This is a genomic window from Moorena sp. SIO3E8 (assembly GCF_010692445.1).
Classification (GTDB): Bacteria; Cyanobacteriota; Cyanobacteriia; order Cyanobacteriales; family Coleofasciculaceae; genus Moorena; species Moorena bouillonii.
The window spans coordinates 57,672-173,014 of sequence record NZ_JAAHHM010000001.1 but is presented as its reverse complement, the minus strand read 5'-3'; the positions used below and the strand labels follow the sequence as shown (position 1 = coordinate 173,014).

Genomic DNA, 115,343 nt, shown 5'->3' with positions numbered 1-115,343 from the left:
ATAACATCAAAAACGCTTTGGAGCTCTTTCGTACTATTCCCTGTTCCCTGATCCGAAGTTCCCTGTTTCGACGGGTCCGCTGTTTACATTTCAAATAAAAATGCATACTATATTAGAATCAAACCAATACCTAAGCTCAAGGAAATCGCAGCTAAACTCTGGTAAACGCCCTTAGGCATATTCCAGGTCTAAGAGGCTATTTTAAAGGTGTTGGATCCTACTCGTACATACCCCCCTAACCCCCCAAAGCAAGGGGGTAAGTGGCTCAAAGTCCCTCAGATTTCCGATAATGATCGCTGATGCCAAACATGTGTTACTTCTCAAACATCCTCGCGACCCAGAGAATCTTAATGGGCTACGCCCACGCTACGCGATGAAGCTTTGCTTCCGCTAAGAGCGATCGGAGCCTCTGTCAGTAGACATACTCCTAAAGTAAGTGACAAGATCCCACCAACACTTAGGTTCGCTTTCCCCATTAAGAATTAAATTCCACACAGGTCGCACCTCAGGAAACCTCTTCACAATCCTGTTCACAATTCTTTGCTACTTGATGTGTTAATAATTCAAACTAGAGCCAGGTGAGAGCTCGAAATTATTATACTTTATTATACCAATTGTCAAGTGCCAATTTTGGATCATCTGTTGTGATCAGCAGCTGATCCAAACCTGATCCAAAACTGTGTCTAGCAAAGGCTGGGCAAATTCGGAATTCTGGATAATGTGTAATTCAGGTAATGCTAGTCATGGCACAAACAAGATCAGAACCCCCATTACTGATCCAAGCAATCCTTGAGGGGTTTGTGGATGGGGTGCTGATTCTAACTATTAACCAAGATTGGTTTCATGCCAATGAGTGTGGACGTCGAATGTGTTCTCAAATCACTCAAGGTAGGTCACAGATAAATTCTATCCCTGACCAAATTTGGCGAGTTTGCGAATCATTAATTGATAGTCGTGAGTGGTTTTGCGATCGCAAACTAATTATCGAAGCTGAAATTAAAGTAGATAAGTCAGTTAACTTTCGGGTTAGGGTTAGATGGTTAACGTTAGAATTATCCCCAGAACCTTACCTCTTAGTCACCCTAGAAGATCAAAGTCAATCTTCTCAAAATTCCGCTAGCACTGATGCGCTCAAATATGGGTTAACGCCTCGCGAACAGGAAATTTGGTCACTTAAAAAAGCCAACTTTACTTACCGAGAAATTGCCCAGCAGCTATTTATCAGCATCAATACGGTTAAGAAGCACTTGAAAAATATTTACGCTAAACAAAAATACTAATTTTTTATTGCCAAGTATAGCCTTAATTGTTTAATTTTTTGGATATTTTAGGGTTTTATAAATCAACTAATGATCGGGGATAATTGATTTGAATTTATAATTACTATTCAGTCTAGTAACGATCATATAACCCAATATAACTAAGTTTAAATAACTCAAAAATCAGAAAAAATTTTAAAAAAAACTATGTCAAATAAAGAAAATAAAAAAAATCAAGATTTAAATGAGTGGATTAAGAGGAATCCAGATTCAAGAGAATTAAAAAGAGCGCTAGCTGTAAAATTTGTCATAGATGGCTGGAACTATCAATCAATATCCGAAGCTTTAAATGTATCAAAAAGCTTTATTAGTAAATGGAAAAAACGATTTAATACAGCGGGAATAGAAGGATTAAAATTATCTTATAAAGGGGGGAAAGGGTTTTTGAGCAAAAAAGAAAAACAAGAAGTTATTGATTGGTTACACAAACAATCTGACTGGAATTTATATGACTTAAAATTTTATTTATTTGAGAAATATGATGTAGTTTTTAAGTCTGCAAGTAGTTATTATTACTTGCTAGCAGAAGCCAAGAATAATTTACAAAAAACAAAAAAAAATTATCCTGATAAAGAAAAACTATTGGATAACTTGCTGCATTGCTTTTACCATCAACCCTAAGATAAGCTGGTCTTCATTTAAATTTGATGGTTCTGACAGCTGGGGAACTGGGGAGCTGGGGAGCTGGGGAGCTGGGGAGCTGGGGAGCTGGGGAGAGGGTTTGACGGTTTTTTTATAACTGAATAATACCCAATTTCAATGCGCAACAGCTTACAGCGGTTTTCAATTCGGTCAGGTACAAATGTCTGGGTTTTAGGGGTCTTCGGATCAGGGCATAGAGAAATAATTTTGTGTACTTAATAGTTATTAAAAAGGCTGTATTTTAGTAAAAAATGCTATAGTAGTTTAATAGATTAAACTTGTACTAGGGTTTATACAAAAAACTTATAATAAATGAATCCTCACCTAATCTTGCCAGTCGGTACCCAAGTTGTAACTCGTGTGGCTGTTAAAAACTCTGCGGGTGAAACATTATGTGTACCAGGAGCAGTCGGTGTAATAGTAAAAGCACCAACAGATAATTCCCATGGGTATCGGGTGCGTTTGTCTAATGATAGGGAGGTTACCCTACCTCGCCATGAATTTAGTATTCGTAAACACTTCCAAAAAGAAGGGTTACAGCTCTCGGAAGACTTACTCACAGAGTTAAATTTATATGATCATGTTATCTACCGCTGTGTAGTAGGGTCGAGAGCATTTGGTCTGGATGATGAAAACTCTGATACAGACAGACGGGGTATTTACCTGCCACCAGCTGTGGTTCACTGGTCTTTGTATGGAATTCCGGAACAGTTAGAAAACCACGAGACTCAAGAGTGCTACTGGGAGCTTCAAAAGTTTATCATTTTGGCACTGAAGGCTAATCCAAATGTGTTGGAATGTCTCTACACACCACTAGTGGAAACAGCCACTCCCCTAGCCGAGGAATTGCTAGGTATTCGAGATATTTTTCTGTCTAAGTTGGTTTACCAAACCTATAATGGCTATGTGATGTCCCAATTTAAGAAAATGGAGCAAGATTTTCGGACTAAAGGAGCAGTTCGATTAAAACATGCTATGCACTTAATCCGTTTATTGCTCTCAGGGATCACAGTCCTGAAAGAGGGATTTGTACCAGTGAAAGTTGAGGCGTATCGGCAACAACTCCTAGCCATCCGTCGGGATGAAATGCCATGGGAGGAGGTTACTGCTTGGCGATTGAGCTTACATCAAGAGTTTGATGCTGCTTTTGCTAACACCAATTTGCCAGAACGTCCGGATTATGAAGCAGCTAATGGGTTTTTGATTAAAGCACGTCAAAGTAGGGTTTATGGCAAAGGAAACAGGGAATAGGGAATAGGGAATAGGGAATAGGGAATAGGGAATAGAGAACCAAAATTATCACAATTCCTACACGGATTGCTATAGTTATACAGCGTTTTTCATAACTATTAGGTGCCCTTGACCCATTAATAATTAAATTCGCCACGGGTCACACCTCAGGATTTTTTCCTCTTTCCTCTTCTCTGTTCCCAGATCCGCTGTTCCCTGTTCCCTAAAACCCAGGAATCTGTACCTGATACAATTAAAAACTGCTGTATATGAATTTAAACCAAAAACTACTATCTGTAATTTATACTCAACCCCATCCACTGTTATTTGCTACCCTCAGTGGAGCGCATTTGTATGGTTTCCCTTCACCGGATTCTGATTATGATTTCCGTGGGAGCCACATTCTCCCAGTGCAGAAGGTTATAGGACTGGAGCCGGGACCGGAAACGATTGAAGTTTCAGAAATTCGGGATTCCATAGAACTGGATCTAGTCACTCACGATATCAAAAAGTTCTTTGAGATGCTGCTGAAAAAGAATGGTTATGTCTTAGAGCAGCTGTACTCACCCCTAGTGATTCACACTACACCAGAGCATGAGGAATTAAAAGCGATCGCAAAACAATGCATTACTCGCTACCATGCCCATCATTATCTAGGATTTTCCCGAACCCAATGGAAACTGTTTCAAAAGATGAGTCCATGTCGTGTCAAACCCTTGCTTTATGTCTATCGGGTGCTGTTGACTGGTATCCATTTAATGAAAACTGGGGAAATAGAAACTAACTTGGTTAAGCTCAATGAGGTGTTCCAGTTACCTTATATTCCCGATTTAATCGCTCGGAAGCTAGCAGGAGCAGAAAAGTCTGTATTAGAAGATACAAATTTGAATTTTCATGAGGGAGAATATAATCGTCTACAGAGTCAATTAGAGGAAGCGTCTGAGTCTAGTTGGTTACCAGAAGCACCATCCGCTAAGGATGCGTTGAATGATTTGCTCTGTAGATTGAGAATGGCAAATTTAAAGTGAAATTGCCATAGTAAAGGGAACAGGGAACAGGGAACAGGGAGCAGGGAGCAGGGAGCAGCCAGGCAGGGAGCAGGGAGAAAGGAATAAAATTTCTATAAAATGCTATAATAATAATTATAAATAAATTTTTAAATGAAAGTAAAAAAATTAGCAATTCCTAGTATTATAGTCGGTCTGCTTGTACTTGGTTGTGCTAGTGAAACCCCAGCAGATAAAACCCAGCCTCGGAACGTAGCAGGAGATTGTGGTGAACGCCAATGTCAGGAAGTTTTAGCTGACCTTGGCGATAGTTTTCCTGAACAAATAGCTGAATGGGAAAGGGAGTGTAGTGATAGCAAATATTTAAATTTAAAGGTTTTTCAGAATCAAGGACAACCCCAGCGAGTCAGTTTTTTTTGTTGGGATAAACCCTTAGGAAATGGCAATCGCACTGGTACATGGTTAGGGGTTTTGCCTTTAGTAGCCAATGATTCTACGTTTGTGAAGCCATTAGTTTGCTCTAACTCTGACCAACAGTGCCAGAAAGTATTGCCTCAATTACGCACAAATGCTCCAGAGCTAGTTCAGAAAACAGAATTTAAATGCGCGACCAAACAAGGGTCTCTATTTTTGAGAGTTTTTGAGCAGGAAATCGATATTCGTTGCGGTTTCTTTGCGACCTCTGTTTGGGATGAAAATGGCGATGGTTTAGTGGATAATGAAGACCCAGTTAGTGTTGATATTTCAGTGGGTAATTTTAAACCCTAAGGTAAGCGGTCAGCGGTGAGCTAAAAGCTCACGCTACGCGAACAGCGGTGAGCTAAAAGCTCACGCTACGCGAACAGCGGTGAGCTAAAAGCTCACGCTACGCGAACAGCGGTCAGCTTGCTTAGAAAACTAAGGCTAATTTAGTATAATATCAAAAAATCCTCCCAGATCTTTACTACTGTTGCCTATTCCCTATTCCCTATTCCCTATTCCCTATTCCCTATTCCCTATTCCCTCTCCGAAATTGCTATAATTATTAATTATGACTGCTCTTATTCTCAACATAGCTCCCACCATTGAACTAACTGATGAACAGTTCTTCCAACTCTGTCAGGACAATAGAGATTTACGTCTTGAGAGTACCAGCAAGGGAGAACTAATTATCATGCCACCAACGGGATGGAAAAGCGGAAACCGGAATAGCCGACTGACGCAACGTTTGGGTAATTGGGCTGATAGTGATGGAACTGGATTAGCGTTTGATTCCTCAACGGGGTTTAGGCTTTCTAATGGTGCCAATCGTTCTCCTGATGCCTCCTGGGTAAGGCGAGAAAGATTAGAAGCCCTTAATCCAGATCCTGCTAAATTCTTACCAATGGCTCCTGATTTTGTAACGGAACTCCGCTCTGCTAATGACAGCCTCAAGACGTTGCAGGAAAAAATGCAAGAGTACATGGACTGTGGTGTACGTCTAGGTTGGCTAATTGACCCTCAAAATCAACAGGTAACAATTTATCGCCCTGGACAGGATAGGGAGGTTTTGCAATCCCCAAGTAGCTTGTCAGGAGAGGATGTATTGCCTGGATTTGTGCTAGATTTGGCACAAATTTTGAGCTAATGTTGTTTGTTATAGCAATTCTACGACTTGTGAGGTATAAATTTATGGTTTTTAGGGAGCAGGGAGCAGGGAGCAGGGAGCAGGTAAGAGGTAAGAGGGAAAAGGGAAGAGGGAAGAGGTAAAAAATAATTTGTACCTCATAGCTACGAGAAACGCTATAATTTAAGCGTTACAATCCTATCAGGATAATTCCTCTTAACAAAAATCTGCCCTATCTCCGCAAACTTCCCAAAATTCCCCCTACTCCCTACTCCCTACTCCCTACTCCCTACTCCCTACGCGGAGCCCTAATAAATGTCTATAGATGGAATTAACAATGCCAATGCTTTGATTATCGGTTCCAGTGGAGGTATTGGTCTGGCTTTTGTCAAACAATTGCTGAAAGATGAAACGTTTACCAAGATTTATGGCACTTATCGTCATCGTGATTCTAGTTCAGAATTAATTGCCCTTGCAAACAACTATCCTAATCGATTAGTTTGTCTATCGATGGATATTACTGACGAGTTGCAAGTATCTGAAGCTGTCAAACAAATTAGTGTAGGGATAGACAAACTCCACTTAGTGATCAATTGTGTTGGATTGCTTCATGACGGCAGCTTACAACCAGAAAAAAGCCTGAAACAGATTAATTCAGAACACTTGATCCGTTACTTCCAGGTTAACAGTATTGGAGCAGTGCTGCTGGCTAAACATCTTTTACCATTATTCCGTCATAGCGATCGCAGTATTTTTGCTAGCATTTCTGCCAAAATTGGCAGTATTGGTGATAATCAACTGGGAGGATGGTATGGCTATCGAGCATCGAAAGCAGCGTTAAATATGTTTATGCGAACGGTGGCAATTGAATACAGTAGAAAAAGTCCTCAAACTATCGTTGTCACGTTACATCCTGGTACAACCAATACGCGCCTTTCTAAACCCTTTCAAAAAAATGTACCTGCTGATAAGTTATTCCCAGTAGAGCGTACTGTTACTCAACTACTGGGGGTAATCGAAAAGCTGGATAAAGGGGATAGTGGAGAGTTTTTTTCCTGGGATGGAAGCAAGTTACCTTGGTAAGCTATCAGCGATCAGCTATTAGCGATCAGCGATCAGCGATCAGCGATCAGGGATCAGCTATCAGCAATCAGCGATCAGTTATCAGCTTTTGAATAAAACAGCTAAGGATTAGTTTAATAGTCACAAAAGTCTTTTCAAGACAAGAGGTAAGGATTAGTTGAATAGTCACGAAAGAGGTTGATTGTCAGCTGACCGCTGACCGCTGACCGCTGACCGCTGACCGCTGACCGCTGAATGCTGAATGCTTAGATAAAGCCTTTATTCAGTCTTTAAAACTGATTCTTTTGACTCGTCTTTGGCAACGTTATCCCTAGGAAAACCTGATATCAATCCGCTTTCAATCATCAAACCAATCCCGGCATTAATCACCACTAAGCTTAAGGTCCCTAACCAAAACCAAGGCTCTCCTTCAATTCTTTTAGAAACGGCTTCTCCAAATAAGCATAAACCTAAGGGAAAAAGCAGAACTCCAACTTGAGATTTGATATACCAAATTACTTTTTTGTTCATAGTAGTGGGATAGTGTTTACCAATACAATATAGTAGCTTAATGGTGATAAATTTAAAAGTGGCGCGTTTACCAACTGTTTACCAACTGTTGTTAATAAAACGCGAAATTGTAACGGGCAAGATGCCCATTCCACATTGTGCTACACGGGCAAGATGCCCATTCCACATTGTGCTACACACACGCTATGCACACGCATCTGATAATACCAGATAAATGTTAGACTAACCTGATAACTGAACACCATTATTAAAACCCGTGGCAAATTCCCCAGGATCTCCAGAGTCCCAATCCGAAACCCCTAAATTGGCTCGCACTCCCCTATTTGACCAGGTGGTAGCACAAAATGCCCGCTTGACAGCTTTTGCGGGTTGGGAAATGCCAGTACAATTTAGCGGATTGAAAAAAGAACATGCTGCAGTACGAACTGCTGTCGGAATTTTCGACATCTCCCATATGGGTAAGTTTGCTTTTCATGGTAGGCAATTACGGGAGCAATTGCAGTCTCTAGTACCTTCGGATTTAACCCGCTTGCAACCAGGTCAAGCTCAATACACGGTGTTGTTAAATCCCAATGGTGGAATCATTGATGACATTATCTTCTACTACCAAGGTGAGGAGGAGTCTGGGGAGCAGCGGGGGATGATGATTGTTAATGGAGCAACCTGCACCAAAGACAAAGACTGGTTGTTAGCTCACCTGGATACTGATTTAGTTACCTTACAAGACCTTTCAACATCAAAAGTGTTGATCGCAGTACAGGGACCATTAGCCATATCACATCTTCAGCCATTTGTCAAAGAACCCTTAGCACCAGTCAAAGCGTTTGGACATCTAGAGGCAACGGTTTTGGGAAAACCGGCATTTATGGCTAGAACCGGTTACACCGGGGAAGATGGATTTGAGCTGATGCTAGACCCAGATGTGGGAATAGAGCTGTGGCTGACACTTTTAAATTCTGGTGTGACTCCCTGTGGTTTAGGTGCCAGAGATACCCTGCGCCTAGAAGCGGCAATGGGACTCTACGGACAAGATATTGACGATACCACGACACCGTTAGAAGCTGGGTTAGGTTGGCTAGTGCATCTTGATAGCAAAGGAGACTTCATCGGACGCTCGGTGCTAGAGCAACAAAAAGCAACGGGGATCGAACGCAAGCTAGTTGGGATCCAGATGCAAGGACGGCAGATTGCTCGCCATGGTTACCCAGTCCTAGCTGATGGTGAGGTGGTAGGAGTTGTCACTAGTGGTACATTAGCACCAACCTTAGGAAATGCGATCGCACTAGCCTATGTTCCCAAAAAGTTGGGCAAAGTTGGACAGCAGCTGGAAGTAGAAATCCGGGGTAAATCCTATCCTGCCCTTGTGGTCAAGAAGCCTTTTTATCGTTCTGAAAGTCGTCCATCCGCTAAGTAAAGGCATCCATGGCTGACAAATAACCTTAAACTTTCAACTTTCAACTTTCAACCAACTTTCAACTTTCAACTTTCAACTTTCAACTTTCAAAATCTAAACTAACAATTAACAAAGGACTAATGCCTCATATATTTCTGGACAACTTCCCAACCAGTAAGGGAAACCCAGGTAAATCCCACTAGCAAGGCAATGTTGGTAGCAACATGAACAGCCTTTGCTAAGGGTTGTTGAGGACTAATTTGGGTAGCACTAAAGGCTGAGAGCAACACCAGTGCTACCACAGACCATCCAGCAATTAAGTGGGCTGAATGACCTAGATTACCGTAATGGCCGATGGTCCCTACTAAACCAATTCCCAGCAGAACCAAGACTAGAGCGACCATGATCCAGCCAATGATGTAGTGCAGAGGGCGTAACCAAGTCGGTCGTGGACGTCCGGAGTTACGTTGATAAAACGCAATGCTGCCGGTGATTGCCAGGAGTACATAGGCACATAGGGATAAACCCATTGACCAAGCCGCAATTTTCCAGAGCCAGAGAAAAGAAGGGAGATTCACAGGGTGATAGGGTGATGGAGTGATGGGGTGACGGGGTGATGGAACAGAATCTCAATATCTGTTCAAGATCTGTTCTTGTTCACTTTTCAATTACTCTTGCTATGGTTACAGACCAAGTGACAAGTTACAAGTCTAGCACTATAGCCTATTTAGCTTGAACTCTCAACCTAACCGACAAGGGACGCCTGGGCAATAACAACCAAACAACCAAACAACCTTGGCCTTTGGCCACGCTTCGCGAACAACCTTCAACCAGACAACCTTCAACCAAACAACCTTCAACCAGAAAACCTTGGCCTTTTGGCCTTTCGACCACGCTACGCGAACGGCCACGCGATCGCGTTCAACCAGACAACCAATGAAAAATGGGTTACTTCTGTTGTAAGCAACCCCAAAGTATAGATTATAGTAAGTGACAGCTCCTACACTGACTCTGCTCTTACAGAGCCGGTCCGCGAACGATTTCAGTGTAGGCTTCCCAGCCAATCCGGGCATCCCTTAGGAGGCGCTGGGCTTTAAGAACGGACTGCCCTGCCGCTCTGTTTTCTTGGTCTTTTTTTTAAGAGTGTTTTGCTGACAAACCAGCATTTTCGGCTTTGTTTACCAGTAAATATATTATAGCAATTCCATGCATACCCTGTGCAAAATTCATCCCACACCTAATGCGCAGCATTAGGTGTGGGATGAATTTTGCCGGACAGCTAAACCGCGCTAACCAGCCTAGGCAATTTTTCAGTTAACACTCTTTGAGTATCAACTGTTTCTGGATGTGCTTTGATATCCGCAGGTTTGGCTGATTCGGCGGAAACAGCATAGCCATAAGCATTACCACTTTGGCTAAACAATAAGCGGTCACAAGGGATGGTATCTGAGAGAATAGAACTTGCCATCATCCCTGTATGTATTTCTAGAAGAGCCTGTGGCGGTGCTTCAAAAACTAAGCGCTGCCCTGGGAAAACAACTCTTTCAAAGTACCAGTTAGGTATATTAGTTATTCTAGCAATCTGGATCTGGCTAGTGGCATTCACATAGCAGCACAGAAGGGAATCCTGGCTATCTGAAGGAACAGGATCAAAAATTTGTGTCATAACCGCTGTATTTATTCTCTAAAGATTAATTTATTACAAACACCAAGGTAGCATTTATGATCCCGGCGAGTTGTAAACACGGCTACTAATCATTGAAGTCCAACTCAGCCGCTCACCGACAAAACAGCGTCGCTCTGCTAATTATTGGTATTATGTAGGATTATTTGCTTTTTTTAGCGATATTCATCATAAATCAGGTCTAATGCTCACTCTATAAAGCACATTATAGTACTTTACTCTATTAGATGACTTGATGCTGATTTTTGATCCCTATACACAAAAATACCATAAGGTTGATGTAAGTCCCTAATTTTGGTAAAGTTAAGATATGTAAAAACCAATTTCATAATTGTTGTACACCCTTGGTAGGTTCTGCGCGCCGTAGTCTCAAAGTAGAGAAAACGGCGGTAGATAAATCTGGCTTTAGATCTGGGTATAAATCTGGCTTGAAATCTTGAGCTTGATTGGCCAAAAGGCCACGCTACGGGATTGGCCAAAAGGCTACGCTACGCGAACGGGATTCCTCAAGAATAACCGAAACTAACCTTGCTGATAAAAAAAACTTATAATACCAAAAAATCATTACTATAAACAGTTACCAATGGAACAGAAAATACTATATGTTCGCCTTCCGTGTAATCCAATCTTTCCGATCGGGGTGGTTTATTTAGCTGACCATGTTCATAAACAGTTCCCGGATGTAGAACAGCGCATTTTTGACTTGGGAACTGTACCTCCCCTAGACTTTGGCAGCGCCTTGGATACTGAGATAGACCAGTTTAAACCAACCCTGTTGGTATTTTCCTGGCGCGACATTCAAATCTATGCTCCAGTGGGTGGTAGGGGTGGTAACCCGCTCCAAAATGCCTTTGAGTTTTACTATGCTGGCAATCCCTTGGTGAAATTACGGGGAGCGCTGGGGGGTCTGCGTTTAGCTGCCTCTTACTATGGCGAACTGTGGGGGAACTTGGGGTTAATCAAACAAGGACTCAAACGAGCTAAACGATATAACCCAGACGCTCGCCTGATTGTGGGGGGTGGAGCAGTTAGTGTATTCTATGAGCAGTTGGAAAATAAACTGCCAACTGGAACCATCGTTTCCGTTGGAGAAGGGGAAACCTTACTCACGAAACTTCTCCGGGGTCAGGACTTCGATGATCAGCGCTGTTATGTGGTAGGGCAAGCTAAGCCACGCGATCGCATGATCCATGAGTCTCCCACTGCCATTGAAAAAATTGCTTGCAACTACGACTATATTCAAAGCATCTGGCCGAGCTTTGATTATTACTTCCAACAGAACGACTTTTACATTGGAGTTCAAACCAAGCGTGGGTGCCCCCATAACTGCTGCTACTGTATCTATACCGTTGTAGAAGGCAAACAGGTAAGGATTAACCCGGCAGATGAAGTGGTGGCAGAAATGCGCCAACTCTATGACCGAGGCATCCGCAAGTTCTGGTTCACTGATGCTCAGTTCATTCCTGCCAAAAAATTCATTGGTGATGCGGTTGAACTGTTGCAGAAAATCCTTGATGCTGGCATGAGCGACATTAACTGGGCAGCATACATTCGGGCAGACAATCTTACCCCAGAATTATGCGACCTGATGGTAAAAACCGGGATGAATTACTTTGAAATCGGGATTACCAGTGGTTCTCAGGAACTGGTGCGGAAAATGCGCATGGGCTATAACCTACGCACCGTACTGCAAAACTGTCGTGATTTAAAAGCAGCTGGCTTCAATGACCTAGTTTCCGTCAACTATTCTTTCAATGTGATCGATGAAACCTTTGACACCATTCGTCAGACTATTGCCTATCACCGGGAACTAGAGCAAATATTTGGTAGGGATAAAGTAGAACCAGCCATCTTCTTCATTGGTCTACAACCCCATACCCATTTAGAACAGTACGCCTTTGACAAAACTATCCTCAACCGGGACTATGATCCCATGAGTCTGATGCCCTGGACAGCCAAGAAACTCCTATGGAATCCCGAACCCCTAGGGTCTTTCTTTGGTGAAGTTTGTCTGGAAGCTTGGCGGCAAAATTCTAATGATTTTGGGCGTGAAGTGATGAAAATCCTTGAAGAAAGACTAGGAGTGGCTCCATTAGAAGCAGCCCTCACTGCCCCAATATTACCAAATAAACACCAAGAAAAAAAACTAGTTTTAAATAACTAGAAAGGGATAATGGCAAAATTAAATTAACAAGTTTAAATAACAAAATTTAATTAACAATTTTTTAGTAACCATGCGCTCAGGTTCGATATTACAAAAACTAGAACAAGCCCATCGCGGCACCAAAAAACCTCTAAGCTTTGGAGTTTATTACAAAAATACCTTAGTATCGCTGTGCCATGCCCTAGAAGACTTTATCCTAGAGTCTGACAGTGCTCCACTAATGATTACGGCATTCCAGCGGGGCAAATGGTATCTTGAGGAAGCTGAACGCTATGGCGATATAGCGCTGAAATCATCTCAGGTGGTGATCATGGCCGCACCGGATGCTGGCTTTGCTGAACATCCCACCAGTCAGCGGTCGAATGTTGCCCTAGTTAGTTTAGAGTCCTCCGATCCTGTAGCTCAAGAGTGGCACTTGATTATTATTTCCGAGACATACACAGCAATGGTGTTATGTCAAGAATTATCTGAGTCGGATTATGGCACTCAAGGACTGCCAGAGCAGGATCGAGAGCGCAAATTCTATGGATTCTGGACATTTGAGCCAGACTTGGTCAGGGAGACAGTGGAGTTTGCGATCGCTCACATTGGTAACTATAACCCAGACTTGCAAGCTAGCTTAACGGCACAACTTCAAAAGATGATCGACAGCACCAAGCCACGAGACTATATTGGGGCAGTGGTGAATCGGGTCGTGAACTATCTTCAGAAAGGTCAACAAGAGTTACCGTCCCATACCTCCCCGAGCCATGTTCAGGTGTTAGACGATAACCTGGTTTCTAATGAAATGCAGGCTTTCTTGCGTATGGCGCAGCTAATTGACCAAGCGGATGCTGTCAATCCCAACGCTGGCGCTGAGGTAAAAACCTTGTGTGAGACTATCGGGCAGTTGCTGGATTTACCAGCATGGCAACTGAAACGTTTAAGTCTGGCAGCACTGTTGCACCGTCTATCCCCCTTGCAGGGGGTCAAGATAGAACTACCCCCTAAGTCAGCTGCTCAGAAAGACGTGATCGAGAAGCAGGAATCTCTTCCGAGGGGATCGGTGTTACGGATTATGCCTCGATTGCAGGCTGTCGCTAACATTATTACCCATCAAACCGAATCCTGGGATGGTTCAGGACAACCGGATGGCTTAGCTTACGATAATATTCCCTTGGAATCAAGGATTTTGAGGCTGATCGCTTATTTTCAGCAGCAACTCAATACCCATGAATCTGAGGAGGATGCTCTGTCTCAAGCTCTAAGAAACTGTCAGGCATTGTCAGGGGAAGCCTTTGACCCTAAACTGGTGGAAACCCTGGGGCTGATAGTGATGGGAATGCAGCAGGGTATGAGTTTGCAAGCTAATCAGCCTAAAATTGCTTCAGGGATGTGGTTGCTTGATTCGTTATCTGAGGACAAAGTAACGGTTGAAGGATGAAGGAATAAAAGTTGAAGGTTGAACGCGATTGCGTGGCCTTTGGCCAAGGTTAGAGGGTTGAAGGTTGAAGGTTGAAGGTTGAAGGTTGAAGGTTGAAGGTTGAAGGTTGAAGGTTGAAGGTTGAAGGTTGAAGGTTGTTCTTGCCCAGGGATCCGGTGTAGGGTAGGGTGAAAGATGAACAGTTGAAAGCGATCGCGTGGCCTTTTGGCCAAGGTTATCTGGTTGATGGAAATTGAAGCAATTCGGGCGGGGAAAGTAAAGCAACTGCCAGGAGCAGATTTGGAAGATGAGGATCTTTCCGGTAGCCAATTGGAAAAAATTAATCTTGCTGGTGCAACACTTGTGGGAGTAAATTTTTCTGGCTGTAATTTGAATGGTGCTCGTCTTGATGGTGCTAACTTAATTGGTGCCAAACTCGAATCTGCTGACTTGCGGGCGAATTTGCTTGGTGCTAACTTGATGCAGGCGGATTTGAGTGGTGCGGATTTGCGGGGTGGTAATCTCCGAGGCGCTAATTTGATGGGGGCTAAGTTGAGTCAGACTTGCTTTACCGGTGCTTTTTTAAGTGGTGCCAATTTGATGGGGGTCAATTTGCAAGGAGTGGATTTGCGAGGGGCAGATTTGCGAGGAGCTAATCTTAATAGTGCCAATTTGAAGGGAGCCGATTTGTCTCAGGCAGATTTACAAGGGGCAACCTTAACTGAAGCAAATCTGGAAGAGGCCGATCTCCGTGGAGCTAATCTATCTGGTAGTAATCTCAGTGGAGCGAATTTGCTTTGTGCTGAGATGGATGGGGCTTCTTTGAGTGGTGTTAATTTGGATCGAGCTTGTTTAGTGGGAACTTGTGTGCCTGAGGAATAATTGACAATAGTGGGTAACGGATATAAAGGATGGCAGCTGGGGGGGTTGTGATGGAATTGCTTAGCAAGAAGTAAGACTTATTTCGATTGAAAAAATTGACTTTTTAATTCCCTTAACATTCTGCTTGTTCCTTGATTAATTGCCTGTTCTACGAGTTGAGGAATCTGTGTAGTTAAGGATAAATTGGGAAAGGTTGGACTGAGCGACGTTTCTTGATAATTTCCATCTTTGATGATGTAAATTCTAAGTTGTTGTTTGCTATAAATCCATACTTCAGGAACACCAATAGCTGCATAAACCTCAAGAGTTGTTTTTGAGGTAACATCAGATTCAATAGCTAAGTCTGGGGGTGGATAAATGTCTAAGTCCATCTGAGTACAGCCTCGCATTTGATGAGCATTCTGAATATAAAGACAGGTATCCGGTTCAACACCAGCAATTTCAGGACGTTTAAAGGTAGTTGAACCAAAGTCTTCCCAGTCGCGCCCCTGTAGGTTTAATATGGCTTTAACAATATCGGCAATAATCCGGTGGGGTCTTTCGTGAATGGCAAGGGCAGACATGATTTCTAAATTTCCTTGATAGTAGGTCAGCCGCACTCGTCGCTTTTCCCCAAGTTCCTCAAGAATTGTTTCAAAGTATTGCCATTTAAGGTTATTTATAGTAATGGTACTACCGGGTGTGAGTTGGATAGCTTTGATGGGTATGGTAACGGTCATGATTTTTCCTCAACTTTACCGACGTGATGGGTAAGTCCTAATTTGGTTAATTTGAGGGGCATTTTGCGATCGCAAAATGCCTACACAAAATGCGATCGCATTGACAAATCCTAACTAGTCGGTGTGTTTAACCTTCACCGTTGAGCAGTCAACAAAAAATCTATTCCACAGTCACCGACTTCGCCAAATTCCTGGGCTGATCCACATCCAAGCCTCGCCTTGCCGCAATGTGATACGCTAACAACTGCAACGGAATCACTGCCAGAATTGGTGAAAGCAACTCCTCCACCTCTGGTACAGGCAACAAATCATCAAAGATATCCATCGCCTCTTTGCCATTGCTCGGTGTCACCCCAATCAACCGAGCATCCCGGGCTTTAGCTTCCTGAGCATTAGAAATTACCTTCTCATAGACAGTACCAGGCATTGCGATCGCAACCACAGGCACCTTAGCATCCAGCAGAGCAATCGGACCATGCTTCATTTCCCCAGCTGGGTAGCCTTCAGCATGAATATAGCTAATTTCCTTAAGTTTCAGCGCCCCTTCTAAAGCAATCGGAAAATTAATCCCCCGTCCTACAAAGATAAAGTCTTGGGTTTCCGCAAAGTCATGGGCTAATTCTTCAATATACTTTTCTTGACTTTCCAGCACCTGCTCAATCTGATTAGGCAATTGCCGCAAGCCTGCCATAATTGCTTGAATTTTTTCAGGGGCGAGAGTATTACGTCGATCGGCTAAATCTAGCGCTAGACAATAAAAGGCCACTAACTGGGTCACAAAGGTTTTAGTAGCCGCCACCCCAATTTCAATCCCTGCCTGGGTATCAATCACATCAGGCACCAACTGAGCCAAAGAACTTTCTGGTCGATTCGTAATTCCCAGCAGTCGGGGCTGATACAGAGGGTCTAATCCACTGCGACGGTGTTTTTCCATCTCCAGTGCTGCTAAGGTATCAGCAGTTTCCCCAGACTGAGTTACCCCAATAGTTAGGGTATTCTTAGTTAACGGACCTGGTGCATAACGAAACTCAGATGCATACTGCACCATGGTAGGAATTCCTGCCAACTGCTCCAACAAATATTTACCCACCAAACTAGCGTGCCAACTGGTTCCGCACGCCAGAATCTGAATCTGTTCTACATCCTCGTACAGTGACTCTGGTATGCCTAACTGAACTGGGGAATTAGCCAGGTCTGCCTCTGTCTGTGTAGGATTAGCATGCCAATTACTATTGAGATACCGCTCGAAACAGTTGCGCACTACCCCTGGTTGCTCATAAATTTCCTTAAGCATAAAGTGTCGGAATCCCTGCTTTTCCACTTGAAAGGGATTCCAACTGAGGGTACGGGGGAACTTATTCAACCGACGACCCTCAAAGTCGTAAACTTCTGCCCCTAGGGGAGTTAACCGTGCGATTTCCCCATTGTCTAAGTTCAATACTGCCCTGGTATGGGGTAACAATGCTGGGGTATCTGAGCCAAAGAAAAATTCCCCTTGACCAAACCCAATAATCAAAGGAGCCTGTTGCCGCACTCCAATCAATTCATCAGGATAGTCAGCACAAAGGATAGCTAGGGCAAAAGCTCCCTCTAATCGATTCACTGTTTGCCGCACTGCTTCTAAGAAAGGAGAGAAGAAAGAAGAGGAAGAAGCAGAATTTTGCTGTAAACACTCAGCAATTAGATGGGGAATAACTTCTGTATCGGTATCGGAGCGGAATTCATGTCCCCGCTGGATCAATTCCTCCCGCAATTCCCGGTAGTTTTCAACAATGCCATTTTGTACCACTGCCACCCGCATTGCCATGTCCATGTGGGGGTGAGCATTATACTCTTCCGGTTTACCATGGGTTGCCCAGCGCGTGTGTCCAATGCCAATGCGTGCCTGGTTTTCGATTTGTACCAGTTTTTCCCGCAAATTGTGCAATTTTCCCTTAGCACGTACACAATGAACCTCACCTTCCGAGACAGTAGCAATGCCAGCAGAATCATAGCCTCGATATTCGAGTTTCTCTAATCCTGCCATTAAAATTTCTGTAGCGATTTGCGGACCGATATAGCCGACAATTCCACACATAGTATTGAGTTTAGTCAGTAAGCATAATACTCAAACTATAGCCGTGCTAAGAGTGGACTGTCCTTTGTTGACGGTTGACCGTCAACGGTTGACCATCAACAGTCAACCGTCAACATCGGATAGATTGCTAGGTTAATGCTTAGTAAGCCAAGCCCATGCTGCGAGTTGTTTCAGCTCCCAGGTAAACCCGGATGCTCAAGAAGTCAGTAGGACAAGCAGTTTCGCACCGCTTGCAACCAATACAGTCTTCTGTACGAGGAGAAGAGGCAATCTGACCAGCTTTACAGCCATCCCAGGGAACCATCTCCAATACATCTAGAGGGCAAGCCCGAACACATTGGGTGCAACCAATACAGGTATCGTAAATTTTAACGCTATGAGACATTGATTTAAGAACTCCTACATTTTTTTATCGGACATTGCGGACAAACCGCTTACCTGTCTCCTTGGGAAAATTGGGAATAATCCCGATGATTCCACCAGGATTATCTTTGCCTAGGTTCGTATTGTCGGCGTTTCAGGCAAACGACAGGGAATTTTAAGGATCAAGGGCTAGTTTACCGCAGGGTTTTGATAGTCTTACGCCAGAGGTTACAGAACTTTAAATTCTTTAATATATTAGTATGTGAAACTATTGTGTCATCGAACCTAATCTATGGGTCAACCTCAGGAAGAACGATAACGGGGAAACCTTGGTAATTCAATAGACGCTAAGGATTTGCGCCCTTTGGAGGGACGTAGGGGATAGAGTACTGGTGATGGCGACTTACCCTGAGACGGAAATACGTCATTGGTCTGATTTGACTGTGACTCAGCCTCTATGATATCTTCTGGAAATTCCTGACTCGATGGATTGGCTTCAGGCTCCAAGGTTTGAGTATCCTCTGACCTACTGGTTTCCTCAGGGTCACTAGTCAATACAACGGTTTGGTCAGATTCATCTAAGTTAGTGGTTTCTAGTGTGGTTTCTAGTTCTGATCTGCCATCGACTTTGGTATCAGCCCACTCTGATGGCAACTCGGACAACCCAAATTCCTCTGCCAGGGCCGACATTTGTTCAATTAACTGTTGTGCTACTTCTAATTCTTTGGCTGTCACATTTTCAGGGGAGATTCCCTGAGTTTCACCTGATGCTAAAGCATCTGCTGGGGATATCGGATCAGTTTGGTTAGGTTGGCTGCTGTCAACCGATAAGCTTTCTGTGGTAGACTCAGACTGGGCAGGAGAATTACCAGTACTATTAAAAATAAATTCTTCTGCAAATAAATCTGGGTCGGCAGACCAGGGTCTAATGGGCTGGGCTTTTTGTAACAGAGATTGCTGAGCAATGATGCTCCGACTTTCTTGCTGTTGTACTAAAGAACTCTCAGAGGCAGGCATTTCCAGACACTTTTCTAAGGCTACCTTAAATTGCAAGGTTTGCTGTTGTTGTCGGTATAGACGGGTTCTAAGTTCTCGACAGGTATCTTTCAATTGCACCAGCTGATGAGATTGTTCGTTGTAGCGCTGCTGGGTTTGGGAATAGTCCTGCTCGAGTCTGACAACTTGATCCTGAGAGCTTTGTAACTGTTCTGATAAGGTTTCGACCAAAATTTGCTGGCGTTGACCGGATTGATGGGATGATTCTAGAGTGTGGAACAAACGGGTTAATTGGTCTTGAACTGTATTGAGTTCCAGATCTTTTGTGGACAGGAGTTTGTCGTACTCTCGCAATTGCTTAGCTTGTCCGTTTAACTCCTGCTGTTTTTCCTGGAGTGCTTGCTGCAGCTGAGTCACTTGCTGCTGTAAGCGATGATTGTCCAAGCGCAGTTTTTGAGCTAAGCCAAACCATTCACCATCTTTGGCTAACTGTTCCTCAGAAACATCAGCTATCTCAGTGTCAATATCAGTGTTATCAGTATCATCAGTACCATCAGTATCCGTTTCTGTAACTGATGATGCCATGGTGGTAAGCAGTGATTCTATAGTCTGTTCTAGTATTGACTGTTCAATAAGATTATCTATATCATCAGATACGATTGTGAAATCATCAGGTACTGGTGCGAAGCTGAGCATTTTTGGGTTATGGTCGGTCTGCTGCTGATCTTGCTTCTTAGTATCCTGGTTATCCATTTCGGTAGTAGACTCAGGCAGGGGAAGGTTATTGGGGTTTTCAGATTCACTCATTGCTCTTCATCAAGGGGTTCACAATTTCACCATTGGGGCAAGGAGCCAAAAAGTCAATTCCTCAAGATGATTTTAGTCTTGAGGGGCAACTTTGGGTCAAGATGCAGACTCTTGAAAGTGCCGATGGCTTGATATTGACTTAAGTTTGGGCGCAGATGGTTGACATTACTTTACTACTTACTAACCCAAGAATAATGCATAAAAATTGACTGGCTAAAAATTTTCAGACCACAAATGGATGCTGATTAGAAAACAGGAGCTAGGAAGCAACACTTTAATACAAATGTACTATCATTGAGCAATCAGCTAATGGTTTCCCGTAGCGTAGCCACAGACCAATCGCCATTTCAGTTTTTGATAAATCTGATTACTATATAGCGTTTGGCTATGAAAAATTAGCAGTATTTTTCATGATATATTTGGAAATGCTATAGAGATTAAATGTATTTAATTTTCCTTTATTATACTATTTTGTTTATTGAATTGTAAACTAGTAAAATCTCTATACCTTCATCTGTTTTCAAGACAGAGTAAGGGGTTAAAAGGATGACACAGTTTGGCTTGAAATGAGAGGAAACCGGATTGATCTCAGAGTCGGAAATCACCCCTGGTTGATAACCAGTGAAAAAATCGATTGACCTATGGCCACGCTACGCGATTGCATAACCAGTATGGGGACGAACGTCTGGTGGGTGAAACCCTAGCACAATATCTGATTTGGGAATCCCTGCAGCGACAAGTTCTTCAGTGATGCCATCTTCGATACCATCCCGTTGAATCCAGATTTTCCCATCAATAATCTGAACATGCGTAATGCAGCCGTGGACTCGACGTTTGCCATCCCAGCCAACAACCATTAGCATAAAATGATTGTTCAGAGTATCAGTAATGGCATAACTTTGGATATCGCCGTGACTGTAACTAATCCGAGCGTAACGCTCTAGAATTTCTCGAATTAATTTGGAATACTCATCTAATCTATCCATTGCACTATTTCTTCTCCTTCTGCATCAAAAATTAGCAAATTCAACTGATTGTTTTCAATAGCAATTCGAGCAATTTTCTCTTGAAAAAAATCTAAGTAAACTGCATTGCGAATCGCTAGATATAATGTTCGATATCGATGGTTGGTTGATTCTTTTAACAAACCTCGATAAAGCACATATTGACCGAGGGCATTTTCTAGGTCTTGTACAGGAGAAGGACGAATAAAACTTTTTACCTCAACTGCAATACGTCGCCGACCTTTTTCTGCTGCAAAAAGTTTCTCCGATCCCATATCTACGTAAACGGTTCGCTCTCCAACAGCTAATGCTAGAGGATCGTTAGTAATCACCCATCCGTCTTTGATCAGAGCCGTTTTAACCGTTTCGTGGTAGATATATTTTGCCATTAAAAGTAGCTCATTCTTGCCATGCTCAAGGGTATCTCTATGGTATAGCAGAAGTCAGAAGTCAGAAGTCAAACTCTTGCGCTTACTTAGGTTTGAGACTTTTGTCATGTCCTAACTGCCCTGGCGACTGCTATAGCTTGATCACGCTTTAGGTATTGATCACAAGCAGAAATTTTGAATCTTGAAATAAAACGTTACATAAACCGGTAGATTTTTACGATATCGCTTTATCTTCTAATGAGGTACACAGTTTTTTTTACCTCTTGCCTCTTGCCTCTTGCCTCTTGCCTCTTGCCTCTTGCCTATTATCTGCTCCCTGCTCCCTGCTCCCTGCTCCCTACTCCCTGCTCCCTGCTCCCTAAAAATATGTACCTCACAAATTTAAAAAAAACTATCCTGAACAAGTCCTAATTAATCCATGGGCAAGTCCCGCAGGAAGTAAAAGCAATCACTTTTACTATCCGTGCCCTTGATTCGCCCCAAGTAGCCAGTTAAGGGAGAAGAAAGCTCAATCAATATTTCGTGTAGTTCTGGATGGGTCAAGGACTGGGGTGGATTTGAGAAGTTATAGGCTCCATCGATCATCTCTACTCCCACCGTGTGATTATCTCTATTGTCAATCAGCTTTTTCACCAGGTGGACAATATGCGATCGCAATTTCAGTTTTTCAGAAACATGATTAATATATTTCTCAACTTCCTGATCAGCTTGACCAGGTATCAAGTAATTCTTTAGTATAATTAAATCAACGGAATTGGGATACTGGCTTTGGAGTTTCACCAGCTTCTCAAGAGTTTCAGGATTAATAATTGCCATACCATGTACAATAGCTGCATCCATAAGTTGTTTAGTCGGCTCACCAGGGCCAATGATTAACTTAGCCGTTTTATTAAGTAGTTCTTGATTGTTTAAACGTAACGTTCCTAAATTCAACAGTTGTACTGCCGTATCGTTAGGAATTTTTTTCCCAGCCTTGCACTCACCCACCAATGGATAAGGTTTTGAGCAGAATAAATCTAAGCCACCAGCACCACCTTTGTGAGCATGGTCGATGGTAAATCCGAGAAACTTAAGGCTATCACGAACAATAATTTCAAAATCTGTTCCAGCTTGATAATTAGTTTTACCTTTATCCAATTCTTTGCTGCGATTTCCTAATGCTGCTATGGTATTTATCCAAGCTACATCTGGATTAGATGACCTTAATTGCTTGTTGCTACTCCAGCCTATAAATTTTTTTATCTCTTCGTCAAGGGCTTCAGCCGCTGGGTTAGTAATCGCCAGGGTAGCGATTTGACTCTGTAATTCTTCCAATTCCGGATACAGTGGCGGTAGTCGATTTTCTAGCTGGTGTCGGCGTTGGCTGAAAATGCGATCGCTTAATACTGGCCAATCCTCAGTAACCCTAATATTATCACCTAAACTAACAAATTTCCCAAGGGGCTGACTAGTATTATTTCTAGCTATTTCAATCACTTTAGGAAACTGATAGACCCGCAAGTAAGCCAGGAAAATACGCTGCTGTTTCTCAAGTCTTGCTTGTAATCCGGCTGCTGTCCATACCGTTAACGGTGATAAGTTTTCCAAGGATTCAGTTTTCTTCAGGTGTTGGCAAAGTTCACACCTAGCCCAAGCCTTAATTAAAACTGTTTCCTCAGAATTCACTGCTGTTAGACTTTTTTGGGCTATTTCTATAAAACTAGGGCGATAATAGTGCTCAAGAGACAGGGTATTACCTGATAGTGTATTACTTGATAGTGTATTACTTGATAGTGTATTACTTGATAGTGTAGACGGATATAGGACAAATTTACGTCCTGGATTGATAAATAAGTGAGGTATAGCAGCAATCATTCGCCCTTCGAGTAAGGCTTCGATATCTGGTGCCGGTAAAAGTAGGGCTATTGAAATTCTATCTTGCTGACTCATTATCTTACTGACTCATTAGTAAATATCTAGATCACTTACTATCAATTAATATCATCCCTGGCTTCAACTGTGTAACTCCTGTTAACTATAGCAGTTAAACCTAAAAATTCTATAATAATCCGTGTAGTAATTGTGATAATTGTTATCCGAATTTTCCTACTCCCTACTCCCTACTCCCTACTCCCTGTTTCCAGATCCGCTGTTCCTTTTGCTATATAGCTTCGTTGACTTAATCATCCTTTAACTTTACGCCTCTTCATCCACTGCCTCTTCAGGAATTTCGACCGATGGAGCACTCAAAATTTTTCGCAGTAATCGGTTATCTATTCCTAGCTTTGTGTTAGCGATAAAATCCTTAATCTGCTCTTCACTCAACTCATAGTCTTCACGACTGTCATAAACAGCGCGAATCGCAATTAAGGGCTTAACGTCCTCTGTTTTCAACACTACCCATTTTCCTCCTTGAGCCTTCAGGTTATTCCAACACTCTTGAGCCTTCTTGGCATTTGGACTTATATCTTTAGAGCGGACTAAACAACCACGGGTCAGATCATATTTTTTATAATCCCCAAGATGAGATAACCCAGCCGTTACCCTGTTTCCAACAGAGGCTTGGATCACCGCTAGTCCAATTTTGACCGTATTACCTTCTTGTTTACCAAGTATCTTTACCCCTAGGTATTTATTTTTGGGCTTAACCGGAGCTTCAATTTTTTCGATTGTGACTCCTGCCACTATCTGTCCGATGAGTTGGTTGAGGCCAAACTTAATCGCGTTAGTGAGTTGAGAGTCATCCTCCATGTACTCTTCATTGTCTATATTGTCAATATTTTTGATCTCGTTATTATAAGCAGAGCTAACGGGATTTATAGTAGGTCTATGGGATGAAACTTGCTGACCATTAAGTAATCCCCAGTTAGTTTGACACCATTTAAGAACATCTCTTGCTGTTGGTCGTTGTTTACCTAATTCTTTCAGTGTTTCTTCCCTAAAGGGATAAAACCGCTGAGGAGGAGTTAGTTTATTGTCAGCATAAAACCCTTTTAACCGTAGGGAAACTAGATCAATTATCTGATCAGAATTTAGAGGCTTTAATTCAACTTCTCGCTCCCCAATTCTGTCAACAACTGCATCATTTAACTCTAATGCTCTAATTTGATGTGTCCAAGTTTCAGGAAACATAGCCGTCAGCAGCACCCCCCGTTTAAGGCTATTGTATAAATCTGTTGCTAAGCTGGCAATAACTTGTGCTCTGCTAAACCCTGCATCATCACATTCTGTACCATCTAATTGATCAAAACATACCACCAAGGGATTGTAATCACTAATTAGGTCTAAAATATGACAAATTATATCGAAATGATCTTTGTCATCTTCCGAATCGTTGGGTAACTCCATTTCGTCAGCTTTTTTCTGGGATAAACTTTTCCCAGAAAGCCAGTTAATAGCATAAAGAGCATGCTGCTTTGATAATGTCCAGAAAATCCCTTTGATCAGATAGGGATTATCGATGTCGCTCTTGATTTCAAGAACTTTATCAGTCAGTTGTTCAATTAGCTTGGGATTCTTAGCCAAGGCATTGGGAAATACATTGACTAACTGCTGAGATGTGTAACTTCTTTTCATCGCCTCATTGGCTAAAGCAGTTCCTAACTCTTGCCACTGAGTCACCCCCTGGCTACCCACCTCCTTAAGACTTAATGCCAGGGTTTTCAAAAATTCTGGCTTGATCCGATTAAGGTCATTGTAATCGGTCATGTAGACAAACCAAGCACTGCCATCAGCTTGAAGTTGATGGCGAACCCTACTGAGCAAATGAGTTTTGCCTAACCCTTTGTTAGCCTTGATGGTAATGCCAATAACCTGACGCTCCCCGCTACGAACTTCTTCAATTGCCTTAAAAACAGCGTCGGAGGCATGAGCATTGATAGAAGTAACGTGAGGTAATTCTTTTTTCCATACATTTTGCTTCTTGACAACTGGCTCTTTGTTAAAAGGGTTTTCTTTTTTGATGGCATTGTGGAGTTCTTCAAGGGGAGATGAACTGTTAGTCATGAGCAACTGTTATTCATTTTGGTGTGAGGAAACGCTACAAACAGTCAACAGATATTTATTACAATAACCAGGCCAGCCTAGGATTATAGCCGCTTAGCATAGCAGCGTAATCCACTCAGTTCTGTTGTGATGGAATCTTCAATTTGGGATGGATCGCTATCGGGTAAGCTACCGCCTTGGAGTTGCAAAATATCCTTAGCCTGCATCTCCAACAACCACTCATTGAACTGGGAACGACTGACACTATCCCCAATTTCCCGTCTAATCCGATAAATCGGTACGAGATCATCAAGGTTATAGTCCTGATTTAGCTTGTCGTAGACCTCCAAGACCACCGACTCAAAGGTTTCATAAGAAGCGATCGCATTTTCCCCAGTTTTCGCAGCATCAGCCCCTGGGTCAACCACTTTAGCCACTGAGCTTCTCTCTCGAATCCAATTTAGAACAGCCTTGACATCCTTAGCTCTGACCAGACTACCGTCAAACTCAAAATCAGCGCTTTTGATGCCAGCATCTAGCACTTGCAAGCCTTGCTCTGTCAAAAACACATACTCGATTCGGGCTTTTTTTGTTTTCTTGATCGTCCCATCTGTTTCCAATGTTTTAAAGATGTCAGTATAATCACCAGACCTCTCATTATTCAGTTTTACTGTATCACTTAAGTCTTTTCTTTTCACCTCCTGCTTTGATCCCCCTAGATCCCACAAGTGTAGTAGCAGACGAGTTGTAGCTTGGGCTGGGGTACCTCGTAACCCTTTCTTATTTTCTTTCTTCTTTTCTGCTTCAGGGTTTGTTGACATTTCCGTTTGTTCTGTTTGTTCTACTGTTGACATTTCCATTTGTTCTAGGTATTTAGTTCTAGGTATTGAGTAGATCAGATTATGGCTTGTCACCTCTATATCCAGTGATAGCCTAACCAATAGTATGATGCCAATTCGGCAGGATTTAGTGAGAAGCTGTAAATTTTTATGGCTACCCTAGCCTAAGGCCAGCCAAATTAAGCGTCTACCTTTGTATAGCCCTAAAATGACATTTTGAGGACATTTTGAGGGCTAAAAGTAATAGCTAAGTTAATCACAGGTCCGCAATCACAATTTCCCATGGTATTGCCCCTTGGGTTGCATCGGAATTGCGAAATCTTACTCACTTGCCTCTAGGATCAGAATTTCCAAACTATCCAGTCTTTCCCCCCAGAAAGCGATCGCATTTACTGGGACAATCTCAAATTCTGGCAGCTTGAGTAGAGCAAGGTAGTCGAGTCTCGATATTATATCACTTCTGTTCAGTCTAGGTTGCTTTCAACTATTATTTCTGTGCTATTTCTGTGTCCCCTGTGCTGCCTCTGCTCACTCTGCCGTGATCGGATCACACTTCTGTAACTAAATAGGTTTGAGCCAAATCAGCTGGACTCATGGACTCATAAGGTTCAAAAGGCTGATGAATCCAAGGATTATCTGGCAAATAATCCACATAGTAATCAGGAGCAATCCCAGAACAGGCTTTATACCAGATCACAGCAGTACGAATCTCCTCAATTTCTGTACCATAATGACTATAAAGCCATTTAATCCCCTCTCGTAGACTAATACCAGAATCCACTAAATCATCTACCAATAGGATCCGATTACCTAATTTTGCCGTCGTCATGGCCAGGTGGCTCGAAAACGTTATCGGTCCTCGGATACGATTGTCTGGTCCAGTATAGGAAGCAGCAGACAGAATCCCTAAGGGCTGATTGTAAATGCGGCAGAGCAGATCACCAACCCGTAATCCGCCCTTAGCAATACAGACAATCTGGTTGAAATCCCAATCGGCTTGATAGAGTTTGACAGCGAGCCGTTCGATTTTTTCATAGTACTCTGACCAGGAGACGTAAAGTTCTGACATAGTTCGTGCCATTGATATTGGTTAGGTATTGCTCAGGGAATTGACCTGAAACAAAAGTCGAAAACTATTCGACCGAATCTGGCCGTTGTTCCGAATAAACCCAAGTTCCGAATTTCCCTACTTCTACAAGAAGTCTAATGTTAGAAATGGCTTATGAGTGATTCGTTTTGCTAAAAAAATCCCTATCACTACATTCGCTAGCTAAATTATCTTATCGGTTATGAGTGATGTTTCTAGTTCTGATGCCAGTAATCGTCCCCAAGTCTCCGGTGGACTCGAAAAGCTTAACTTTACCACCAAACTAGCTTATGGTGCTGGAGATATGGGTCCAGCCATGACCGCCAATCTCTTAGTCTTTTACCTCCTGCCATTTTTAACCAATGTGGCTGGTTTACCAGCGGGTTTGGCAGGGAGCATTCTGATGATTGGCAAAGTTTCCGATGCCATCAATGATCCCATGGTTGGGATTATGAGCGATCGCACTCGTTCTAGTTGGGGGCGTCGCATTCCCTGGATGCTGTTTGGGGCAATTCCCTTTGGTGTTCTGTTTTTCTTACAGTGGATTGTCCCGCACTTCAGCAATAACAATACCATTAATAACTGGTTACTGTTTAGCTACTATCTTCTGATTGCTATTCTCTTCAACATTGCCTACACTGCAGTTAACCTACCCTACACCGCCCTAACCCCAGAACTCACCCAAGACTACAACGAACGCACTAGCCTCAACAGCTTTCGCTTTACCTTTTCCATCGGTGGCAGCATCCTAACCTTAATTCTAGGGGGATTAATTTTTAGTGCCTATGCCGGTGATAGTGGTAAGCAATATCTAGTGCTAGGGTTAGTTACCACCTTGCTGGCGGTGGTGCCGATATTGTGGTGTGTGCTGCGCATCCAAGAACGAGGTGCACAGCCTATATTGGGAACTCAGCAGAAAAAGACTGTAGGAACTCTGCTCACCCTAATTGGACCCCTATCATTTTTCTATGGCATTGCCCGGATTATCCCAGTGACTGCCCAATTATTGGGTGCCACTAGCAACCCTGATATCACTGGTATCTTTCTCAGTCTTCTTGGTTTACTAATTACCGTCTTTGGTATAACTCTGATATTTTCTACCCCAGAACCCCACCTGAAAGATAGCTCTGCTTTCACAGAGCGCTCTGAAGCTGACACTTCAGCCTCCTTATCTTTTTTTGAGCAACTGCGGATTGTATTCAGTAACCAGCCTTTTCTATATGTGATTGGTATTTACCTGTGTTCCTGGTTAGGTGTCCAGTTAATCGGTTCTATCCTGCTTTACTTCGTAGTCAATTGGATGGGATTGCCCGAGTCTACCTTTCCCTTAGTCGCCCTTGCGGTTCAAGGTACTGCGTTATTAATGCTGTTTTTCTGGAAGATGGTCAGTGAGCGATTGGGCAAAAAAACCGCTTACTTTATGGGCACTAGTATCTGGGTTATCGCTCAAGTTGGTCTATTTTTGCTACAACCTGGTCAAGTTGCCTTAATGTACTGTTTAGCTGTTATGGCTGGTTTTGGCGTTTCTGTGGCTTATCTCATCCCCTGGTCGATGGTGCCCGATGTGATTGAACTCGATGAATTGACCACAGGTCAGCGTCGGGAAGGGATATTTTATGGCTTCATGGTTTTGCTGCAAAAACTTGGTTTAGCCCTAGGACTGTTTTTAGTCGGTATTGTCCTAGAGTGGTCAGGATTCATCTCATCTACTGCTGGGCAACCAGTCCCCACCCAACCGGATTCCGCACTGCTAGCCATCCGTATCGCTATTGGACCATTGCCAACCCTATTCTTGATTGGTGGTATAGCACTCGCTTACTTCTATCCCATCACCAAGGAATTTCATGCCCAAATTCTCTTGCAGCTACGAGAGCGTGATCGAGCTACTAGGCAAGGGGAATAGGAATTGATTGGTTCTGTTAAAGATTTAGTTTGACTCAGGAGTAGTGTTCTAACTGGGGGAAATTTGCCAATCAATAGACTTCGCCGGAGTTCTCAGGCAAAAGGCTTGCATAAACAACAATTGAGGCAAACAGGATCAGAAAACTACTAAGTCTGGCAGGTCTAATGCCAATCAATCAATCAATGATGAAAAAGGTAGATGCATTATGGCTTGAGTCGTCGCAATTAGCCTAAGCAGCTCGGGCGTCGCTTAAGACGCCTGCCATTCCAATTCAGGCAGACTCTCCCAGGCTTCGACAAGCAGGTCATTGAGTAATACTCTTTGTGAGTGATCAAGCCAATCGTCTTCTGCTAAGACTTCGGCAGTTAAATCGTCAAGGGACTGTCCCTCTTGACGGGCAATTTGAATGACACCAGCAATCGCCATTACCACCAGTTCTTCATCAACTGGTTGTTGACGTAGGGCGACTATTTCTTGTGGACTAGCTGGAATGGGATAATTCATACCTAACAAACAAGGGCACCCTTGACTATAACTAAACTGAAATCAATGTAAAGTATTTTTACGAATATTAAACAAGTCGATACTTGGAAGCTTAGCGTATTTTCATCACTGATTACCTCCGTCTCTCCTCTTAATGAAATTTGTGATCACATAACCCCTATGAAAGAGATTCTGTACGTAGAAATCCCTACACCAGACACCAAGACTGTGTGCCAATGGTTGCAACAGGAATGGCAGCCTAAGCTTGGGGATAAGATAATCACGCCAGATGGTATCCGTCTGCAATGGGAGACTACTCCTGATGAGAATTCTAATCACAAGACTACAGTTGTAGTTTCTTTGATTCCAGAAATCTCGATTTTTGTGTGGTCTGTGCAGCGAACCACCTACCTCAAAGCCTTTCGTTGGTCCGAAAAGCCCCTGAGCGGCGAAACGCTAATTCTAAGACAGCTGACCCAGAGTCTTCGGGATCAATTCCCGTACCACTATCCAGAACCACCGGATGTAGAGTTATCTGAGCAATCTATCTTTGAAGCATTAGCACCCTATTATCCTCAGACTGTGCACTTTTTCCGGAAAATGCCTAGAGGAGAATATGACCTTAATCGAGTTTATTGGTGGGAAAAGCGCTGGCGTGAGGGGGTTCGTAACCCCCAGCAGCCCAAGCAGGTCCTGTTTAAGGAGTTGAAGGTTGAAAGTTCCCAACAGTTAAAGGTTGGCCAGTTGCAGGTTGAAGGTTCCCAACAGTTGAAGGTTGGCCAGTTGCAGGTTGAAGGTTCCCAAAACAACCTTGGCCAAAAGGCCACGCTACGCGAACAACCATCTAACCTTCAACCGACTAACCGTCAACCTTCAACCTCTAAGTACGACGTAATCTACATCGGTGGTGCCTTGGGAGTGATCCATGCTGCAACAATGGCGCAGCGGGGTTATCGGGTATTGCTGATTGAGCGGTTAACCTTTGGGCGGATGAACCGGGAATGGAATATTTCACGGGATGAGTTTCAAAGCTTGATTGATTTGGGTTTATTTACCCCAACTGAGTTTGAAGGGATTATTGCTAGGGAATACGTTGATGGATTTAATAAGTTCTTTGATAGCAACAACCCACCCCACTTGAAAGCAGCGATATTGCACACGCCAAGGGTGCTCAATATCGCCATTGATTCTGCCAAATTTTTGCAACTGTGTGGGAAAAAGCTAAAGAGTGCTGGGGGAGAAATCTGGGATGAGACAGAGTTTATCCAAGCAACTATCACCCCAGAGGAAGTTGTGGTGGACTTGCAACACTTACCAACTAAATCTCACCGACAAGTGAGTGGTCGTCTGTTGGTGGATGCCATGGGAACGGCTTCACCAATTGCTTGGCAGCTCAATGGGGGTAGGGCGTTTAATAGTGTCTGTCCCACGGTGGGGGCTGTGATTGAGGGCTTTGAGCCTCAGGTGTGGGATCCCGATTATGGTGATGTTCTCAATAGTCATGGGGATATTTCCCGGGGACGTCAGCTGATTTGGGAGTTGTTCCCTGGTGCAGGTGAGGAATTGACAATTTATTTGTTCCATTACCATCAGATACATCCTGAGAATCCCGGCTCTTTATTAGAAATGTATGAAGATTTCTTTACTATCTTACCGGAATACCGCCGATGTGATATAGAAAAGTTGGTGTGGAAGAAACCAACCTTTGGGTATATTCCCGGACATTTTACGGTGGGAAGTCGCGATCGCATTGTGGCCTTTGACCGACTGCTTGCCATTGGTGATGCTGCTTCCCTTCAGTCCCCCTTGGTGTTCACTGGCTTCGGTTCCTTAGTGCGTAACCTCTATCGCTTAACCGATCTCTTGGACACTGCCTTGCGGCACAATCTTTTGAGTGTTAAGGATTTAAATCAAATTCGCGCCTATCAAAGTAATATTGCTGTTACCTGGCTGTTTTCCCAAGGGATGATGGTACCAACAGGTCGTCATCTACCACCCCAGCGGATTAACGCCATGCTCAATACCTTCTTTGGATTGTTGGCAGATGAACCACCGGAGGTACCAGATACGTTTATTAAAGACCGTTTCAGTTGGTTAACCTTTAATCGACTCGCACTCAAAGCAGCTAGGCGAAACCCTGCCCTCATCCCCTGGATTTTGGAAATGGCTGGTGCTAAGGATTTCTTGCTTTGGGTAGGCAGTTACTTAAGTTTTACTAGCAATGCCTTTGTCAGCGGGTTGCTCAAAGGTTGGTTTCCCAGTCTAGTTCGACGGTTACAGCCCTGGCTTGAAAAGCGTTATCCACGGCTTTGGTTACAGTTGTTGGCTCAAAGTTATGCCATCACAGCTGGGATGGGGCGTCCTGAAAAAGTAAACCGTGAGCTCAAGTTCGATTGAATACTTATCATTGAAGGTTATTCGTTAATGGTTAATTAACGAATAACCAAGAAGGAAGATGATAATGAGTCAAAGAAAGAGTTTAGTAATTATCTGTCTAATTTTAATCGCTGTTGTCGGTGTTGTCATTAATGTCAAACTTTTGCAAGTTTGGAACTATAACACTGAAGGACATGATATTTACTATAGCTGGGTAGAAGGGAAGCGAATTTTATCGGGGGAAAATCCCTACGCTAGAGTCTTATCGGGAAATATGAGAGAGAATCAGAAGTATGCTACCTATTTCCCCCTTTTTTATTGGCTTTCAGCATTAACTCAATTATTGGGGTTCCAAGACTACTCAGACTGGATTTCCCTATGGCGACCGATATTTTTAATGGTTAATATCGGTATTGCTGGTTTAATTTTTTATCATTTGTATAACCATAAACTATTTATTTTTGGCTGGTTTGCTGCTTTATTCTGGTTACTGAACCGATGGACGCTTTATGTGAGTATCGACGCTAACTTAGATTTCCTAGCTATATTTTTTCTGATTCTTTCCCTGATGTTACTGCCAAAACACAAGTCTACAGCTTTCTTGATGTTTAGCTTGTCTTTAGCGATTAAACAAATTGCTATCTTTTTACTACCACTTTATCTGATTTGGGCTTGGCAATCATCAGAGGATAATCCTGTAAAGGATACCTTCATCGCTTTGTTGTTAATAATTGTTATCCCTGGGATAACGTCACTACCATTTATCTTATGGAATGCAGAAGGATTCTTTAAATCGATTCTATTTTCAGCCACTAGAAATCCAGACGGACATGTTAATGCTCCTTCCTTAGATGGGTTAATTACATTATCAAATCCTGATTTCATTGGTATCAAAGCTAAGTTGCCAATGGTGTTGGTAATGAGTCTAGTATTTCTGAGTGCCATGAAGCGACAAATTGGCATCTATACTAGTGCTTTGCTGACCATGTCGGTATTTATTGAATTCAATTCAGTAATATTTAACCAATATTTTTGTTGGGTCGTACCTTTGTTGCCTCTCGCTAGTTGCGAGATACTTCTTAAGAAGTACGCCAAATGAGATATCCTTCCCTCAAACGCGATGCTCGGTACGAGCCGCTACGCGATTGGCCGTAGGCCACGCTACGCGAACGCATCAAGATCCCAATACAATATATAGACTTTCCCTGTTGAGTGACAAATTTTGGTTTGTCCGTTGGGTCGAACATAGTGAAACCCAACATTGGCAATGGTTTTGTTCGGTTTAGCTACCGCTCCACCGCTACCTAAGTAAAACCGTTGATTTTAGGAGTAAAGTCAGTCAATCACCTCTAGCACTAGTCCCCTGCCCCCTCAAGGATGGAGCTATACAAACTTTCGTCCGCACCTCAAGGACTCAGAGAAAATCATTGGTGTGGTCAGCCTAAGTCTGCAAGCTTAGTTTGTGTAGTCACTACCTATCCGTTACATGCACCCATCCGTTGCCGCATTTATCCATCACCCTGTCAGCCGAAACCCTTACTTATACCGCACTTCGGAGGGATTAGTTATTTTTATACCAGATTTGTTAAGTATTGTGACCTTTCCCATGATATGATTACCTCTGGTTTGTGAAAACAAGCCAGATGACTGGACTAGCATTTGCTGCTACCGGTGAACTTGTCAGATGACCCTCTTGAGAAACCATTGACCATGGAGGAAAACACGCAAACAAGTTACTTGTCCCCTTCAACGAGTTCGTCAATGGAGGAGTATTACCAACTCAAACAAACTCTGTTGTTGGTCACCCTAGTCGCGACAGGGATTATTTTCATCTGTGTGTGGGTGGTTTACTCCCTCAACATTGCCTTGAATTATTTGATCGGGGCGTGTACTGGTATGGTTTACTTGAGAATGTTGGCTAAAGACGTAGAGCGGCTAAGCCAACAAAATAGGCGTCCGAGCACGGCTCGGTTTGCGGTTTTTATTGGGATAATTGTAGTAGCCAGTCAATGGCAAAAATTACAAATACTTCCTATATTTTTAGGGTTTCTGACGTACAAAGCCGCAATTATCGTCTATATCCTGCAAAGCCTAGTAAATCCTACCTCTAAGTAAGATTTATTTAAGTCGGATTTATTGGTAGGATAAACAGACGTTTCACCCTTGACAGAAATCTGGGTAAATCTCCAGAATGGAAATGATAAATGCTTTAAACGTTCTGAATTCTTTACCCCTTGCTTCCTTAGAAGTTGGTGAACACTTTTATTGGCGGATTGGCAATTTAACATTACACGGTCAGGTTTTTCTCACCTCCTGGGTAGTGATTGCTATTCTGGTAGTAGCTTCCCTTGCGGCAACTCGAAATGTCCAAATGGTTCCTGGCGGTATCCAAAATTTGATGGAGTACGCCCTAGAATTTTTGAGGGATTTAGCGAAAAACCAGCTGGGGGAAAAAGAATATCGCCCTTGGGTACCTTTTATCGGTACACTGTTTTTGTTTATCTTCGTGTCAAACTGGTCAGGAGCCCTCATTCCTTGGAGTATTATCGAGCTCCCATCCGGTGAGCTGGCGGCTCCTACCAATGACATCAATACCACCGTTGCCTTAGCCTTACTAACATCCTTGGCGTATTTTTACGCTGGTTTGAGCAAGAAGGGTTTAGGTTACTTCGCTGGCTATATTCAGCCAATACCAATCCTCTTGCCGATCAAGATTTTAGAAGACTTCACCAAACCCCTCTCCCTAAGCTTCCGTTTATTTGGCAATATTCTGGCAGATGAACTGGTAGTAGCCGTGTTGGTGCTGCTAGTGCCTCTGTTTATCCCGTTGCCAATTATGGCGCTAGGTCTATTTACCAGTGCAATTCAAGCCCTGGTCTTCGCTACCTTGGCAGCTGCCTACATTCACGAGGCAATAGAAGTCGAAGGCGAAGAACATTAAGGGATAACCTTATGATGGGAATGGCACGGTAGCCTTAAATTAGGAATAGTTGGAATTGATCACTCCTTCGGAGAATCCTTCTGACTAGTAGCTCTCTATTTTGTTCTTTACTCACGGATAAGAAAAATCATCATGGATCCAATCATTGCTGCTGCTTCAGTTGTCGCTGCTGCTCTCGCTGTCGGTTTAGCTGCTATCGGCCCTGGTATCGGTCAAGGAAATGCTGCTGGTCAAGCTGTAGAAGGTATTGCTCGTCAGCCGGAAGCTGAAGGAAAAATTCGCGGTACTCTCCTGTTAACCTTGGCATTCATGGAATCCCTGACTATCTATGGTCTGGTAATTTCTCTGGTACTGCTGTTTGCTAACCCATTTTCTTAGAACCTGATACTTTATGTAGAGACGTTGCAGGCAACGTCTCTACATGGTAGGTCTGATAAGGTGAATTGTTCGGTTTTATTCCGATTTGGGATTTGTAAAAAATGTTTGATTTTGATGCTACTCTGCCTCTGATGGCATTGCAGTTTCTGGTTTTGACAGTTGTATTAAATACCATATTCTATAAGCCACTGACAAAAACGCTGGATGAGCGTGACGAATACATCCGGAATCAGGAATCTGATGCCAAAAAACGCTTGTCTAAAGCCGAAGAAATGGCTAAAGAGTATGAAGAACAGTTGGGTCAAGCCCGGAAGCAGTCTCAAGCTGTGATCGCTTCTGCTCAAGAAGATGCCAGAAAAATGGCAGCTCAAGCGATCGCTGAAGCCCAACAAGAAGCTCAGGCTGAACGAGCAAAAGCTCAAGAAGAAATTGATCAACAGAAACAGCAAGCAATGGCTTCCCTCGAACAACAGGTGGATGATCTATCTCGCCAAATATTAGAAAAATTGTTAGGGCCAGCGTTAGTAAGATAAATGGTGGCGTCTTGACCGCCTGACCCATATATTTACTAAAACTCCTAAGAGATTGGCGATGTGGGAGTACTGTCAAACTATTTCAAACTATTAATTATCTTGAGATAATTGTCTTGAGATAATTGTCTTGAAATAATTGTCTTGAGATAATTATCTTGAGAGTAGGTGGACAGGTCATAGCTTAGCAAGATTATGCGTTCAAAACAATTGTAAACGGATATGATGGGGAATTTAGTATTATTGGCAACAGAAGCTCATGGAGAAGGTGGTTTTGGATTAAACTTTAATATTCTTGAAACCAACCTAATCAACCTGAGTATTTTGTTGGGAGTACTCTACTACTTCGGAAGCAAATTAGTGGGAAACATTTTGAGTGAGCGACGCTCAAAAATTGAACAGGCGATTAAAGAAGTAGAAGCTCGTCAAAGACAAGGAGCCGAAGCCTTAGCAGATCAACAGCAGAAGTTAGCTCAAGCCCAAGTCGAGGCAGAAAACATTCGTGCTGCAGCAGAAGTTAATGCTAAAGCAGCTAAAGAGGCAATTTTGGCCGCTTCGGCTCAAGAGATTGAACGGATGAAAGAATCAGCAGTTCAGGATTTGAACTCGGAGAGGGAACGAGCCATGGCCGAACTACGCCAGCGAGTTGCTACTATGGCAATGGCTAAGGTTGATTCCCAACTAAGAGAGACATTAGATAACTCCGCTCAACAACAATTAATTGACCGCAACATCGCTCTGTTGGGAGGTGGCTCATGAAAGGTGGTTTTTTGAGTGGCCAAGTACTCGAACCTTATGCAGAAGCGTTGCTCGATTTGGCTAAGTCCGATAACGAACTCAAAGGCAAACTGAGTGAGGATGTAGATACTCTGCTGAGTCTTTTGAAAGAATCGCCACAATTGCAGGAGTTTTTAGGCTCTCCTGTGGTCAGAGCTGAGGATAAAATCGGGGTCTTGCAACAAATTGCTGGGGACCAACTTCACCCCTACACCATGAATTTTTTGAGGATTCTAGTAGACCGTGGGCGCATTGCGTTTTTGGAAGGCATTTGCCTGAAGTACCAAGAACTTCTCAGAGAGTTAGATCAAACTGTTTTGGCTGAGGTGAGTTCAGCAATAGAACTTTCTGAAGCTCAGCAAGAATCAGTTCGTGAGAAAGTTAAGTCCCTCACGGGAGCCAATCAGGTAGAACTGGATACAAAAATTGACCCGGATGTAATTGGTGGTGTGATCATTAAAGTCGGGTCTGAGATATTTGATGCCAGTCTAAAAGGACAACTCCGTCGCATCGGTATGGCTCTGACCAGTTGAAGTACGTCACGTTGGTTGTTCGCCCCGTAGTCGGTGTAGGGTAAGTTAGTTGGTTCTCTGAGGCTTACCTTTTAGGGTAGGTTAGTTGGTTAAAGATTAACCCCTTGGGACATAACCTTGAACAGTCAACAGTCAACAGTAAACAGTTAATAGTTAACAGTAAACAATTAGTTAGTTAACGATAAAAACACATCATGATTAGCATTAGACCAGACGAAATTAGCAGCATTATTCGGCAGCAAATTCAAGGATATAACCAAGGTTTTGCCGTTTCCAACGTTGGAACGGTTTTGCAAGTTGGTGATGGTATTGCCCGGATTTATGGCTTGGAAAAGTGCATGGCTGGGGAACTGCTGGAGTTTGAAGATGGCACCGTTGGCATTGCCCAGAACTTAGAACAGGACAATGTGGGTGCAGTGCTGATGGGGGATGGTTTAAATATCCAGGAAGGTAGCTCGGTTACTGCTACTGGTAAAATTGCTCAGGTACCCGTCGGAGAGGCACTGATTGGTCGGGTAGTTGATGGCTTGGGTCGTCCCATTGATGGTAAGGGGGACATTCAAAGCACTGAATCCCGTCTGGTGGAATCCATGGCTCCAGGGATTATTGCGCGGCGTTCAGTTTGTGAACCCATGCAAACGGGAATCACCGCTATTGACGCTATGATTCCCGTTGGACGCGGTCAGCGGGAGTTGATTATCGGTGACCGACAAACCGGGAAAACTGCTATTGCTGTAGACACAATCATCAACCAGAAACAGGAAGATGTAATTTGTGTCTATGTTGCTATTGGTCAGAAGGCATCTACGGTAGCCCAAGTGGTGAATACCCTCCAGGAAAAAGGAGCATTAGACTACACTGTGATCGTGGCAGCGAACGCCAATGACCCAGCTACTCTACAGTTCTTGGCTCCCTACACTGGTGCCTCGATTGCCGAGTACTTTATGTACAACGGTAAGGCAACCCTAGTGATTTATGATGACTTGTCTAAGCAAGCTCAAGCCTATCGCCAGATGTCCCTACTGCTGCGCCGTCCACCAGGACGGGAAGCTTATCCAGGAGATGTGTTCTACGTCCACTCCCGGTTGTTGGAACGGGCAGCAAAACTGAATGATGAACTAGGTGGTGGTAGTATGACCGCACTGCCTATTATTGAAACTCAGGCTGGTGACGTATCAGCTTACATCCCGACTAATGTAATTTCTATTACTGATGGTCAAATCTTCCTCTCCTCTGACCTATTTAACTCTGGTGTCAGACCAGCGATTAACCCTGGTATCTCAGTGTCACGGGTAGGTTCTGCGGCCCAAACCAAGGCCATGAAGAAAGTGGCTGGTAAGTTGAAGCTAGAACTAGCCCAGTTTGACGACTTGCAAGCTTTTGCTCAGTTTGCCTCCGACTTGGATGCCGCTACCCAAGCTCAGTTGGCTCGGGGTCAGCGTTTACGGGAAGTGTTGAAGCAACCTCAGAATTCCCCCCTAGCTGTGTTTGAGCAAGTGGCAATCGTTTACGCTGGACTCAATGGCTATCTAGATGATGTGCCTACTGATAAGGTGACAACTTTTACTCAGGGACTGCGGGAGTACTTGAAAACCAGCAAGCCAGAGTACGTTGAGATCATCAAAAAGGAGAAGAAGCTCACTGATGAAGCCGAAAGCATTCTAAAGGAAGCGATCGCAGAATACAAACAGACCTTCCTAGTCTCCGCTTAACAGGTTAAAGATTAGTTTCGGTTGCAGGTTAGTTTCCGTTGCAGGTTGCAGGTTAGTTTCGGTTGCAGGTTGCAGGTTAGTAGGTTGCAGGTTAGTAGGTTGCAGGTTGCAGGTTAGTAGGTTGCAGGTTAGTAGGTTGCAGGTTCTATAAAAAACAGTCAACCTTAAACCTTAAACCTTCAACCTACCCTTCACCGAACGCCTTTGGCGAACAACCTTTTTGAATTAAGAATTTAGAATGCAGAATGTAGAATTCTTAATTCTTAATTCTTAATTCTTAATTCTACATTCGCGCATTCTGCATTCTGACAAACAACCTTCAACCCGAGACAAATTTAACCCTTCATCCTTCATCCTTGAACAGATTATGCCTAATCTAAAAGATATTCGCGATCGCATTAAGTCAGTCAAAAATACCCGGAAAATCACCGAAGCGATGCGCCTTGTGGCTGCGGCTAAGGTACGTCGTGCTCAACAACAGGTAACTGCCACCCGTCCCTTTGCTGACCGCTTAACACAAGTTCTCTACGGTTTGCAAAACCGGATGCAGTTTGAAGATGCCAATCTCCCCCTACTAAAAGAACGGGAAATCAAGAATGTAGGCTTGCTCGTGGTTTCAGGGGATAGAGGACTATGTGGCGGTTACAATACTAACGTGATCAAGCGTGCCGAAAACCGTGCAAAGGAACTACAGGAGAAAGGGGTTGGCTACAAATATGTGCTAGTTGGACGAAAAGCTATTCAGTACTTCGAGCGCCGCGACCAGCCAATTGATGCCAAGTACACCGGTTTAGAACAGATTCCCACCGCATCAGAAGCATCTATGATTGCTGACCAACTCCTCTCCCTGTTTCTGTCTGAAACCGTAGACCGGGTGGAGTTGATATACACCAAATTCGTCTCATTGATTAGTTCTAGACCTGCGGTTCAAACTCTGCTACCCCTAACAGCTAAGGGACTAGAATCACAGGATGATGAAATCTTCAGATTAACAACTAAAGGTGGTGAGTTCAAGGTAGAGCGGGAGTTAGTCACAAGGACAACTACCGAGACTTTCCCCCGTGACATGATCTTTGAACAAGACCCCGTCCAAATCCTGGATGCCCTGTTGCCTTTATATCTAAACAACCAGTTACTACGGGCATTACAAGAGTCAGCAGCTAGTGAACTGGCTTGTCGGATGACAGCAATGAGTAATGCTAGTGATAATGCATCGGAACTGACTGGTAAACTAACCCTAACCTACAACAAGGCACGGCAAGCCGCTATTACCCAGGAAATTCTGGAAGTTGTGGGTGGTGCTGAAGCACTCGGTTAATTTCATTTTATTTCATTTCATTTATCGTCAGTTGCCAAGATTACCCGCGTCTGGAATTAACCAGGCGCATTTTTAATAATTGCTAATTGTAAGCATTCAGCTATCAGCCGTCAGCCGTGAGCTTTTCGCTCACGCTGCGCGAACAGCTTATTTTATTCAAAAGCACCATTAGTAGCCTAAGCTATGGGCATAAACTGTTCGCTTAGCGTGGCCACAGACCTTTAGCATCTCAAGTAGCGTGCGCGTAGCGCATTAGCTGTTCGCGTAGCGTGTGCGTAGCACATAAGCTGATAACTGATAGCTGACGGCTGAATGCTTACAGGATGATAGGGAAGAGCGGGTTAGCTCATAAAACAAGTGTAGGTCATGAAACAATTATGGAATCGGCAGCCGATTGAGATTAGGTACACAATATTGGCTGCTGTTTTAGTATTAGTTATAGTAAGTTTATTTTATTTTGTAAAATTTGAAGGGAATATTACTGGCTTTTTCAGAATTGGATCACTATTCCCTATTTCTCCTTATCTCAATAGTGATCAAGTATTGATTTATCAGGGAGAGCAGGGATATGATGGTCAACAGTTTCTGAGTATTGCCCTCGATCCATGGTTAGAAAACTCAGGAACAATAGAAGCCATTACTCCTCCGCAATATCGCTACAGAAGAATTCTGTATCCACTGCTAGGTTATCTATTAGGTTTTGGGAATCCCCAGCTAATTCCCTACGCAATGGTTGGGATTAACTGTCTAGCTATTATTCTCATAGTATTTGTGAGTAGTTTATATTTCAAACGATATAGTGGTAGAACTTGGCACTCACTCCTGGTTCTGTCTATACCAGGAGTTTGGATGGTTTTATCCCTTTCAACAGCTGATTTAATTAGTAGCTTGCTGCTGGTAACAGCTATCTATTTTTATCGCAATGAAAAACCGATTTACACAGCAATAGCCATAGCAGCTGCTTGTCTGACAAGGGAGACAATGCTATTAATGTGGTTGGCAATTTTATTAACCAGTATATGGGAGCGCAAAGGTCGGCAGCTGCAACATCTATTATGGGCTTGGATACCAGTAGCTGGGTGGGCTATCTATGTTTTCTATCATCTAGAGGCTCAAGAGAATCTAGAAGGTAGTGAAAATTTTGGCTACCCCCTATTTGGCATAGGTCAAAAGCTGATTAATAGTCTCACAGGGGGACTAGGGGGAAAAAACCTGTTTGAAGCTTATTCATTTGCCTTATTAATAGCAGCTTTTGTAGTTACTATACTGCTAGCCAGTCAGTCCCTGCGGGAAAACAAAGTTATCCTAATCAGTGCAATTATTTATGCTGTGTTATTTTCTATGACTAGCATGACTATCTTAGGGTATTATTTGGATTATTCTCGTGTATACCTAGATATCTATTTCTTATTATTACTCAGTAGCAGTTACTCAAAACCCTATTTAAGCTATTTAAAAAATCTCCTCATGGCTGGTGCCAGCTTGGCAAGCATCACCTATTTACTTGCCCATTCATGAAACACCGGAAAGGTAAAATGAAGATTCGGTAAAAATTTGATTTAGCGTTTGTATTTGAGATGTAAAATTTACAGCGGTTTGCAATTCAGTTAGGGACAAAGTTCCTAGGTTTTTAGGGAGCAGGGAGCAGGGAGCAGGGAGCAGGGAGCAGGAAAGAGGGAAGAAGGAAGAGGGAAAACAATCCTGTGTACCTGATAGTTATGCAAACCGCCGTAACACGATAAATAAAGATATAATATCAGGTGTACTTTGGGGGAAAAAGCGACATCATGAATAATATCAAGTCAGGTTAAATACCCTCAGCCCTGGTGCTAATGGTTTAGTAAATAGGAGCACTTCTGAAAATAAGCTTGATATTCATCATAGCATCTATGAATAATCTTGTTGACCCTTGGATAATCACTTTTTGCTAACTTAAGAATACCCGAATCATAACGGTAATGGTCAGAGTCAATTAAGATCAAAAAATTAATTAATTATTAAATTAATAACCATGCCAGTTCGTGACTACTATCATGATAGTGTACGCAATGCCCTTCAAAAAGACGGTTGGACAATCACCCACGATCCCTATCGTTTAAAACTCACTAGAAAAAAGAATTTATATATTGACTTAGGGGCAGAACGACTCATTGCGGCGGAAAAAGGTGTCCAGAAAATTGCTGTTGAAATCAAAAGTTTCCGCAGTGCATCAGAAATGAAAGATTTAGAGGAAGCAGTGGGTCAATTTGTTTTGTATGAACACCTACTGGTACGCTACGAACCCGAAAGAAAACTCTATTTAGCTGTTCCAGAAGATGTGAGATCATCAGTGTTTGAAGAAGAAGCAGGACAAGTTTTAATCGAAGATAAAATCATTCGCCTTTTTACCTTTGACGTCAATCAAGAGGAGCTTATTACATGGATACCTTAAACAAAACTAATCTAAAACAAGCCATTATCAAAGTCTTACAAGACTACGTTGAATTTTTAGGAAATGACCCCGAAAGCGATCTTCAATTAATCATTGACGAAAATAAAGATCACTATCTCCTCATGGAAATAGGTTGGCACAAAAATCAAAGAATTTACGGCAGTTTGATTCACATTGATATCATTAACGAAAAAATTTGGCTTCAACAAGACGGCACAGAAGAAGGAGTCGCCAACGAACTGGTAAAACTAGGCATTTCACCTCAACAAATTGTCCTTGCCTTTAAAACCTTAGAACGCCGTAAAATAACTGACTTTGCCGTTTCCTAATTCAAAACTAAGTACCCATGAAAAACCGGAAAGGTATAATGAAGATTCGGTAAAATTTAAATAAAACTTTAACAAAGGTAAAAAAATGCTTAGATAGCGTCTTTGATAGCGCTGTCATGATACATTCAAAAGTTAACCTTATTTGGTGCGTCTGAGTGAACTCAGGCGCATTTTTAATGATGCTTTTTATACCCACAGATTTTATTAATAACTATTACAAAAATTGTTTTTTTTCCGAAAAAGTGCAATTTTAACTTGATTAATTATTAAAGGCTGAAAATCACACCAGTTTTGAGATACAGCCTCAGATACTACCCAGGTGTGCATTATATAACAACTGAGAATTTATTAATTACGGAGCAAACATTGATGGTTTCTAATGATAACTTTGCAGACCGGATATTCTTAAAGCGTACATCAGTTAGTACCACAGGCACTAACGTGGGTTTCACTGGGGAGCCAGGTGAGCCGAATCATGCAGAATTTAGCAGCCCGTTAAATTCTGCCTGGTGGTCTTGGACAGCTCCCGGTGATGGTACAGTCACTATTGACACTTTTGGGAGTAACTACGACACTAGTCTAGCAGTCTACACCGGTTCAGCACTTAACAGCTTAACAGAGATTGCCAGTGATGATGACACCTTTGGTTTACAAAGTGAAGTTGTATTTACTGTTAGCGCTGGTACAACCTACCAAATTGCTGTTGATGGCTTTTCTTCCAACACAGGCTTGATTGATCTCAACATTAACTTAGATATTGACGACAATCTTATTTTAGGAACATCAGGCAATGATAGCCTGTTCGGCAGTGTCGAAAACGATCAGATTGAGGGTTTGGCTGGCAATGACACAATTTTTGGTAGTGAGGGAATTAATACCCTTCTCGGCGGTGATGGTAATGACGTGATCTACGGTGGTTCACAGCTGGATGTGATTAGCGGTGGTAGCGGTAACGATACCATCTTTGCCAGTGAGGGTAATAATGAAATCTTTGCTGGTGCTGGTGATGACCTGATCTATTCTGGCGCTGGGGATGATTTGATTAATAGTGGCAGCGGTAACGATACCATCTTTGCCAGTGAGGGTAATAATGAAATCTTTGCTGGTGCTGGTGATGACCTGATCTACGGTGGTTCACAGCTGGATGTGATTAATGCTGGTAGCGGTAATGATACTATCTTCGCCAGTGAGGGTAATAATGAAATCTTTGCTGGTGCTGGTAATGACCTGATCTACGGTGGTTCACAGCTGGATGTGATTAATGCTGGTAGCGGTAACGATACTATCTTCGCCAGTGAAGGTAATAATGAAATCTTGGCTGGTGCTGGTGATGACATTATCTATTCTGGCTCTGGCAATGATTTCATTAATAGTGGCAGTGGTAACGACACCCTGTGGCTAGGAGGTGGTGAGGATCTAATTGTCCTCGAAAGCGGCAATGGCTTTGATACTATCAATAACTTCCAGCTTGGTCTAACTATCTTTGATGCGGGCGATAGTAGTCAGCTGAACATCATTGATGGTGCTAATGGTGCGGAAATCTTGAGCGGCGGAGACCTCTTGGCTGTGGTGAGTTGGACTCAAGCTAGCACACTCATAGACAATCTCGATCAGGTGTTTGTCTAGGATTTTTCTGCAAGCCTCCGGTAGAGCAAAGTTTGCCGGAGCATAAAATCATGATTTGATGAGCATAGTGCGTCTGAGTGAACTCAGGCGCATTTTTGATCAGGGTTGCTCTCTCCAGGGCTTTTGTTAAGGAATATTACAAAAAACTGCCCTTTTGTAGAAAAAGAGCAGATTCAGTTTGATTAACCATTAGAGGCTGAAAAACACAGCAGTTTTTAGATACAGCCTCAGACACCACCTCAGATGTAACTTTAGATACAACCGAGGTGTGGGTTAAATAACAACTGACGATTCCTAATTAAGGAGGAAACATCAATGAATTCTATCAATAATATCACAGGAACAGCAGATGATGATAACCTGTTTGGCACTGTCGGAAACGATCGGATTCGGGGTTTTGCTGGCAATGACAAGATCTTTGGTAGTGAGGGAGTTAATTCCCTTTTCGGCGGTAGTGGCAATGACGAAATCTTTGGTGGTTCACAGCGGGATTTCATTACCGGTGGTAGCGGTAACGATACCATCAGAGGAGCTGAGGGAGTTAATTCCCTTTACGGCGGTAGTGGTGATGACCTGATCGAGGGTGGTTCACAGCGGGATTTCATTAGCGGTGGTAGCGGTAATGATACCCTCAGAGGCAGTGAAGGTAATAATACAATCTTTGGTGGTTCTGGTGATGACATCATCTTTTCTGGTTCTGGCAATGATTTTATTAATAGTGGCAGTGGTAACGACACCCTATGGCTAGGAGGTGGTGAGGATGTAATTGTCCTCGAAACCGGCAATGGCTTTGATACTGTCAACAACTTCCAGCTTGGTCAAACTACCTTTGATGTTGCAAAATCTAGTCACATTGTCATCGAAGATGGTGCTAATGGTGCTAAAATCTTTGGCGACGGAGACCTCCTCGCTGTGGTGAGTTCAACTCAAGCTAGCACTCTCAACCACAATTTCGATGACGTGTTTGTCTAAGGTTTTTCTGCAAGCCTCCGGTAGAGCAAAGCTTACCGGAGCATAAAATCATGATTTTATGAGCATAGTGCGTCTGAGTGAACTCAGGCGCATTTTTGATCAGGGTTGCTCTCTCCAGGCCTTTTGTTAAGAAATATTACAAAAGGGCAAACTTTTGTAGAAAAAGAGCAGATTCAGTTTGATTAACCATTAGAGGCTGAAAAACACACCAGTTTTCAGATACAACCTCAGACACAATCCAGGTGTGGTTTAAATAAAAGCTAACGATTCATTAATTACGGAGCAAAGATCAATGAATTCTTTCAATAATATCACGGGAACACCAGGCAATGATACCCTGTCGGGCACTGGCGCAAACGATCAGATTGATGGTTTGGCTGGCGATGACATGATCTTTGGTCGTGAGGGAATAAATATTCTTATCGGAGGTGATGGTAATGACCGGATCGAGGGGGGTTCACAGCCAGATGGGATTTTCGGTGGTACCGGTAATGATACCATCTTCGGTAGTGAAGGTAATAATGTAATCTTTGGTGATGCTGGTGATGACTTGATCTTTTCTGGCTCTGGGGATGATTTTATTAATAGTGGTAGTGGTAACGACACCCTTTTCTTAGGGGGTGGTGACGATCGAATTTTCCTCGAAACCGGTAATGGATTTGATACTATCAACAACTTCCAGCTTGGTATGACTACCTTTGATGTTACCAATCCTAATGATCTGAGCATTGTTGATGGTGCTAATGGTGCTGAAATCTCAAGCGGCGGAGACCTTCTGGCTGTGGTGCGTTTCACTCAAGCTAGCACTCTCAACAACAATTTCGATGACGTGTTTGTCTAGGGTTTTTCTGCAAGCCTCTGGTAGAGCAAAGCTTGCTGGAGGATCAAATCATGATTTGATGAGCATAGTGCGTCTGAGTTAACTCAGGCGCATTTTTGATCAGGGTTGGTCTGCCCAGGGCTTTTGTTAAGGAATGTTACAAAAGTTTGCCCTTTTGTAGAAAAAAAGCAGATTTAATTTAATTTGCCATTAGAGGCTGAAAAACACAGCAGTTTTCAGATATAACCTCAGATTGATCAGGGAAAATATTATGGGTGTTAAGCGTTCTGGAAATAACGATATTGATGCTTTGTTGGATGACGTTTATTGGGTTGATAAAAGGAAACCAGTTTTTCTTACTTACAGTATTGATTCAACTGGAAGCGATGGGCTTGATCTTAGTGAAAGTTTAATGGTGATAGAAGCACTCAGCAGATGGAGTGAAGTCGCTAATATTTTTTTTGGCAAAACATCAAACAGAGGAAATCTACATTTTTTAGGAATAAGTGATGATGATGGAGGGGTGGCAAGTCCGATTTCGAGGTCTAACAAACTAAAAAGTGTAACTATTAAGCTTGGAAAAGAAGCTCCTACTGGTATAGGTAATTGGTTTTTAGAATTAGCACTACATGAAATTGGACATGCACTTGGTTTAAAGCATCCTGGTAACTATGATATTATATCTGGGAAGGCTAATCCTCCTTTTTTAAATCACTCTAAAGACAATACCACAAATACGGTGATGTCTTATAATAGAACACCTGATTTTTATGCAGCCACACCAATGCCTTATGATATCAGATCTATACAGTATCTTTACGGATCAAAGGCTTTTAATTTTGGTAACACTTATTACCGGTTTGATACTGTCAATGGTTATAGGGATGGTCGTCATGCTTATCGTGGTAGTAAAACAATATCCTTGAAGTTGTCAATCTGGGATAGTGGTGGAATAGATACTTTGGATTTTTCTAAACTTGGTTTGAGATTCCCAGGATATTATTTTGATATCAGAGAAGGTGGTATACTGACCACTCGGGATGCTTATAACTCAACCTCCTATATACCGGAAGATAACAGAAATGATACCAGCTCATTGCGATATAAGACCACTGCTTATGGGACATCAATTGCCTACGGAGCCATAATTGAGAATGTAGTTGGTAGCTCAAGTAACGACACTATTATTGGCAACAATAGTGCTAATAATCTCAACGGTGGTAACGGTAATGATAGTCTTTATGGTAATGCCGGTAATGACTACCTGAGGGGTGGCTCAGGCAATGATTATTTAAGTGGTGGAACTGGTAGCGATCGCTTATACGGTGGTACAGGCAATGACAATCTCTATGGCTCTAGTGGTAATGATACCCTCAGTGGTAGTTCTGGCAATGACTACTTAGACGGTGGAACTGGTAGCGATCGCATGTATGGAGGTTTTGGTGATGATCGCTTTGTTGTTGATAGCAACCGCGATATCGTAGTTGAGTATGTTGACCAAGGTATTGACACTGTTTACTCTTCTACTACTTATCACCTTGGTGCTCATCTAGAAAACCTAACACTGAGAGGTGTGCATTCTATAAATGGTTATGGTAATGATTTAAATAATGTAATTAATGGCAATAGTGCTAGTAACATTATTTGGGGTGGTCGTGGCCAAGATACCGTCAATGGTGGTGATAGTAATGATCTTATTTACGGAGATTATATCATTGGATACTATGGAGGGCACAATATATTAGCGGCTCCTGGTACTTGGTATTTTACTAACAATGGATACTATTTATTGAGCACACCTGGTAATTGGTACTCTACCCAAGTAAGAGCTCGAAATTTAGGTGGTAACTTAGTTACAATTAACAACTCCACCGAACAAAGCTTGCTAAACAAAGCCTTTGGAACTAATGAACTGTTTTGGATCGGCTTGACAGATTATACTACTGAAGGTCAATGGCAATGGGTTAGTGGTGAAGTCTCAACCTATCGTAACTGGTTTCCCGGTGAACCTAACGATTATCGTACTTCATCAAACCCCTTTGGTGAAGATTACGCAGTGATGAATTGGGGCAATCAGGGTTGGAATGATCTCCAAAATTATCCCAATCAAAATCTGCGAGGTATTATTGAAATTCCTTCAGTATCACCAGAAATAGGTGAAAGTGATATTTTAAATGGTGGTGCAGGTAATGACCGTCTTTATGGTGGTGGTGGTGATGATCAGTTGTACGGAGGTTTTGGTAATGATGACCTCTATGGTGGTTTTGGTAATGACTTGTTAAAGGGTGAAAGGGGTAGAGATCGCATGAAGGGAGGTTTTGGTGATGATCAATATATTCTTGATGTTGATAGTATGGGTGATACCATAATTGAATATGCCGGTCAAGGTATTGATAAAGTTTATTCCTCCATTACCTATCACCTTGGCGATAATTTGGAAAATCTAGAGCTGGATGGAACAAGTCCTATCAATGGCTACGGTAACAATCTCAATAATGTTATTCAAGGCAACAGTGCCAGTAACAATATTTGGGGTGGTCGAGGTAATGATACGGTCTATGGTGGTGATGGTGATGATATTATTTACGGCGACTATCTCACCACCTGGAATGGACACTCTTATGTATTGAGCCAACCCGGCACTTGGCTGTCTACCCAAGCAGAAGCTCAACGCCTTGGGGGTAACTTAGTTACGATTAACAACGCCACCGAACAAAGCTGGCTAAACACCACCTTTGGAACTCATGAACTGTTTTGGATCGGTCTGAGCGATCGTACTATAGAAGGTCAATGGCAATGGGTTAGTGGTGAAACCTCAAGCTACCGTAACTGGTCTGCGGGTGAACCTAACGATTATCGTAGTTCCTCAATTCCCTATGGTGAAGATTATGCTGCGATGGGTTGGGGTAATCAAGCCTGGAATGACCTTCAAAATTATCCTAGTCAATATCTGCGAGGCATTATCGAATTACCGTCAGTTATACAAGAAATTGCTGGGAATGATAACTTGTATGGTGGTGCTGGCAATGATCGTATCTATGGCGGTGCCGGTGATGACCTTTTAAATGGGGGTACTGGAAGTGATGTCCTCTCTGGAGGTGCTGGTGCAGATAAATTTGTCTTTAATATCCCTACTGAAGGGATAGATTACATTAGCGACTTTGTCAGTCAGCAGGGGGATAAACTACACATTTCGGCTAGTGGCTTCGGCAGTGGTCTTGTTCAAGGAATTTTAGATGTGGGTCAATTTGTTTTAGGTGCTGCCGCCTTAGATACAAATGACAGATTCATCTATGATCGTTCATCAGGATTACTATCATTCGATGCTGACGGTTCAGGTACACTAGGTGCTGTACAAGTTGCGAATTTCTCTAACAAAACTGCCTTAACAAATAGTGATATCCTGATTGTATAGGATACATTAGACATCTCCATAAATTTGGTGTTAAGCTAGACAAGATAATGGTTTTATATTCTCTTGCCTCTTGCCTCTTGCCTTTTGCATTTCTCAAGGTAGACTATGTTCACAACTGAAATAAAAATGCTATATCAACGCCACAACCTCTTAATTTCCTGCCAAATTTGTGATTGTCCTAACTGAGTATTCGGATGAGTTAACACTCCCTGACTGGGACTAAACAAAAATGCCAGCATAAATAAACCAAAAGCTACTAAAACAATTGCTGGTCCAGAAGGGAGATTAAAAAAATAACTCAGGTACATACCAGTAATACTAGCTACTACCCCAAGTGCTGAACCCAAAATCATCATCTGGTGCAACCGATTGACTAATAAGTAAGCTGTTGCTCCTGGTGTGATTAACATGGCTAGCACCAAGATGACTCCAACTCCTTTGAGGCTAGCGACAATGGTCAAGGCAATCAAAATCATCAGACCAAAATTCAGCAAGTTAGTTGGTAAACCTGCTGCTTTTGCCCCTAATGGGTCAAAGGTATAATACATTAATTCTTTGTACAGCAGGAGAATGATTGATAGTACAATGGCGGTGATAATGGCTGTATTGATCACTTCTTCATTGGTGACACTCAGAATATTGCCGAATAGGAAGTGATTGAGGTCAATTTTGTTATCTTTCTGCATCACCGTAATTAAGGTGATACCGAGGGCAAAAAAAGCGGAAAACACAATCCCCATGGCGGCATCTTCTTTAATTTGCGATCGCGTCCGGATCCAAGTAATCACGACAGTGCTAACCACCCCAGCAATAAAGGCTCCCACAAAAATGTCAGCACCGATCATAAATGCGATCGCTAATCCTGGTAGTACAGAATGACTGATAGCATCTCCGAGTAAGGCAAGTCGCTGTACCATTAGGTAGCTACCAACTGCCGCACAAACGATGCCCACTAACACCGCAGTAATTAGCGATCGCTGCATAAACCCATAGTGCAACGGCTCAATTAAAACCTCTAACATATAGCATTTTTAGGTGAGATGTAAACATCAGATTGATGGTAAAAGGGAACAGGGAACAGGGAACAGGGAACAGTAGGAAAGAGCGATGGGAATATTTTTTTGTGCTATCAGAAATCAGCTTTTGCCTTTTGCCTTTTGCCTTCTGCCTTTTGCCTTTTGCCTTCTTTCACTTGACAGCAACTGGATCTAACCAAAAAACGACTTGACCACCATAAGCCTGTTGCATATTAGCTGCACTCAATACCTCTTGCCTAGAGCCACTAGCAATTAACTCCCGATTCAACAAAATCAAATCATCAAAATTAGTCATCGCTTCTCCCAAATCATGGTGAACTACCAGCACAATTTTTCCCGCATCGGCGAGTTGATGGAGGATAGTAAAAATTACAGCTTCAGTTTTTTTGTCAATACCAGCCATCGGTTCATCAAAACAGAATATATCTGCTTGTTCAGCTAATGCTTTAGCGAGAAAGACGCGCTGCTGCTGTCCTCCCGATAGCTGTCCAATCGGACGATTGCGGTAATCCCCCATCCCAACTTGTTCGATGGCATCCGCTGCGATCCGCCGGGATACCGTAGAAAAGCGACGAAACCATCCTGTTTTCCGGACTCTACCCATTAGCACAACATCCCAGACAGTCGCGGGATAAGTCCAGTCAATTTGCGTCCGCTGTGGCATATAAGCCACCTTTTCTAACTGTTCTATCAACGGTTTTCCCTGATACACAGCAAAGCCCGTGGCCGTGGGAACTAACCCCAGCATGGCTTTGATCAAAGTACTTTTGCCAGCACCATTCGGACCAATAATTCCGGTTAATCGTCCTGGTTTGATCTCACAGTTGATATCCCTGAGTGCTTCTACTAGGCGGTAGTGTACACCCAGTTGCCTCAGGGTAATGGTTCCTGTCTGGGACAGATTGCTATATCCAGCTTGATGTTTCCTCTTAGGAGAAGCAAGGTGATGAACCGAGGCAGCATCTGGCATAGAGGGTTCCGGAAACAAAAAATGAAACAAATATGAAAATAGTTTACCATGAAAAATGAAAAGAATATGATAAGACTTATGCTGCAAACCCAGTTTCTTAGGCATGTAGCGCCTTCATGAGGGGGTTTCCACGCCAGTTGCTCATGGCGCATGGGTCTGTGTGGGTCACCTGCGCCCGCACCTTGTAAGTCCTGTGGAACGCCAGTCGCTCATGGGGGTTCCCCCCATGAGCGGGCTGGATCGCTGTTTCAATCCCCTGAATTCCTTCGTGGGGTATTTTTGAATTTTGAATTGATAATTTTGAATTGGAGCAAAGCGGTTGAGAGTAATTACTCAGTCCTACAGTAGAAAGCGCCAATGGTGGCTGACAGTAGTAATCATTTTAGGAGTCTGGATAAGTGGGTGTGATACCACCGGAACAAGCCAGAGTAGTATTGATGGCGATGATAAGCCCAATGTAGTTACCACTAGCACTATCCTTACCGACTGGACAAAACAAGTAGGAGGAGATGAAATTGAACTGACGGGTATCCTAAAACCGGGAGCAGATCCCCATGTCTATGAGCCAGTCCCAGCAGATACTATTGCGTTGGAACAAGCTAATCTGATTTTATACAATGGCTACAATCTGGAACCAGCACTAATTAAGCTGATTAAGTCTGCTGGGGTTAACATCAAGAGCTTTGCGGTTGGGGAAGTGGTGTCACCCTTGGATTTTGAACACGAAGGCAAGACGGAACCGGATCCTCATGTTTGGGGGGATGCTAAAAATGCGATCGCAATGGTCAATGCCATCCGGGACCAGTTGATTGAACTCTCACCGGAGGACAAGGAAGAATTTACCAAGAATGCAGCACAGCTAACTGCTGAATTGAAAAAGGTTGATGCTTGGATTATCGAGCAGATTCAAACTATTCCTAAGAAGCACCGCTACCTAGTCACAACTCATGATGCTTTTCAATATTATGCTCGTGCCTATGGCATACCAGTGGCTGGAACCTTAATTGACATGAGTACTGAGGAACAACCCAGTGCTCAGACTGTCAAGGGTTTGGCAGACGCTATCAAAAAAATTGGGGTGCCAGTGATTTTTGCCGAAACCACGATCAACCCAGCTTTGATCAAGACTGTGGCTCAGGAAGCTGGGGTGAAATTAGCCCCACAAGAATTATACTCTGATTCCTTAGGTGTACCAGGTAGTGAAGCTGATACTTACATCAAAATGTTAATCACTAATACTCACACAGTTGTGGAAGCATTAGGAGGGAACTATCAAACGTTTAATCCAGTTGAATAATGTAGTTTACTAATACAGTTGGCTACTTGCCAGAGACTTGTTTAAGTTTTCAATCATTTAAGCAATCAATGAACTCTGCTCCACATCTATCATCCGAAAATAAAGTACCTGTTCATTAATTTCAAGATTATTGATAATTTTAACAGTAGCCAGTAAACCTTCACTAATCAGTTCGCTCTTGACTTCACCGTATTCCGTCTGCAAGATAATATTTTTTTCCCGGTCATCATTGGAGACATTATTAGGATCTGTCCAGGTTCCTTCTCCTCCTATTTGGGTTACGGCTACCATGAAGTCTATAACGTGGAATTTATGCTCTGGTACGATCAGCGTCAACAATTCTCGTTCTACTCGATCAAATCGAACATTGGTATCTTCATCCCCAAAGAGCAGTGCGTAAAATATATCTTTAGCTTCAAGCAAAAGTTCGTTACCCTTACTACTCCTTTCGGTGTTAGTAATTAGGGCTGTCCCTTTTTGAGGGGGATTATTTAGGTATCCTTCTGCTTTAAGTTGCTCCCGATCTAGTCTCTTATACCTCTTGATAATTTGGGCTAGTTTGTCCTCATCAAGCTCTATCTTGGAGATGCGTTCAAGTCTAGCCCGGTGTTTTCTTTCTTTATCTTCTAAGGCTAGAGCTAGCTTCTGGGTAGTTGGCGGTTGTATCCCACAGACCAATTGGTTGTCTCGGCTTAAGGTTAATGAGATGATCTGCTCTACTAACCACTCTTTGTCCTGGTTCATGAGCATTTTGCGCAACCGCTGACTGAATTCGTCAGATAACTCTGTCTTGATTTGGTCGATTAATTTTTTAAGGGTTGTCACGGCCACTCTCCTTGTCTGCTTTAGTCACCCATTTAACTGGCCTATACCAAGTGCCGGTCAAAGTAGTAATTTACTGATAGGATTACCGTTGCTGTTGACTAGTATTTGACTAGTATTTGACTATTAATAGTTAACATTTAACCCTCAACGGTCAACCTTAAACATAGTTACCCCAAGGAATGCAACATGGTATTACTTAATATTTTGGCTTGAAAAATTAGAAATTGGGAATTGGCTGGACAAGATTCAATAGAAGAAATGTGCTATAAGTTACCAAATTACAAAAAACTAAGCTATTAAACCGGTAACTTGTACATTCAAGTATATGGAGCAGATGGAGTAACGGATGGATTAGGGGATGTTTTGACGCTGATTCCCTTAAAACTCTCTTTATTATTGCCTTTTAATAGCCATGCATGCCTTTTGCTTTAAAAGGATAAGCAATGTCGCTCACTCGTAATGAGAATTGCTATAAATACAATGGTCATATCTATCGATTAATTAGGTCTTGCAACCGTTGCTCATCTTTAATCATGTCAAAATCCGCCTCAATATTAATGAGATACTTAAGTCTATCATTCAAACTCATCGCTTGTTCTAGACTTGCAATTGCTGAGTCAATCTCACCGTTTAAGGCATAATAACAAGCTTGGTTGTAGTAAAGATTAGATGAATTTGATTTTAGCTGCCGTACTCTTTCCAAACTGTCCCAGGCTTCTTGATAGCGACCAAGTTTGATCAAGGCATAGGCTCTATGGTTCCAAGCATGATGAAAATCTGGGTTGAGCTGAATAACCTGATCATAGGAAATCAGTGCTTCTTCATAGTGTTCCATGTATCTGAGAGTATAACCTTGTCCAAACCAACTCCTAAAGTTGTTCGGATTAATTTTAATCGCCTCGGCATGGGTAGCGAGGGATTCTTCATATCGCTTTAATCTCTGCAGGGCTTGGCCTTTTCCTGACCAAGCCACATCGGAATCTGGCTGGATCTGAAGCGCTTTTTCATAGGATGCGATCGCATCTTCATAGCGATTTTCAATCCACAGAGCGTGCCCTTGATTGATATAGTCATCAACTGTTAAGTAGAGCTGGGGATTAGCAGACTTTAACGACTCCAGCTGTTTAGTTAGCTCTTCCAGTTTTTGTTGGACTTCTGGAGCAACAAATTCTTCTTGGATAATAGACGGAGTAATTCGAGAAATTTCGTTAAAAATCTGCTCTTTCTCATGTTGAGCAGCCACAACTAGATGCTGGAGTTGAGAAACTAAATCAGATTTAAGGGTTTCCAGCTCCTGCTTGAAAGCTTCAACTTGTCGTTTTAATTCCGTAGTGACTTCAGCATCAATTTGCTCTTTTATTTTTTGTTCAGCTTCTTCTTGAAATTGCTTTTGCGTCTCCGACACTAATTGGTTGATGATGCTACGACGTAACAAGAGCACTGCCAGACTAGTAACAATAGGAATGGCAATTAGTACTGTAATTAAAAGGTTGAGCAGGTTAATCGTCCAGTCAAAGGTTCGATGAACTTCCGATTGGATATGATTGCGAATTGTGTAACTTTTCTCTAGATGCTCATTAATTAACCTTTCCACTTCCTCCCGTTGTTGCTCCGACAGTAGTGGAGTCGGTGGTGTAGCGTTAGGAAATGATGAATTAGGTTGAGCAATTGCCCCCTCAACTGATAGCAGTAAAGTAGCCAAAGTAATAGCAAGGTTAGGCTTGATTTTCATAACCACTGATATCAAGTATTGCCAATCCGAATCAACTGTGTTTTCATAATTGAGCGACAAGTAATTACATTTTATATACGAGCGCGAACATTTCGGATGCTAGCCAGTACAATATGGATCTTATTGATGGGCTTTTTTGGAGGTCAACTTGCCCGTCGGTTGGGAGCACCTCCTTTGATTGGTATGATTGTGGTGGGTATCCTGATCGGACCAGAAGTGGGGGATGCGATCGCACCACAAGTTCTAGTTATTGCTGATGACCTACGCACCTTCGCGGTTATGGTCATTTTAATGCGGGCAGGACTGGGATTGGATCTTGAGAAACTCCTGGAGCAAGGAACTGTTGCGCTAAGGTTAGGCATTTTGCCCGCCATCACCGAAGCGATCGCAGTAGCTGTTGCCGCCATGATACTGTTTAATTTCGATTTTCCCACTGGATTACTCCTAGGCTGTGTAGTGGGAGCAGAATCCCCAGCCGTGATTGTGCCAGGAATGCTGCGACTCAAAAGTTTAGGCTGGGGCGTAGCTAAAGGGATACCAGATGTGATTCTAACTGGGAGTGCCTTATCCGATGTCCTAGTATTGCTACTCTTCAGTTTGATGGTGAATTTCTTGGCACAGGGAACAATCAACAGTAATGCTCTCCAATTCCTGCCCCTGCAAGTTCTAATCCAGGTCGCCCTTGGTGTCTTAATTGGATATATCGCTGCTCAGTTAATTATTTTCCTATTAACCAAACAAAATTGGACCGAAACTATCGTCCAAGATACCTTAATTACCGCAGCACTTGCCTTATTATTGGTAGTGTTAGCTAAAAGTATGCCATACTTTTCTGGCTATTTAGCTACCATGGCAATGGGATTTTTCCTAATACAATTAGACCCTCCCTTAGCACGACGCTTGCGAGTAGAATTTAACCATCTGTGGGTGGTAGCAGAGATTATTCTATTTGTCTTGATGGGAGCTAGTATCCAACTTCGGGTATTAGAAACAACCCTGTTACCTGGCATTTTAATCCTAGCCATTGGGTTATGTATCGGTCGGATGGTCGGGTGGTATCTCTCCACATTGGGCAGTAATTGGACTTGGCGAGAGAAACTGTTTTTGTTGCCCGGAAACTCCGCAAAAGCCACAGTACAAGCAGCCATTGGTGGTATTCCCTTGAGTCAAGGGCTAGAAGGAGGTCAGACAATTTTAGCGATCGCAGCCCTCTCGATTTTGATTACCGCACCCCTAGGGGCTTGGGCAATTCCCACCTTTGCCCCTAAACTCTTATCCCAAGACCCTGTAGACCCCACCAAAGTAACCGTTGCCTCTCATACTCTCCTACTAGCCGCTGTCGATACCTCTAGTTTAGCCACCCACGTATTAACTAAAGTAGCAGATTTAGCAAGACGAAGTAATGGGGAAGTTATTGTTTTACATGTGATCACCACATCAAATCAGCCAGAAGTCAAGCAGTTACAGAACCAAACCAAACGCTTGCTCTTGGATATTCGGCATCAGTTTATTACCGTAACCGGTTCGATTCCCAAAGAAATTGTTCGCATAGCCCAAGAGCATCAAGTAACAGATATAGTGATCGGAAAACGGGGACATCAACCCTGGCAGCAAGTCCTGGTCGGTTCCGTATCTCAGGCAGTGTTAGAAACCAGTCCAATTCCAGTAATTTTGGTTGAAGAAGTGGAACGAACCTCTGAAGCTTCCCACCACTAAAGCAATCGCTCTTAAAATAAACCCCAAACCGTTATAATGTCAGTGGTAATACGCAAGTAAAGAGCAAAATATATCACAGTCATAATTCTTTAAATTATGGCTTTGCCATCTGTATCATTTTTTGATACTTTAAAAAAAAACAGCGACTAAGTCGTTGATTTGATTTGTTGATTTGATTTATTGTTACCCTCAAATGGGCAGTATTAATCCATGTTAGAGAAGTTTGATATTTTAGGATACCTGAACGAAGATCAGTTAAAAGAGGTAGAGAAGATTGGAGAAATTAAAAAATACTCTCAGGAAGAGTTGATTGTCAAAGAAGGAGAATATAGTAGTGAAATTTACTTTATTCTCTCAGGAGCCGTTGATTTATTGAAAGTTGAAACCCGTACTAATACAAATATTAAATTTGGAGAAATCCTAGCCGGGGAAACTTTCGGAGAAATGTCATTCTTCGATGAAGGACCTAGAACTTGCTCTGTAATAGCACAACCGAATACTGAAGTTTATATCTTATCTAGAACCCAGCTGCTCGAGAATGTCGATGACGCTCAAGAAATCATCAAGATTATAGATGAAGCAATAACTTATGACGTCAGTAAGCGTCTACGATATTGGACTACTCAATATACAGCTAATCTCCAAGAACAAATCGACCAGCTAAAAGAACGCAATAATTTTGGCTTGTTTTTCGTAATCATATTCGTGATGTCGCTGATCGCAATACTGATTAATTCATGTTTGGATGATTTTTTCCCAAATTTTCTGAATCTTTATTCAGTGGCGTTTATTTGGATACATCTTGTAGTAATAGTCATTCCTGCTTTAATTACCTTGACAAAGTTTAATATTTCTTTAGATCAAGTAGGAGTGACAAAAATAAATTTTAAAAAATCTGTTTTAGATGGCTTGATAATCAGTGGATTAGGAATTATATTAATAGGGTTAATAGCCTTTGGAATAGATCTAATTACGACCGGAAATCAATTAACATCAAAAATATTAAAATTTCCGATATCTTTAGTATCTGTGATGTCATTCACTTATTTTATACACTCTTATATACAAGAGTTTGTCCGAGCTACTGTGCAAACAGCTTTGCAACGATTTCTCCTAGATGAAAAAGGTTACTTTTCTGTTTTTATTGCAGCAATTTTATTTGGAATGTTTCACGTTAGCCTAGGAACTCAAGCGATACTAGTTACATTGGTTGCTGGGGAAATATTTGGTCTAATTTACCTACGTACTTACAATTTGATAGGGGTATCATTAGTCCATTACCTTCTTGGCTATCTATTTATATATATAAGTGTAATTTGAGATGTTAAACTAGCTTCAAGTCTTATTTAAACAGGTTGCTTGGTTCAGAAATAAAATCGAAATGCTATCAGGTGCTAGGCTTTAAGGACTAAAACCTAACACCTAAAAGCTAACACCTAAAAGCTAACATCTTGCCCTAATCATAAAAACTAAATTGAAAGGGTATTAGTACCGCTCCCAATAAGGCTGAAAACCTCGCCGTTTTAGAATATCTACCTCCAGCCGCAGGATACGATTATCGAGCTTAGGATTAACTGTCCCTGTAGACTCTTTCTCTTCAAAGTTGAGTCCTTCAAACCGTTGGAGGGCTGTAAACGGAAAGTCTTGGGCAACACTTAATTCAGCCAAGTTTTGGCGAGCCGATAAATTCTTTGGCTCCAGTTCTAGTATCTGTTTATAAAACCCCGTTGCCTTAGCATAGTGCTGTTGAGTAAAGCTAATCCCTGCCAAAGCTAGTAAGGCACCAATGTTATCAGACTCCCGTTCTAAAATTTCTTCGTAAGCGTTGCTAGCTAATCGCAAATCCTTCAATCCCATAGCCAATTCTCCCTGCACAAAATAGGCATCAATATTATCAGGATTATCCGCAATCCACTCAGCTATTTCAGCTTTAGCTAACTTAGGCTCTCGCTGTGCTAAAACCTGTAGTCGTCGCAATTGTACAGGAGCATTATCTGGTGAGACCTCTAGTAGAGTAATGTACAGGGTTTCTCGTGCTGGGTCAGCAGGCAAAGCACCCACCAAACTCAACAATTCCGGTGGTGGATCAATAGAAGGCTGAGTCTGTAGCCATTGATTGAGTACCCCTTGCGCTTCCTGTTGGTCAATACGTTTAGTTTGATATGCCACACTAGTACGCCCCAGCTGGGCTAATAAATCATTGCGATCGCGAGATAGCAGCTGGTCATAGATAACCAGAGCTTTCTGTGGATCACCTTGGGCAATGTGGATTCCCGCTAACCCCCGCAAAGCACCATTGAACAAATTATTATTTGGATTACTCTGAATAATTCTCTGATACCGCTGGATACTGGCATCGAGATTTCCCTGGCGACGGTCAATCTCTGCTAGCAATAATTCCGTACTCTGGTCGGAACCACCAGTAGAGGTTGCCCTGTAACTGTCAATTGCACTTGTTGCCTGGGCTAGTCGATTCTGCTTTATCAAAATCTGAGCAACACGGAAATTCAAAAACGGTACATCTACCCCTGTAGCCAGCAAATCTTGGTAAATACTCAGCAGTTCTGGGTCAGGAGGGTCTAGACGCAACAAAGCTTGGGCTAAATCTCGCTGCTGAGCTGGTTCACTCGGTAGGGTTTGGGTTATCTCAAGCAACCGCTGTCGCCGTTGAGTTCCGGATAACTGTCCCAATTTACCTTCTAGAATAATCTGCTTCACCAACAAGCTTTGGTTATTCGACTTCACCAACAAGCTTTGGTTATTCGACTGCTCCTCGGTCAACTGCTGATAAAGCCGTAGAGCTGATGCCCACTGGCTTGGTACCTCACTCATCACATCAGCCACTTCCCTGACTAAAGCAACAGATGGCTTTGGTGTTGAGGCCAGTACCTGACGGTAGAGAGTAACCGCGTCTTCGGTTAGGTCAGAGCGACTCTCACGACGACCAATTTCTGAAAGGGCCCGGGCTAAGGGTAAAGCCGCCTCATCTCTCCCTCGCAACGGTTCTAGGACAGACAAAGCTTCTGTCAGTTGCCCAGAAGCTTGATAAGCTTGAGCTAAATCAGCCCGTAGATAGCTATCATTGCCATAGAATTGGGAAAATTGATTGAGCTGAGCTTCCAATACCTGTACCGCCTGAGCAGGATTCCCAGTTTCCCGTAGAGCCAGAGCATAGGCTCCCGCTGCATTTCCCGGAATCGGCTGACCGTTAGCTTGGTAACGATCAAATAGCTCTAGCCCTTGCTGATAGTCACCACTGTAGGTATAGATTTGAGCAGCACCAACAATGATTTCTGGTGTAGGATTGCTCTCCAGCAAAATTTCATAATCAGCTAGGGCTTCCGGAAAACGACCTTGGTAGCCCAGCAGTAAAGCCCGCTGAGCACGAACACCAGTATCATTAGGAGTTAGGTTTAATAAAGTGGTTAGGGCTTCAATCCCATCCGCCTGCCATTCAGCACGATAACCTCCCAATTCTCCTACCGCTTCCAGAGCCTCTTTATTATTTGGGTCGATGGCTAGGACTTGTTGATAAGCAGCCCAAGCATCGGCATCTCGCCCTGCTCGCTGATACGCTATCGCTAGACCTAACCTCCCTTCCTTCGATTGGGGAGAGCCTTTTAGAGCTTGTTCAAAGGTTGCGATCGCATTATCTACCCATCCTTTCTTTAACAGATCGTAACCTCGGCGTACAGCAGAAGTAACTTGTGCTTGGAGCGCTGGTACCACCGATTCAACTGGGCTGAAGATTAATACTCCTGCTAACCCAAAAACCATCAAAAAGACCCACCAACGCTGCCAGTATAAATTTTTTTTGCCAAGAGAATGGTTATTCATTGGTCAAAAGCATGAACGATAAACTATCAAGCATGAAGGATAAACTATCAAGGATGAACTATCAAGGATGAATCAGTGTTTATGTTCTATCTATGTCAGCAATTCTATTAGCGAGTAGCTTGAAAAACCTATTACTCATTACTCAGGACTGATTACTGAGCACTCAGCACTCAATCCCACAGATCACTCACATCAAAATCAGCCCTGACTCGAACACCAAGAATTGTATCTGAAAACTCATCTCGTCCTTGCAAAGTCACACCTGCACGCACATTAGGTGAAACACGCACGTCATAGAACAATTCCCAAACATCTGGTACTTTATTACCTTGGTCCCGGCGCAAGTCATCATTAGACAATTGCCGACCATAGCCAAGCCCTAGTCGGTCATCATCCATAAACAAATCTAAGAGGTTCAGACCCACACTGTAGGTATCCCCGCTTTCCTCTAAATCAAGATTTTCGTACCAACCATAGCGCCCAAACAGTCCCATCTTGAGAGCAGGAATATATAGTTCTCCATTAATCCCGTAAGCTTCTTCGCGGTCAGAGGACTTCGGACCAAACTCGTTATCCCCTCGGTTCAAAGAAAAAATTTCCTGGAATCCATCTTTCTGAGCATCCCGAGCCGATAGGTAAGTCCCCCGAATGATTGCTGTACCTACCCGGAAAGCTAGCTCTGAAGAAAACCCATCAAAAGCAAAATCATCCAGGTCTCGGTCTGAAGAAAAGCCCGCAGCTCTTACTTCCAGGTTGTCGGTTAGATTCCAGTTGAGCAGCACCCCCGGACGAGACGCAATACCAGCTGCTGCCAGAGCAGGATTCGTCTGAAACACCGGGTTAAAGAAATGGGTCGTACTATCTTTAGCAAAGCTATTGCGGTCAAAATAAGATGTCAAATCCATTAGACCAACCACAAAGCGCAGATTAGAATAGCTAGGCACAGAAGTGGTAAAGTAAAGTTCATTGATACTTAATCCGGTTTCCTCGGTGTCGGAAAAGCCCTCCCCAGTGGTGAGGTCAACTGTGGCACCAAACAAAGCATGGGGAGAAAGGGGATAAGTTCCTTGCAGCCGTAGTCTCGCTGATGTGTCTACCTGATTCACCAAGGCACCTTGTATGTTTAGGGTCGGAGCTAACGGGTTATCATCCTTAGGGTCAATCTCTGGAATTAATGGACGCTCTGGTGCTTCCTCAAAGTTGGTTTGTGCCAGCTTCTTAGGCTCAATCGATACCCAATCATCTTCACTGGGGTGGAAGTTCTTAGGGTCATATTGCTTGGATAAACCTACAGTCCTATCAAAGTCCCTCAGGCAGCTTTCGTTTGTGTAGCCACAACCAAATTCTTGTCCGCTACTAACCGAGTAGTATTGGCTGTTCGGGTTTGCTTGAAACCTAGCCCTCATCCTCGTGCATGAATCCTTAACAGCCCAGTCCTCCTGGGCCTTTTCAGGCAAATTTGTAGAGTTGAACCTGTCCAGCCGGTCTTGGTCTGTGTTGCTCCAGACATTATTCTGTGATGGTTTCGAGGTTTCGCTCTTAGGGCTAAGAGGTTTTTCCGAAACAATTTGATCCGGAAGACTAAGACATAGCCCCGAAAAATGAGCATAGGCTGGTTCTGTTTTCAGACTAGCAACACCTAACAAAAGTGATAGGGTGATCGGGGCTATAAAACCCCATTTGGCTAAGGGGGAAGTCGAGGCAATGGATAATAAGAAGTAACTTAGCCCAACCGAACGCTTTAAGGCGCTCATGCTTGGTTGATTAGTATCAATAGCAATAGGGATTTGATTTATGTCTATCATGAGCACCACAATCAATTAAATATAACTGTGCTTAGTTCACATTTATAGGGAAGAAACGTTGTTTTCCCAGCAGATAAAATATTATCCGTTTTTTTTTCGGTATAGATAATTATGTAGGTTATATAATTACGACGCTTGATTACTTTTTTCAAAGTATTAGGGTTAATTTGATATCACAATTTTGGGTAATTTATCCATATTATTATACCAAGGCTACTTGACTTAATATCACTCTCAAATTCATACAACAAAAAAAATATTAATTCCCTATTAGGGGATAGTTCACGCTAAATTATTCATCATCTAAATAATAGACATAGTTGAAATAGCTGCCTGAAACCATAACATAAAAAAATAACTCAATAAATAAAAATTAACCATAGTAAACCTTAATCAATTTTATTTGATTAAAATAAAATTTAACCTGTTAAAATTTTATTTAATGACATTTTTATGCAAGTATCGGCTATGCACAAAACCTTTATTTTTATTTGGGCAAAAAAAATAGTCAAACAAAATCTGACCCATTTGTTGAAAAGGGTATTTAGCATCTTTATACTCTTACTATTAAGTACTGGATGCACCCAGATTCCATTACCAGGACGGCAATTAACTAATCGATTACTCGGTCAACCTCCCGAAGCAATTTTTCAGCTTACGGTGACCAAATCAGACCGTCCAGGGATCTACACCGTAGCAGGAACCACGAATCTTCCGGAGGAAATTCCCATCACGGTAGCAGCGATTCGCTATTTGCACCCTAATCAACAGCTCTCTTTCAACAGAGACGCAAATTTTATCTATTCAATTCTGGCTTATCAAAATGTCGATGTAAAGAAGGGAAGATGGCAGACCGACTTGAAACTATGGCAAATTGCACCAGACGGTCAGTTTCAAGAAGTCTGGCAAATGGATCAGTCCAAACTTGGGTTATCACTAAAACCAGCAGAGGAAGTAACCTTCCTAGCCACCCTCACCCCCAAAGAGTCCCTCTGGGAACTAGAACAGGAGTTAAAGAAGCAGCGAATAACCTTAGCAAGCAGCCTGATCAACAATACATCCGATGGTCAACGGTATGTCCAGGCACGTGAAGTTCTGTCCGTTGCCTTACCCACCGGTCAGACTAAACCACCTGAACCTAGACCTGAGGATATTAATGATGGGTGGGGCAAGCGGTATCTGCTGCTACCAGAACCACCGATTATTTATAAACTTGACAAGCCTAGTCAACGTCGAATCGATGCTCCCCTTTCAACTCCTGAGTTTTTACAATGATATCTGGTTTAAGGAGTGATGGAGTGATGGGGTGATCGGGTGACCGGGTGATGGAGGGATGGAGTGATCACTCCATCCCTCCGTTCTTGTGCTTGGACAAAAGATACTGTGGAAAGGGAATTTTCCTCACCTGTTTATCCCCTCACCTGTTCATCCCCTCACCCCTTGAGAGTACTGATACTAATATCGCCCATCACAACACACTGGCAAGCTAGACGTGCGTGAGGATTGTCTGGAGCTAACACATCAAGCAAATCCTGCTCATCAGCTGTGATAGGTGACAGGTGTTCAATGCCTCTGACTACCTCGATTAGACAGGTGCCACAGGATGCTTCCCGACAACCAAAAAGAAGGGAAATGGGATGCTCATCGCAGATCTCAGCTAGATTTTGGTTAGGTTCGACCTCAAGGGTTTGTTGATCGTCTTCAACGTGAATACTCACCATAGCAACAATTTGGGTATCTCATGTATAACATTACTGGAGCAGGAGCTGGCAAAAGTTTGACCTAACGCTTAACGGATCTCGAGAACTGCTTAAACTCTCGAATGTTATTTGCAACAGCTTTTTCAACTGAACCGGATGAAGCCATCAGACGCATCTCGCGATTAACAGGTGACAGATAGTCTAGACCTTCAAGAAACTTGCGGATATCCGATAGAAGACGCTGGTGATATTTAGCTGCCACATGTAAGCCTTGATGTTCCTGACAGAAACACTTCTCCATCATCAGTAGTGCTTCTTGCTTAGACATGCTAAATAGAGGTGTTTGCAAGAGCTTATACACCATAGGCATAAGATTTCCACCAAAGGTACCAGGGAGTGTAGTAGATAGCCCATTAAACACATCGGTTTGTAAGCTGTGGATCGTTTGGTTACCAATGTACTTCTCCCAGGCGTTTGGCTGAGGGAAATCCTTATAGATTTCGTGGGACATTAACTGAGACGTTGCGGTGTGGAAACTTTCGTCTAGTAGATGATAACGAGAAACTGCTGTTGGAGCGGGAATAAACTCACCCTTTTTCTCTAATGTCTTATATAACTGGGAAAAACTATATTCCTTATTTTTGAGATTTAAATTGCCGATCCCACGGGCAGTATAGTACTGGCTCGCTAGAAAAGGAGAATTACTGATACTGATGGTGTACACTTGCATTCCCAAAGGAGAGCTTGTACGTCCACCCATCCCTTTAAAAGCAGCTAATGTTTTATCCATTTCCTTAGGTTTGGTTGACCTAGGACAGTGAAAAACTGTTTCGCCCATTAGGGCTAACTCTGTTTGACTACCAATAGTGTGAAAGGCACGAACATGGTAACGTTCTTGATTAGTTTCAAGGTCTAGCGCATGGCAGAGAACTTCGTAATCATCAAAGGGAAAGAACGCATTTGCTGTAACTTCATTAAATAAAATTGTATTCGTTTCAGTAGCAGCAATTAAATAGTAATTCAAAGCCCAATAGAGATGGTTTAGAGCTTTTTGTTGTGAGGGTGAAGCCGCTTCATAGAGGGGGCTACCGTACAGCATTGAAAGCTCAGGCTCACCCCAGTAATAATCGCTATTGCTGCTATAGTCGAAGTTTTTATACAACTGCTCTATTTTTTCGGTGTAATCTGACTCAGTGTTACGCCGATAATTAACATCCATCAGCTTAAGATTCTTGCGACCATGGACAACCTTGTCTGATGGAGTTGAAAATTGACTTCCTTTTTCTGGTGCTTTATGGGTTTTTAGCATACTATTATCCTTAGGTAAAAATTACGTAATCTACGTAATCTATAAGTTAGATGGTCTCCATTACCCTGCAGTATTGTTCATAGTAAACGTGGCAATTGGTAATGGGTAATGTATCAATAGTAATTACAATTACCAATTACCAATTACCAATTAGCAATTACCAATTACCAATTACCAAGCTTGACAATATCGAGAATTAAAAATTCACAATTTAGGAAAGAGGAACTGGGCGATACTGACTGTAGTAATCTGGCATTTGGAGTCCTTGAATTTTTAAACTTTGTATTCGGTGTAAAAATGCAGCCCCATTCATGATGTGGTGAGCCACATCAACCACACTGCGATTGTTTGGAGCAGCGAGGTAAGACCCTTGTACCCAGTTATTAAAGCTGCCCATGGCAGGTCCGCACCAAATCTGATAATCGATTTCTCTGCCTTTCTCCCCTGACTTCGACCAACGAGATGACAATCCTAGGTACCAGCGAAAAATCAGAGCCATTTTTACCTTAGGATTATTGGCAGCTTGTTTTATTTTATCAGGATTTCGTTGGGATATATAAGCTATGGTATCCTCCCAGATAGCTTCTATTTTTCTCTTGAAAATTTGTTTTTCCAGTTTTTCTCTTTCCTCGATAGGAATAGCTTCAATCGAGTCATAGCTTCTATATAACTCAAAGAGTTTCTGGGCCCGTAGGGGGAAGAGGCTACCTTTTTTTAGGACTTGAAGTTTTACCCCCATTTCAAACATATCTGCTGCTGGAGCCATGGTGACATCAGTCATATCAGCTTTAGCCAACACTTCCTTGGTATGTTGAGAGGTTCCAGCTTCAAGGCAAGACTGATTAATAGAGCCAGTCATAACATAAGCCGCACCCATCATAAAAGCAGCTAAGGCTGATTGTGGCGTACCAATCCCACCAGCAGCTCCAACTCGAATCGGGTTTTCATAACCATATTTTTCCTGAATTTCATCCCTCAATTCCAAGATAGAAGGTAACAGACAAACCAAAGACCGATTATCTGTATGACCACCTGAATCAGCTTCTACGGTGATATCGTCTGCCATGGGAACTTTTTCTGCCAAAGTTGCCTGTAGCTCACTGATTAATCCCTGCTCAACAAGTTTTTTAAGGATTTGTGTTGGAGCAGGCTGGAGAAATTTCGCAGCAACTTCTCTTCTGGATATTTTAGCAATAACTTTATTTTTGATTTCGATTTGATTAGCGGTATTGAGTCCTAATCCAGCAGCTCGATAATAAACAATGTTGGGAGTTAAATCTAGAAATGCAGACGCTTCTACAGTTTGAACACCATAATTGAGAAATAGATCAACAGCATGGCGTTCAATCGCCGGTTCACTGGGACTATGAATTAAATTAAAGGCGTAGGGACCTTGGGGTAAGGCTTGTTGAATACGTTTAATAGCTGCTTCCAGGCGGGAAGGACTTAATCCGCCAGCACCAAATGAACTCAAAATTCTCTCTTTGCCGAGAGCAATGACCATCTCCTCAGATGCAATTCCACCAGCCATCGCTCCAGTAACATAGGCAGATTTTACCCCATGAAAGGATAAAAAACTGGGATCGCCTAACTGTTGAATTTGTATTGGTGGAACTGCCATCAGCAGTTCTACTTGAGAGCTCTTGCCATTTTCGGAAGGATACCAGTAGCCTTCTTGGGTTACGCCAATCTGTCCTTGGGATCTAACGATATAACAGGACTTTTCTAAATCTAGCAGTTTAGCCTTAATTCCTCGATCATCAAATGCTATCCCATCCAAATCCCCTTTCCAACCTTGATTTTGACCATAGAAACAATTAAAAAATCCAATTTTATTATCTTTTTGATTATTATTTTTGCTTAGAGGTTTATCTAAAGCAGTCATTGGTTTAGAACTAGTTTGAGTCATTATAATACAGCTGATTTGGTTAAATTAATAATTATAGTTTAGTAGATTGGCATCAAAATTACCTGTCAAAATTTTGGTAATATCAAGTCCGATAGCTTATTTTAATTGGGTTTTACTGCTACCAGACTTGATATCAAATCAGGCTAGTTAATTGATACAGAACCTTTACCCTATTAATGTTTTTCTCAGGTTATGAGAGATTATTGTAGGTGTCGATAGCAAATTGGGCACGCTCATCAGGAGATTCTATTTCAGCAAACTGCTCAATAAAGTTGTTCGCCTCCTCAAAGCTCCACAGCGGATCACCACCTTCTCCGTTCTGGGCTATATAGTGTACGGCAGCCTTAAAGACAGCACGAGCAGCATTTTTGGTATACGGCACACCTGGATCACCACCACCAAACTCTAAATCCAGATGCCAGAGCAAGACATTGCACTCTGCAGGAAATGGTTTGTGCTCCCGCAGCTCCATGGTTTCCATGCAGCGTTCATGGGAATAGGAATCAGCAAGGGAATGGAGAAAAATCCCTAAAGCCGTGATAGAGCTTGCCGGTACAGTTTTGAATCTCCGACGATTCAAAGAGTATTTAGGCGTTACCAGTAGATCGTCAGAATTGCCGTAAAGAGCCCACTGGTCCATGGTATTTAACTCTGGGATTCCCCTTGGACAGGAGTCGGAACTGTCCGTGAAGTAGTTGCAAGTGTTGCATTCGCTGGCGTCAGTGGGATAGGACACACCGAATGAATCAGTGCAACCGCGTCGGGGAAAGTGCCAGTATAGACTATACGAGTCAAAGCGTCCCGTATTGGTGAGACGCACGTTGGTGCCGTTGTAACCTGTGAAATTAATTGAGTCCACAGCTTGATTGGTAACTGCAATCTGTTCTGCCAATTCTGGCGAGAAACCCGCTGCCCGCACTAGGGTGCGGGTAAATTCGTAATGAAAGGTACTGTGTCCTTTGAGTCCGTTGCGGTAGAACTCGTTGAAGGCATTTGTAGGTAACACCCAGCAGAGAATTAGCACGATGGTAGATACCCAAGTCAAGAAAAATAGTGTTTTACGCTTCATATTTGGTTGATACACAATTATGATTCAGAATCAAGCAACTGCTTTGAAAACGTTACTTTGTGCTGAATAATGTCGCCAATTTGCTTCAAGGATTCTTGTTGATTCCTTAAAAAAGCAGCATGGTTTTTGGTGATGCGAGATGTATTATAACTCAGTTTTTGATACTGATTTTTGTGTAATTCACTTAGGGTTATTTCCGGACAAAAATTGTTATTTTTTTGGGCTAATTCTAGACTGAAACTATTATTATCCAGCGGCATTTTAATGGGCTGGCCATAGTTTAATTTTTCGTTGCTTGTAAGGCAGTGATTTAAAGCACACTTAGCACTATTTTCATGGTTTAGGACAGTACTTTGAAAGTTTGATAAATTTACGGGTTCAGATGGTTCAACATTGGGCAAAGTCTGTGGCTGTTCCCAAGTCTTATGAATTAGGACGTTTGATGATAGAGTTTCAGCAATTTCCTGGTTAGTATTGCTCAAAATTCTGGACTTAATCCGGCTCCCACCCAAGGTTATGGTTTTAACCATTGAGCGCCGCTGACCAGCATTTTCTGGTTCCTGAGTATACAGCGGCGACAAATCCAGAGACACTTGATGACTAACTAGCTTGGCCAAAGCTTTGACAATAGAGGTATGGTCGTTTGAACCTCTTTTATTGAGGGAAACTGTGACATGTTCCTTATCCTTGAGGTTTTCACGAATCCATCTAGAACAAGTACTCCCAGCGCCTACCTCCACAAAGATCTTGGCTCCATTGTCATAAACTTGGTTAATTAGCCGAGGAAAATCGAGGGGCTGACAAAGACCCTTGGCGATAGCGTGACCAATGGCATGGCTCTCAAGGGTAATGGGTTTGTAGTCGGCTGCGGAATAAAAAATAGTTTCTGGTTGGCTGCAAATCGGTAAACTTGTGAGTCTAGCAAGTTCATCATATTCAGAAGCCATGGCGTCACAATGAAGTACATCATCGGCAGGAGCACGGAAGGCATCGCATTTGAGAGTGTCAATCATCCTCCGACAAGCTTGAGGATCACCAGCAATTACCACTTCTTTTGGCGTATTGATATGAGTAAGATAGACGCGATTCTCATGTTTGAGATATTCCACAACTTGGGATACCGGAGTCATCAGAACATAGGTACTCCAAATTTGTTTGTGCTGATCATCATTGCCTTGGGGTAATCCCCAATACTCGCGAACTGCGTTTTTAGGACCAGACAGTCTTGTGTGAAATATCTCAGAGGAGCTTAAGCCATCGATAGCTTGATCATAGTTACTCCAGACAGACTGACCAATCATCATACTAAGTTCCCCTAGGCTGTACCCAAAGGTAGATTGAGCCTGAACTTGGAAATAATCCCTCATGATTATGGTCAAGAGTCTAACAAAGCCCATTCCAGATATGAGCATGCTATGGGAATCATCTAACAGTTGCTGTTCAAGGACTTCCAGTTGCTTTCTGGATAAGGAATTTAAGCTCCTTGGATAAAAAAGTCTTTCCCTGAGCATCGAAGCCATACTGGCGATATGTTTATCTGCCTCCTCGTAGACTTTGGGAAACAGTCGAAAAATATTCTGACCTAGTCCGATATAGGAATTGAAAGCACCGGGATAAACAAATGCAACGGTACCCCGTTTAGCCAGTGGTTTAGCTGTAAAATAGCTTCCCATAGGCGTTTGCCAGTCTTTACCTGTATCAAAAGCTTTGGGAATCCCTTTAATTGCACGCTGGATCTCTCGTTTTAATTCATCGTTATTGTGTCCGAGAATTGCCAGGGTATAAGCGGCCTGAGAACGTTTTTGAAAGGTGGCAAAGGTTTGCCGAGCAGCAGTAGATAGAGAAACACAATTTTCGATAGTTTGTTCTAAATTATGCAGCTGCTCGAGTAACTCCGATTGACCATCAGCAGCCATGGGAAACAGATAAAACGGTGTTTGCTCCAAATAGTTGCTGTTGCGATCGCACTGACTCTGTTCCTCTGACAAAATTATATGGGAATAAGTCCCATCCATTCCCATACCGTTAATTGCTGCTACTCGTTTGGGGCTCTCTGGTGCTAAAAACCAAGGTCTTGATGCATTTGCCACATAAAATGGACTACCTTGCCAAACCTCGGGCATTTTAGGACCAGTCCATTGAGGTGTTGCTGGAATATATCGGTGATAGAGACAGAGTGCCGTTTTGATTAAGCTAGCAATTCCTGAAGCAGCATAGGTATGACCAATATTTGCCTTAACACTACCTATGGCACAGCTTAAATCAGCCTTAGCAGTTTGATAGGCTTGGGTTAATCCGCGAATCTCTGCCTCATCCTCCTGAGCTACTCCACTACCAAACACTTCTAAATAGCCAATATCCCCAGGTCTAATGTCTGCTTGAGTATGAGCCTGTTGACACGCTTGTATGACAGATTCAGCCAGAGGCGGTTGAGGGAAAGAATTGACCTGGTCTGATGTCCCACGGGCTTTTACCAAACTCATGGCATCAATCACTGCATAAATACGGTCTTGCTCCTGTTTGGCTGTATCAAGACGCTTTAAAACCACAGCGCCAGCTCCTTCGCCAACCATCCAGCCATTAGTGTTTTGGTCGTAACTGAGGGTATTTACTCCTGTGTTGACCTTTGCCAATTGGTTTCGCAACAAAACATTTTCCAGACCGCCAGCTAGGTCAACAGCACCCACAACAACCGCATCTACCTCCCCAGCAGCGAGTAATAGTTGTGCCGTTTCTAGAGCTTTGAAGGTGGAATTTTCCCCAGCACCGAGGGTGAAGGAAAGCCCGTTGAAATCCCACAGAGCAGAAATACGACTGGCTGTGATCACACCAAGGTAACCGAGATAGTCACTGGTTTTTGCCTGGTGGTGGATGCTATCTTTAACAATGCTTTCTAGGGTATCGATAGCTTCGGAGGTTAAGGATTGATTCGTCTCAACAAAACCTTCTTTGAGTTGCCAAGACAGATGCCATCGCTGCTGAAGCTGATGACCAGAAAGTTCGGTTTCTGCAGCGATAATCACTGCCACATTTCCCCCCTCACTTAGTCCTGCATCTTTGATAGCACCCTCGGCTACCTTAAGCATTAGCAGTTGCTGAGGATTGAGTGTGTCTGCTTCATTGGGCGGTATCTTAAACCGTAATGTATCAATGTCAAAATCTTGGATGTAAGCGCCTAAGGGTGCTTTACCGTCTGTAAAGCCATAGTCTTTGAGCAATTGCTCTTGCTCCTCGATTCCCTTCCAGCGCTGGTTAGGAAGGGGGATAAAATGCTGGGTTCCATCATAAATACTGCGCTCAAACCCATCCAAACCATCACAGCAGCCAAAAAAGCTGTCCATGCCCACAATCGCCATCTTAGTAGCTGGCACCGGTGTAGAGGCTTCCGGTTCAAAATCAGGAATTTCTTCGACCTGAGTGGATTGCTCAAGAATCAAATGAGCATTATTTCCCCCAAAACCGAAGGCATTGATGGCTGCGCGTTTAAGCGGTTTATTGTTCGGCCAGGGAGTTGCAGCTCGAACCACTTGCTCCGCTGCAATCACATTATTAGGAGAGCTGAGGGGAGTCGTTATATTAATGGTCGGGGGTATTACACCCTTTGACATACTCAAAATGACTTTCATCATGCTGGCCATACCAGCAGCAGTTAGCAGGTGACCCAAATTAGATTTGACAGAACCCACCAGCATAGATGCTTGATGCTGACCAAAAAAGGTATCTACAGAGCCTAATTCAGTGGTATCACCAAGGAAAGTACCAGTAGCATGGCATTCTAAATAATCGATGCTCTTTGGACTAATGTTTGCCTCAGCATAGGCTCGTTTATAGGCTAAAATTTGGCCTCGGGGGTTCGGACTCAGCAGGTGCTTTCCCCGACCATCATTGGATAATCCGTTACCACAGATTGTGGCATAAATTTGATCACCATCTCGAATCGCGTCACTGTAGCGCTTGAGCACCACCATACCAATCCCATCGGCTGGGGTTAGACCTTTGGACGATTGATCTAAGGGTCGGCTGATATCATGTTCAGGGTAACCCTGAACACCAGAAAATAGCATCCGAACATAAATTGGATCGGCATGACTGATGGCTCCCGCTAACATCAAATCAGCTTTGTGGGATAGTAGGTAATGACTTGCCAATTTAACAGCATACAGTGATGAGGAACAGGCCGAGTCTAGGGTATAGTTAATATCGGATAGAGAAAAAGCTTGGGCGACTAACGCTGAGAGCACGCCAGAGTTCATCCCATTATACAGAGATAATTTGGCAGATTTCGGTAATTTTGCCAACTGGAAGTTTTGATTCTGCAAAAGCTCCCTAAGTGCAGCTTCGATAGTGTGCTGATAAATCGATCCAAAGAGTTCATTCGAGAGTGGAGTAAGGCTTGAGAGATTACCCAAAATTACACCACACTTTGAGAGCACACTGTCATTGCTCAAATAATTACTGTCTTGTAGTGCTTGTTTGGCAACATACAGGCACCTTTGGAAGAGAGGATCTAACCCTTCCAGAAGTTCTGACGGCAAGTTGTATCCAGTGACATCAAACGTAAAATCTCGGATATATCCTCCCATTAAGGAGTAGGTTTTATCCGGTTGATTTTTTAATGGATTAAAAAATTTTGCCGGATCAATTCCCATGTCTTCCTTAGTTAATAAGGAAGTGGAATCTTTTTTGCTAATCAGATTCTGCCAGAATTCTTCTGGAGTTTTCGCATCAGGGAAAAGGCAAGATAATCCAATTATTGCTATTTTATCCATAGATAATTTATCAAAAATGACAGTTTTGGCTAATCAGTTTACGAATCAGTTATAGTTTGGGTATTAAATGACTTGCTATTATAAAATTATATGCCCTTTGACCCGATAGGATAAATAGTTCCTTTCCAGCCAAGCCAACGGGAGTAGATTTGTCCTTCACGATTATGGGCTATGATATCAACAATGACATTTTTATTGACTTTAGATTTTAGTTCCGTAGATACATAAAAAGTTTCTCCCGGTGGAATCATGGCAAATTGTTCAAATTTTTCTGATTGGGCAGGTAACAATTCCTCTTGATGAAAATAATAAATCAAAATTCCAGTAGGGTGTGTCTTAAGATCAGCGATGTAGGGATTGAAATTTTGAATGGTAAACTGCCCTTGTTGTTGGTCACTAATAGATGACCAAGCACAGGCTGCCGTAATTTTTGTAGGAGTCAGATTCAAGACCCGTTTCACCCCCCAAAAGGAAGGGCCATGAAATAATGAAGATTCTTCACTTTGATATAATGATGATGGAATCTGTTCACTAATTTTATAATCTTCCTCAACGTTAGCGTTATCATAAGTGGGAGCATTAGGAATTTCTCTGACTAGCTTAATCTGAACCCGATAATGCTCATGATAAGGAATTTTACTTTCTTCTTTTTTCGTCCGAATTTTTGCTTCAAATTCTATTGAACCGTCATTGGTCTTAGCAATTTCTTTGAGATCCAGAACATATTCACTTGCCAGATTATTATTGAAAATAATCCCTTTAAAGAACTTGAAATTTGTGTAACTGAAGAATTTGTAACCGGGATAGAGTTGTTCACAGGCATTAATAATCCATCCTACGGCACAAGTAGCTGGCAATACTGGATAACCGCCAATGACGTGATCTTGTAAAAAGGGATTAGCGTCCACTGTCAACTTGCGGCGAATACGATAGGTTCGTAACTCAGGGTTTAACTCCCCTAACACCGGTTCCAGTGGAGTGCCAATCACCACTTGCGCCGTGTCCTGATTGGCACTATCCAGTTCTTTAACTAGCATGTTTGTCCCCACTGGGATCGGAATAATTTCAATGTTGCGCTTAGCAAACGCCTTCTTGAGTTCAGAAGTCACCATACCACTGTCCCAAGGTCCCCAATTGATGGCAACCACATGGCAGGAGGGATGGTGTTGCTTGACCAGATGAGCTGATTTGTTGAGAATTTCATTTGCGATCGCATAGTCCGACTGACCGATATTTCCGTAAAAACCAGCTACAGACGAAAATAGAACTAAATAATCCAGTTGACCTGGGCTGACGCAACTCAGGAGATTTTCCAAACCCTTTACTTTCGTAGCATAAACGGTCTCAAAATCTTGTTCCGATTTCTTTTCAATTAATTTATCCGCTAAAACCCCTGCTCCGTGGATAATACCGGTAATTGGACCCATGCGCTCAACCACAGTGGCCAGCTTTTGCTGTAAGGCTAGAGCATCGGTTACATCAACATCAATATAGTCTGCCTGACCGCCTGCCTGTTCAATTGCCAGGAGACTTTTGTGAATTTCTCGACTCGAAGCAATTGTCTTAAATACCCGTTTTACTTCCATGGGGGTAGGCTTCTGTCCTTGGGCACGGATATTTTCCATAATCCGTTTTTTCAATTCAGATTCATGAAAACAATCCTTTGCCCAAGCTGGTTCATCTTTCATTATTGATGAACGACCCAGTAGAATAAATTTGGATGGTTGGTGCTGTGCCATCCGAATCACGCACTCAGCGGTAATGCCTTTTGCTCCGCCACTGACAAGAAACACTGATGATTGACTGATTTGAGCTGTTTGTATCATAAAGTTTCCCAATAATTGGATAATTAATTTATAAATAGTTACTCTTGTTTAACTTTTATTATCAGGGGTCTATAGCTAGCATTTGTGGCCCTACGTTAGGGGTCAAGCTACCTTGGGCAAGCAAGCATCAATAAGATACGACATGACATTGTTTGCAAATATTTCCATCGAATCATGACTGATCGATGGGTCAGAAAACATGAAGTTTAATATCATTTTTTCGTCAAAGGTTGAAACAGCAACCGATAAACTTCCCCCAAAAGAAGCGTTGGCTGAACCAAAGCTGATTTCTTCTAGTTCAAAGGCTCCGTAATGTTTAGGAATGTTGACTTTACCAATATTGGTTACAGATACCGTTGCCGACCCTTGATTAGGGCGCTTTAAAAACCTTTTTAGAAAAATTTTAGTGATAATAATAACTCTAAATATATTTGCTCCATTCAAACGATATTCGAGCTGTTTTTTAACATTACGAGCTAAATCCCAGAATGATAGATTGCTCTGTAAGGTGTGAAATGAGGTAACACATGAAACTAGGCTCCCCATGACCTCATCACTGACCACTGGTTCCAAGCGTCTGCGCAAATCAACATAGGATAGGCAACTTACACACAACCTTTTTTTCTTATTTACTGTGATGCTTTTCGCGGCAGTCAACAGCATCGCCCCACACACGGCACCGTGTACTGTTGTCTTTTCCTTTTTGCAACGATTGATCAACTCTTGGGTTAACCCTTTGTCTAAGGATTTTTGCACCATACCACAACGGCGTAAATTAATGGGTACGCACTTCTCAAACCCGAGAGTTTTTGGTCGATACCAAACCTGATTAAAAATTATTCGTAATAATAGCAATGATCTATGCCAAATGCCTTGGAATCCCCTAGTTGATATCGGAATTAACCTATCTATGGGTGGGAGTATGGGTAAGGGAAGCACTGAAGTTATTGGTTCCCCACAGTGAATTTTCTCGCAGTAGGTCAAAATTCCTGAGTGCAGTCGGACACAAGATAAGCCGTCTGATATAGCGTGGTGGGTTGATGTAATCAGATAGCTCGCACTATTTTCACTCTCAGCACGAACTAGCACTGCCCGCATCAAACATTTATCACTCTCAATTCCCTGATTGAGCTCTTCGAGAACAACCTCTTGCCAGTGTTCGTTGTAGAGATTGTCAACCACACGCAAAGGAATCTTGGACACCCCTCCAGTTTGAAACCAGAGATTATCTAACGAGCCAACAATACGACAGTTAAGACAAGGGTAACGGTATTGAATCAGGTCAAGAGCTTGTCTAAGAATTTCTTCACTCAGAGGTCCTTTGACGCGACTCATCGTTACTACATAACTCGATTTAGCAAGGCGATTTAAGATTTCCGTCCCTTCCTCGATAGGAACTAGCTTTCTGTCTAGGGTTTCTCCTGGGGAGATTTGCGACATTGTTGACATTTTCAACGTTTTGGTTGATTTTTATACTTTGGTAAGGTGCACCCTAATTTTTGCCACTAGTCACACTGAGCACTGAGCACTCAAGCACTATATTTAGATGGATGGCTCAGTGCTGAGGGTTACTCGCCCGAGTGAACTATATCCAACTTCAGTAATATAATGGTTGGGGTCGTGAAGTTCAGCCATGATGTACTGAGCCGAGCCCTCAGCATTCAGGTCAGGACTCAGATCAATGCCCCGACAAAATACCGATTCCCATTCAAGGTTTAGGGTTTTAGTCAATCCAAATAGACCCGCACCAATTGCACCAAAGTTCACGTTTTGTGCTAAACCAAACGCTCCATCAAGACGAGCAACAGTCATGAAACAACTCCGTCCCTGACGCGCTGCTTGATTCAGTGATGGTTTGAGATGTTTGGCAATGAAAAAGACCTGCTTAAGAAGAGCTTTTTCTAGGTCAAGAAAGCGAATGCCATGATTGGGCTGAGTCACAATGGCAGGATTGAGATGAATGAATGCAGCAACCGAACCATAGTTAGCAGTAATTGCTGCTAATTGTTGTTTCAAATGCTCCTCACTCAAATCGTTCAACACAATACGACTAACTCCTTTCGGTAAAGGTGGTTGTTCTGCAATCAGGGATTGGGGAAAACTTAAGACCACCACTTTCCAGTCACGGTCTGTTAGGGATTGAGCCAGTTTGGATGTAGTTAGTGAACCATCATCGGTTAACAACACAATATGCTTGTCAGGTAACGCGAAATCCAAACTATCTGGCTCAGGTAGAGTTTTAAGTTTTACCAAACAGCGTGGAATATTATGATCTAGGTCAAGTTGCTCACTAGAAGGCTGCTGCTGGAACTTTTTTTTTTCAGTCGTCGCTGTCTGCTGTTGAAGATACTCAACAATTTGACCAAGAGTGCGCAGTTCTCCGAGTTGCTCTGGATTGGCTTGAGGCAAATTAGGAGACATCTCCTGCAAAGCACTTAGGATTTCCACCCGTTTGATCGAGTCAATCCCTAAATCGGCTTCCATGTCCATATCCAGCTCTAACATTTCCGCTGGATAGCCAGTTTTTTCGCTAACCACATCGAGCAGAGTTTGACCGATGGCCTTAACATCTATAGCTGGTAATGGTGTTAATGGTGTGGGAGTTTCTAGCGGTAGACTTTCTTCAACTGGTTGAACCTCATTGCTTTCCACTGGCTCAGATTCGATTGTTTCCATCTCAGCTAAGTCAGTATCAGTTGTTGTTTCAGATTGGACGGGGAGAACTTTTGAAGCATTAGACTGTAAGTACTCCACAATTTGACCAAGGGTACGGAGTTCTCCAAGTTCCTCTGGATTGGCTTGAGGCAAATCTGGATACATCTCCTGCAAAGCGCTTAGGATTTCCACCCGTTTGATCGAGTCAATCCCTAAATCCGCTTCCATGTCCATATCCAGCTCTAACATTTCCGCTGGATAGCCCGTTTTCTCGCTAACCACATCGAGCAGAGTTTGACCGATGGCCTTAACATCTATAGCTGGTAGTGGTGTGGGATTTTTTAGCGCTATATTTTTACCAACTGGTTTAACCTCATTTGTTGGTTCAGGTTGGACAGGGAGAACCTTGGAACCATTAGACTGTAAGTACTCCACGATTTGACCGAGGGTACGCAGTTCTCCAAGTTCCTCTGGATTGGCTTGAGGCAAATCAGGATACATCTCTTGCAAAGCACCCAAGATTTCCACCCGTTTGATGGAGTCAATGCCTAAATCTGCTTCTATATCCATATCCAGCTCTAACATTTCTGCTGGATAGCCCGTTTTCTCGCTAACCACATCGAGCAGAGTTTGACGAATGGCATTAATATCCGTGGCTGCTGATGGTGAAGATGGTACTTTTGGTGTTGGCTCAACCTTAACTTCAGCTACTGGACTTTCTTGAACGGGTTTTGAGACATTGCTTAAAGCTGGCTCTGGCTCTGGCTCCTTAACCAGGGTAGCACCAGGAACAGTTATAAATGCACTCGAGCTACTTGAGCTATCACAGAGATTCGGTTGAACTGTTTCCTCTTGGTTTACAACTTGCCCATTGTCAGAGGTTTGGCTATCTTGCTTTTCTACTAACTTATTTGTTTCCTTGGTCGCTGTAGTCAGTTTAGTAGTGGATGGCAAATTATTGATACTATCCTGAACACTAGTAACCGATGTTGTCACCGTTGTAGAAGTAGGTTGTGTGGTTAACTCCTTCTCCAGCAATTGATTACCATTACCAGCTTCTAGCCCTGGTTGATCAACAACCTCACCTTTGAGAACCTCTTGATACTGCTGTTTTACCAGTTGGAAAAAGTTCTTGGTATACTCTAGCTGATGGTTTAAATATTGCTCATGAACGTTGAGAGTCTGACCTTGGTGCTGGTGAAACTGCATCATAGTGCGCTCTAAGCTTTGTAGCACAACTTGCTTCGTTTGCGCTTGTTGATCAGTTCCGTTGCTGTTGCCAAACAAGGAATGCTGCTGCTGCATCAGTTGGAAAAAGGTTTTGGCATATTCCAGCTGATTGTTCAGATATTGTCCGTGAACCTGTAACGTTTCACCTTGATGTTGACTAAACAACTTCAAGCTATACTCTAAGCTCTCTAAAATACGTTGGGAATTTACAGATAGAGTTGGTGTTGAGAGCATGTTCGATTCAAGAGCGGGTTGAGTAAGAGCTAGTGCTGGTTTGGCATCAGACCTGTCATTGGTGCTACTCCCAGAGGAGGTCACAAGATGCCCATTTGTCTTCTGGGTAGGTTGAGTGGGAATTGATGTTGGTTTGGTCTGAGAAGTCTCCATGGGACGTAACCGAGATGTGGGCTGGATGAATGGCGAGAGTGCAATCCTGTTTCCTGGGTTCTGGGCGATCGCCCCTTTGCCATTGCTCTGGCTAGACCCATTTCCATTACTCAAGGATTGTTTCGATTCAGTGACAAGCTTAGTTGAAGAACTCCCCTGATAATTGGGCTTTGCGGTGTGACCATTGCTCTGGCTAGACCCATTTCCATTACTCAAGGATTGTTTCGATTCAGTGACAAGCTTAGTTGAAGAACTCCCCTGATAATTGGGCTTTGCGGTGTGACCATTGCTCTGGCTAGACCCATTTCCATTACTCAAGGATTGTTTCGATTCAGTGACAAGCTTAGTTGAAGAACTCCCCTGATAATTTGCCTTAGCTGTCTTACCATTGCTCTGGCTAGACTGATTGCCATTGGTGAGCATTTTTGTCTGTTGAGTTTCCTCTGTAGACCCATGACTTGCCCGATTATCCTGACCAAGAGATGTCACTTGATGTCCATCCTGCAAAGCCTGTTCAAAAGCCTTTTTCGTCTTTTCTGACACATAATTAGAGCAATTTAACCGGAAATTCAGGGGTTTTTTATTGTCAGTCTTGGGTGCTGGAGGCTCAATTTGGTAGGGGTCGAGGTTTTTCAAGGGCAAACCAGCAACGCGCAACTGGATAACCGCTTGACGCAATTGGCGATCGCTATCCTGTTGACGACTCGCATTTAAGGCTACGGCGACATGGGGTTTATCACCAAGAATATCCTTTATCAAGTGGGTCAGGATGCTCCGAGGTCCAAACTCAACAAAGCAATACCCCCCTGCATTGTAGATAGTTTCGATTTCCTGCTTGAACAGTACTGACTTGCTCAAGTTTACTCCCAAAATGTTTTTAATGTCTTCTGGTTCAGTGGGATAACGCTCTCCAGTCACATTGGTATAAACAGGAATTTTTGCTTTTTTGAAGGTAACTGCTTCGCTGGCTTGAGCAAAAGCTTTTTGGGCATGTCCAATCCGAGAAGTATGGAAGGCAGCGGAAACTGGCAGCAATATAGCAGAATACCCTTTTTCAGTCAACACTTCCTGTACCTTCGCAATTTCTGCTGTTGAACCGGCTAAGACCACTTGGCGATTCGAATTGAAATTGGCAATGGTAATTTTAGGAAAACTATCAATAACCGCTTTGACTCGATTAACTTCTTCGTTCACCGCCAACATGGCTCCCGGATCAAAATTTGGATCATCTGGGGTTGCCATTGCCTGGCCTCTAGCTTTAACTAGGAAAAAGTAATCCTCATCACTCAAAACTTCAGCAGCCCAGAGAGCAGTGAGTTCTCCAAAGCTGTGTCCAGCAATAAAATCAGGCTTAAATCCTGCCTGTTGCAGAATCTTGTAAAGACCAACACTGAAGGCTCCAATGGCTGGCTGAGCATAATCTGTACGTTGCAGTACTTCAGCCTGGATATGCCGTTGAGCTGTATCAAACACAGGCGCAGGAAAAACCGTTTCTGAAACGGGCTTCAAACTATCCTTGAGGAACAGACTATCGATATAACCATAGGTCTGGCGCAAACAAGGGAAATTCATCACCAGTTCCCGCCCCATTTCTAGATACTGGGAACCTTGGCCTGAAAATAGGGCAACGACTTTTCCTTCCAGCTTCATGCCACTTTCACGATAGTAGATCCCTTGGGGATGATTCCACGATTGTGCTTGTGGTCTGTTTTTCAGGCAGTTAATAGTGGTTTGTAAGCATCTGCAAGCTTGTATTAGAGAATCCGCCACAAACCCCACTCTAGCTTCAGTGACCGGAATTTCTTCAGCTTTACAGCTATCAATCAGTTCCTGGTAGTGCTGCTCTCCAGTTTTAAACTGCAACTTTTGTAAGGTATCTTCACAACGAGCTAACAATTGGTCTGGTGTTGGCGCAGACAGGAGAATGGACTCGGAAGTGTGGTGTAAACGATAGGCATGATTGTTTTCCTGTTCATATTCTTCCAGAACAACATGGTAATTCGTGCCACCAAAGCCAAAAGAACTCACACCAGCACGCCTTGGCCCATCTCCTTCAGCCCGAATCCAGGGTCGGCTTTCAGTATTCAAATAAAATGGTGAATTATCAATATCCAGTGTTGGGTTGGGGTTGGTGATGTTGATCGTAGGTGGCAAGATTTTGTGGTGTAGAGCCAAAGCAGTTTTGATTAGACTAGCTGCACCAGCCGCAGCTTTGGTATGCCCAATCTGGGATTTAACAGTACCGAGAGCAACATACTGTTTTTTGGGGTTGTTTTCACTAAAAACGTCCTTTAGAGCCTTGAATTCACTGGGATCCCCAGCTCTAGTCCCCGTGCCGTGTGCTTCAATCAGGCTGACACTGGTAGGAGAGAAACCTGCATCTTCGTAAGCCCGCTTCAACGCTTTCGCTTGTCCTTCTGGGCGAGGAGCGTAAATGCTTTTATATTTACCATCACTGGAGGTGCCAATGCCTTTGATCACAGCATAGATTGTGTCATTATCTCGCTTAGCGTCCTCCAGACGTTTGAGTACCAGCATCCCGATGCCTTCACCCAGCATCATTCCATCCGACTCAGCATCGAAGGGCTTAATGGTCTGGCTTGGCGAGATGGCAGGGGTTTTGCTGAAACAAATATAAGCAAACAAGGAGTTATCCGTGTCAACTCCTCCAGTGAGCATCATGTCAGCGCGATGCTCACTCAGCTCACTCATTGCCATTTTTAAAGCACCTAATGAGCTGGCACAAGCGGCATCAACTACACAGTTTGTTCCCCCCAAATCTAGACGGTTGGCAATGCGTCCAGCAATAACATTAGCTAGCATCCCGGGAAAGGCATTTTCGTTCCACTGCACATAGGCTAGCTTGATTTTTTCTACAATTTTTTTAGTATCCTGATCGGATAACCCACTACTTTTTAGGACTTTCTCCCAAATCGGATACTGCAATCTCACTGAAAGTGGTGTACCTAGTTGTTTTCCCAGTGCCGACCCTAGGATCACCCCAGTACGCTCTCGATTAAACTCCCGGGATTTGCCATAGCCCGCATCTTCCATCGCCTCCTTTGCCACTACTAGACTTAACAACTGGGAAACATCTGTTACTTCGAGGATATTCGGAGGGAGCCCAAACTCCATGGGGTTAAAATCGATATGTGGGATAAATCCGCCTCTTTTGCAGTAGGTTTTGTCCGGTGCCCTGGGGTCTGGATCGTAGTAGTCGTCTACATTCCAGTGGGAGGCAGGAACATCACTAATGCAGTCGATTTTTTCAAGAATATTCGTCCAGTATTCCTGCAAATTTCTGGCTTTCGGTAAAAGCGATGCCATGCCAACAATGGCGATAGGAGTTTGTGGCAGTTTTTGGTTAATATTGCTTGATTCTGTTAATTTATCCGACATCGTGTCTTTCCCTTGGATACGTTGGATCAGATTCTTTTCAAGGCTATCCAAGTCGTCTTGGAGCTGGGCAAATGCCATGTCAAGTTTAGAATTAGACATAGACTGATTCTTAACCACGGTAAACTAGTTAACTTAATTTAGATAACTTTTAATTTTATTAGTATAAAACTATTTTTATAAACTGATTATGTAAGTTTTTTAATTTATTTTTACGAATTTATTTTTTTCAGCAAGTTTTGCAAATACTCAAATCGTAAATTATTTTAGCTATTTTTTCGCTGACTGACATAATTACAAATTAATTTTATCATATAAAAAAACTATTGTCTTCAACCATTACTGCTATTTCAGCTATTGTAAATAGTATCGATTGGCCTAGGGTATGATTTGGATAATCTTTTCACAAATTTCATGTGCTGAATGTTTATTGTTGACTGTTTGTAAAGAGACATAAAAAACTCCCAAGAGAGGGACGTGGGGGCAGAGAGGGAAGTAGGGGAGGAGCAGGCTTGATTGTGTTTTAACCCTCACCACTCTTGGCGCTTATTCACAGGTTTATTTCGCATAAATTAGCCCCTGAATTTTCAGCAAACTACTCTATCTGCTTCAGTTATGATTAACAGGTTTTAATTACGGCTTAATTTCACCCTATATCCCACAACCGGTCACCCCACAACCAGTCCAGCTTTCAAGCTGCTTGTCATCCCCTGAGGTATTCAGCCATCAGCTAACGCCCTACGTGCTTACTGTACTTGCCAGCTATCAGCTATTGATGATTCCTGCAACAGAACCGAGTAAGGAGCAACCCATCACGAAGCGCGTCGCTCACGAAAACAAGCTTATGGGGGAACTCTCTTTATTGATCAGACGTTGGATTAGATTAGCTGTTTGTACAGCATGCCCGTAGCGGGTTAGCTCAGGAGTTGATAGGTGAATGCTTACCCTAAAATAGCAAACTTTTTTCTCCAGACCAAGTCTATCTATCTAGACCGATAGCAGCAATATAGTTGGTGTAAATGACAACATTGACCACATTGATGGTATAAAAATTATCTGAATTTAACCTAGCCAATCTCTAGGGCTTGACACCTTGAACCAGATAAAAATTAAATAAATAAAATAAGTTTTATTAAACGAGTAGCACAGGACTCTCGCCTGTCACCGTTTTGTTCTGTTGAGCTATAGCGTTTCTAGGACTCATGAGGTACACATTATTTTTTACCTCTTCCCTCTTCCCTTCCCCTCCTGGGAGGGGTTAGGGGTGGGTTCCTCTTCCCTGCTCCCTGCTCCCTGCTCCCTGCTCCCGTCTTGATGCAGTCGCTCATGGGGGAAACCCCCAAGACCGCGCTGCATCGCTGCTCCCTAAAAAACAGAAATTTGTACCTCACAAGTCGTAGAATTGCTATAAACTATGGTTAGCATCATTAAATTAGTTTGAATGAGCCATGTAGTTTTACAAATAAATCTAGAGTTACAGGTTTAATGATAACTTAAATACAATAATCATACCCTTTTACAAATATCAGATATATATTTGATTAATTTTGTATAAATTCTTGATTAAGATCATGGCGATTATAGCGTTAGGTAGAGCTTTGAATCGTCAACCACTAGGACTCTGTAAATTTGGTTTTGAGGGTTATGGCAAGGTGTTTGTTGTTTGTTGTTTGGTTAATGCTTATGGTAATGTAAGCGTTTAAGCGTGCCTAATACTATCATGCCTAATGCACCAACTGATGCACCAACTGATGCACCTTTGAGTTTCGTTATCACTTATCTTCCTGATTGATTATGCAAATCTTACTTTGTAATAAAATCAAGGGGTTTAGGAGTTTTGTAACTCAATCAGCTTATCTTCTGAGTTCCCTTAGAGCTATTAACCTGCATCACTTTTTAACCTACTGTATAACCGATTGGTGAGCCAGTTCAATAAACCAGGGAAATACCGTTTGAGAATATGCATTATTTTGGCGATCGGATCCGGAAATACGTGCAGTTTATTGTGAACAATCCCTTGAATTATTTCGCGCACTACATTGCTCGGATCGGTTGCCATGTCTTCTGGAAAGCGCTGGAAATTTTCAGCTAGGGTTCCGTACCCTTCCGATTGAAGAATTGGGGTACGACTGAAATACGGATAAACAGCGGTAACTTGGAGGTTGTGAGCTTTTATTTCATTGAAAAGCCCCTCGCTGAACCCGCGTAAAGCGAATTTACTGGCTGCATAATGAGCTGACCCAGCCCATGCCACCCAGCCCGCCACCGACGAAATATTGACGATGTGCCCTTTTTGACGGGTAATCATGTCGGCGACAACTAAACTGCTTAACCACATTGGTGCCAGTAAGTTCACCTGCATGAGCCGCTCCCATTTCTCGACTGGAACTTCGTCCATGCGGCCAAAAAGCCCGATGCCAGCATTGTTGATCAAAATATCGACCGGGACATTGAGCGCTTTCACCTGACGGTAAAGGCTTTCACATCCCTCACGGGAAGAAAGATCAGCTCCTAGGCATGCGATCACATCCCCTGTACCCACTTCACGCCAAATCACCTCAGCCCGTTTACGGACAATGACTTCTTCGAGATCAGATAGAATTAATCGGCTGCCAGCCTTTAATAACTGTCGGGTTAACTCCTGTCCAAAACCACCCGCTGCACCGGTAATGAGTACAACTGCCTCTCGTAGATGAGTCATATTCCTGATTCGTAATTGATTTATACAGAACTTCTATTAAATCATTCAAAAACTGTGAATGAAATTCCGAAAAATCAAGATCAAGTAATGGTAAAAAATTGGTAAAGACCTAAAATTTACCCGCACAGGCCGATATCGTGCCTATAACGTTAAAAAGTACCTAAAAATAAAAAAGTCTCTTTTACTCAAGCTTATTAATAAATTTACTACGTATTTTAATAGACGAAAAATATATATTTTATACAGAGTGATTTTCTCCAAATACAATTTTTTATTTTAATTTATCTAGAGTTAATACCAGAGCCAATTCATTGACAGTTTCAGGTAATAATTAGTATGATTGAGCATTCACTATGTTGTTTCAATAAAGATCTCCAAAATCTGTGGTTGGATAGGCTCGGGGTATGCAACAATTAGTTGAGAAGCTAGCGGCTGCTTAGGTAACTTGAGTTAATTATCTCAGGATAAATATTTGTCTTGGTTGTAACTAATGCCTTGACCACTACCTTACCGTTACCTCTAATAGGGATGACAGACTGTAGCCTCAATCACCCTATATGACTTCAGAAACGGTCATTGTTTTGACCAAAGCCGCCTGGGAGCATAATTTTTCTACCAAGTACAAGGAAGAATAGGGAGTTTTAATTTTCGTGAAAGCCTCCATTTTTGCTACCGCTAATATTTTATTAGCTACTTTGGGAATTTTGGGAGTTGAGGTCAAACCTGCTACATCTCAGTCCTTAAATTTGGCTGATCAGGAACAATCTGATATCAGGAATTTTTTGAGCAGCCTATCGTCAAATAATCCAACTATTTCCAATAATAATTCCTTCTTGAACAGACTATTGCCTTTGCCCATAGTCAACAGCAGAACATCAGGTAGTAGTCAAAGCTCAGATAATATACTAGCGGAATTTATTACTGTCCTGAAAGTAGGCACCCCAGGTCCCGATCCTTTTGTAGGGGATTCAGGGACTAATATCATTTTCACTCGTACTGGCAATGATATTTTACTGGGTGTCGATCCTGGTGCTCCTATACCTGGTCAAGGAGAAATTGATATCTTAATTGGTGGTCCTGATAGTACTAGTGACGGATCGAGCGCCAATGCCCCTACCAGAGACCGATTTTTGTTGGGGGATGAAAATAATCCCTACTACGCTGGCGGTACCGGATTCCGAGGGAAGAAGGACTATGCTTTAATTGGAGACTTCGATCCCAACCAAGATACTATTCGGCTTCACGGCGACTCAAGTAATTATACTCTGAAACCGATCGGACCGAAAAAAAATGGCACAGCCATATATCTGAATAATCCTAGACCTGATCTGATCGCCGTTTTGCCAGGAGCTTCTGGTCTGAGTGTAGATGGTGACTACTTTGAATACGATAATACTCCCCCATCCCAACAACCAGCTTTCGATAATGCTCAGCAGTTGGGAAGTGCCAGTGTTGATATCGCGTTTAACGTTGGTACTGATAGCGTTGGTAATGTATACGTTACAGGATGGACTCAAGGGGATTTGGGGCAATCCAATGCTGGATCTCAAGATGCCTATGTAGCTAAATACAATAGCGAGGGTCAACAACAGTGGGTTAAACAGTTGGGGACTTCTGGTGAGGACCGCTCCTTTGATATTAGCTTTGACAGCAATGACAATGTTTACATTGCAGGCACCACCACGGGTAACTTAGGGGGGTCTGTGGTTGGAGGAGATGATGCCTATTTTATTAAGTTAGACAGTAATGGCAACACGCTGTTGAGTCAACAGTATGGAACTTCCCAATTCGACACTGCCTTTGCAATTGACGTTGATAATGACGGTAATATCTACACTGGGGGATATACTACAGGTGACTTAGGGGGAGTAAATGCTGGATCAGATCAGCCCATTCCCCTGTTTGATGATCCCTATGTGGCCAAGTTTGATAGCAATGGTAACCAGTTGTGGGCTAAACAGTTTGGTACTGTTGAGTTTGACGAACTTTACGGTGTTGCCGCCGACAACAATGGTAATGTCTTTGCTACAGGATTCACTACTGGTAAATTAGGCGAAGAGCATGCTGGGTTGTATGATGGCTGGTTGACGAAGTTTGATAGTAACGGTGAGCAGTTGTGGATTGAGCAGTTTGGTACTTCTAATTATGATTTTGCCTGGGATCTTGCTCTTGATAGCTCTGGTAATGTCTACAGCACAGGATTTACCTTGGGCTCTTTAGGGGGACCGAATGCTGGGTATTATGATGCCTTTTTGGTTAAATATGACACCGATGGCAACCAGCTATGGACTCAACAGATTGGGACTTCTGGTTCTGATAGCGCCTTTGCTATTGACATCGACAGTGACGGCTTTATTTATATTTCAGGAATCACTGATGGTGATTTAGGAGGAACCAATGCCGGACTCAATGATGTCTTTATTGCCAAGTTCGACAGTGACGGTAACCTGTTGATGACTGAGCAGTTTGGAACCCCCGAAGATGACTTTGCCTTATTTGGTATTGATGCCCAGCAGGCTGCTCAGGTTTACTTAGCCGGATTTACTGATGGGTCTTTGGGAGGAGCTAATGCCGGATCCTTTGATGCCTGGGTAGCTAGTTCCAGCCTTTCTGCTGGATCTGTGCCTTCAGCTCCTGAACCCACCACCATTTTGGGTTCCTTAGCCACACTGATTTTTGGTGCTGGGTTCAAGAAAAGACTTGGTAAGAAGTTCCACACCACTGTCTCCAAAAAAAGTACTTAACACGTTTAATCTAAAACCATTAAGCTAACACCAGCAAAACCTTATCATGTAAGTATTCAGCTATCAGCTATCAGCGTGTCGCGTATCAGCGATTTTGGGCAAGCTACTTGGGGTGCCAAAGGCCAACAACTGAACACTGACCACGGGTGCATCTCACTTTTGCAAAAATACGACCATTGAAAGCTAAAAAACTTCTACAGTTCCCTGAGTGATAGATTTACAACTTTGAGATGCACCCCTGACCACTGACGGCTGACCGCTGACGCCTGAATGCTTACCTTATGATTTCCTAAGTTAGTGATCTACTGAGAGTAGCTAAAACCCAATAGCTAAAACCTGAGCGGTCTTGCTTGAGGGTGTCTTCTACCACTTGATCAGACTTAGTACTTAGGCTCGAAGCTTATTGATTTAGACTGGTAGTGGGCTATAGGATGTGGAGTGTAGTGAGCAAAATTGGAACATTGATTGTTGGGTTTACTGCTTAACTGCTAAGACTTTTCTTAAAGCGATGGAGCAAGGGAACAGGGGAGCCAGTGCGTTCAAAGGAGGCCACCCCACTCGCTATTGCATCAAGACAGTTACAAATTTTTTATATAAAAGTTTTAACTATTACGTTGAACAAAAATTATTCAAAAAAATAATTATCAACTTATCATTCACTTCAATTAAGGGTCCTGGATATGCGGTTTTTTTAAAAATTAAAAAATATTTCAAAAATTCCCTTGCCATAACTTGGAGATCATGACAGAATATTTCAAGGTATAGAAATAGGTTAATTGTCAAATCAATCAAGTTTAATTTAGGGTAATAACCGTTTTTTTGAAAATAGGTTCAGTGGTGTACGGGCAACATTCATAAATAATTTTATTTTTACCAACTTGCCAAACTTTGTAAACACTAGTGCCATCTAGTGATGGTCAAGATCCTATAGGGTTTATCGTACTTATGAGGTAAAGTCAATTTTATTCTCGCTACTCCCTACTCCCTTCCTCCCTTACTCAGGGTGGTTAGGGGGGATTCCTGCTCCCATTAACCCAGGACGAAAGTACCTCACCAAATTCATAAATGCTATATATGTATGATTTGGTTTTATTGCTGAATCAATAGCAAATTTAGCCACTTAAAACCATCCATGTTTCCTGCCTCATGTTCTTAGATGAGGTTAATGTACAACAGAATTTATTATACAGTGAACCCAGTGGCATTGCGATGCACTTCTCCACTACTATTGCCAACTAAGGATTATCGTGCATAAGGAAAGTCAATCATTTACAAACCCTGTAAGTCAGTGGTATCTGATTTTCTCAGCAGCTATGGCTTTAGCTACTGGGGGGATTTATTTCTATGGCTTGCCCCAATTTGAATCGAAACGTCAAGCTTCTATATCAAATTCCCCAGAAAATACCATGGTCATGGTTGGGGTCACTGCCCTTGGACGTCTAGAGCCTCAAGGAGGAGTGACTCGTTTGTCTGCCCCTAATTCTGTAGGAGGTACCCGAGTTGACCAACTCTTAGTGAAAGAAGGAGACAAGATTAAGGCAGGGCAAATCATCGCTCTGCTAGACAGTTATGCTCTTCGTTTTGCTACTTTAGAACAAGCTAAACAAAAGGTTAAAATTTCCCAAGCTCGTCTGGACAAAGTCAAAGCTGGGGCTCAGGCAGGAGAAATTTCGGCACAAGAGGCAACGATCGCTCGCTTACAAGCTCAGTTACGAGGGGAAGTGGCGACACAGGAAGCAACCCTGGCTCGCTTACAAGCTCAGTTACGAGGGGAAGTGGCGACACAGGAAGCAACCCTGGCTCGCTTACAAGCCCAATTGCGTAATGCTCAAGCCGAGTATCGACGTAATCAAAAACTCTATGAAGAAGGTGCAATTTCTGCCTCTCTTTTTGACAGTAAACGTCTGCAAGTGGAAACGATTCAAGAGCAAATTAATGAAGCAAATGCTGCTCTGAAACGAACTGTGGAAACGATTCAAGAGCAAATTAATGAAGCAAAAGCGACTCGGCGACGGACTATGGACACCGGTCAAGAACAGATCACTCAAGCAAAAGCGACTCTAGACCGTATTACTGAGGTTCGTCCAGTAGATGTACAAATATCTCAGGGAGAGATTGAGAGTGCGATCGCTGCTGTCAAGCTTGCTCAAGCTGAACTAGATTTAACCTACATCCGTTCTCCTATCGATGGACAAGTCCTGAAAGTTCACACCAAATCTGGAGAAATTATTGGCAGTAATGGGATTGTTGAGCTAGGTCAAACCGACCAGATGTATGTAATCGCAGAAGTCCATGAAACGGATATTAGCAAAGTCCATCTGGGTCAAAAAGCTACTATGACTAGCGCTGCTTTTGATGGGAAAATACAGGGAACAGTCGCTGAGATTGGTTTACAAATTGACAGACAACAGGTTTTTGATGTTAATCCTGGATCAGATACGGATCGTAAAGTGGTGGACGTTAAAATTCGCATTGATGATTTCGTAGACAGTCAACGAATTGCAGCATTTACCAACTTACAAGTAGAGGTGACGATTCACCTGTAACTCGGTTAACCAGATTCAGAAGTGTTGAATCCGCAATAAAAGTTTACCAAAATGGTTGATGTCTGTCTATCGTTATTGTCAAGCGATGCAGCGCCGCATCGCAACTGCCTACTCCGATTAACCCAGGACTAAACTCCCTCAATCAATTTAAAAATACTATATTAAATTCCCCAGACATCTCATTTATTAAAATGCTTGAATAATGATTCTCCAACTTCCTATTGCCTGGTTACAACTAGCGAGACAAAGAGTTCGTTTTCTGGTTGCTCTAGCTGGTATTGCGTTTATCGTTGTTCTTATTTTTATGCAAATGGGGTTTAATGATTCTCTCTATACTAGTGCTACCAAGGTGCATCAAATTATTAAAGGTGATTTGTTTTTAATCAGTTCCCAATATAAATCATTGACCGCTAAGCAGAGCTTTCCTAGAGAGCGTTTATATCAGGCTCTAGGATTTAATGGAGTAGAATCAGTTAGTCCCTTATATCTACGATTTGCAAAATTCAAAAATCCCATTACTGATCAAAAATACTCAATCTATGTTATTGGCTTTGATCCGGGTAAGCCTGTGCTCAATTCCCCGGAAGTTAATCAAAATCTGGATCTGCTCAAACTTCCTAATGTAGTTTTATTTGACCGGAAGTCTAGACCTGATTTTGGTCCAATTGCTGAGAACTTTGAGCAGGGAAACACGGAACAAACTATCGAAATATTTGGTTTTGCAGCAAGAAAAGGTTATCGAGTTAAGGTTGGAGGCTTGTTTAGTCTAGGACCTTCCTTTGGGGTGGACGGTAATTTGGTAGTGGGCGACTCAACATTGTTCCGGATATTCAATCTCAATTCAGAGATGGTTGATGTAGGAGTCATTAACCTCAAACCTGATGCAGATCATGAAATAGTTTTACAAAATTTGAAAAACCACTTATCTCAAGATGTTCTAGTTTTTTCTTATCAAGAATTTATTGACTTTGAAAAAGACTATTGGCAGACAAGAACTCCCGTTGGATTTATCCTTGGTATGATGCTGTTTATGGCATCAGTTGTTGGTATAGTTATTGTCTATCAAATTCTTCATAGTAATATTTCTACTAACTTAGTTGCCTATGCCACTCTAAAAGCAATTGGCTATCCAAATCAATACTTATTATCTGTAGTATTCCAACAGTCTGTTATATTAGCTGTTTTAGCGTATATCCCAGGATTAGCAATCTCTATAGGTCTGTATAATGTTGTCAGGGATGCTACTGGGTTACCAATGGAGATGAGACTTAATCAAGCCTCTATAGTTTTAATAGTAACCATTTTAATGTGTTTTGCTTCTGGTGTCTTGGCTGTTAACAAAATGCGGTCTGCCGATCCAGCTGATATTTTCTAGTTTTATTTATTTAAAAATATTTTAAATAAAATTAATACTTGCTAGGCTATAAACTTTATAATTACTAGAGTATAATCCAAGAAGCCGATGTCCCAAGAAATTTTGATTGATCTAAAAAAACTGAATCATTACTTGGGTCAACGGTCATTAAGGAGCCAAATTTTATTTGACATTAATCTGGAAATAAAATCTGGAGAAATTGTCATTCTAACGGGGCCATCGGGGTCAGGTAAAACAACGTTGTTGACGTTAATTGGAGGATTGCGTTCTGTACAAGAGGGAAGTCTAAAAATTCTAGACCGAGAATTGTATGGCGCTAGTCCTGAACAATTAGTGTCAGTGCGTAGCCACATTGGTTATATTTTTCAAGCTCACAACTTACTAGAGTTCTTGACAGCCCGGGAAAATGTTCAAATGGCGATTGAACTGCATCGAGGCATCTCTCACCGGGAAGCTCGCACTAGAGCTGAAGCTATGCTCCAACTGGTTAAGCTGGGGGATCGAGTTAATCACTACCCTCAAAACCTTTCTGGGGGGCAAAAACAACGGGTAGCCATTGCCCGTGCTTTAGTCAATAATCCCAAATTGGTCTTAGCAGATGAACCAACTGCTGCCTTAGATAGTAAGACAGGTCGAGATGTGGTTGATCTTATGCAACGACTAGCTCATGAGCAAGGATGCGCTATTTTGATGGTGACTCACGATAACAGAATTTTGGATGTTGCTGATCGCATCCTTCGTATGGAAGACGGGTATCTACTCACACCACAGTCACCAGCTAATGACGAAATCCAAAAGGAAAAAGTCGAAAAAAAAATTGAAAATTGAAAATTGCCATTAATTAAAATAAATTGACTGCAATTAGCAATTACAAATTGGCAATTTGCTTTTGATTAATGGCAAATTAAAAATAACTAAAAAAGTAAACACAATGCTTGAAACTATCGCTGATAAAATCGATCAAGAATGTCATACTGAAGAAGCTATTCAAGCCTGGTTAGTTTCCCATCTCGCCCAACGACTGGAGGTTGATCCTGAAGAGATAGATATCCAGGAACCATTTGAAAGCTACAACTTAGAATCAGCAGATGCTTTGATTCTTTTAGGTAGATTGGAAAACTATCTTGGCCGTGAGATATCTCCCACCCTGTTGTGGAACTATCCTAACATCGAAGCCCTAGCAGAACGTTTAGCTGAAGATGCAAATGGCTAAACATCAAGCAGCCAGTAGTGGTAATCATGACCAAAGTTCAGATTAAGGTTAAGAAATGGAAGCGATCGCAATTATTGGTCTAGGTTGTCGTTTTCCTGGTGCCAGAAACCCGGAGGAGTATTGGCGGCTCCTATGTAACGGGGTAGATGCCATTACAGAGGTCCCAGCAGATCGGTGGGATATCGATGCTTTGTACGATCCTAAACCTGGTACTCCAGGAAAAATGAGTACTCGGTGGGGTGGCTTTTTAGAACAAGTGGATCAATTTGATCCCCAGTTTTTCGGAATTACTCCGAGAGAAGCAGTTTATATCGACCCCCAGCAGCGACTTTTGCTAGAGGTAGCTTGGGATGCCCTGGACAATGCTGGGCAGGTGGTAGAAAAACTAGCCCACAGTAACACAGGTGTTTTTGTTGGTATTTCTGCCAGCGATTACCACCAGCGCTTTCAGCAAGGAGGCTATAGTGTCATCAATGCCTACATGGGGACTGGCAATGCTTTAAGTATTGCTGCTAACCGCCTCTCCTACCTATTTGATTTTCGAGGACCGAGTATGGCGATTGACACAGCCTGTTCCTCCTCATTGGTGGCTGTGCATCTTGCCTGTCAAAGTCTGCAGAGTGGAGAGTCTAATTTAGCCTTGGCCGGTGGAGTTAATCTGCTGCTGTCTCCGGAGTTGACCATCATCTTCTCTCAGGCACAAATGATGGCTACGGATGGGCGTTGTAAGACCTTTGATGCCAGAGCCAACGGTTATGTCCGAGGAGAAGGCTGCGGAATTGTAGTACTCAAACGTCTGGAGGATGCGATTAGAGACAATGACAATATCATTGCTGTGATCAAAGGTTCAGCCCTTAACCAAGATGGCCGTAGCAATGGACTTACCGCTCCCAATGGTCTGTCTCAAGAAGCAGTTATCCGCCAAGCCTTGGCAAATGCTGGAGTGGCACCAGCTCAAATTAACTATGTTGAAGCTCACGGTACAGGCACTCCCCTAGGAGACCCAATTGAGGCCGAAGCACTAGGGGCTGTGTTGAGTCAAGACCGTTCCCCGGACAACCGCTGCATTATCGGTTCCGCTAAAACCAATATCGGTCATCTAGAATCTGCCGCTGGCATTGCTGGTTTAATTAAGGTAGCGCTATCGTTACATCATGGCAAGATACCACCGAGCCTGCATTTCCAAACACCGAATCCCTATATTCCCTTCGACAAACTTCTGCTTCAGGTACAGCAAACCTTGACCCCTTGGCCGGAAACCGATGGTCTAGCTTTGGCTGGATTGAGTTCTTTTGGTTTTGGCGGAACTAACGCCCATATAATTCTAGGGCAAGCTCTCCAAGGGGATGAGAAGTTGAAGAAAAATAAGTCTGTCTATCCTGGGATCTCCTCGTCACCTTATCTGCTTCCCCTATCTGCTCGCACTCCAGAAGCTCTCAGAGCTATAGCTCAGGAGTATCAGGAATTCCTAGCACCAGCAGCGTCTGGTAGCACTGCCTCATTATCAGACATTTGTTATACAGCTAGTGTACGACGTTCTGATCATGACCACCGTTTGTCCCTGGTATTTCAAAACTGTGAGGAACTGACCGAGGGCCTTGAAGCATTTTGCTCTGGAGAAACTTACTCCGGTCTGTCTTGGGGTCGTAAGCAACGGAACCGCCGTCCTAAGCTAGTTTTTGTCTTTTCTGGTCAAGGACCCCAATGGTGGGGCATGGGACGTGAATTATTATCGACTGAACCGGTCTTTTCCTCCACTATAGAGAAGTGCGATGGGCTGCTAAGCTCTTATGCCAACTGGTCACTGCTGGAGGAACTGACGGCTAATGAGTCAACATCCCGCTTGGCAGAAACTGAGATTGCTCAACCAGCTATTTTTGCCTTGCAAGTCGCTTTAGCTGCTTTGTGGCGGTCTTGGGGAATAGAACCCAAGGCCATAATCGGGCATAGCGTGGGAGAAGTAGCAGCAGCTCATGTTGCTGGAGCTCTCAGCTTGGAGGATGCAGTGCAAGTTGTTTTCCACCGCGCTCGCTTCATGCAGCAGGGAACAGGTCTTGGGAAAATGGCAGCTGTGGAGTTGTCCGTAGCTGAGGCAGAGGAACTCTTAGCGAAGTATGCCGGTCGTCTGTCTATTGCTGCCATCAATAGTCCTACCTCACTGGTTCTATCAGGTGAAGCAGCAGCCCTGGAAGAAGTGCTTGAGTCCCTTGAGCAGCGACAGATTTTCTGTAAGATGATGCGGGTGAATTATGCTTTCCACAGTCCCCAGATGGAGCCGTTTCAAGATCAATTAGTGCGATCGCTTCAAGGAATTACACCTCAAACTGCATCTATTCCAATCATCTCAACCGTCACAGGTCTAGCTCATGAGGGTGAAAATTTTGATGGTGCCTACTGGGGACGCAATATCAGAGAGCCAGTGCGTTTTGCCGGTGCCATTGATCAACTTATCAAGACCAAGCATAATCTATTTGTAGAGATTAGCCCCCACCCAGTCCTAGGGATAAATATCTCCCAGTGTCTGAAGAACTCAGGCAAAAACGGAACAGTATTGCCTTCTCTACGCCGACAGCAACGGGAACGAGCAGTTATGTTGGGTTCTTTGGGTACTCTCTACAGCCAGGGCTACCCAGTAGACTGGAGCCGACGCTATCCATCTGGGGGTCAGTGTGTTTCGTTGCCCTCTTATCCTTGGCAGCGATCGCGTTACTGGTTGGACGTAGTTCCTAACTCAACTGAACAGGACAGTTCAGGGGTAACCGTAACCCTGAGCATGCCATCAGAACTTAATGGGAAATCCACCCATAATCATGGTGTCGCACCCGAAGCCAAGCCAAGTTTAACCCGTGCTAAATTGCTAGCGGCAGTACCAGATGAACGCCAGCCACTGTTGGAGTCTTACTTGACAGATGTATTAGCCAGAGCTATGGGAATTGGTGTCAGCCAACTGGACTTACAGCAGCCCCTTCATAGCTTAGGACTTGACTCCATAGTTGGTGTTGAGCTCAGGAATCAAATTGAGAGTGATCTGGAGGTGGTTGTTCCTCTAGAATACTTCATTAGTTTAAGCATTGAGGATTTTATCACCCAAGTTTTCCTGCTGGTTGTTAAAGAAGCCAAATCATCACCAAATCAAGGAACTCAAGGCAAACCGAGCACTACGGACTCGATGGATTCAACTAATGAGTCTTCAGGTACAATCACCTCTTCAGAGAAGGTAATACCTCAAGCCAATCTTTGGGTTACCCGTCCAAAGCCGAATCCCCAAGCAAAACTACGTCTATTCTGCTTTCCCTATGCCGGAGCTGGTGCTTCTATCTTCCGCTCTTGGTTAGAATTGCTACCACCAGAGATTGAGGTTTGTTCAATTCAATTGCCTGGGCGAGAAAACCGACTCGAAGAAGAGCCATTTACTCGCCTCTCACCTCTGATTCAGGCTCTAACACCTGTTTTGCATCCTTACTTAGACATTCCTTTTGCCTTTTTCGGTCACAGTTTAGGAGCATTAATTAGCTTTGAGCTTGCCCGTGAGTTACGCAAACAGAACTTACCAAGCCCAGTTCACGTATTTGTTTCTGCAAGCCCTGCTCCTCAGCTACCGGATCTGAATCTACCCATCCATCGACTGCCTGATGATGAGTTTATCCAGTCACTAGGTCGCTTAAATGGAACACCACAGGAAACATTAGAAAATCCTGAGCTGATGGAGCTATTCCTCCCAGTGTTGCGAGCAGACTTTGCGATTTTGGAAACTTACTTCTACTCCAGCGCAGATCCCCTCGATTGCCCAATCACAGTGTTTGGTGGCAAATCCGACCCCAAAGTCAGTGATTCGGAACTTGAGGCTTGGCGCAAGCAGACCCAGAAAGACTTCACCCTGCAAATGTTTCCTGGTGACCACTTCTTCCTCAAGAGCCATGACCAGCTTTTATTGGATGCGATCGCTAGCCAACTTAGCCAACCTGTCAAGGTGATCGGGTGATCGGGTGGTGTCAAATCTCACTCCCTGATCGAGAGTAGTATGCCACCCAGATACTATTGGGTGCATCTCATATTTTTAAAAAAAGGGAAGTGTGGGACCCGGGCGCGGGGAGTGTGGGAATTTTTGCCTAATTTCATGCATTGAGATGCACCCGATACTATTCCTCACCACAAAGGATAACAATCTTCCTAATCTAACTGCTAACCACTAACTACTAACTAATAATTACTAACCACTATTTTCACAAAGCAGTAAAATCTTTCAACCTTGGCCAAAAGGCCACGGTACTCGAAAAACCGACTAACTTGCAACCTTAAACCAACTAACTTTCAAGCTATTTAAGAATAAAATTACCATGCCTGTTATTGCTGCTACTGCCTTCACGTTTCCCGAGCACTACTATCCTCAAGAAGTGCTAGCCACAGCGGTCAAAAAGTTTTGCATCACGATGAATCTAGATTTTGATCTAGATACCATCGACCGCTTTTTCACCAATGTCAATGTCAAAGGCCGTTATTTCACCCACTCCCTAGATTCCTTGTTTGACCCACCGACTCCCGGAGTCACTGCTGAGCGGTCTATAGACCTTGCTCTCGATAACTTTGAAAAAACTGTGGGGTCATTGTTCAGTTCAACCGGCATCGAGCCCGAGGAGATCGCATTAATCGCTTCCTCCACACTCACCATTTCGGTTCCCTCCCTGGAAGCTCGGTTAATGAATCGCATCCCTTTTTCACGGTACATCAAACGACTACCAATGTTTGGCTATGGCTGCATGGGTGGAGCAGCAGGTATAGCGCGAGTGACAGAGTATCTAGAGGGACACCCCAAGGATGCTGCAATTTTCTTTGCTGGTGAACTGTCCTCTGCTCTGTGGCAGGGTTCCTTGCAAATGGAATTGCAAACAATGATTTCTAAACTACCAGACGACCCCACTCTCTACAGCGAAATCATTTGCTCTATCGTTACTGCTGCACTGTTTGCTGATGGGATGGGAGCAGTTTTAATGGTAGGTCGCGATCATCCCTTAGCCAAGCCAGGTCAACCTCGGGTAATTGATATTGGATCAATCTTGCTTCCCAATACCACTCACTTGATGGGAATGGATATTGCCGATACCGGCTTCAGGAATATTCTTAGACCTGAAGTGTCTGACCATCTCAAAGGAGGACTGCGAGAGGTGATTGACCGACTCCTGAACAAGCATAACTTATCAACAGATGATATCTCTTGCTGGATTGTGCATCCAGGTGGACCGAAGGTAATTAAAACTATACAAGAGGAATTTGGACTGACTCAGGAAGCAGTACAGCTTAGCTGGGACACCTTAGAAAAAGTTGGCAATATGTCTTCATCCACTGTGCTCTATATGCTTAATGAAGTCTTATCTCAAGAGCAGCCCAGTCCAGGTAGTTATGGCTTGATGGTCGCAATGGGACCTGGTTTCTCCCAGGAAATTCTGCTATTGCAATGGTAGGAAGCGCTCAATGATTACTAAGGTTATCTTCACGCTTGTTGTAGTTGCGGTCATTTTACAGCGACTGATTGAACTTCGCATCAGCAAACAGAATGCAGCATACTTGCTTACTAACGGAGGACGGGAATATGGCTCAAATTCCCTTTGGATCGTGAAAGTATTGCAAATAAGCTGGTTTGCAGCAATGATTAACGAGGTTTGGTGGCTCAATCGCCCTTTGATTCCAGGATTGGCAGCAATCGCACTGATGCTTACTGTCGCTGGTCAAGGCTTGCGGTATTTATCAATGCGATCGCTAAAAAAGCGTTGGACTCTTCCGATCATTACCTTCCCAGGCAAGCCTGTAGTTAACTCAGGAATTTACCTTTACCTAAAGCATCCCAATTGGCTAGGAGTAATTCTGGAAATCGCCGCTTTACCCCTGATCCATACTGCTTATTTCACCACTATCGTTTTCAGCATCGCCAATGCTCTATTAATGAGTCGGCGTATTCACACTGAAGAACAAGCCTTAAGCGAAGACACCAACTATGGTGATGTCTTTGCCAATCGACCCCGTTTTATTCCAGTCATTGGATTTATTAAAGGAGCTAATAGTTCTAGATGAGAGTTGGTATTAATCCTGAAAACTTGCTCGAAAAGAGTGCCCTTGCCTTGGGGCAAGTACCCCAACCTGCGATCGAAACTCAAGCCTGCCTGATTCTAGCCCGATCTCTTATAGCAGCAACACAGCTAGGTGTGTTTGAAGCCCTAGGGTCAAGTTCACTTTCAGCCGAAGAGATTGCTGGGCGGTGTAATCTCAACAAGCATGCCTTAACCCAGCTTTTAGATGCTCTTGTTGCTACAGATTACCTTGCCAAGCAGAAGGAGTGCTATACCTTGGCTCCAGTTGCCCGTAAATGGCTACTAAGTGAGAATGAGTCGTCACTTTACGATTACACCATTAGCCGAGTTTTGGCGTGGGAATGGCTCACCCACTTAGAAGAGTTCATCCGCACTGGAGAGCCTTTGGAATCTCACGATAAAATGTCCCCCCATCACTGGCAACTTTATCATCGGGGTATGCGCTCAATCGCTAGCGTAGCTGCTTCTGAAGTAGTCCAATGCACACCTGTACCAACTGGTGCTCAGAAAATGCTAGATGTTGGTGGCTCTCACGGCTATTTGTCAGTAGCCCTCTGCCGCCGCTACCCTGACCTTAAAGCCGTCATCCTCGATTTACCTGAGGGCATTGAATATGCAGCACCGCTCCTGGCCGAGGAAGGCATGGGCGATCGCGTGGTTTATAAAGCTGGCAATGTTCTTACAGACGATCTAGGCACCAATGCTTATGACTTAATCTTTATGGCTAACCTAATACACCACTTTGATGAAAAAACCAATATTGAGCTATTTCAGCGTTTGGCTGAAGCTCTGCGACCTGGAGGCCATCTCGTCGTTCAGAAAACTATATTTCCTTCCAAACACGATGGACAACTGGGTGCATTGGGGAATTTGTTTTTCTCTTTGACCAGTGCTGGTAGTAACTGGTCTTTCTCTGAGATAGCTCAATGGCAACAAAAGGCAGGTTTAGTTCCCCGCAAACCCATTGAGTTCCGACGAACACCAGCCACTGGTCAACAGGTGGCAGTAAAGCCCTAAGTCTGTTGGACGGACACACATATTAGTCATTATAGCAGTTCTCAAATTGAGGACTGCTATATATGTCTATTTTTAATAAAAAGTATTTACCAATCATTAAAATATAAAACATGTTAAAGGTTTATTACCGAATTATTATTTCATGTTGGAAAACCTTTGGGATAAGCCACTGGTTTTTTTTATGGTTATTTCTGCCACCCTTAGCTTTTATTTTGGTTAGACTAACCCTGGCTTTAGATGAGATTTTCTTTTATAAGTATCGTGACATTAAAGTGGTGAAACCGATATTTATCATTGGACACCCTCGGAGTGGGACTACTTTCCTCCATCATTTACTAACCCAAACAGAAGAATTTACTACATTCAAAGCTTGGCATATTTTTGTTCCATCACTCACAGCTCGTATTTTAGCTAAGCCTCTGGTTGACTATTTAGTTAAACACAATCTAAACTCCCTGATACCTGATGATATTGGACATGGAATTTTTATTGATAGAGTAGAAGAAGAAGAACTATTATTCCTTCACCAAGCCGATACTCAGTTTGTCCTTTTAACCACACCCTTAGCCTTTGATGATCAGGAGCATCCAGAGCTTCGCTTCCATGATCAGCAACCAGCATCTCGTCGTCGAAGTTCAGTAAAATTTTTTGAAAGTTGTTTAAAGCGGCATATCTATTACACAGGGAAAAAACAAGTAATTGCGCAAATTCATTTTTCTACTCACCGCATTAAAACATTGCTAGAAATATTTCCAGATGCCAAGTTTATCTATTTAGTTCGTCCACCTCACGAAACAATTCCTTCTCATCTTTCTTTGGATAGAAACTTTCTTGAAAACCAATGGGGTAAAAATATACCACCCGATAAAATTCAACGATATGAGGAAAGGCGATATCGCTATAATGTAGATCTTTATCGCTATTTTTATCAGCTTCACAAAAATCAAGAGATACCAGAAAGCAACGTCAGAATTATGCGTTATGACTTATTAATATCTGATTTAGAGAAAGCCTTGGAAGAACTAGTAGATTTTACTGGAATTAATCCTAGTAATAAATTAAAAAAATATATTAAAAAACAAGCGCAAAAACAAAAAAAATATAAACGCAAACATCGTGTCAGAAATCTTGAAGAATTTAACTTAACAAGAGAGCAGATTATGAAAGACCTTTCATTTGTTTATCAGGAGTACAAGTTTGATAAAATCGCCAATGAACTATAAATAATAATCAACAACTAACAATTTAATTAAAAGTTAAAGCTAGAATCAAATGGACTTTATTTTTAATCACCCAATGCTGACGGGGTGACATGAAAGCTAGAATGTAGCCATAATAAGGAACCTAGCTCTTAGACCTCGTAAATAATACTCCAGTTTATTGCGATTTAAGCTCATTAACTCCTTAACCAAATCCCAACACGATTCCATAAAACTCACCCAACGCAAGCCCATATAAGCCAATGTAAAAGCTGCTATCTCTCCTTTCCATACGTCCAGACTCTTTAACTCGACCAACATATTTTTGTACACCTTTACTTTTTATTTTTTGCCCTTGAAAAGTGGCCAAACTATAGGCAATTGCTACAAGTAATATCAAAGATATCAAACGCTCACCAGAAAGATTAGTATCTTCGCGCGTTATATCCACCACTTTTAAAATATCTAAACATTTCTTCTTCTCTTGGTGCGCGTTCCCTAGGTCGGGAAACCCGACCGGGGTCGCACCGCTATATTAAAACGCTTTTTATAAGTTCTGATAGCTTCGGTAAGATTATCTAAACTTGTTAAGATAAACCATCCCTCTTTGGGAGAGCAACCGTGTAACTTTCGTTTCCATTTACTAGCTATATTAAAACCAGCAATTTTGTAAATTTTTGTTACTTTTCCCCCTTGAAGAAACAAAGATAATCCTGGTTTTAATCCTCAAGCATTTAACTCTCTCCAAATTCCATTCTCTAATTCCACAAATTCATCCTTTCTTAGCCTCAAACAAAACTGTAAAGACTTATTCCTTAGCCAGTCAGCTAATTTAACATAACAAAATTCTCTATCTCCCAATACGAGGGGTTGATAGTTTTTAAATAAGCGATGCAGCGCGGTCTTGGGGGTTCCCCCCATGAGCGACTGCATCAAGACAGGGTAAAACTTTCTCGAATATTTGAATTTGTTCCGTCAAGTTACTTGAGCCTAATTTAGGTAACAATTGCCAATATATAGGGATAGCTCTATTGTCATAAACGAGGCTAACCATTATTAAATTTATCCGTGCCCAACTCGTTCGTTCGCGTAGCGTGACCTACGGTCAATCAATAACTAAATATAAAACGTCATCAAAAGAAAAATTTTGACTTAACCAACTAGTGATAATGGGAAACCACAATTGCTCAATATTAAGTATTGGTAAGGATAGAAATCTTTAGGTGCGACCCGTGGCGAATTTAATTCGCCAACGGAAAGCGCACCTTTGTAATTTTTTTCGTCTACTCTCAAATAAAATTGGTATAGGTAAAGCGGTTGCTAATTTTTCTAGGCTAACTTCTTTGATATCTTGTAAAAGATTAATTAAAAGAGAACAAAGCAAGTATTCAGAACGTACTAGTTTATTTTCTAAGTGTATTTGGTAAAATAGAGGTATCATTTTCAGCTTTATTGGTCTTATTGAAAATTACTGACCTATCTTTTTTTACCATAATTTGGTCTAATTATTACCCCACATGGGTTTTGGGACGCTTGTCGCCCCCCCAGCGCCCAATGGGTAATAATTGCATTACATTTGAGCTGATAATATGCTGGCAAATACGACATATTAAATTGGATTTAATATGTAAATTTATTCCATAAATTGCGTTATTTAAAGCATCATAATAATTTTAATATATGACCAAATTTCCAGTTGATACAGAGGATAAAACTCTGACAAAAAAACAGCCCAAACCTTCACGGGGTCAGGGCAAATGCATCTAAATTCTAGAAGCCTTACTCAGAAGAGATTTCAAAATTAATAAATATAAATACTTATCCCATGAATCTCAGATCCAGTAGGCATGTCAAAATAAGATGCGTTTGCCCTGCTTTCTAACGGGGGACCCCATCAGCTGCCTCTATTTAAGCTTGGAAATCTCAGTATTATCCTCGCCAGGCATAGACATTGAAAACATTAGAACCATGGAAAATAGGTTCTTGCTCGACTTGAATTTCGCTTAAGCCGTGTTCTTTGAGCAAATTCGTAATTGTTTGGAGTCGATGCTCTAGATCGTGAACTTCAACAACAATTTGCTTGATCTTTTGCCAATCCTGAGCTTCGATGCCTAAAAGTACATCCAACTCGCTTTTCTCGACATCTATCTTAAGCAAATCAATCTGTTCGATATTGTGTTCACTGATAATCTCTGAAACAGTTTTTAACTGGCAAGTTACCCGCTCGCTTTTAAAAGCTTTTTCTATTCTATTTTGGATGATCAGCGACCGCATAAACGACGGAAACCAACGAAGCAAACGAAAAGCTTTGGGGGCCTGTTTAAGATTGCGAACAATAGCCTGATTTAGTTGATTTTTTAGCTCATTTAACTCCTCTGGATATGCAGTGGATAACATGCTAGCGTTGGGATTATAAGCAAATGTTATACTCTTGGATTCCTGAGAAAGTCCACAGGGTAAGACTTTAATTTTATCTGAATCAAAGCGTTGAGCGTTAGCCTGTAGTACATTAAAAATTGCTGGAATAGGTTCAAAAGCATAAATACTAACATTTTTATGACACTTTTGATATGCCCATAAGGCAAACAAACCAATGTTAGCTCCTACATCAAATACGATATCACCTTCGTGCAGCTCAATTCCATATTTAATGTAGCCTTGAATCTGTTTGTACAGAACTGGTACTTCTTTTTCCTGCAGGCAAAATATTTTATTACCATTAGGAAGCTTAGTTTCCTGAATTAGATTTTGCATAAATCTAGAACCATTTGTTAATAATTTTTACTAGGTAGTAATGTGAGAAATAACCGGTTTACCTGTAGCAACAACCTGTTCGATAATATCAGCAGCTCGACTCACTCCCCCTGCTCGTCTAATTGCCTCTTGTAGCCTCAAGGCATTCTTTTTATAGGAATCTTCGGTTAAGAGTCGTTTGATAGCTTTTTGTAACTTCTCCACCCTGACTTTGCCCAAAGGTATTACTTCCCCTGTTCCTGTCCAAGTGATCCGCGCCGCCACTCCAGGTTGATCGTTAGCAATGGGAATAGCTACCATTGGTACCCCATTACTTAACGATTCTAGGGTGGTATTCATTCCTGCATGAGTGATGGTAAGGGTCGCTTTTTGTAATAGTTCTAATTGAGGTGCATAGCTAACAACTATGGGATTTCCAGGTAATTCTGGTAAAGATTCTGGACTAGCAGCCCCACCTAAAGTAATGACTAATTGCGCATCTAATCCCACACAAGCTTTTGCAATCCTTTCAAAAATCCAGAGAAGCCGATTTTGTAAAGTTCCCATAGAAGCATAAATTAAGGGTTTTTCAGTCAATTTTTCATAAGGAAAAGGCGCAGCTTCTCGACTTGCTGGGTTACTATAGGGACCTGTAAAATGAAAACAAGACGGTAGTTTTCTTCTAGGAAATTCAAATTCAGCAGGTTGTTGACTAAGTTGAGCTAACTTGGAATAGTTTTGATTGGGTTTATTATAGGTAGATAAATTCCACTGCTTACGATACTCATTAACAACTGTTTTCAGAGATTGTCCCACCATAATATCAAGCGGTGCATAACCCACTCTGTTGCGTATAATTCCCCGCCATGAAGGGTCATAATTCCAGGAGGTTATAAAGGGAGGAACACTTATTTCCCGATTCAATATTACAGCAGCACACACAGTAACAAAAGGAATGTCTAGATACTCAGCGATAGTTCCTCCTTCTGGAGAAACTTGATCGACTAACAATAGCTCTATACCTGCTGCTTTAATGACTTCTGGAGCATCCTGAAGAAATATTTTTGCTACATTGACCATCCTATTGATGGTATACTGAAAAGCCTTAAATCCTCTGAGATGACCTAGTTGAGTAAATGCGTCTTTTGTTGTTCCTTTGGGAAAATCCGACTTGCCAATCACCTCAAATTCTAATCCTGCAGCTAGAACTTTTGGTTGAGCGTCTTCAATTCCTAATACGGTGACGCGATGACCACGCTGTTTCAGTTCGTAACCTAAAGTAGTCATCAGGTTAAGATGACTAGAAGCAGGAGGACAAATGATGCCAAAATGAGTCATGATATTTGATCAGCAAAAAACGTTTTTAATGGAGTTTATAGCTATAGCGGGATTTAATGGGACTTGATCAAAAATTCAGCTCAAATATACCCTAAACTAGCTTTGTAAGGGATGAATAGGTTCCGATACTTGTCTAACCAATCGATAAAACGACAAGATATGGCTGTACAAACTGCTTCCGCAGCATTCCTAGCGCTGATTGTTAATTGTTAACGGTAGCTAGCATCGAGATAAGTTTATTCCTAACGTTATTCCTAGAGTGGGGGACAATTACTCCTAGGATAGACTGCAGCAGTAACCTCTTGTCTAAGCTAACTATTTTTTGGCGTCTCCCTGTAGAGCGGGAAACGTCTTGACCAAATCACCCTGTTGATGGAAAGCAAGTCTTTGCTGGCAATCACACAAAGTAATTACTATATTAGTATACTAATATATATCTTGCACTAGCCTCCCAAACCCGTGCATAGTAGGATTATATAGGGGCTATATAAACGTAGACGCTTTCTTCGACTTGCCGTAGGCAAGTCCGACTTCAGTTTTCAAATTAAGTGTGTAACACTTTATTCGAGCTCCATCGATTATAACTTTAAAATAATGCTATTGACAAGTGCAATTTTGGTTATATTAACTAACTTGTCGTTAATTTCATTAGCCAAATCGTCAAGGCATTTTAGCTAAGCTTCTTATTGATTACGGTAGTACTGCCGACTATCAGGATAAATTACGAGACTTTTACCATGACCTATTGTTTGGTAATATTCTCTACCAGCCACTAAATACTCACTCAGTAATTACACTAACTTCATCCATTGTAAAAACTATTTATGTAAGCTTTACACAGATGATACACAATCTTGTTATGATAATTGACAACGAGTGAATTTTTGGTTAATCTAGTATTGGGAAAGTTTTTCTGTCCCTAGAGGGTGTATGCAAGCTGACTATAGTTACCCTTCACTCTTGGATGTCATGGTGCAATGCAAATGAGAATCCACCCCTCATTTTTTTTCAAATAACTTAAAACCGTTTAATTTTTGAATCTCAGCTCCCATTCATTTCTGAGATATCAAATTCAGGGAAGCAGCTACTACCTAAGTTGATTAGGTAATCTTTACTAGTCACATAACCTATTGTACAGTTTTAGTTAGGGTATGGCTGTTATTTGTTTGGAAAATCGATTTTTAGTTAAAAAAATAATTTCACTTCAATAAAACTTTACGGAATCTACCCTAGCTAGGATGTAGCTAACTATTAAGCCAAGTCAATCAATCATTAGTATTGATTTTTTTCATCAATTGATTTACAGCGGATTAGAGAAAAATGAACTCCACCTACATCAATAGCTACAGACATGATAAAAAACTAAACCCCCTTTCCTTATTGGCTCAATTATCCAGTCGTCATGCCAATGGATGTTTACAAGTATCTAGTGGTTCAGTTTCTTGGTCAATCTATCTAGAAAATGGTAAATTAATCTATGCCTCAAACTCCATCAACCCATTTGATCGCCTAGATCATTACTTATCTCGTCTAAGTCGTAGAATTCCTACCCTTGTTAGTGCCGTTCGGGTTCAGGTTCGCCTGATCTTTGAAGCCAACTTAAACAGTCATTCAAATTATCCTTCAGATTACCAAGCAATTTGTTGGTTGGTTAATCAACATTATCTCAATTCCGTTCAGGCAGCAAGTCTGATCGAAGAATTGGCTGAAGACGTAGTAGGTTCTCTGCTGTCAGAGAAAGAAGGAACTTACCAATTACTGGAAACTAATCCATCTGAGGATTTGCCTAAATTTTGTAGGCTTGACCTTCGCACAATTGTTGAACACTGTTACGAACAGTTACAACATCAGCACTCTTCTAACTCAAAGCCAGTGAATAATCCCTATAGCTCTCATTCTGTAGTCCCCATCGGAAATTCTACACAATTGAATTCAATTCACGAATCCTCTCTAAATAAGTCGGCTCAATTAGAGCACAGCTTCCAATATAATACATCGGTTAATCAAAAACCAATGTCTACCAGTAAAACTTACAAGATTGCTTGCATTGATGATAGTACAAGTGTTTTAAATGCCATCAACTCCTTCTTGGAAGATAAAAGTTTCTCTGTTGTCATGATTAATGACCCAGTTAGGGCATTAATGCAAGTGATCCGTATTAAGCCTGACCTAATTTTGCTCGATGTTGCCATGCCAAACTTAGATGGTTATGAGCTATGTTCTCTGTTACGAAAGCATTCACTTTTTAAACATACCCCAATTATTATGGTAACTGGCAATACTGGTTTCCTAGACCGAGCTAAAGCTAAACTTGTTGGAGCATCTGGTTACTTGACTAAACCGTTTAACCAATCCGATCTCCTTAAGATAGTGTTTAAACATCTCAAATAATCATTGGGGAGCTATATCCCTTATATCTATGAAGGATAAAAAGCTGAATTCGGTGTTAATTTATTAAGACATTTAGGGTTGTATTATAAATACATATCCCTCTATAGGTTATTATTATAGATTATTTTATTGGTTATAGTTTACCTAAGCAATACTTTTATACACTCACCAATTATAAACTCAGCAATTATTGGTTTCCTCACATCGGTTAACTTGTGAATTAATGAACACGTCAGCCCTAGCCAATATCCCCCAGACCTGGTCTCAGTTAGCTAGTATAACCAAAGCATCTGAACAACACAATAATATCGGGGATGCTTATCTTAAATTTTTGTTAAATGAACAAACCCCTGCGGTTATATCTATGAATCAAGCCCAGGAAGTTCTAGTCTTGCCCCAAGAGCGTCTGACCCCCATGCCAAATATGCCTCTGTACGTACAGGGGTTGATGAATCGGCGTTCTCGTGTGTTGTGGGTAATTGATCTAGCTCAAATGCTAGGTTTACCGACCGTAGAAACCAATGTTCAACAGTACAACATAGTGACGCTCCGTAATCAGTCAGCGTCTTTAGGGGTTGCAGTCCAAAGCATTGAAGGGGTGTTGCGACTAACACCCGATTGTATTCAATCTCCACTGGGACAAGTGTCATCGGGTTTGGTTCCCTACTTACGGGGATGCGCTTTGCAAGAGCAAGAAATTTTGTTAGTACTAGATGGTTTGGCAATTATGGCTTCATCCCTTTTACACAACACCTAATTTAACGGGAATTAACTTAAACTCAAGGGCAGCTGGTAATTATTGATTGTTAATTTAATACTATCCTTTTTTTTAATAGATTTATAAATGCTTTTATAAAAACTAAGTTAGTAGCCAGGTAATGGTGCTTTTTTATGGTGAAAGAATTTGATAAATCAATATATAATGAAATTAATAAGGATTTAACTAGTCAGGGTGTAACCAAAGATAGGTATCGTCACCATGCTGAATTGGACTCAGTTATAAATTTGACTAGCACAGAACCAAGCCAAAACTCGGCTCAGGATGGGGCTGAGCCTATAGGCTCCTCTGAACCACCTAGCAGTTCCAAACGCTCTGGGGGTCTTAAACTCAGCTTAAAAACTAAAGTAACATCATTATTCATCACCCTAGGCACTATTCCTGTGCTGCTGATTGGCTCTATTGCCTATAACTTAGCTAAGCAATCTATTACCCAAGAAATTTCCCAAAATAACATTGCTAGGGTAGTTAGCCTAGAAGACAACCTCAAGGGCTTCATACAAGACCGCTATGCCGATATTCGAGTTCTAGCTACGCTCCCAGTTTTTACTAATTCCAGTCAACAGCAGACCAGCTCCCTTTCAGAAAGACAATCCCTATTATTAAACCGCTACGAAGACATTTACCAAGTCTACGACAGTATAGCTGTTTTCGACTTAACAGGCAAAGTGATTGCCAAATCTAATCAGACTCCGGTAGATAATCCCAGCTCCCGGTCTTATTTTGAGCAGGTGATCAAGACCAAACAACCGGCGATTAGTCAACCGATACACTCGGATGCGTCTGGTCAGTTATCCCTTTACTTAGCTGCACCGGTACTTGACGAAAATACACAAAAGCTGGTCGCAGTTATCCAATCCCGGATGCCCATCCAATACCTTCAAGATTCGATCAACCTGATGGGCAGCGATCGCGAAGAACTTTACTTAATCAATACCACCAACGGTAAAATTTTTCTCTCCAACCAAAGCCAGATCGTTAATCAGCCCCTAACCAAGGTATTCCCGGACGCCAAAGAACTGCTAACTGCTGATAAACCAAATACTCTAGTCACATCTGATCAGGTCAAAAAGCATCAGGATCTGCTAGCCTATACCCCCTTTCGTAAAATCAACGACTTACCTGACCTGCCCTGGGTAGCAGTCATGGCCACCCCAGATGCGATCGCATTTCTGCCCCAACGGCAATTACTCCTGACCCTGACCCTCGGAACCTCCCTGACCACCTTATTAGTTGCTGCAGTAGCTGTCTATCTCGCTAACCGTTTGACCAGTCCCCTGTTAGCAGCTACCAACGCAGTGAAAGCCCTCGGCGAAGGGGAACTGGATACCCGTTTGGAGCTAGTGGGAACTGATGAGCTAGGGGTACTTGGGTCAAATATCAACCGCATGGCATCTCAGCTACAGACCCTAGTTGCTAACCAACAAGCTTCCCTAAACAAGGCCCAGTTATTTGCTGATGTTGTCACCCATGCTGCCAAACCTGATGAAAAAGCCCATGCCTTTGATTTAGTGGTTAATGCTGCTAAGGAAAAGTTAGCTGCTGAGCGGGTGGTGATCTATTATTTTGACCCAGGCTATCGGGGAACCATTGTGGCTGAAGCGGTAGACTCCCCTTGGCCAAAAGCGATCGCCAACGAAATCACCGATGCTTGTATTCCCAGAAAATTGCTGGAAGCCTACCGCAAGGGCAGGGTTGTGCCCACCAGTGATGTCCAAGCAGAGAAATATTCCTCGGGCCATATGCAGTTGTTGAACCGACTGCAAGTGAAGGCAAATCTGGTTGTCCCGATTGTGGGGGTCGATAATCTAATTGGCTTATTGGTAGCTCATCAGTGTTCTAGGACTCGGGTATGGCGCACCGATGAGATTGACTTTCTACAGGAATTAGCCACCCACTTAGGACTAGCTTTAAGCGGTGCCACTCTCGCCACAGTGAAAACCGCTGAAGCCGATCGAGCTGGGCAAGTCATTGAGATTACCTCCCGTATCCGGCAATCCTTCACAGTCGAGGAAATCTACCAGTCAGCCACCAGTGGCATCCGAGAAGCTCTGAAAACCGACCGAGTTCTAGTCTATCTGTTTGACGAAATAGCCCAAGGAACCATTGTCGCCGAATCCGTGGGTCATGGCTGGCCGAAATCCCTAGGAGCAGAAATTGCTGACCCCTGCTTTGCCCACCAATATGTGGAAAAGTATCAGCATGGTAGAGTTAGTGCCTTGGATAACATTTACCAGGCCGGCTTGAGTGATTGTTATTTGGGTCAACTTGAACCGTTTAAAGTCAAAGCTCACCTAGTCGCCCCCATCTTAGCAGAGGACAAATTACTGGGACTGTTGGTCGCCCATCAGTGTTCCGGTACCCGGCATTGGGAAGAATCAGACATCAACTTTTTCAGGCAGATGGCCATTCAATTGGGCTTTGCCCTTGAGCAAGCCAAGCTAGTAGAGCAGCTCAAACAAGCCCGCATTGCTGCGGAAGTAGTTTCCCAGGAGCAACAGCAACAACGGGAAGCCCTACAGTTGCAACTGTTAGAACTGGTCAATAAAGTGGAAGGAGCTGCCCAAGGTGACCTCACGGTAAGGGCTGAGATCCTCAGTGGGGAAATTGGCACTGTGGCTGACTTCTTCAATGCCGTCATCGAAAGTCTACGAAGGATTGTTACCCAAGTCAAAACTGCTGCCACTGAGGTAAACCAGTCCGTTGGGGACAATGCTGGAGCTATTCATCAACTGTCTGAAGCCGCTCTCCAACAAACCCAGGAAATCACCAACACCCTAGATTCTGTGGCTCAAATGAGTCGTTCTATTCAAGAGGTAGCTTCTAACGCCCGCCAAGCCGCTGCCGTGGCTCATACCGCTGCCAACACCGCCCAAAGCGGCACCCACGCTATTGAGCGCTCTGTTGCCAGTATTCTAATTTTGAGAGACACAATAGCAGAAACTGCCAAAAAAGTCAAGCGCCTTGGGGAATCCTCCCAGCAAATTTCCCAAGTGGTGGCATTTATTAACCAAATTGCCCTGCAAACTAACCTATTATCGATCAACGCTGGCATAGAAGCCGCACGGGCTGGGGAAGAGGGGCAAGGATTTGCAGTGGTTGCCGAAGAAGTTGGGGAACTCGCTGCTCGCGCTGCCACGGCCACTAAAGAAATTGAACAAATTGTAGACAACATCCAACAAGGCACCTCCGAAGTGGTAGAAGCCATGGAACTGGGAACTACCCAAGTGGTCGAAGGCACCTATCTAGTTCAAGAAGCCAAAGACAGTTTTGGTCAAATCCTCAACGTCTCCACCCAAATCGACCAATTCATTCAATCCATATCCCAAGCCACCGTTTCCCAAGCGGAAACCTCAAGCGCTGTGACAAACTTAATGAAAGACATTGCCCAAATCTCAGAACGCACCTACCAGTCAACAGAACATATCTCCCACTCCCTCCAAGACACTGTAAGTATTGCTGAAGAATTACAAACATCGGTTGGCAAGTTTAAAGTTGATCACAATCATGACTAATGACCACTAAGCACTAACTACTAACCCTAACCACTAACCACTACACATGTCACAGGACAAAGAACTGGAAATTCAGCTACAGTTTCTCGAAGAGGCAAAGGAATACTTAGATACCATTGAATCGGTGCTGCTGGGTTTAGCCAGCGCTGCCATTGATAGTCAGAAAATGGATGGGATTCTGCGAGCGGTTCATTCTGTCAAAGGGGGAGCTGGGATGATGGGATATGGCACCTTGAGTCACCTAACTCACCGCTTAGAGGATTCATTTAAAGTTCTCAAGGCTAAGAAAAATGCGATCGCAATTGAAAACCAACTCGAAAGTCTACTCCTACAGGGGGTAGACTGTCTGCGCCAGGTACTCGAGATCAACCGCCAGGGCAATCGGGTAGACTCCCAGTGGCTAGAAACCATAGCTAACCCAGTATTTGATCAACTGCACGAGATTCTAGGGGATCCGGTCGCAGATGATGCAACTACTATGTTAGGAGCAGAGGATGGCACTAATGTGACTGCCATGCTGTTTGAAACAGAAGTGGAAGGGTGTCTAGCTCGCCTAGAAGGGGTATTAGCAGACCCCGAAAGACCCTGCTTGCTTGAAGAAGTGTCCATCATGGCTCAAGAATTAGGCGGGTTAGGAGAAATGCTGCAGCTTGAGGCTTTTAGCCAGTTGTGCGAAGACATCAATCACCAGCTAGAAGCTGCCCCAGACCAAGTGGAAGCGATCGCCCAACAAGCTCTAATGGTGTGGCGGCAATCCCAGGCGTTGGTACTGGTTGGTCAACTGACTCATTTACCCTGCCGCCTCGAAGCTAGGGAGTTTCAGGAGAATCAAGGAGGAGCTACAGACCCAGGGGTGGCAGAGGAAGCTATATTAGTTGGGGAATTGGAAACCGATCAGCCAGAACTAGTCGGACAAGGGGATGAGGCATACCAGCAAGACCAGCAAGACCAGCAAGACCAGCAAAACCAGCAAGACCAGCAAAACCAGCAAGACCAGCAAGACCAGCAAGACCAGCAAAACCAGCAAGACCAGCAAGACCAGCAAGACCAGCAAGACCAGCAAGACCAGCAAGACCAGCAAGACCAGCAAGACCAGCAAGACCAAGGGGAAGTAAAGGTATTTCAATGGGTGGATAGCAATCTCAACATCTCTTCCCCCTCTGCCTTCTCTTCCCCCTCTGCCTTGTCTTCTCCCCCTCCCTTGTCTTCCCCCCCTTCCCCTGAACCGATCTTCCTGAGAGAGAAAAATCAGGAAGACTCCTCAAAAGACCCACACCAGGAAAATACTGTGCGCATTCCTGTGCGAAAGTTGGATCGACTCAATGACTTGTTTGGAGAACTGACTATCGAGCGCAATGGTCTTTCGCTGCAACTGGGACGACTGCGCACCCTAGTAGACAACCTTAGCCGCCGGGTCAAGATTCTCGAAGCTTCCAATCACAAGCTCCGCACATCTTATGACCAGATTGCCACCCCAAGAGGCATGGCAGCAAGACAGGGGGATGGGGAAACCAGCAAATCCGAGGGACTTGTCCTGCCATCTTCCGTATCTTCTCCCGCCGCTTCTGACGCTTCCTCTGCTTCCCCTGCTTCCCTAGCTATTACTGTTCAAGGCTTTGATGCCTTAGAGATGGATTCCTACAGCGACTTGCACCTGCTATCAAGGGAGGTGATGGAAACCATTGTTCAAATCGAAGAAGTCACCAGCGACTTGGAATTGACCCTAGACGATACTGATAGCATTGCCCATGAATTAAACAAAACTGCCAAGCAGCTGCAAACCAATCTGACTCAGGTTCGGATGCGTCCGTTATCTGATTTAGTGGGGCGATTTTCCCGAGCTTTGCGGGACTTGTGTGTGGAGCATGGCAAACAAGTAGAACTGAAGGTAGTGGGGAAAGGTACCCTGATTGACCGCACCATCCTGGAAACCCTGAGTGACCCCCTAATGCATTTATTGCGCAATGCCTTCGACCATGGCATTGAAGACCCTAGCACCCGTCAGGCTATGGGGAAACCGCCAAAGGGAACTATTGAAATCAAAGCCACCCACAGGGGGAACCAGACCCAGCTTACCCTCCGTGATGATGGCAAAGGCATTAATTTAACTAAAATCCGAGCCAGAGCAGAGGAAATGGGATTAGACCAGGAGCTGCTCGCCAGCGCCAGTGACCAGGAATTGCTGTCCCTGATTTTTGAACCCGGATTTAGTACAGCTGATCAAGTTACCGACCTATCTGGTCGTGGTGTAGGGATGGATGTAGTGCGCAACAACCTCAAGCAAATCCGGGGGGATATCCGAGTCGATACCCAACCCGGCTGGGGAACGACTTTTACCCTCACCGTCCCCTTTACCCTATCGGTAGCACGCATCCTGCTAGTGGAAAGTAACGGCATGCTTTTGGCATTTCCCATCGATGTGATTCAAGAAATGCTGATGCTGAAATCCCAGCAAATATTAACTACCCTAGCCAACGAAGTTATCAACTGGCAAGGGAAAATGGTGTCCCTGATTCGCCTGAAAAAGTGGCTGAAATTTTACTGTCGCCGTC

General features: G+C 42.8%; 82 protein-coding genes and 2 pseudogenes (1 of these 84 only partly in view). 50 read left to right on the top strand and 34 right to left on the bottom strand.

The window, feature by feature from the left end:
- Positions 1–743 precede the first annotated feature (743 nt).
- From F6K46_RS00545 to F6K46_RS00535, 3 genes are all read left to right on the top strand, one after another.
- Complete coding sequence (locus tag F6K46_RS00545; RefSeq protein WP_293050932.1) at positions 744–1,280, top strand: helix-turn-helix transcriptional regulator; 537 nt, start codon at positions 744–746, stop codon at positions 1,278–1,280.
- Positions 1,281–1,466: 186 nt separating this feature from the next.
- On the top strand, positions 1,467–1,940 hold the full coding sequence (locus F6K46_RS00540; protein ID WP_293050935.1) for a helix-turn-helix domain-containing protein: 474 nt from the start codon (positions 1,467–1,469) through the stop codon (positions 1,938–1,940).
- Between the two features lie 333 nt (positions 1,941–2,273).
- Positions 2,274–3,212, top strand: coding sequence for a nucleotidyltransferase domain-containing protein (locus tag F6K46_RS00535; protein WP_075898173.1), 939 nt, complete (start codon positions 2,274–2,276; stop codon positions 3,210–3,212).
- On the opposite strand, the gene F6K46_RS00530 is transcribed toward F6K46_RS00535, so the two are convergent.
- Complete coding sequence (locus F6K46_RS00530; RefSeq protein ID WP_293116687.1) at positions 3,166–3,348, bottom strand: hypothetical protein; 183 nt, start codon at positions 3,346–3,348, stop codon at positions 3,166–3,168. The two genes, F6K46_RS00535 and F6K46_RS00530, sit on opposite strands and share 47 nt — an antisense overlap.
- A gap of 112 nt (positions 3,349–3,460) precedes the next feature.
- Here F6K46_RS00530 and F6K46_RS00525 point away from each other — a divergent pair, with 112 nt between their 5' ends.
- From F6K46_RS00525 to F6K46_RS00510, 4 genes are all read left to right on the top strand, one after another.
- Positions 3,461–4,219, top strand: coding sequence for a nucleotidyltransferase domain-containing protein (locus tag F6K46_RS00525; protein ID WP_293051033.1), 759 nt, complete (start codon positions 3,461–3,463; stop codon positions 4,217–4,219).
- Between the two features lie 132 nt (positions 4,220–4,351).
- Positions 4,352–4,966, top strand: a complete 615-nt coding sequence (locus F6K46_RS00520; protein ID WP_293051035.1) for a hypothetical protein — start codon at positions 4,352–4,354, stop codon at positions 4,964–4,966.
- A gap of 262 nt (positions 4,967–5,228) precedes the next feature.
- Positions 5,229–5,804 carry a Uma2 family endonuclease gene (locus tag F6K46_RS00515; RefSeq protein ID WP_293051038.1) on the top strand — a complete coding sequence of 192 codons (576 nt, stop codon included), beginning with the start codon at positions 5,229–5,231 and terminating at the stop codon, positions 5,802–5,804.
- A gap of 294 nt (positions 5,805–6,098) precedes the next feature.
- Complete coding sequence (locus F6K46_RS00510) at positions 6,099–6,866, top strand: SDR family NAD(P)-dependent oxidoreductase (RefSeq protein ID WP_293051040.1); 768 nt, start codon at positions 6,099–6,101, stop codon at positions 6,864–6,866.
- Between the two features lie 258 nt (positions 6,867–7,124).
- Here F6K46_RS00510 and F6K46_RS00505 read toward each other — a convergent pair whose 3' ends face one another.
- Entirely contained in the window at positions 7,125–7,376 is a 252-nt protein-coding gene (locus tag F6K46_RS00505; protein WP_293051043.1) for a hypothetical protein, read from the bottom strand.
- A gap of 256 nt (positions 7,377–7,632) precedes the next feature.
- On the opposite strand from F6K46_RS00505, the gene gcvT reads away from it, so the two are divergent.
- Positions 7,633–8,790 carry a glycine cleavage system aminomethyltransferase GcvT gene (gene gcvT, locus F6K46_RS00500; protein ID WP_293051046.1) on the top strand — a complete coding sequence of 386 codons (1,158 nt, stop codon included), beginning with the start codon at positions 7,633–7,635 and terminating at the stop codon, positions 8,788–8,790.
- A gap of 116 nt (positions 8,791–8,906) precedes the next feature.
- Here the strand turns inward: gcvT and F6K46_RS00495 are convergent, their stop codons facing one another.
- Entirely contained in the window at positions 8,907–9,347 is a 441-nt protein-coding gene (locus tag F6K46_RS00495; protein WP_293051049.1) for a DUF4079 domain-containing protein, read from the bottom strand.
- A 224-nt stretch (positions 9,348–9,571) separates the two neighbouring features.
- On the opposite strand from F6K46_RS00495, the gene F6K46_RS00490 reads away from it, so the two are divergent.
- Positions 9,572–9,709 carry a hypothetical protein gene (locus F6K46_RS00490; protein ID WP_293116684.1) on the top strand — a complete coding sequence of 46 codons (138 nt, stop codon included), beginning with the start codon at positions 9,572–9,574 and terminating at the stop codon, positions 9,707–9,709.
- 339 nt (positions 9,710–10,048) lie between these two features.
- Here F6K46_RS00490 and F6K46_RS00485 read toward each other — a convergent pair whose 3' ends face one another.
- A complete protein-coding gene (locus F6K46_RS00485; RefSeq protein ID WP_293051055.1) occupies positions 10,049–10,435 on the bottom strand; it encodes a DUF1830 domain-containing protein in 387 nt (128 codons plus the stop codon).
- Between the two features lie 601 nt (positions 10,436–11,036).
- On the opposite strand from F6K46_RS00485, the gene F6K46_RS00480 reads away from it, so the two are divergent.
- Positions 11,037–12,617 (top strand): photosystem II high light acclimation radical SAM protein, encoded by a 1,581-nt coding sequence (locus F6K46_RS00480; protein ID WP_293051059.1) that lies wholly within the window; start codon positions 11,037–11,039, stop codon positions 12,615–12,617.
- Between the two features lie 70 nt (positions 12,618–12,687).
- Entirely contained in the window at positions 12,688–14,040 is a 1,353-nt protein-coding gene (locus tag F6K46_RS00475; protein ID WP_293051062.1) for a DICT sensory domain-containing protein, read from the top strand.
- Here the strand turns inward: F6K46_RS00475 and F6K46_RS00470 are convergent.
- Complete coding sequence (locus F6K46_RS00470) at positions 13,968–14,252, bottom strand: hypothetical protein (RefSeq protein ID WP_293018166.1); 285 nt, start codon at positions 14,250–14,252, stop codon at positions 13,968–13,970. The two genes, F6K46_RS00475 and F6K46_RS00470, sit on opposite strands and share 73 nt — an antisense overlap.
- Positions 14,253–14,265: 13 nt before the next feature.
- On the opposite strand from F6K46_RS00470, the gene F6K46_RS00465 reads away from it, so the two are divergent.
- Positions 14,266–14,901 carry a pentapeptide repeat-containing protein gene (locus F6K46_RS00465; RefSeq protein ID WP_293051473.1) on the top strand — a complete coding sequence of 212 codons (636 nt, stop codon included), beginning with the start codon at positions 14,266–14,268 and terminating at the stop codon, positions 14,899–14,901.
- A gap of 77 nt (positions 14,902–14,978) precedes the next feature.
- Here the strand turns inward: F6K46_RS00465 and F6K46_RS00460 are convergent, their stop codons facing one another.
- From F6K46_RS00460 to F6K46_RS00435, 6 genes are all read right to left on the bottom strand, one after another.
- Positions 14,979–15,620, bottom strand: a complete 642-nt coding sequence (locus tag F6K46_RS00460; RefSeq protein WP_293051065.1) for a Uma2 family endonuclease — start codon at positions 15,618–15,620, stop codon at positions 14,979–14,981.
- Positions 15,621–15,780: 160 nt separating this feature from the next.
- Positions 15,781–17,697: a glutamine--fructose-6-phosphate transaminase (isomerizing) gene (gene glmS / locus F6K46_RS00455; protein WP_293051068.1), complete on the bottom strand. Its 1,917-nt coding sequence runs from the start codon at positions 17,695–17,697 to the stop codon at positions 15,781–15,783.
- 139 nt (positions 17,698–17,836) lie between these two features.
- Positions 17,837–18,082, bottom strand: coding sequence for a photosystem I iron-sulfur center protein PsaC (gene psaC, locus F6K46_RS00450; protein ID WP_015145320.1), 246 nt, complete (start codon positions 18,080–18,082; stop codon positions 17,837–17,839).
- A 281-nt stretch (positions 18,083–18,363) separates the two neighbouring features.
- Positions 18,364–19,863 (bottom strand): hypothetical protein, encoded by a 1,500-nt coding sequence (locus F6K46_RS00445; protein WP_293051071.1) that lies wholly within the window; start codon positions 19,861–19,863, stop codon positions 18,364–18,366.
- 650 nt (positions 19,864–20,513) lie between these two features.
- A complete protein-coding gene (locus F6K46_RS00440) occupies positions 20,514–20,849 on the bottom strand; it encodes a XisI protein (protein ID WP_075898203.1) in 336 nt (111 codons plus the stop codon).
- Positions 20,837–21,256, bottom strand: coding sequence for an element excision factor XisH family protein (locus tag F6K46_RS00435; protein ID WP_293051077.1), 420 nt, complete (start codon positions 21,254–21,256; stop codon positions 20,837–20,839). Before F6K46_RS00435 ends, F6K46_RS00440 begins: the two co-directional genes overlap by 13 nt.
- A gap of 237 nt (positions 21,257–21,493) precedes the next feature.
- On the opposite strand from F6K46_RS00435, the gene F6K46_RS00430 reads away from it, so the two are divergent.
- Positions 21,494–21,667: a hypothetical protein gene (locus F6K46_RS00430; RefSeq protein WP_293051080.1), complete on the top strand. Its 174-nt coding sequence runs from the start codon at positions 21,494–21,496 to the stop codon at positions 21,665–21,667.
- Here F6K46_RS00430 and F6K46_RS00425 read toward each other — a convergent pair whose 3' ends face one another.
- The 4 genes from F6K46_RS00425 to F6K46_RS00410 form a co-directional block, all read right to left on the bottom strand.
- A complete protein-coding gene (locus F6K46_RS00425) occupies positions 21,668–23,185 on the bottom strand; it encodes a DUF1802 family protein (protein ID WP_293051083.1) in 1,518 nt (505 codons plus the stop codon).
- Positions 23,186–23,431: 246 nt separating this feature from the next.
- The gene (locus tag F6K46_RS00420) at positions 23,432–25,240 is read right to left on the bottom strand and encodes a hypothetical protein (protein ID WP_293051086.1); all 1,809 of its coding nucleotides are present in this window, start codon (positions 25,238–25,240) and stop codon (positions 23,432–23,434) included.
- Positions 25,241–25,323: 83 nt separating this feature from the next.
- Positions 25,324–26,040 (bottom strand): hypothetical protein, encoded by a 717-nt coding sequence (locus F6K46_RS00415; protein WP_293051088.1) that lies wholly within the window; start codon positions 26,038–26,040, stop codon positions 25,324–25,326.
- 565 nt (positions 26,041–26,605) lie between these two features.
- Positions 26,606–27,127, bottom strand: coding sequence for a phosphoribosyltransferase family protein (locus F6K46_RS00410; protein WP_075898211.1), 522 nt, complete (start codon positions 27,125–27,127; stop codon positions 26,606–26,608).
- Positions 27,128–27,347: 220 nt separating this feature from the next.
- Here F6K46_RS00410 and F6K46_RS00405 point away from each other — a divergent pair, with 220 nt between their 5' ends.
- Positions 27,348–29,048: an MFS transporter gene (locus F6K46_RS00405; protein WP_075898213.1), complete on the top strand. Its 1,701-nt coding sequence runs from the start codon at positions 27,348–27,350 to the stop codon at positions 29,046–29,048.
- Between the two features lie 249 nt (positions 29,049–29,297).
- Here the strand turns inward: F6K46_RS00405 and F6K46_RS00400 are convergent, their stop codons facing one another.
- A complete protein-coding gene (locus F6K46_RS00400; RefSeq protein WP_075898215.1) occupies positions 29,298–29,552 on the bottom strand; it encodes a hypothetical protein in 255 nt (84 codons plus the stop codon).
- Between the two features lie 159 nt (positions 29,553–29,711).
- On the opposite strand from F6K46_RS00400, the gene F6K46_RS00395 reads away from it, so the two are divergent.
- The 18 genes and pseudogenes from F6K46_RS00395 to F6K46_RS00310 form a co-directional block, all read left to right on the top strand.
- Entirely contained in the window at positions 29,712–31,928 is a 2,217-nt protein-coding gene (locus F6K46_RS00395) for a flavin-dependent dehydrogenase (RefSeq protein WP_293051094.1), read from the top strand.
- 64 nt (positions 31,929–31,992) lie between these two features.
- Positions 31,993–33,006 (top strand): hypothetical protein, encoded by a 1,014-nt coding sequence (locus F6K46_RS00390; RefSeq protein ID WP_293039145.1) that lies wholly within the window; start codon positions 31,993–31,995, stop codon positions 33,004–33,006.
- Between the two features lie 46 nt (positions 33,007–33,052).
- Positions 33,053–33,193, top strand: a complete 141-nt coding sequence (locus F6K46_RS00385) for a hypothetical protein (RefSeq protein WP_293051097.1) — start codon at positions 33,053–33,055, stop codon at positions 33,191–33,193.
- 475 nt (positions 33,194–33,668) lie between these two features.
- Positions 33,669–34,022 (top strand): ATP synthase subunit I, encoded by a 354-nt coding sequence (locus F6K46_RS00380; RefSeq protein ID WP_293039184.1) that lies wholly within the window; start codon positions 33,669–33,671, stop codon positions 34,020–34,022.
- A gap of 76 nt (positions 34,023–34,098) precedes the next feature.
- A complete protein-coding gene (gene atpB, locus F6K46_RS00375) occupies positions 34,099–34,848 on the top strand; it encodes a F0F1 ATP synthase subunit A (RefSeq protein WP_293039148.1) in 750 nt (249 codons plus the stop codon).
- A 132-nt stretch (positions 34,849–34,980) separates the two neighbouring features.
- Positions 34,981–35,226, top strand: coding sequence for an ATP synthase F0 subunit C (gene atpE, locus F6K46_RS00370; protein WP_070392129.1), 246 nt, complete (start codon positions 34,981–34,983; stop codon positions 35,224–35,226).
- A gap of 101 nt (positions 35,227–35,327) precedes the next feature.
- The gene (locus tag F6K46_RS00365) at positions 35,328–35,759 is read left to right on the top strand and encodes a F0F1 ATP synthase subunit B' (protein ID WP_293039151.1); all 432 of its coding nucleotides are present in this window, start codon (positions 35,328–35,330) and stop codon (positions 35,757–35,759) included.
- Between the two features lie 222 nt (positions 35,760–35,981).
- On the top strand, positions 35,982–36,515 hold the full coding sequence (locus F6K46_RS00360) for a F0F1 ATP synthase subunit B (RefSeq protein WP_075898224.1): 534 nt from the start codon (positions 35,982–35,984) through the stop codon (positions 36,513–36,515).
- Positions 36,512–37,066, top strand: a complete 555-nt coding sequence (gene atpH, locus F6K46_RS00355) for an ATP synthase F1 subunit delta (protein ID WP_293018185.1) — start codon at positions 36,512–36,514, stop codon at positions 37,064–37,066. Before F6K46_RS00360 ends, atpH begins: the two co-directional genes overlap by 4 nt.
- Positions 37,067–37,260: 194 nt before the next feature.
- A complete protein-coding gene (atpA, locus tag F6K46_RS00350) occupies positions 37,261–38,778 on the top strand; it encodes a F0F1 ATP synthase subunit alpha (protein WP_075898228.1) in 1,518 nt (505 codons plus the stop codon).
- Positions 38,779–39,145: 367 nt separating this feature from the next.
- Positions 39,146–40,096, top strand: coding sequence for a F0F1 ATP synthase subunit gamma (locus tag F6K46_RS00345; protein ID WP_075898230.1), 951 nt, complete (start codon positions 39,146–39,148; stop codon positions 40,094–40,096).
- Between the two features lie 366 nt (positions 40,097–40,462).
- On the top strand, positions 40,463–41,614 hold the full coding sequence (locus F6K46_RS00340) for an AZOBR_p60025 family cell surface glycopolymer formation protein (protein ID WP_293051100.1): 1,152 nt from the start codon (positions 40,463–40,465) through the stop codon (positions 41,612–41,614).
- A gap of 493 nt (positions 41,615–42,107) precedes the next feature.
- Entirely contained in the window at positions 42,108–42,527 is a 420-nt protein-coding gene (locus tag F6K46_RS00335; RefSeq protein WP_293051102.1) for a XisH family protein, read from the top strand.
- Entirely contained in the window at positions 42,515–42,856 is a 342-nt protein-coding gene (locus tag F6K46_RS00330) for a XisI protein (RefSeq protein ID WP_008181118.1), read from the top strand. Before F6K46_RS00335 ends, F6K46_RS00330 begins: the two co-directional genes overlap by 13 nt.
- Before the next feature lie 369 nt (positions 42,857–43,225).
- Positions 43,226–44,482, top strand: coding sequence for a calcium-binding protein (locus F6K46_RS00325; protein ID WP_293051105.1), 1,257 nt, complete (start codon positions 43,226–43,228; stop codon positions 44,480–44,482).
- A 315-nt stretch (positions 44,483–44,797) separates the two neighbouring features.
- On the top strand, positions 44,798–45,454 hold the full coding sequence (locus F6K46_RS00320; RefSeq protein WP_293051108.1) for a calcium-binding protein: 657 nt from the start codon (positions 44,798–44,800) through the stop codon (positions 45,452–45,454).
- A gap of 292 nt (positions 45,455–45,746) precedes the next feature.
- A complete protein-coding gene (locus tag F6K46_RS00315; protein ID WP_293051111.1) occupies positions 45,747–46,295 on the top strand; it encodes a calcium-binding protein in 549 nt (182 codons plus the stop codon).
- A gap of 250 nt (positions 46,296–46,545) precedes the next feature.
- Positions 46,546–49,389 (top strand): annotated as a pseudogene (locus tag F6K46_RS00310) (lectin-like protein); the annotation flags it as partial.
- Between the two features lie 434 nt (positions 49,390–49,823).
- On the opposite strand, the gene F6K46_RS00305 reads toward F6K46_RS00310, so the two are convergent.
- Complete coding sequence (locus F6K46_RS00305; protein WP_293051113.1) at positions 49,824–50,711, bottom strand: metal ABC transporter permease; 888 nt, start codon at positions 50,709–50,711, stop codon at positions 49,824–49,826.
- Positions 50,712–50,877: 166 nt separating this feature from the next.
- On the bottom strand, positions 50,878–51,696 hold the full coding sequence (locus F6K46_RS00300) for a metal ABC transporter ATP-binding protein (protein ID WP_293051116.1): 819 nt from the start codon (positions 51,694–51,696) through the stop codon (positions 50,878–50,880).
- A 319-nt stretch (positions 51,697–52,015) separates the two neighbouring features.
- Between F6K46_RS00300 and F6K46_RS00295 the strand changes: the two genes are divergently transcribed.
- Positions 52,016–52,993, top strand: a complete 978-nt coding sequence (locus F6K46_RS00295; RefSeq protein WP_293051119.1) for a metal ABC transporter substrate-binding protein — start codon at positions 52,016–52,018, stop codon at positions 52,991–52,993.
- 57 nt (positions 52,994–53,050) lie between these two features.
- Here the strand turns inward: F6K46_RS00295 and F6K46_RS00290 are convergent, their stop codons facing one another.
- Together F6K46_RS00290 and F6K46_RS00285 are read right to left on the bottom strand one after the other, a co-directional pair.
- The gene (locus tag F6K46_RS00290) at positions 53,051–53,818 is read right to left on the bottom strand and encodes a hypothetical protein (RefSeq protein WP_293051122.1); all 768 of its coding nucleotides are present in this window, start codon (positions 53,816–53,818) and stop codon (positions 53,051–53,053) included.
- Positions 53,819–54,308: 490 nt separating this feature from the next.
- A complete protein-coding gene (locus tag F6K46_RS00285) occupies positions 54,309–55,550 on the bottom strand; it encodes a tetratricopeptide repeat protein (RefSeq protein WP_293051124.1) in 1,242 nt (413 codons plus the stop codon).
- Positions 55,551–55,646: 96 nt separating this feature from the next.
- Here F6K46_RS00285 and F6K46_RS00280 point away from each other — a divergent pair, with 96 nt between their 5' ends.
- Together F6K46_RS00280 and F6K46_RS00275 are read left to right on the top strand one after the other, a co-directional pair.
- Positions 55,647–57,266: a cation:proton antiporter gene (locus F6K46_RS00280; protein WP_293051127.1), complete on the top strand. Its 1,620-nt coding sequence runs from the start codon at positions 55,647–55,649 to the stop codon at positions 57,264–57,266.
- A 210-nt stretch (positions 57,267–57,476) separates the two neighbouring features.
- On the top strand, positions 57,477–58,586 hold the full coding sequence (locus tag F6K46_RS00275; protein WP_293051130.1) for a cyclic nucleotide-binding domain-containing protein: 1,110 nt from the start codon (positions 57,477–57,479) through the stop codon (positions 58,584–58,586).
- Between the two features lie 165 nt (positions 58,587–58,751).
- Here the strand turns inward: F6K46_RS00275 and F6K46_RS00270 are convergent, their stop codons facing one another.
- Both F6K46_RS00270 and F6K46_RS00265 read right to left on the bottom strand, forming a co-directional pair.
- A complete protein-coding gene (locus F6K46_RS00270) occupies positions 58,752–61,103 on the bottom strand; it encodes a tetratricopeptide repeat protein (RefSeq protein WP_293051133.1) in 2,352 nt (783 codons plus the stop codon).
- A 170-nt stretch (positions 61,104–61,273) separates the two neighbouring features.
- Positions 61,274–62,908, bottom strand: coding sequence for a hypothetical protein (locus F6K46_RS00265; protein ID WP_293051136.1), 1,635 nt, complete (start codon positions 62,906–62,908; stop codon positions 61,274–61,276).
- A 468-nt stretch (positions 62,909–63,376) separates the two neighbouring features.
- Here F6K46_RS00265 and F6K46_RS00260 point away from each other — a divergent pair, with 468 nt between their 5' ends.
- Positions 63,377–64,183, top strand: a complete 807-nt coding sequence (locus tag F6K46_RS00260) for a hypothetical protein (protein WP_293051139.1) — start codon at positions 63,377–63,379, stop codon at positions 64,181–64,183.
- Between the two features lie 158 nt (positions 64,184–64,341).
- Here F6K46_RS00260 and F6K46_RS00255 read toward each other — a convergent pair whose 3' ends face one another.
- The 9 genes from F6K46_RS00255 to F6K46_RS00215 form a co-directional block, all read right to left on the bottom strand.
- Positions 64,342–64,629: a 2Fe-2S iron-sulfur cluster-binding protein gene (locus tag F6K46_RS00255; protein ID WP_070392150.1), complete on the bottom strand. Its 288-nt coding sequence runs from the start codon at positions 64,627–64,629 to the stop codon at positions 64,342–64,344.
- A gap of 61 nt (positions 64,630–64,690) precedes the next feature.
- Complete coding sequence (locus F6K46_RS00250; protein WP_293051153.1) at positions 64,691–65,917, bottom strand: hypothetical protein; 1,227 nt, start codon at positions 65,915–65,917, stop codon at positions 64,691–64,693.
- Positions 65,918–66,128: 211 nt separating this feature from the next.
- Positions 66,129–67,802 carry a PfaD family polyunsaturated fatty acid/polyketide biosynthesis protein gene (locus F6K46_RS00245; protein WP_293051156.1) on the bottom strand — a complete coding sequence of 558 codons (1,674 nt, stop codon included), beginning with the start codon at positions 67,800–67,802 and terminating at the stop codon, positions 66,129–66,131.
- A 214-nt stretch (positions 67,803–68,016) separates the two neighbouring features.
- A complete protein-coding gene (locus tag F6K46_RS00240; RefSeq protein WP_293116681.1) occupies positions 68,017–68,850 on the bottom strand; it encodes a hypothetical protein in 834 nt (277 codons plus the stop codon).
- Between the two features lie 62 nt (positions 68,851–68,912).
- Positions 68,913–73,664: a PfaB family protein gene (locus tag F6K46_RS00235; RefSeq protein ID WP_293051162.1), complete on the bottom strand. Its 4,752-nt coding sequence runs from the start codon at positions 73,662–73,664 to the stop codon at positions 68,913–68,915.
- A gap of 86 nt (positions 73,665–73,750) precedes the next feature.
- Positions 73,751–75,490 carry an SDR family NAD(P)-dependent oxidoreductase gene (locus tag F6K46_RS00230; protein ID WP_293051165.1) on the bottom strand — a complete coding sequence of 580 codons (1,740 nt, stop codon included), beginning with the start codon at positions 75,488–75,490 and terminating at the stop codon, positions 73,751–73,753.
- A 102-nt stretch (positions 75,491–75,592) separates the two neighbouring features.
- The gene (locus F6K46_RS00225) at positions 75,593–76,939 is read right to left on the bottom strand and encodes a condensation domain-containing protein (protein WP_293051168.1); all 1,347 of its coding nucleotides are present in this window, start codon (positions 76,937–76,939) and stop codon (positions 75,593–75,595) included.
- Positions 76,940–77,032: 93 nt separating this feature from the next.
- Positions 77,033–83,260, bottom strand: coding sequence for a type I polyketide synthase (locus tag F6K46_RS00220; protein ID WP_293051171.1), 6,228 nt, complete (start codon positions 83,258–83,260; stop codon positions 77,033–77,035).
- A 1,777-nt stretch (positions 83,261–85,037) separates the two neighbouring features.
- Complete coding sequence (locus F6K46_RS00215; RefSeq protein ID WP_293051174.1) at positions 85,038–85,859, bottom strand: SDR family NAD(P)-dependent oxidoreductase; 822 nt, start codon at positions 85,857–85,859, stop codon at positions 85,038–85,040.
- A gap of 650 nt (positions 85,860–86,509) precedes the next feature.
- Here F6K46_RS00215 and F6K46_RS00210 point away from each other — a divergent pair.
- The 10 genes from F6K46_RS00210 to F6K46_RS00160 all read left to right on the top strand — a co-directional run bounded on the left by F6K46_RS00210 (position 86,510) and on the right by F6K46_RS00160 (position 102,060).
- Positions 86,510–88,603, top strand: a complete 2,094-nt coding sequence (locus F6K46_RS00210) for a PEP-CTERM sorting domain-containing protein (protein WP_293051177.1) — start codon at positions 86,510–86,512, stop codon at positions 88,601–88,603.
- Between the two features lie 1,313 nt (positions 88,604–89,916).
- Positions 89,917–91,149 carry an ABC exporter membrane fusion protein gene (locus tag F6K46_RS00205; protein ID WP_293051180.1) on the top strand — a complete coding sequence of 411 codons (1,233 nt, stop codon included), beginning with the start codon at positions 89,917–89,919 and terminating at the stop codon, positions 91,147–91,149.
- 202 nt (positions 91,150–91,351) lie between these two features.
- Positions 91,352–92,524, top strand: coding sequence for an ABC transporter permease DevC (gene devC / locus F6K46_RS00200; RefSeq protein WP_293051183.1), 1,173 nt, complete (start codon positions 91,352–91,354; stop codon positions 92,522–92,524).
- A gap of 87 nt (positions 92,525–92,611) precedes the next feature.
- Complete coding sequence (locus tag F6K46_RS00195) at positions 92,612–93,352, top strand: DevA family ABC transporter ATP-binding protein (RefSeq protein WP_293051186.1); 741 nt, start codon at positions 92,612–92,614, stop codon at positions 93,350–93,352.
- 103 nt (positions 93,353–93,455) lie between these two features.
- On the top strand, positions 93,456–93,737 hold the full coding sequence (locus tag F6K46_RS00190; protein ID WP_293051189.1) for an acyl carrier protein: 282 nt from the start codon (positions 93,456–93,458) through the stop codon (positions 93,735–93,737).
- Positions 93,738–93,792: 55 nt separating this feature from the next.
- Complete coding sequence (locus F6K46_RS00185; protein ID WP_366510646.1) at positions 93,793–97,719, top strand: alpha/beta fold hydrolase; 3,927 nt, start codon at positions 93,793–93,795, stop codon at positions 97,717–97,719.
- 355 nt (positions 97,720–98,074) lie between these two features.
- The gene (locus F6K46_RS00175; protein WP_293051191.1) at positions 98,075–99,196 is read left to right on the top strand and encodes a 3-oxoacyl-[acyl-carrier-protein] synthase III C-terminal domain-containing protein; all 1,122 of its coding nucleotides are present in this window, start codon (positions 98,075–98,077) and stop codon (positions 99,194–99,196) included.
- Between the two features lie 10 nt (positions 99,197–99,206).
- On the top strand, positions 99,207–99,803 hold the full coding sequence (locus F6K46_RS00170; RefSeq protein ID WP_293051194.1) for an isoprenylcysteine carboxylmethyltransferase family protein: 597 nt from the start codon (positions 99,207–99,209) through the stop codon (positions 99,801–99,803).
- Entirely contained in the window at positions 99,800–100,837 is a 1,038-nt protein-coding gene (locus F6K46_RS00165) for a class I SAM-dependent methyltransferase (protein WP_293051197.1), read from the top strand. The genes F6K46_RS00170 and F6K46_RS00165 overlap by 4 nt, the downstream gene beginning before the upstream one ends.
- A gap of 110 nt (positions 100,838–100,947) precedes the next feature.
- On the top strand, positions 100,948–102,060 hold the full coding sequence (locus F6K46_RS00160) for a sulfotransferase (RefSeq protein WP_293051200.1): 1,113 nt from the start codon (positions 100,948–100,950) through the stop codon (positions 102,058–102,060).
- Positions 102,061–102,156: 96 nt separating this feature from the next.
- On the opposite strand, the pseudogene F6K46_RS00155 reads toward F6K46_RS00160, so the two are convergent.
- From F6K46_RS00155 to F6K46_RS00145, 3 genes and pseudogenes are all read right to left on the bottom strand, one after another.
- Positions 102,157–103,477: pseudogene (locus tag F6K46_RS00155) on the bottom strand (IS4 family transposase).
- Between the two features lie 488 nt (positions 103,478–103,965).
- Entirely contained in the window at positions 103,966–104,790 is an 825-nt protein-coding gene (locus F6K46_RS00150; RefSeq protein ID WP_293051202.1) for an FkbM family methyltransferase, read from the bottom strand.
- Positions 104,791–104,820: 30 nt separating this feature from the next.
- Complete coding sequence (locus F6K46_RS00145; protein ID WP_293051205.1) at positions 104,821–106,107, bottom strand: glycosyltransferase; 1,287 nt, start codon at positions 106,105–106,107, stop codon at positions 104,821–104,823.
- A 1,320-nt stretch (positions 106,108–107,427) separates the two neighbouring features.
- Here F6K46_RS00145 and F6K46_RS00140 point away from each other — a divergent pair.
- The 4 genes from F6K46_RS00140 to F6K46_RS00125 all read left to right on the top strand — a co-directional run.
- Entirely contained in the window at positions 107,428–108,498 is a 1,071-nt protein-coding gene (locus tag F6K46_RS00140; protein WP_293051208.1) for a response regulator, read from the top strand.
- A gap of 223 nt (positions 108,499–108,721) precedes the next feature.
- Complete coding sequence (locus F6K46_RS00135; protein WP_075898296.1) at positions 108,722–109,255, top strand: chemotaxis protein CheW; 534 nt, start codon at positions 108,722–108,724, stop codon at positions 109,253–109,255.
- Between the two features lie 134 nt (positions 109,256–109,389).
- The gene (locus tag F6K46_RS00130; protein WP_293051212.1) at positions 109,390–112,791 is read left to right on the top strand and encodes a GAF domain-containing protein; all 3,402 of its coding nucleotides are present in this window, start codon (positions 109,390–109,392) and stop codon (positions 112,789–112,791) included.
- A gap of 46 nt (positions 112,792–112,837) precedes the next feature.
- Positions 112,838–115,343: the 5' portion of a response regulator gene (locus F6K46_RS00125; protein WP_293051215.1), read on the top strand. It continues 725 nt past the right edge of the window; only the first 2,506 of its 3,231 coding nucleotides appear in the window; it begins with the start codon at positions 112,838–112,840; the stop codon falls past the right edge of the window.

What these genes read in the sequence shown, in the direction of transcription:
- F6K46_RS00320 (WP_293051108.1), top strand. Translation starts at nt 44,798, where the DNA reads ATGAATTCTATCAATAATATCACAGGAACAGCAGATGATGATAACCTG.
- F6K46_RS00190 (WP_293051189.1), top strand. Translation starts at nt 93,456, where the DNA reads ATGCTTGAAACTATCGCTGATAAAATCGATCAAGAATGTCATACTGAA.
- F6K46_RS00225 (WP_293051168.1), bottom strand. Translation starts at nt 76,939, where the DNA reads ATGTCAACAATGTCGCAAATCTCCCCAGGAGAAACCCTAGACAGAAAG.
- F6K46_RS00545 (WP_293050932.1), top strand. Translation starts at nt 744, where the DNA reads ATGGCACAAACAAGATCAGAACCCCCATTACTGATCCAAGCAATCCTT.
- F6K46_RS00280 (WP_293051127.1), top strand. Translation starts at nt 55,647, where the DNA reads ATGCTAGCCAGTACAATATGGATCTTATTGATGGGCTTTTTTGGAGGT.
- F6K46_RS00165 (WP_293051197.1), top strand. Translation starts at nt 99,800, where the DNA reads ATGAGAGTTGGTATTAATCCTGAAAACTTGCTCGAAAAGAGTGCCCTT.
- F6K46_RS00250 (WP_293051153.1), bottom strand. Translation starts at nt 65,917, where the DNA reads ATGCTAAAAACCCATAAAGCACCAGAAAAAGGAAGTCAATTTTCAACT.
- F6K46_RS00465 (WP_293051473.1), top strand. Translation starts at nt 14,266, where the DNA reads ATGGAAATTGAAGCAATTCGGGCGGGGAAAGTAAAGCAACTGCCAGGA.
- atpA (WP_075898228.1), top strand. Translation starts at nt 37,261, where the DNA reads ATGATTAGCATTAGACCAGACGAAATTAGCAGCATTATTCGGCAGCAA.
- F6K46_RS00380 (WP_293039184.1), top strand. Translation starts at nt 33,669, where the DNA reads ATGGAGGAGTATTACCAACTCAAACAAACTCTGTTGTTGGTCACCCTA.
- F6K46_RS00230 (WP_293051165.1), bottom strand. Translation starts at nt 75,490, where the DNA reads ATGATACAAACAGCTCAAATCAGTCAATCATCAGTGTTTCTTGTCAGT.
- F6K46_RS00275 (WP_293051130.1), top strand. Translation starts at nt 57,477, where the DNA reads ATGTTAGAGAAGTTTGATATTTTAGGATACCTGAACGAAGATCAGTTA.
- F6K46_RS00485 (WP_293051055.1), bottom strand. Translation starts at nt 10,435, where the DNA reads ATGACACAAATTTTTGATCCTGTTCCTTCAGATAGCCAGGATTCCCTT.
- F6K46_RS00195 (WP_293051186.1), top strand. Translation starts at nt 92,612, where the DNA reads ATGTCCCAAGAAATTTTGATTGATCTAAAAAAACTGAATCATTACTTG.
- F6K46_RS00390 (WP_293039145.1), top strand. Translation starts at nt 31,993, where the DNA reads ATGAGTCAAAGAAAGAGTTTAGTAATTATCTGTCTAATTTTAATCGCT.
- psaC (WP_015145320.1), bottom strand. Translation starts at nt 18,082, where the DNA reads ATGTCTCATAGCGTTAAAATTTACGATACCTGTATTGGTTGCACCCAA.
- atpE (WP_070392129.1), top strand. Translation starts at nt 34,981, where the DNA reads ATGGATCCAATCATTGCTGCTGCTTCAGTTGTCGCTGCTGCTCTCGCT.
- F6K46_RS00150 (WP_293051202.1), bottom strand. Translation starts at nt 104,790, where the DNA reads ATGCAAAATCTAATTCAGGAAACTAAGCTTCCTAATGGTAATAAAATA.
- F6K46_RS00285 (WP_293051124.1), bottom strand. Translation starts at nt 55,550, where the DNA reads ATGAAAATCAAGCCTAACCTTGCTATTACTTTGGCTACTTTACTGCTA.
- F6K46_RS00345 (WP_075898230.1), top strand. Translation starts at nt 39,146, where the DNA reads ATGCCTAATCTAAAAGATATTCGCGATCGCATTAAGTCAGTCAAAAAT.
- F6K46_RS00160 (WP_293051200.1), top strand. Translation starts at nt 100,948, where the DNA reads ATGTTAAAGGTTTATTACCGAATTATTATTTCATGTTGGAAAACCTTT.
- atpH (WP_293018185.1), top strand. Translation starts at nt 36,512, where the DNA reads ATGAAAGGTGGTTTTTTGAGTGGCCAAGTACTCGAACCTTATGCAGAA.
- F6K46_RS00340 (WP_293051100.1), top strand. Translation starts at nt 40,463, where the DNA reads ATGAAACAATTATGGAATCGGCAGCCGATTGAGATTAGGTACACAATA.
- F6K46_RS00445 (WP_293051071.1), bottom strand. Translation starts at nt 19,863, where the DNA reads ATGAGTGAATCTGAAAACCCCAATAACCTTCCCCTGCCTGAGTCTACT.
- F6K46_RS00185 (WP_366510646.1), top strand. Translation starts at nt 93,793, where the DNA reads ATGGAAGCGATCGCAATTATTGGTCTAGGTTGTCGTTTTCCTGGTGCC.
- F6K46_RS00435 (WP_293051077.1), bottom strand. Translation starts at nt 21,256, where the DNA reads ATGGCAAAATATATCTACCACGAAACGGTTAAAACGGCTCTGATCAAA.
- F6K46_RS00415 (WP_293051088.1), bottom strand. Translation starts at nt 26,040, where the DNA reads ATGTCAACAAACCCTGAAGCAGAAAAGAAGAAAGAAAATAAGAAAGGG.
- F6K46_RS00525 (WP_293051033.1), top strand. Translation starts at nt 3,461, where the DNA reads ATGAATTTAAACCAAAAACTACTATCTGTAATTTATACTCAACCCCAT.
- F6K46_RS00535 (WP_075898173.1), top strand. Translation starts at nt 2,274, where the DNA reads ATGAATCCTCACCTAATCTTGCCAGTCGGTACCCAAGTTGTAACTCGT.
- F6K46_RS00260 (WP_293051139.1), top strand. Translation starts at nt 63,377, where the DNA reads ATGCACAAAACCTTTATTTTTATTTGGGCAAAAAAAATAGTCAAACAA.
- F6K46_RS00420 (WP_293051086.1), bottom strand. Translation starts at nt 25,240, where the DNA reads ATGACTAACAGTTCATCTCCCCTTGAAGAACTCCACAATGCCATCAAA.
- F6K46_RS00175 (WP_293051191.1), top strand. Translation starts at nt 98,075, where the DNA reads ATGCCTGTTATTGCTGCTACTGCCTTCACGTTTCCCGAGCACTACTAT.
- F6K46_RS00365 (WP_293039151.1), top strand. Translation starts at nt 35,328, where the DNA reads ATGTTTGATTTTGATGCTACTCTGCCTCTGATGGCATTGCAGTTTCTG.
- F6K46_RS00540 (WP_293050935.1), top strand. Translation starts at nt 1,467, where the DNA reads ATGTCAAATAAAGAAAATAAAAAAAATCAAGATTTAAATGAGTGGATT.
- F6K46_RS00255 (WP_070392150.1), bottom strand. Translation starts at nt 64,629, where the DNA reads ATGGTGAGTATTCACGTTGAAGACGATCAACAAACCCTTGAGGTCGAA.
- F6K46_RS00520 (WP_293051035.1), top strand. Translation starts at nt 4,352, where the DNA reads ATGAAAGTAAAAAAATTAGCAATTCCTAGTATTATAGTCGGTCTGCTT.
- F6K46_RS00215 (WP_293051174.1), bottom strand. Translation starts at nt 85,859, where the DNA reads ATGACTCATCTACGAGAGGCAGTTGTACTCATTACCGGTGCAGCGGGT.
- F6K46_RS00460 (WP_293051065.1), bottom strand. Translation starts at nt 15,620, where the DNA reads ATGACCGTTACCATACCCATCAAAGCTATCCAACTCACACCCGGTAGT.
- F6K46_RS00305 (WP_293051113.1), bottom strand. Translation starts at nt 50,711, where the DNA reads ATGTTAGAGGTTTTAATTGAGCCGTTGCACTATGGGTTTATGCAGCGA.
- F6K46_RS00220 (WP_293051171.1), bottom strand. Translation starts at nt 83,260, where the DNA reads ATGTCTAATTCTAAACTTGACATGGCATTTGCCCAGCTCCAAGACGAC.
- F6K46_RS00130 (WP_293051212.1), top strand. Translation starts at nt 109,390, where the DNA reads ATGGTGAAAGAATTTGATAAATCAATATATAATGAAATTAATAAGGAT.
- F6K46_RS00315 (WP_293051111.1), top strand. Translation starts at nt 45,747, where the DNA reads ATGAATTCTTTCAATAATATCACGGGAACACCAGGCAATGATACCCTG.
- F6K46_RS00395 (WP_293051094.1), top strand. Translation starts at nt 29,712, where the DNA reads ATGAAAGAGATTCTGTACGTAGAAATCCCTACACCAGACACCAAGACT.
- F6K46_RS00515 (WP_293051038.1), top strand. Translation starts at nt 5,229, where the DNA reads ATGACTGCTCTTATTCTCAACATAGCTCCCACCATTGAACTAACTGAT.
- devC (WP_293051183.1), top strand. Translation starts at nt 91,352, where the DNA reads ATGATTCTCCAACTTCCTATTGCCTGGTTACAACTAGCGAGACAAAGA.
- F6K46_RS00505 (WP_293051043.1), bottom strand. Translation starts at nt 7,376, where the DNA reads ATGAACAAAAAAGTAATTTGGTATATCAAATCTCAAGTTGGAGTTCTG.
- F6K46_RS00170 (WP_293051194.1), top strand. Translation starts at nt 99,207, where the DNA reads ATGATTACTAAGGTTATCTTCACGCTTGTTGTAGTTGCGGTCATTTTA.
- F6K46_RS00300 (WP_293051116.1), bottom strand. Translation starts at nt 51,696, where the DNA reads ATGCCAGATGCTGCCTCGGTTCATCACCTTGCTTCTCCTAAGAGGAAA.
- F6K46_RS00335 (WP_293051102.1), top strand. Translation starts at nt 42,108, where the DNA reads ATGCCAGTTCGTGACTACTATCATGATAGTGTACGCAATGCCCTTCAA.
- F6K46_RS00205 (WP_293051180.1), top strand. Translation starts at nt 89,917, where the DNA reads ATGGCTTTAGCTACTGGGGGGATTTATTTCTATGGCTTGCCCCAATTT.
- F6K46_RS00325 (WP_293051105.1), top strand. Translation starts at nt 43,226, where the DNA reads ATGGTTTCTAATGATAACTTTGCAGACCGGATATTCTTAAAGCGTACA.
- F6K46_RS00440 (WP_075898203.1), bottom strand. Translation starts at nt 20,849, where the DNA reads ATGGATAGATTAGATGAGTATTCCAAATTAATTCGAGAAATTCTAGAG.
- F6K46_RS00410 (WP_075898211.1), bottom strand. Translation starts at nt 27,127, where the DNA reads ATGTCAGAACTTTACGTCTCCTGGTCAGAGTACTATGAAAAAATCGAA.
- F6K46_RS00400 (WP_075898215.1), bottom strand. Translation starts at nt 29,552, where the DNA reads ATGAATTATCCCATTCCAGCTAGTCCACAAGAAATAGTCGCCCTACGT.
- F6K46_RS00265 (WP_293051136.1), bottom strand. Translation starts at nt 62,908, where the DNA reads ATGATAGACATAAATCAAATCCCTATTGCTATTGATACTAATCAACCA.
- glmS (WP_293051068.1), bottom strand. Translation starts at nt 17,697, where the DNA reads ATGTGTGGAATTGTCGGCTATATCGGTCCGCAAATCGCTACAGAAATT.
- F6K46_RS00135 (WP_075898296.1), top strand. Translation starts at nt 108,722, where the DNA reads ATGAACACGTCAGCCCTAGCCAATATCCCCCAGACCTGGTCTCAGTTA.
- F6K46_RS00510 (WP_293051040.1), top strand. Translation starts at nt 6,099, where the DNA reads ATGTCTATAGATGGAATTAACAATGCCAATGCTTTGATTATCGGTTCC.
- F6K46_RS00405 (WP_075898213.1), top strand. Translation starts at nt 27,348, where the DNA reads ATGAGTGATGTTTCTAGTTCTGATGCCAGTAATCGTCCCCAAGTCTCC.
- F6K46_RS00270 (WP_293051133.1), bottom strand. Translation starts at nt 61,103, where the DNA reads ATGAATAACCATTCTCTTGGCAAAAAAAATTTATACTGGCAGCGTTGG.
- F6K46_RS00330 (WP_008181118.1), top strand. Translation starts at nt 42,515, where the DNA reads ATGGATACCTTAAACAAAACTAATCTAAAACAAGCCATTATCAAAGTC.
- F6K46_RS00480 (WP_293051059.1), top strand. Translation starts at nt 11,037, where the DNA reads ATGGAACAGAAAATACTATATGTTCGCCTTCCGTGTAATCCAATCTTT.
- atpB (WP_293039148.1), top strand. Translation starts at nt 34,099, where the DNA reads ATGGAAATGATAAATGCTTTAAACGTTCTGAATTCTTTACCCCTTGCT.
- F6K46_RS00245 (WP_293051156.1), bottom strand. Translation starts at nt 67,802, where the DNA reads ATGACTGCTTTAGATAAACCTCTAAGCAAAAATAATAATCAAAAAGAT.
- F6K46_RS00430 (WP_293051080.1), top strand. Translation starts at nt 21,494, where the DNA reads ATGAGGTACACAGTTTTTTTTACCTCTTGCCTCTTGCCTCTTGCCTCT.
- F6K46_RS00235 (WP_293051162.1), bottom strand. Translation starts at nt 73,664, where the DNA reads ATGGATAAAATAGCAATAATTGGATTATCTTGCCTTTTCCCTGATGCG.
- F6K46_RS00140 (WP_293051208.1), top strand. Translation starts at nt 107,428, where the DNA reads ATGAACTCCACCTACATCAATAGCTACAGACATGATAAAAAACTAAAC.
- F6K46_RS00425 (WP_293051083.1), bottom strand. Translation starts at nt 23,185, where the DNA reads ATGAGTCAGCAAGATAGAATTTCAATAGCCCTACTTTTACCGGCACCA.
- F6K46_RS00360 (WP_075898224.1), top strand. Translation starts at nt 35,982, where the DNA reads ATGGGGAATTTAGTATTATTGGCAACAGAAGCTCATGGAGAAGGTGGT.
- F6K46_RS00145 (WP_293051205.1), bottom strand. Translation starts at nt 106,107, where the DNA reads ATGACTCATTTTGGCATCATTTGTCCTCCTGCTTCTAGTCATCTTAAC.
- F6K46_RS00475 (WP_293051062.1), top strand. Translation starts at nt 12,688, where the DNA reads ATGCGCTCAGGTTCGATATTACAAAAACTAGAACAAGCCCATCGCGGC.